The organism is Aeromonas sp. R2-1, assembly GCF_040908425.1.
Classification (GTDB): domain Bacteria; phylum Pseudomonadota; class Gammaproteobacteria; order Enterobacterales; family Aeromonadaceae; genus Aeromonas; species Aeromonas caviae.
The window spans coordinates 1-113,274 of record NZ_JBFODR010000036.1 but is presented as its reverse complement, the minus strand read 5'-3'; the positions used below and the strand labels follow the sequence as shown (position 1 = coordinate 113,274).

General features: G+C 63.9%; 99 protein-coding genes and 3 pseudogenes (1 of these 102 only partly in view). 48 read left to right on the top strand and 54 right to left on the bottom strand.

Annotation, left to right across the window (positions count from 1 at the left end):
- The 7 genes from AB5Y80_RS13795 to AB5Y80_RS13765 form a co-directional block, all read left to right on the top strand.
- On the top strand, positions 1-302 hold the 3' portion of the coding sequence (locus AB5Y80_RS13795; protein WP_323882680.1) for a DUF692 domain-containing protein. It extends 541 nt beyond the left edge of the window; the window shows 302 of its 843 coding nt (coding positions 542-843); its start codon lies off the left edge, out of view; its stop codon occupies positions 300-302.
- 114 nt (positions 303-416) lie between these two features.
- Positions 417-1,169, top strand: coding sequence for a putative DNA-binding domain-containing protein (locus AB5Y80_RS13790; RefSeq protein WP_368173075.1), 753 nt, complete (start codon positions 417-419; stop codon positions 1,167-1,169).
- Positions 1,166-1,621, top strand: coding sequence for a DoxX family protein (locus AB5Y80_RS13785; RefSeq protein ID WP_323882677.1), 456 nt, complete (start codon positions 1,166-1,168; stop codon positions 1,619-1,621). The genes AB5Y80_RS13790 and AB5Y80_RS13785 overlap by 4 nt, the downstream gene beginning before the upstream one ends.
- Positions 1,622-1,677: 56 nt before the next feature.
- Complete coding sequence (locus tag AB5Y80_RS13780) at positions 1,678-2,142, top strand: GNAT family N-acetyltransferase (protein ID WP_151028717.1); 465 nt, start codon at positions 1,678-1,680, stop codon at positions 2,140-2,142.
- Between the two features lie 202 nt (positions 2,143-2,344).
- Positions 2,345-3,640, top strand: a complete 1,296-nt coding sequence (locus AB5Y80_RS13775; protein ID WP_323882675.1) for a PAS domain-containing methyl-accepting chemotaxis protein — start codon at positions 2,345-2,347, stop codon at positions 3,638-3,640.
- A gap of 144 nt (positions 3,641-3,784) precedes the next feature.
- Complete coding sequence (locus AB5Y80_RS13770) at positions 3,785-4,342, top strand: DUF3332 domain-containing protein (RefSeq protein WP_134997481.1); 558 nt, start codon at positions 3,785-3,787, stop codon at positions 4,340-4,342.
- 84 nt (positions 4,343-4,426) lie between these two features.
- On the top strand, positions 4,427-5,800 hold the full coding sequence (locus tag AB5Y80_RS13765; protein ID WP_323882672.1) for an HD domain-containing phosphohydrolase: 1,374 nt from the start codon (positions 4,427-4,429) through the stop codon (positions 5,798-5,800).
- Positions 5,801-5,869: 69 nt separating this feature from the next.
- Here the strand turns inward: AB5Y80_RS13765 and AB5Y80_RS13760 are convergent, their stop codons facing one another.
- From AB5Y80_RS13760 to mobA, 3 genes and pseudogenes are all read right to left on the bottom strand, one after another.
- The gene (locus AB5Y80_RS13760) at positions 5,870-6,949 is read right to left on the bottom strand and encodes an FUSC family protein (RefSeq protein ID WP_323948244.1); all 1,080 of its coding nucleotides are present in this window, start codon (positions 6,947-6,949) and stop codon (positions 5,870-5,872) included.
- Between the two features lie 345 nt (positions 6,950-7,294).
- Positions 7,295-7,780: pseudogene (gene mobB / locus AB5Y80_RS13755) on the bottom strand (molybdopterin-guanine dinucleotide biosynthesis protein B); the annotation flags it as partial.
- Positions 7,777-8,391 carry a molybdenum cofactor guanylyltransferase MobA gene (gene mobA / locus AB5Y80_RS13750; protein ID WP_323950019.1) on the bottom strand — a complete coding sequence of 205 codons (615 nt, stop codon included), beginning with the start codon at positions 8,389-8,391 and terminating at the stop codon, positions 7,777-7,779. The pseudogene mobB and the gene mobA, both read right to left, overlap by 4 nt.
- Positions 8,392-8,612: 221 nt before the next feature.
- Between mobA and AB5Y80_RS13745 the strand changes: the two genes are divergently transcribed.
- Positions 8,613-10,322 carry an NAD-dependent malic enzyme gene (locus tag AB5Y80_RS13745; RefSeq protein WP_010673606.1) on the top strand — a complete coding sequence of 570 codons (1,710 nt, stop codon included), beginning with the start codon at positions 8,613-8,615 and terminating at the stop codon, positions 10,320-10,322.
- Between the two features lie 117 nt (positions 10,323-10,439).
- On the opposite strand, the gene AB5Y80_RS13740 is transcribed toward AB5Y80_RS13745, so the two are convergent.
- Positions 10,440-11,735 (bottom strand): hypothetical protein, encoded by a 1,296-nt coding sequence (locus AB5Y80_RS13740; RefSeq protein ID WP_368173074.1) that lies wholly within the window; start codon positions 11,733-11,735, stop codon positions 10,440-10,442.
- Positions 11,736-12,052: 317 nt separating this feature from the next.
- Between AB5Y80_RS13740 and AB5Y80_RS13735 the strand changes: the two genes are divergently transcribed.
- Together AB5Y80_RS13735 and AB5Y80_RS13730 are read left to right on the top strand one after the other, a co-directional pair.
- The gene (locus tag AB5Y80_RS13735; RefSeq protein WP_041213272.1) at positions 12,053-13,291 is read left to right on the top strand and encodes a uracil-xanthine permease family protein; all 1,239 of its coding nucleotides are present in this window, start codon (positions 12,053-12,055) and stop codon (positions 13,289-13,291) included.
- Positions 13,292-13,435: 144 nt separating this feature from the next.
- Positions 13,436-14,176 (top strand): dienelactone hydrolase family protein, encoded by a 741-nt coding sequence (locus AB5Y80_RS13730; protein ID WP_368173073.1) that lies wholly within the window; start codon positions 13,436-13,438, stop codon positions 14,174-14,176.
- A 63-nt stretch (positions 14,177-14,239) separates the two neighbouring features.
- Here the strand turns inward: AB5Y80_RS13730 and AB5Y80_RS13725 are convergent, their stop codons facing one another.
- From AB5Y80_RS13725 to AB5Y80_RS13670, 12 genes are all read right to left on the bottom strand, one after another.
- Positions 14,240-15,238, bottom strand: coding sequence for a beta-propeller fold lactonase family protein (locus AB5Y80_RS13725; protein ID WP_368173072.1), 999 nt, complete (start codon positions 15,236-15,238; stop codon positions 14,240-14,242).
- A gap of 57 nt (positions 15,239-15,295) precedes the next feature.
- Positions 15,296-15,904: a LysE family translocator gene (locus tag AB5Y80_RS13720; protein WP_323901445.1), complete on the bottom strand. Its 609-nt coding sequence runs from the start codon at positions 15,902-15,904 to the stop codon at positions 15,296-15,298.
- Positions 15,905-16,025: 121 nt separating this feature from the next.
- A complete protein-coding gene (gene mscK, locus AB5Y80_RS13715; RefSeq protein ID WP_368173071.1) occupies positions 16,026-19,343 on the bottom strand; it encodes a mechanosensitive channel MscK in 3,318 nt (1,105 codons plus the stop codon).
- 149 nt (positions 19,344-19,492) lie between these two features.
- Positions 19,493-20,905: a pyruvate kinase PykF gene (gene pykF / locus AB5Y80_RS13710; protein ID WP_010673615.1), complete on the bottom strand. Its 1,413-nt coding sequence runs from the start codon at positions 20,903-20,905 to the stop codon at positions 19,493-19,495.
- Positions 20,906-21,308: 403 nt separating this feature from the next.
- Positions 21,309-22,439 carry a cupin domain-containing protein gene (locus AB5Y80_RS13705; RefSeq protein ID WP_323893505.1) on the bottom strand — a complete coding sequence of 377 codons (1,131 nt, stop codon included), beginning with the start codon at positions 22,437-22,439 and terminating at the stop codon, positions 21,309-21,311.
- A gap of 152 nt (positions 22,440-22,591) precedes the next feature.
- Positions 22,592-23,962, bottom strand: a complete 1,371-nt coding sequence (gene purB / locus AB5Y80_RS13700) for an adenylosuccinate lyase (RefSeq protein ID WP_042014264.1) — start codon at positions 23,960-23,962, stop codon at positions 22,592-22,594.
- 30 nt (positions 23,963-23,992) lie between these two features.
- Positions 23,993-24,604 (bottom strand): high frequency lysogenization protein HflD, encoded by a 612-nt coding sequence (gene hflD, locus AB5Y80_RS13695; RefSeq protein WP_010673618.1) that lies wholly within the window; start codon positions 24,602-24,604, stop codon positions 23,993-23,995.
- A 279-nt stretch (positions 24,605-24,883) separates the two neighbouring features.
- Positions 24,884-25,990, bottom strand: coding sequence for a tRNA 2-thiouridine(34) synthase MnmA (gene mnmA, locus AB5Y80_RS13690; RefSeq protein ID WP_010673619.1), 1,107 nt, complete (start codon positions 25,988-25,990; stop codon positions 24,884-24,886).
- Between the two features lie 303 nt (positions 25,991-26,293).
- Complete coding sequence (locus AB5Y80_RS13685; protein ID WP_010673620.1) at positions 26,294-26,761, bottom strand: NUDIX hydrolase; 468 nt, start codon at positions 26,759-26,761, stop codon at positions 26,294-26,296.
- Between the two features lie 64 nt (positions 26,762-26,825).
- A complete protein-coding gene (locus AB5Y80_RS13680) occupies positions 26,826-27,734 on the bottom strand; it encodes a pseudouridine synthase (protein ID WP_368173070.1) in 909 nt (302 codons plus the stop codon).
- An 83-nt stretch (positions 27,735-27,817) separates the two neighbouring features.
- Positions 27,818-28,285 (bottom strand): GNAT family N-acetyltransferase, encoded by a 468-nt coding sequence (locus AB5Y80_RS13675; protein ID WP_323917652.1) that lies wholly within the window; start codon positions 28,283-28,285, stop codon positions 27,818-27,820.
- A gap of 2 nt (positions 28,286-28,287) precedes the next feature.
- Positions 28,288-28,779, bottom strand: a complete 492-nt coding sequence (locus tag AB5Y80_RS13670; protein ID WP_368173069.1) for a MerR family transcriptional regulator — start codon at positions 28,777-28,779, stop codon at positions 28,288-28,290.
- Between the two features lie 224 nt (positions 28,780-29,003).
- Here AB5Y80_RS13670 and AB5Y80_RS13665 point away from each other — a divergent pair, with 224 nt between their 5' ends.
- Positions 29,004-30,248 (top strand): NADH:flavin oxidoreductase/NADH oxidase family protein, encoded by a 1,245-nt coding sequence (locus AB5Y80_RS13665; protein WP_368173068.1) that lies wholly within the window; start codon positions 29,004-29,006, stop codon positions 30,246-30,248.
- On the opposite strand, the gene AB5Y80_RS13660 is transcribed toward AB5Y80_RS13665, so the two are convergent.
- The 3 genes from AB5Y80_RS13660 to AB5Y80_RS13650 form a co-directional block, all read right to left on the bottom strand.
- Complete coding sequence (locus tag AB5Y80_RS13660) at positions 30,229-30,996, bottom strand: DUF3142 domain-containing protein (RefSeq protein ID WP_323922891.1); 768 nt, start codon at positions 30,994-30,996, stop codon at positions 30,229-30,231. The genes AB5Y80_RS13665 and AB5Y80_RS13660 overlap by 20 nt on opposite strands.
- A 3-nt stretch (positions 30,997-30,999) precedes the next feature.
- Positions 31,000-33,120 (bottom strand): hypothetical protein, encoded by a 2,121-nt coding sequence (locus tag AB5Y80_RS13655; protein WP_368173067.1) that lies wholly within the window; start codon positions 33,118-33,120, stop codon positions 31,000-31,002.
- A gap of 246 nt (positions 33,121-33,366) precedes the next feature.
- Entirely contained in the window at positions 33,367-33,660 is a 294-nt protein-coding gene (locus AB5Y80_RS13650) for a hypothetical protein (RefSeq protein WP_042879347.1), read from the bottom strand.
- A gap of 556 nt (positions 33,661-34,216) precedes the next feature.
- Between AB5Y80_RS13650 and AB5Y80_RS13645 the strand changes: the two genes are divergently transcribed.
- Positions 34,217-34,366: a hypothetical protein gene (locus AB5Y80_RS13645; protein WP_010673628.1), complete on the top strand. Its 150-nt coding sequence runs from the start codon at positions 34,217-34,219 to the stop codon at positions 34,364-34,366.
- 86 nt (positions 34,367-34,452) lie between these two features.
- Here the strand turns inward: AB5Y80_RS13645 and AB5Y80_RS13640 are convergent, their stop codons facing one another.
- Entirely contained in the window at positions 34,453-35,544 is a 1,092-nt protein-coding gene (locus AB5Y80_RS13640; RefSeq protein ID WP_039039248.1) for an alpha/beta hydrolase, read from the bottom strand.
- A 410-nt stretch (positions 35,545-35,954) separates the two neighbouring features.
- On the opposite strand from AB5Y80_RS13640, the gene icd reads away from it, so the two are divergent.
- Positions 35,955-37,208 (top strand): NADP-dependent isocitrate dehydrogenase, encoded by a 1,254-nt coding sequence (gene icd, locus AB5Y80_RS13635; RefSeq protein WP_010673630.1) that lies wholly within the window; start codon positions 35,955-35,957, stop codon positions 37,206-37,208.
- Positions 37,209-37,274: 66 nt separating this feature from the next.
- Here the strand turns inward: icd and AB5Y80_RS13630 are convergent, their stop codons facing one another.
- Positions 37,275-37,451 (bottom strand): hypothetical protein, encoded by a 177-nt coding sequence (locus tag AB5Y80_RS13630; protein ID WP_010673631.1) that lies wholly within the window; start codon positions 37,449-37,451, stop codon positions 37,275-37,277.
- A gap of 339 nt (positions 37,452-37,790) precedes the next feature.
- Complete coding sequence (gene dsdA / locus AB5Y80_RS13625; RefSeq protein WP_368173066.1) at positions 37,791-39,122, bottom strand: D-serine ammonia-lyase; 1,332 nt, start codon at positions 39,120-39,122, stop codon at positions 37,791-37,793.
- Between the two features lie 215 nt (positions 39,123-39,337).
- Between dsdA and dsdC the strand changes: the two genes are divergently transcribed.
- Together dsdC and AB5Y80_RS13615 are read left to right on the top strand one after the other, a co-directional pair.
- Entirely contained in the window at positions 39,338-40,282 is a 945-nt protein-coding gene (gene dsdC / locus AB5Y80_RS13620) for a DNA-binding transcriptional regulator DsdC (RefSeq protein ID WP_368173065.1), read from the top strand.
- Between the two features lie 349 nt (positions 40,283-40,631).
- Complete coding sequence (locus tag AB5Y80_RS13615) at positions 40,632-41,039, top strand: H-NS family nucleoid-associated regulatory protein (RefSeq protein ID WP_010673634.1); 408 nt, start codon at positions 40,632-40,634, stop codon at positions 41,037-41,039.
- 470 nt (positions 41,040-41,509) lie between these two features.
- Here the strand turns inward: AB5Y80_RS13615 and AB5Y80_RS13610 are convergent, their stop codons facing one another.
- The 7 genes from AB5Y80_RS13610 to recN all read right to left on the bottom strand — a co-directional run bounded on the left by AB5Y80_RS13610 (position 41,510) and on the right by recN (position 51,137).
- On the bottom strand, positions 41,510-42,616 hold the full coding sequence (locus AB5Y80_RS13610; protein ID WP_368173064.1) for a 3-deoxy-7-phosphoheptulonate synthase: 1,107 nt from the start codon (positions 42,614-42,616) through the stop codon (positions 41,510-41,512).
- Positions 42,617-42,867: 251 nt separating this feature from the next.
- Entirely contained in the window at positions 42,868-43,674 is an 807-nt protein-coding gene (locus tag AB5Y80_RS13605; protein ID WP_368173063.1) for a siderophore-interacting protein, read from the bottom strand.
- Positions 43,675-43,806: 132 nt separating this feature from the next.
- A complete protein-coding gene (locus tag AB5Y80_RS13600) occupies positions 43,807-45,180 on the bottom strand; it encodes an efflux transporter outer membrane subunit (protein WP_368173062.1) in 1,374 nt (457 codons plus the stop codon).
- Positions 45,177-47,201, bottom strand: coding sequence for a MacB family efflux pump subunit (locus AB5Y80_RS13595; protein WP_368173061.1), 2,025 nt, complete (start codon positions 47,199-47,201; stop codon positions 45,177-45,179). Before AB5Y80_RS13595 ends, AB5Y80_RS13600 begins: the two co-directional genes overlap by 4 nt.
- Positions 47,198-48,361 (bottom strand): efflux RND transporter periplasmic adaptor subunit, encoded by a 1,164-nt coding sequence (locus AB5Y80_RS13590; RefSeq protein WP_368173060.1) that lies wholly within the window; start codon positions 48,359-48,361, stop codon positions 47,198-47,200. The genes AB5Y80_RS13595 and AB5Y80_RS13590 overlap by 4 nt, the downstream gene beginning before the upstream one ends.
- Before the next feature lie 194 nt (positions 48,362-48,555).
- Positions 48,556-48,996 (bottom strand): universal stress protein, encoded by a 441-nt coding sequence (locus AB5Y80_RS13585; RefSeq protein WP_042864170.1) that lies wholly within the window; start codon positions 48,994-48,996, stop codon positions 48,556-48,558.
- A 476-nt stretch (positions 48,997-49,472) separates the two neighbouring features.
- Positions 49,473-51,137: a DNA repair protein RecN gene (gene recN, locus AB5Y80_RS13580; protein WP_042014248.1), complete on the bottom strand. Its 1,665-nt coding sequence runs from the start codon at positions 51,135-51,137 to the stop codon at positions 49,473-49,475.
- Between the two features lie 305 nt (positions 51,138-51,442).
- Between recN and AB5Y80_RS13575 the strand changes: the two genes are divergently transcribed.
- The gene (locus tag AB5Y80_RS13575; protein ID WP_368173059.1) at positions 51,443-52,600 is read left to right on the top strand and encodes a GGDEF domain-containing protein; all 1,158 of its coding nucleotides are present in this window, start codon (positions 51,443-51,445) and stop codon (positions 52,598-52,600) included.
- Positions 52,601-52,624: 24 nt separating this feature from the next.
- On the opposite strand, the gene nadK is transcribed toward AB5Y80_RS13575, so the two are convergent.
- The gene (gene nadK, locus AB5Y80_RS13570) at positions 52,625-53,509 is read right to left on the bottom strand and encodes an NAD(+) kinase (RefSeq protein ID WP_010673644.1); all 885 of its coding nucleotides are present in this window, start codon (positions 53,507-53,509) and stop codon (positions 52,625-52,627) included.
- Between the two features lie 263 nt (positions 53,510-53,772).
- Here nadK and grpE point away from each other — a divergent pair, with 263 nt between their 5' ends.
- The 8 genes from grpE (at position 53,773) to AB5Y80_RS13530 (ending at position 64,678) form a co-directional block, all read left to right on the top strand.
- Positions 53,773-54,348 (top strand): nucleotide exchange factor GrpE, encoded by a 576-nt coding sequence (gene grpE / locus AB5Y80_RS13565; RefSeq protein WP_182957717.1) that lies wholly within the window; start codon positions 53,773-53,775, stop codon positions 54,346-54,348.
- Between the two features lie 283 nt (positions 54,349-54,631).
- Entirely contained in the window at positions 54,632-56,560 is a 1,929-nt protein-coding gene (gene dnaK, locus AB5Y80_RS13560) for a molecular chaperone DnaK (protein WP_010673646.1), read from the top strand.
- A 254-nt stretch (positions 56,561-56,814) separates the two neighbouring features.
- Complete coding sequence (dnaJ, locus tag AB5Y80_RS13555) at positions 56,815-57,951, top strand: molecular chaperone DnaJ (protein ID WP_039039235.1); 1,137 nt, start codon at positions 56,815-56,817, stop codon at positions 57,949-57,951.
- Between the two features lie 264 nt (positions 57,952-58,215).
- Positions 58,216-59,706 (top strand): carbohydrate porin, encoded by a 1,491-nt coding sequence (locus tag AB5Y80_RS13550; protein ID WP_080767822.1) that lies wholly within the window; start codon positions 58,216-58,218, stop codon positions 59,704-59,706.
- 111 nt (positions 59,707-59,817) lie between these two features.
- The gene (locus AB5Y80_RS13545) at positions 59,818-60,777 is read left to right on the top strand and encodes an aminoimidazole riboside kinase (RefSeq protein WP_324021078.1); all 960 of its coding nucleotides are present in this window, start codon (positions 59,818-59,820) and stop codon (positions 60,775-60,777) included.
- An 83-nt stretch (positions 60,778-60,860) separates the two neighbouring features.
- A complete protein-coding gene (locus tag AB5Y80_RS13540; protein WP_368173058.1) occupies positions 60,861-62,225 on the top strand; it encodes a sucrose-specific PTS transporter subunit IIBC in 1,365 nt (454 codons plus the stop codon).
- Positions 62,225-63,640 (top strand): glycoside hydrolase family 32 protein, encoded by a 1,416-nt coding sequence (locus AB5Y80_RS13535; RefSeq protein ID WP_368173057.1) that lies wholly within the window; start codon positions 62,225-62,227, stop codon positions 63,638-63,640. Before AB5Y80_RS13540 ends, AB5Y80_RS13535 begins: the two co-directional genes overlap by 1 nt.
- 27 nt (positions 63,641-63,667) lie before the next feature.
- Positions 63,668-64,678: a substrate-binding domain-containing protein gene (locus tag AB5Y80_RS13530; RefSeq protein WP_104451701.1), complete on the top strand. Its 1,011-nt coding sequence runs from the start codon at positions 63,668-63,670 to the stop codon at positions 64,676-64,678.
- A gap of 78 nt (positions 64,679-64,756) precedes the next feature.
- Here AB5Y80_RS13530 and AB5Y80_RS13525 read toward each other — a convergent pair whose 3' ends face one another.
- The 4 genes from AB5Y80_RS13525 to AB5Y80_RS13510 form a co-directional block, all read right to left on the bottom strand.
- Positions 64,757-65,485: an MgtC/SapB family protein gene (locus AB5Y80_RS13525; RefSeq protein WP_203764636.1), complete on the bottom strand. Its 729-nt coding sequence runs from the start codon at positions 65,483-65,485 to the stop codon at positions 64,757-64,759.
- Between the two features lie 182 nt (positions 65,486-65,667).
- Positions 65,668-66,042: a hypothetical protein gene (locus tag AB5Y80_RS13520; RefSeq protein ID WP_041214805.1), complete on the bottom strand. Its 375-nt coding sequence runs from the start codon at positions 66,040-66,042 to the stop codon at positions 65,668-65,670.
- A 371-nt stretch (positions 66,043-66,413) separates the two neighbouring features.
- A complete protein-coding gene (locus AB5Y80_RS13515) occupies positions 66,414-67,685 on the bottom strand; it encodes an NAD(P)/FAD-dependent oxidoreductase (protein WP_368173056.1) in 1,272 nt (423 codons plus the stop codon).
- Positions 67,686-67,737: 52 nt separating this feature from the next.
- Positions 67,738-67,923 (bottom strand): DUF2892 domain-containing protein, encoded by a 186-nt coding sequence (locus AB5Y80_RS13510; RefSeq protein ID WP_041213243.1) that lies wholly within the window; start codon positions 67,921-67,923, stop codon positions 67,738-67,740.
- An 86-nt stretch (positions 67,924-68,009) separates the two neighbouring features.
- Here AB5Y80_RS13510 and AB5Y80_RS13505 point away from each other — a divergent pair, with 86 nt between their 5' ends.
- From AB5Y80_RS13505 to AB5Y80_RS13485, 5 genes are read left to right on the top strand one after another with little or no spacing between them, the layout of a single operon-like run.
- Positions 68,010-68,324: a metalloregulator ArsR/SmtB family transcription factor gene (locus AB5Y80_RS13505; RefSeq protein ID WP_041214807.1), complete on the top strand. Its 315-nt coding sequence runs from the start codon at positions 68,010-68,012 to the stop codon at positions 68,322-68,324.
- Entirely contained in the window at positions 68,321-68,734 is a 414-nt protein-coding gene (locus AB5Y80_RS13500; protein WP_162540542.1) for a YeeE/YedE family protein, read from the top strand. Before AB5Y80_RS13505 ends, AB5Y80_RS13500 begins: the two co-directional genes overlap by 4 nt.
- 13 nt (positions 68,735-68,747) lie before the next feature.
- The gene (locus AB5Y80_RS13495; protein WP_288212649.1) at positions 68,748-69,194 is read left to right on the top strand and encodes a YeeE/YedE family protein; all 447 of its coding nucleotides are present in this window, start codon (positions 68,748-68,750) and stop codon (positions 69,192-69,194) included.
- Between the two features lie 39 nt (positions 69,195-69,233).
- Positions 69,234-70,253, top strand: a complete 1,020-nt coding sequence (locus AB5Y80_RS13490; RefSeq protein ID WP_368173092.1) for an efflux RND transporter periplasmic adaptor subunit — start codon at positions 69,234-69,236, stop codon at positions 70,251-70,253.
- A complete protein-coding gene (locus AB5Y80_RS13485; RefSeq protein ID WP_368173055.1) occupies positions 70,246-73,404 on the top strand; it encodes an efflux RND transporter permease subunit in 3,159 nt (1,052 codons plus the stop codon). Before AB5Y80_RS13490 ends, AB5Y80_RS13485 begins: the two co-directional genes overlap by 8 nt.
- A 33-nt stretch (positions 73,405-73,437) precedes the next feature.
- Here AB5Y80_RS13485 and AB5Y80_RS13480 read toward each other — a convergent pair whose 3' ends face one another.
- On the bottom strand, positions 73,438-75,882 hold the full coding sequence (locus AB5Y80_RS13480; protein WP_368173054.1) for a diguanylate cyclase: 2,445 nt from the start codon (positions 75,880-75,882) through the stop codon (positions 73,438-73,440).
- A gap of 411 nt (positions 75,883-76,293) precedes the next feature.
- On the opposite strand from AB5Y80_RS13480, the gene AB5Y80_RS13475 reads away from it, so the two are divergent.
- The gene (locus AB5Y80_RS13475) at positions 76,294-77,307 is read left to right on the top strand and encodes a lipoate--protein ligase (protein ID WP_368173053.1); all 1,014 of its coding nucleotides are present in this window, start codon (positions 76,294-76,296) and stop codon (positions 77,305-77,307) included.
- 176 nt (positions 77,308-77,483) lie between these two features.
- Positions 77,484-79,178, top strand: a complete 1,695-nt coding sequence (locus AB5Y80_RS13470; protein WP_324044605.1) for a pyridoxal-dependent decarboxylase — start codon at positions 77,484-77,486, stop codon at positions 79,176-79,178.
- 73 nt (positions 79,179-79,251) lie between these two features.
- Here AB5Y80_RS13470 and AB5Y80_RS13465 read toward each other — a convergent pair whose 3' ends face one another.
- The 7 genes and pseudogenes from AB5Y80_RS13465 to AB5Y80_RS13435 form a co-directional block, all read right to left on the bottom strand.
- The gene (locus tag AB5Y80_RS13465) at positions 79,252-79,605 is read right to left on the bottom strand and encodes a copper-binding protein (RefSeq protein ID WP_368173052.1); all 354 of its coding nucleotides are present in this window, start codon (positions 79,603-79,605) and stop codon (positions 79,252-79,254) included.
- Positions 79,606-79,651: 46 nt separating this feature from the next.
- Positions 79,652-82,774, bottom strand: coding sequence for an efflux RND transporter permease subunit (locus AB5Y80_RS13460; RefSeq protein ID WP_368173051.1), 3,123 nt, complete (start codon positions 82,772-82,774; stop codon positions 79,652-79,654).
- A 73-nt stretch (positions 82,775-82,847) separates the two neighbouring features.
- Positions 82,848-84,380 carry an efflux RND transporter periplasmic adaptor subunit gene (locus tag AB5Y80_RS13455; protein ID WP_368173050.1) on the bottom strand — a complete coding sequence of 511 codons (1,533 nt, stop codon included), beginning with the start codon at positions 84,378-84,380 and terminating at the stop codon, positions 82,848-82,850.
- A 283-nt stretch (positions 84,381-84,663) separates the two neighbouring features.
- A complete protein-coding gene (locus tag AB5Y80_RS13450) occupies positions 84,664-85,152 on the bottom strand; it encodes a hypothetical protein (RefSeq protein ID WP_368173049.1) in 489 nt (162 codons plus the stop codon).
- A 183-nt stretch (positions 85,153-85,335) separates the two neighbouring features.
- Positions 85,336-86,142: an exodeoxyribonuclease III gene (gene xthA / locus AB5Y80_RS13445; RefSeq protein WP_010673667.1), complete on the bottom strand. Its 807-nt coding sequence runs from the start codon at positions 86,140-86,142 to the stop codon at positions 85,336-85,338.
- A 252-nt stretch (positions 86,143-86,394) separates the two neighbouring features.
- A pseudogene (locus AB5Y80_RS13440) lies at positions 86,395-87,357 on the bottom strand (ion channel).
- 60 nt (positions 87,358-87,417) lie between these two features.
- Positions 87,418-89,064, bottom strand: coding sequence for a response regulator (locus tag AB5Y80_RS13435; protein ID WP_042014219.1), 1,647 nt, complete (start codon positions 89,062-89,064; stop codon positions 87,418-87,420).
- 270 nt (positions 89,065-89,334) lie between these two features.
- On the opposite strand from AB5Y80_RS13435, the gene AB5Y80_RS13430 reads away from it, so the two are divergent.
- Positions 89,335-89,760, top strand: a complete 426-nt coding sequence (locus AB5Y80_RS13430) for an Hsp20/alpha crystallin family protein (protein WP_039039212.1) — start codon at positions 89,335-89,337, stop codon at positions 89,758-89,760.
- A 41-nt stretch (positions 89,761-89,801) separates the two neighbouring features.
- On the opposite strand, the gene AB5Y80_RS13425 is transcribed toward AB5Y80_RS13430, so the two are convergent.
- A complete protein-coding gene (locus AB5Y80_RS13425; RefSeq protein ID WP_368173048.1) occupies positions 89,802-90,845 on the bottom strand; it encodes an FAD:protein FMN transferase in 1,044 nt (347 codons plus the stop codon).
- A 299-nt stretch (positions 90,846-91,144) separates the two neighbouring features.
- Here AB5Y80_RS13425 and azu point away from each other — a divergent pair, with 299 nt between their 5' ends.
- Together azu and AB5Y80_RS13415 are read left to right on the top strand one after the other, a co-directional pair.
- Positions 91,145-91,585, top strand: coding sequence for an azurin (azu, locus tag AB5Y80_RS13420; RefSeq protein ID WP_161653018.1), 441 nt, complete (start codon positions 91,145-91,147; stop codon positions 91,583-91,585).
- Positions 91,586-91,782: 197 nt separating this feature from the next.
- The gene (locus AB5Y80_RS13415) at positions 91,783-91,989 is read left to right on the top strand and encodes a hypothetical protein (protein ID WP_368173047.1); all 207 of its coding nucleotides are present in this window, start codon (positions 91,783-91,785) and stop codon (positions 91,987-91,989) included.
- Here AB5Y80_RS13415 and AB5Y80_RS13410 read toward each other — a convergent pair.
- Positions 91,986-92,555 (bottom strand): HutD family protein, encoded by a 570-nt coding sequence (locus tag AB5Y80_RS13410; RefSeq protein WP_029314060.1) that lies wholly within the window; start codon positions 92,553-92,555, stop codon positions 91,986-91,988. The two genes, AB5Y80_RS13415 and AB5Y80_RS13410, sit on opposite strands and share 4 nt — an antisense overlap.
- 129 nt (positions 92,556-92,684) lie before the next feature.
- Entirely contained in the window at positions 92,685-93,107 is a 423-nt protein-coding gene (locus AB5Y80_RS13405; protein ID WP_052258799.1) for a MarR family winged helix-turn-helix transcriptional regulator, read from the bottom strand.
- Between the two features lie 81 nt (positions 93,108-93,188).
- On the opposite strand from AB5Y80_RS13405, the gene AB5Y80_RS13400 reads away from it, so the two are divergent.
- The 3 genes from AB5Y80_RS13400 (at position 93,189) to AB5Y80_RS13390 (ending at position 95,018) form a co-directional block, all read left to right on the top strand.
- The gene (locus AB5Y80_RS13400) at positions 93,189-93,488 is read left to right on the top strand and encodes a DUF3861 domain-containing protein (protein ID WP_042014216.1); all 300 of its coding nucleotides are present in this window, start codon (positions 93,189-93,191) and stop codon (positions 93,486-93,488) included.
- A gap of 133 nt (positions 93,489-93,621) precedes the next feature.
- Positions 93,622-94,593 carry a nucleoside hydrolase gene (locus tag AB5Y80_RS13395; protein WP_302098217.1) on the top strand — a complete coding sequence of 324 codons (972 nt, stop codon included), beginning with the start codon at positions 93,622-93,624 and terminating at the stop codon, positions 94,591-94,593.
- Positions 94,594-94,688: 95 nt separating this feature from the next.
- A complete protein-coding gene (locus tag AB5Y80_RS13390; RefSeq protein WP_039039207.1) occupies positions 94,689-95,018 on the top strand; it encodes a DUF3634 family protein in 330 nt (109 codons plus the stop codon).
- A gap of 90 nt (positions 95,019-95,108) precedes the next feature.
- Here the strand turns inward: AB5Y80_RS13390 and AB5Y80_RS13385 are convergent, their stop codons facing one another.
- Positions 95,109-96,017 carry a LysR family transcriptional regulator gene (locus AB5Y80_RS13385; RefSeq protein WP_048208026.1) on the bottom strand — a complete coding sequence of 303 codons (909 nt, stop codon included), beginning with the start codon at positions 96,015-96,017 and terminating at the stop codon, positions 95,109-95,111.
- A gap of 119 nt (positions 96,018-96,136) precedes the next feature.
- On the opposite strand from AB5Y80_RS13385, the gene AB5Y80_RS13380 reads away from it, so the two are divergent.
- From AB5Y80_RS13380 to AB5Y80_RS13345, 8 genes and pseudogenes are all read left to right on the top strand, one after another.
- Positions 96,137-96,580 carry a carboxymuconolactone decarboxylase family protein gene (locus tag AB5Y80_RS13380; protein WP_201893533.1) on the top strand — a complete coding sequence of 148 codons (444 nt, stop codon included), beginning with the start codon at positions 96,137-96,139 and terminating at the stop codon, positions 96,578-96,580.
- 507 nt (positions 96,581-97,087) lie between these two features.
- On the top strand, positions 97,088-98,176 hold the full coding sequence (gene cyoA / locus AB5Y80_RS13375; RefSeq protein WP_201893534.1) for a cytochrome o ubiquinol oxidase subunit II: 1,089 nt from the start codon (positions 97,088-97,090) through the stop codon (positions 98,174-98,176).
- Positions 98,177-98,179: 3 nt separating this feature from the next.
- Positions 98,180-100,156, top strand: a complete 1,977-nt coding sequence (gene cyoB / locus AB5Y80_RS13370) for a cytochrome o ubiquinol oxidase subunit I (protein WP_041211612.1) — start codon at positions 98,180-98,182, stop codon at positions 100,154-100,156.
- Positions 100,125-100,772, top strand: a pseudogene (locus tag AB5Y80_RS13365) (cytochrome o ubiquinol oxidase subunit III); the annotation flags it as partial. The gene cyoB and the pseudogene AB5Y80_RS13365, both read left to right, overlap by 32 nt.
- The gene (locus AB5Y80_RS13360) at positions 100,773-101,102 is read left to right on the top strand and encodes a cytochrome o ubiquinol oxidase subunit IV (protein ID WP_010673684.1); all 330 of its coding nucleotides are present in this window, start codon (positions 100,773-100,775) and stop codon (positions 101,100-101,102) included.
- An 8-nt stretch (positions 101,103-101,110) separates the two neighbouring features.
- Entirely contained in the window at positions 101,111-102,004 is an 894-nt protein-coding gene (cyoE, locus tag AB5Y80_RS13355; protein WP_010673685.1) for a heme o synthase, read from the top strand.
- Between the two features lie 165 nt (positions 102,005-102,169).
- Positions 102,170-103,531: an MFS transporter gene (locus AB5Y80_RS13350; RefSeq protein ID WP_041213223.1), complete on the top strand. Its 1,362-nt coding sequence runs from the start codon at positions 102,170-102,172 to the stop codon at positions 103,529-103,531.
- A gap of 83 nt (positions 103,532-103,614) precedes the next feature.
- On the top strand, positions 103,615-103,983 hold the full coding sequence (locus AB5Y80_RS13345) for a DUF1428 domain-containing protein (protein WP_139736972.1): 369 nt from the start codon (positions 103,615-103,617) through the stop codon (positions 103,981-103,983).
- 142 nt (positions 103,984-104,125) lie between these two features.
- On the opposite strand, the gene tauD is transcribed toward AB5Y80_RS13345, so the two are convergent.
- From tauD to AB5Y80_RS13315, 6 genes are all read right to left on the bottom strand, one after another.
- Entirely contained in the window at positions 104,126-104,977 is an 852-nt protein-coding gene (gene tauD, locus AB5Y80_RS13340; RefSeq protein WP_201890242.1) for a taurine dioxygenase, read from the bottom strand.
- Between the two features lie 79 nt (positions 104,978-105,056).
- Positions 105,057-105,887 carry a taurine ABC transporter permease TauC gene (tauC, locus tag AB5Y80_RS13335; protein WP_201890243.1) on the bottom strand — a complete coding sequence of 277 codons (831 nt, stop codon included), beginning with the start codon at positions 105,885-105,887 and terminating at the stop codon, positions 105,057-105,059.
- Positions 105,884-106,651, bottom strand: a complete 768-nt coding sequence (tauB, locus tag AB5Y80_RS13330) for a taurine ABC transporter ATP-binding subunit (RefSeq protein WP_042014207.1) — start codon at positions 106,649-106,651, stop codon at positions 105,884-105,886. Before tauB ends, tauC begins: the two co-directional genes overlap by 4 nt.
- A 16-nt stretch (positions 106,652-106,667) precedes the next feature.
- Positions 106,668-107,642 carry a taurine ABC transporter substrate-binding protein gene (tauA, locus tag AB5Y80_RS13325; RefSeq protein WP_042014206.1) on the bottom strand — a complete coding sequence of 325 codons (975 nt, stop codon included), beginning with the start codon at positions 107,640-107,642 and terminating at the stop codon, positions 106,668-106,670.
- 309 nt (positions 107,643-107,951) lie between these two features.
- Positions 107,952-109,055 (bottom strand): ElyC/SanA/YdcF family protein, encoded by a 1,104-nt coding sequence (locus tag AB5Y80_RS13320; RefSeq protein WP_042881567.1) that lies wholly within the window; start codon positions 109,053-109,055, stop codon positions 107,952-107,954.
- Positions 109,056-109,204: 149 nt separating this feature from the next.
- Positions 109,205-110,131, bottom strand: a complete 927-nt coding sequence (locus AB5Y80_RS13315; RefSeq protein WP_233265288.1) for a LysR family transcriptional regulator — start codon at positions 110,129-110,131, stop codon at positions 109,205-109,207.
- Between the two features lie 67 nt (positions 110,132-110,198).
- Here AB5Y80_RS13315 and AB5Y80_RS13310 point away from each other — a divergent pair, with 67 nt between their 5' ends.
- A complete protein-coding gene (locus AB5Y80_RS13310; protein ID WP_104454450.1) occupies positions 110,199-110,687 on the top strand; it encodes a DMT family transporter in 489 nt (162 codons plus the stop codon).
- A gap of 10 nt (positions 110,688-110,697) precedes the next feature.
- Positions 110,698-111,132 (top strand): DMT family transporter, encoded by a 435-nt coding sequence (locus tag AB5Y80_RS13305; protein WP_045524056.1) that lies wholly within the window; start codon positions 110,698-110,700, stop codon positions 111,130-111,132.
- A gap of 276 nt (positions 111,133-111,408) precedes the next feature.
- Here the strand turns inward: AB5Y80_RS13305 and AB5Y80_RS13300 are convergent, their stop codons facing one another.
- Both AB5Y80_RS13300 and AB5Y80_RS13295 read right to left on the bottom strand, forming a co-directional pair.
- The gene (locus AB5Y80_RS13300) at positions 111,409-111,651 is read right to left on the bottom strand and encodes a DUF3297 family protein (RefSeq protein WP_010673692.1); all 243 of its coding nucleotides are present in this window, start codon (positions 111,649-111,651) and stop codon (positions 111,409-111,411) included.
- Between the two features lie 102 nt (positions 111,652-111,753).
- Complete coding sequence (locus tag AB5Y80_RS13295; protein ID WP_048208021.1) at positions 111,754-111,933, bottom strand: hypothetical protein; 180 nt, start codon at positions 111,931-111,933, stop codon at positions 111,754-111,756.
- Positions 111,934-112,102: 169 nt separating this feature from the next.
- On the opposite strand from AB5Y80_RS13295, the gene AB5Y80_RS13290 reads away from it, so the two are divergent.
- A protein-coding gene (locus AB5Y80_RS13290) for an IS3-like element ISAeca4 family transposase (protein WP_139739419.1) occupies positions 112,103-113,256 on the top strand; the annotation gives its coding sequence in 2 pieces (ribosomal slippage) (positions 112,103-112,340 and positions 112,340-113,256; 1,155 coding nt in all).
- The last annotated feature ends 18 nt before the right edge of the window (positions 113,257-113,274 follow it).

The window sequence follows — 113,274 nt, the reverse complement described above, 5'->3', positions numbered from 1 at the left end:
GCCTGGAGGTGGACGACTATCTGGCGACTATCGACCTCGACACGGTCGGCGAAATTCACCTGGCCGGTTTTACCGAGAAGCACCTGCCTCAGGGGCCCCTCTATATCGATACCCACAGCACCCCCGTGGCCGAGCCCGTCTGGGCGCTCTACGAGCAGGTCTGCCAACAGCGCGCCATCCCCACCCTGATTGAATGGGATCTGGCGATCCCCCCGCTGCCGGTGCTGCTGGGAGAGGCGCAGCGTGCCAGCGAGATCCTGAGCGCGGCGCAGCAAACATCCAGGGAGGCCGCCCATGTCTGAGCGTGTTTCCCCGCAAGGTACTTTTGCGAGCGGGCTGCTCGGGGAGGCCACTTATGTCTGAGCTTGTTTTCCCGCAAGGCCCTTTTGCGAGCGGTCTGCTCGGGGAGGCCGCCCATGTGTGAGCTTGCTTCCCTGCAACGCGCTTTTGCGAGCGGTCTGCTCGGCCAGGATGATGCCATCCTCGGGCACATCCAGCCGGGACGCTTTGCCCCCGACGCCCTGTTGCAGATCTATCGCAACAACTTCATCCTCGGCCTCACCGAGGTGCTCGCCAGCAGCTACCCCGCGGTACGCGCCATGGTTGGCGAGACCTTCTTTGAGGCTGCGGCACGAGGGTTCGTGCTGGCGGCACCTCTGGAGGAGGGGAGCGTCATGGACTACGGGGAGGGCTTTGGCGACTGGCTGGCACGCTTGCCCACCACGGCCGCGTTGCCCTGGCTCGGGGATCTGGCCCGCTTCGAGTGGGGGCTGGAGCGGGTCTCGCTGCTTGCACCAGAGACGCGGCGCTGGCCCGCCGAGCGGCTTGCCGCCATGACCCCTGAGCACTGGGTGCGGCTGGTGCTGCATCCTGCCTGCGATCTGCTGCTCCTGGAGAGCCCCCATCCGGTGCTGGCGCTCTGGCAGATGGCCCTGCACGGCGGTGAGACGGTCAGAGAGCTGGATGCTGTCTGCTCCCTGGCACTCAAGAAACGCCCCGGACACCGGGTCGACCCCATTCCCCTGGATGCCGCCGCCTGGCGTCTGCTGCAAGGCTGCCTGCAGGGCAGGCCGCTGGCCAGCCTGCTGGCTCAGGATCCCGCCATGGCCGAACACCTGGCCCCCCTCATCACCCTCGACCTGCTGGTCGATCTGGAGCTTGCCCCATGACAACGCAACCCCTTGCCAGGCCCCTTGGCCCCCTTGTTGAACGCATCTTGCCCTGGTGCAGCGGTGGCCTGTTGCTGCTTGCCAGGCTCTGGGTCGCCACCATTTTTCTGCGATCCGGCTGGCTCAAGTTCACGGCCTGGGACAGCACCCTCTATCTGTTCGAGTTCGAATATCAGGTGCCCCTGCTGCCCTGGCAGTGGGCGGCCTATGCGGGCACGGCGACCGAGCTGTTGCTGCCCCTCTTCCTGCTGGCGGGCCTCTTCACCCGTCCGGTCGCCTTGCTGCTGTTTGGCTTCAACGCCATGGCGGTCATCTCCTACCCGGCCCTCTGGGCGGGGGGCTTTCACGATCACCAGTTGTGGGGCTGGATGCTGCTGACCCTGGCCGTGTGGGGGGCGGGCCCCCTGGGGCTCGACAGCTGGCGCCTTGCCCGTCGCTCGCCTCCGGCGTAAGGTGGCCGCACACGAGCCCTGACTGACGGGCGGGAAAGGAATGCAAAGGAGAAGAGATGAAGGTACGCGAGGCCCTGGCGGCCGATATTCCCGCCCTGACGACACTGCGCATGGCGCTCTTTTGCGAGGTGGGGGAACTTGCCCGGCCCGATGAGGATCCGGTCCTCAGGGAGGCGACGCAGGCCTACTTCATGCAGGCGCAGGAAGAGGGCAGCGCCCGTAGCTGGGTGGTGGAAGAGGAGGGCGAGGTGGTGGCGTGCGCCACCCTGGCACTCTTCGTGCGCCCGCCCTACCCGGGCAATCTGGCGGGGCGGGAAGGGTACCTGCTCAACATCTACACCCGGCCGGCCTGGCGCAGACGGGGAATGGCGAACGCCCTGCTGGTGGCCATGGTGGCGTATGCCCGCGAGCAGCAACTGGGCAAGCTGTGGCTCCATGCCAGCAGTGATGGGCGCGCTATCTACGAACGGTTCGGCTTTGCCGGCAATCCCGCCTGCCTCGAGTGCGTACCTGGCCGTTAGCCTCCTCTTTTTCTGCACCGGGTTGATCCTCTTTCACAAGGGCTGCGTACTGTGAGCCCTTGGCGGCATCGCCGCTTTTCTATACACTGCGCGCCCCATTCGTTTCAGTCGTCCGACCACTTATGTCGGCGCTGGCGGTGCCGATACCCTCTGTGGGTGAGGCCGTGGTGCCCATGGGGATGGTCAACGAGGAAGAAGTGTCATGTTCAATCAGAAGCTCAAAGCGCAGTTGCAGGCATGCCAGACCCGGCTCGACGAGGAGCAGGGCATCATAGAGGCGATCAAGGCGGGTGCCGCCACCGTCATCTTCAGCCCGGAGGGGATCATCCAGGAGGCGAGCACTCCTTTCCTGGCCCTGATGGGATATGGTGCCGCCGAACTGATTGGGCAGCCCCACAGCCAGCTCTGTCCAAGGGCCTGGGGGGAGTCCGGTGACTATCGCCAGTTCTGGCGGCGTCTCGCTCAGGGGGAGGTGCAGTCAGGCACCTTCGAGCGCGTGAACCGGCAGGGGGAGACGCGCTGGCTGGAGGCGACCTATTTCCCGGTGAAGCACCAGGGCCGGGTGACCCGGGTACTCAAAATTGCCAGCGACGTCACCGAACAGCACCTGCGGCTGGAGCGACTCGAGGGGCTCACCGAGGCGCTGGACCGCTCCCGGGCCATGATCGAGTTCACCCCGAACGGCGACATCCTCCATGCCAATGCCAACTTCCTGAGCGTCATGGGTTACACCCTGGGGGAGATCGCGGGCAGGCACCATAGGATCTTCTGTGACGAGGCCTTTCTGCGCGAGCAGCCCCGCTTCTGGGAGGAGCTGGCCCGGGGCCAGTTCAAATCCGGCCTCTTCATGCGCCACAACAGCCGGGGGCAGGCCGTCTGGCTGGAGGCGACCTACAACCCCATCCGGGATGGCAGCGGCAAGGTGGTGCGGGTGGTGAAGTTCGCCAGCGACATCACCGCGCGCATCGAGCAGAACCACGCCACCCGGGAGGCGGCCCGCCTGGCCCACAGCACCGCCCAGGAGACCCTGCACAGCGCAGAGGAGGGGGCGGGCTTGCTGCGCGCCGTGGTGCAGACCTCTTCCCTCATCGCCTCCCAGGTGGATGAGGCCATCGCCCTCATCGGCCAGCTCAACGAGCAGTCCAGAAGCATCGAGGCCATCGTCTCGACCATCAGCGCCATCGCCGATCAGACCAATCTGCTGGCCCTGAACGCCGCCATCGAGGCGGCGCGGGCAGGGGAGCAGGGGCGCGGGTTTGCGGTGGTGGCGGACGAGGTGCGACAGCTGGCCGCCCGCACGTCGCTCTCTACCGACGAGATCGCCAGGGTGGTGCAGAAGAACCGCGAGCTGACCGCCAGGGTGACCGACGACATGGCCGGGGTGGCGGGCAGCGCCGAACTCGGCAAGCAGCAGATCGCCGGGGTGGACAAGCTGATGAGCGAGATCCACCAGGAGGCGGACAGAGTCTCCCAGACGGTGTCGGCCCTCTCCATCTGAGGGGCTGACCGCAAGATTGCCAACAGAGTGAGCGATCGGACGGCCAGGCTGAACCCTGGCTGTATGACGCCCTCCTTCGTCATTGTGCCGCCCGCCCCCCTTGTTTAGGCTGCCGCCTCCTTTTTATTGAGCAGGTAGACAACAATGGCAGTACGACAGAGAGGCAGGGCACTGGCCCTGCTGCTGGGAATGGGGGCGAGCCTGGGGCTCGGTGGTTGCATGGGCCAGATGGGCCTCTCCTCCATGGTGACCAAGGGCAACCTCAGCGTGGTGGACAACCGCTACGGCCGTGCCGGCGTCTTCGTGCTGCTCTCCCCCGTCTATGGCCTGGCGGCCACGGCGGATCTCTTCGTGTTCAACACCATCGAATTCTGGTCCGGCAAGAACCCCATTACCGGCAAGTCGCCCGCCCTGGTGGATCAGAAGAGCGATGCGATCATCAAGGTGAACCAGCACCTGGATCCTGCCCTCAACCAGGTGCCGCTGGCCCTGCTGCCCCAAGGGGTGCGCGAGGTACAGGTGAGCTACCCGGACGAGCGCACCGCCCAGATGGAGATCCACTACATCGACGGTCAGCGCAGCCTGATGCGGGGGGAGATGCGCGGGGAGCGGCTGGATCTCTATCTGGACGACAAACTGGTCTCGACCCTGAGCCGCGAGCAGCTCGATGCGGCGGCAAGCCGGGGAGCGGTGCAGGCATAATTTGTCGCGCCCCTGATCCTTTACTCCCGACAAATGCTATACATGCCTGCGGGCAAGTACGCCCCGATGTAGAGGGAGTGGGCTATGACGGTAAACGGGTTGCGTTTGGCAGAGCTGATTGGTTCTCTCAGTCATGCCCTGGACATGACGGAAGGGCAGCCGAGAGGCCACTGTATCCGCTGCTGCTGGATAGGCTCTCGTCTGGGGGAGCAACTGGGACTGAATGCCCGGCAGCGCCACGACCTCTATTACACCCTGTTGCTCAAGGATCTGGGGTGCAGCAGCAATGCTGCCCGCATCTGCGAGCTCTATCTCACCGACGATCTTCACTTCAAGCGCGACTTCAAGCTGGTGGATGGCTCCCTCTCCGAGGTGGTCAACTTCGTGCTGGGCCACACCGGCTTGCAGGCGGATCTGCTGGGCCGTTTTCGCAGCCTGTTCCACATCTTTCGCAACGGGGATCAGATAGCCAACGAGCTGATCCTGACCCGTTGCCACCGGGGAGCGGACATCGCCCGCCAGTTGCGTTTCAGCGACGAGGTGGCCCAGGGGATCCTCTCCCTGGATGAGCACTGGAGCGGCAAAGGGCGGCCGCAACAACTGGCGGGGGAGGCCATCCCGCTCTTCTCCCGCATCGCCCTGCTCTGTCAGGTGGTGGACGTGTTTCACGCCGCCGCCGGGCCGGACGCGGCGATGAGGGAGCTGCGCGAGCGCAGCGGCAACTGGTTTGATCCCGCCCTGGTCAATGCCTTCGAGGCGCTGGCAGACGAGGCCTTCTGGCAAGGGCTGGCGGATCCCGCGTTGGCGGAGCGGGTCTTCGCCCACCCGGCGGGGCAGGGGGAGGTGGCGCTGGATGAGGATTATCTGGATGAGATTGCTGCGGCCTTCGGCCAGGTGGTGGACTCCAAGAGCCCCTATACCGCCGGGCACAGCGGCAGGGTGGCGCTCTATACCGACATCCTCGCCGCCCAGATGGGGCTGTCCGAGCCACGGCGACGCTGGCTCAAGCGGGGTGCCCTGCTTCACGATGTGGGCAAGCTCGGGGTGAGCAACGCCATCCTCGACAAGCCGGGCAAGCTTGACGAGCAGGAGTGGGCGGCGGTGCAGATGCATGCCGCCTACACCGAGGAGATCCTGGGCCGCATCGGCGCCTTCGAGGAACTGGCCCTGGTGGCTGGTGCCCACCATGAGCGACTCGACGGCAAGGGCTACCCCAAGGGGCTCAAGGGGGAGGCGATCACCCTGGAGACGCGCATCATCACCACCGCCGACATCTTCGATGCCATCACCGCCAAGCGTCCCTATCGGGATGCCATCCCGGTGCCGCGGGCCCTGGAGATGATGGCGGAAAACCTGGGCACGGCCATCGACCCCGACTGCTTTGCCGCCCTGAAGGCGGGGATAGAGGACTTTTCCCTCTACCTCACTCCGGAGCAGCCCCTGGCTCGTGCAAGCTAAGGCGCGAGCCCGAGACAAACAAGCCCCGCATCGGCGGGGCTTTTTTGTGGGCGGTTGCAGGAGGCGCGATCAGGGGCGGGCCGAGGGCTTGGCATAGGGTTGCAGCACCAGCCCCAGCAGGCGATGGAGGTGGGCGAGCTGCTCGATGAGATGGAGATTGAGCCAGAGGTAGCCGCCAAGGGTGGAGTCGTGTCCCTGGCCTGGTGCCTGGCTTGCGTCCCCATCGAGCCGGGCGGCGGCGGCTTGCAGGCGGCCGATGGCCTGGTCGGCCGCTGTGGTATCGCCGCTCTTGAGCATGAGGGCGAGTTCGGTGAGTACCGACTCCGTCGCCTGCTGGCAGGCGCGAAGCCCCGGGTGGCTCTGCATCAGGAAGTGGCTCTGGCGATCCCGCCAATAGGTGTTGGCCAGCATCTCCAGGGTGCAGACGCTGTTGCGAAGGGTGGTCTGGGTCGCCTCGAACAGCGGGCTGCCAAGGCGGGTCTCCTTGACCGCCGGGGCCAGCAGGGGGCGCAGGCTGACTATTTTGGCGAGCAGGCGGGCATGGCTTCGGGTGAGCCTGGGGCGCTCCAGCACGTTGGGGGAGAGGTGGGTGTGGTAGAGCCGCCCCGCCTGCTGCAGGGTGTCGTGCATCTGCAGACGCCAGTGGGTATAGGCCCGCTGGGGGTAGATGCTGCAAAACAGCAGGGCCAGCACCGACCCCAGGATGACGTCGCCGCTGCGCCAGAGCGCGGTCTCGATGTCCCCGGGCACCCCGCCGACGATGACCCCCAGGGTGATGCCGATGAGCAGCCCCACATAGGGGCGCTTGCCGAGCGCCAGGTAGCCGCACAGGAACATGATGGCGCAGCACCAGGCCAGCATCAGGGGCAGGGAGTAGAGCTCCAGATAGAGGGCCACCACCCCGCAGGCGGCGCCAAAGACGGTGCCCACCACCCGTTGCAGGGCGCGCGACAGCACGTTGCCCCAGAACGAGATGGGGCCCATCACCACCACCAGGGTGATGAGGGGCCAGGTGCTCTCCGGCAGCTTGAGCTCCCGGGTCAGCAGGAAGGTGAGGGTGAAGGCCAGGGCGATGCGCAGGCCGTGGACCAGGCGGTAGCGGCCATAGATGAGCAGATCGAAGCGGGAGAGTGGGGCATTGAGGCGCAAGGGCGTTCTCTTATCTCGGGTCAGGGTTGTGAGGATAGCAAGGGGGACGGCATTCGCCTTGACCTGCGTCGTTTCTCCGGTTCATACGGGCGCACCTGTCGGCAGGCGCACCATGACCCGCTCGCCGGGGGGAAGGGCTGCGCTACCCGGCGCCCGTTCGATGCGGCAGTTGGCACTGTCGTGGCCCCCATCCACCGGGCGCACCAGCAGGGTGCCCGCCTCGTCCTGACTGAGCAAGCCGGGCACAACGCCCTGCTCTGCCGATGGGGGCAGGGCCGCCAGCAGCCGGGCGCAGAGGCGAAGGGGCGGCGGGGCCTGACGGGGTTCGTGCGGGGGCAACCGGGCGCAGATGAAGTCGGCGATGGCCTCCAGATCCTCGAAGGGGAACCGGGGCAGGGTCGTGGCCTGGGGAGCGTCGCTCACGAGGGCGACGATGTCAGGATCCTCGGGGAAGAGCAGGGGCCGGCCGATGGCGGCGCGATACAGCTCCACCTTGGGAAAGCGCCTGTGCTTGAACCCCTCGACCAACAGCAGATCCAGGGCGCTCGCATCGAAGCGGGCCAGCAGTGCCTCGAAGGGGGGCTCCCCCTCCGGGGTCTCCCGGATCAGGGCATGGCGCCGGTCGGAGGCCGCCATCACCTGGGTGGCGCCCGCCTGGCGCAGGCGGTGGCTGTCCTTGCCGGGCTGGTCCATGTCAAAGGCGTGGTGGGTGTGCTTGAGCACCCCGAGGCGCAGACCGCGCGCCACCAGGCGCGGGATGAGGCGCTCCAGCAGGGTGGTCTTGCCGGTGCCGCTCCAGGCGACGAAGCCGAGCAGGGGCAGGGGGGTCATGGCGCGCCCCCTTCCCGCAGCCTCGCCTCCCAGGCGGCGAGATCGCTCGGGCTGTTGAGGTTGACGAAGGCGTCGTGCAGATCGGCAAAGGGCACCACCGCCATCCGGTGGCGGGCAAACCAGGCCCCGGTCTTGCGCTCCCCGTCCGCCAGCGCCTGTTGCAGAGAGGGGCGCAGGGCGCGGCGCAGCAGGGCGACCACGGGCTGGAGGTGCTCTCCGTCGTGGGCCACCACCAGATCGGTGTCCGGGGTGATGGCGGCGCGAAAGCGGGTCATCAGATCAAGGGGCAGGGCGGGGCCGTCACAGGGGACGAACAGCACCCAGTCGTGACGGGCCGCCGTCAGCCCCGCCAGCATGCCGGCCAGCGGCCCCTGGAAGTCGGCCTGCGCGTCCCCGATGACGGGAGCAAGCTGCCGGTAGCGAGCCTGGCTGCGGTTGGCGTTGATCAGCACCTCGTCCACCTGGGGGCGCAGGCGGGTCAGCACGTGTTCGATCAGGGGAGTGCCCGCGAGGGGCACCCAGCCCTTGTCATCGCCCCCCATGCGGGTGGCGCGACCGCCCGCGAGGATGACGCCGCTGACGAGAAAAGCGGGGGAAGAGGAAGGGGTCATGGTGCTCCGTTGCTCGCAAAGGGATGCCCACAGGGGCGTGTCGGGATCTTGCGCCAAGGCGGGCGCGGGAGCAACCTTCGGCTGCCCCGGCAAAGGCGCCTTTGGCCGCAGGGTTTGTCCAAGCTCACAAAACCGGATCGGCAAACGTCATATGATCCCCAGCATTCTGAGTCTTGCTCTCCTGCCTGATGGCAACTTCATGTAAATCAAAGAGAATGACTATGGCTACCGGACAATATCTGCTGTGGAAAGATGCACAGGGTCACGATTTTCGCCCCGTTGCACTGACGGGCACCAATCTGCTCAACGATCGCAACCTCAACAAGGGCACCGCCTTCACCGAACAGGAACGGGCCGATTTTGAGCTGGGCGGCCTCTTGCCGCCCCAGGTGCAGACCTTCGAAGCCCAGCTGGAGCGGGTCTATGAGGCCTTCCTGAGCGCTTGCAGCGACATCGAGAAGTACCAGAACCTGCGAGCCTTGCAGGATCGCAACGAAACCCTGTTCTACGCCCTCCTGTCCCGCCACGTGGAGGAGATGACCCCCTACATCTACACCCCGACCGTGGGCAAGGCGTGCCAGGAGTTCAGCCACCGCTTCCAGAAGCCGCGCGGCCTCTACATCACCCCGAAGAACGTCGATGACATGGGCTCCCTCGCCCGCCACATGGATGCCAAGGCGGTGCGCATCATCGTCGTGACCGACAGCCAGGGGATCCTCGGCATCGGCGATCAGGGGGTGGGGGGCATGGGCATTCCCATCGGCAAGCTCGCCCTCTATACCCTGGGGGCGGGCATCCACCCCGCCTGCTGCCTGCCCATCGCGCTGGACGTGGGCACCGACAACCAGGCGCTGCTGGATGACCCCATGTACCTGGGTCAGCCCCACAGGCGCATTCGCGGCAAGGAGTACGACGACTTCATCGACAAGTTCGTGGCCGGGGTCAAGCGCCACTTCCCCAACGCCGTGTTGCAGTGGGAGGACTTCAGCAAGTCCAACGCCTTCAACAACCTGGCCCGCTACCAGCAGGCGCTGCCGTCGTTCAACGACGACATCCAGGGCACCGGGGCCGTGGTGCTGGCGGGCATCATAGGGGCCGTCAAATCCAAGGGGGAAACCCTGGGCCAGCAGCACTACCTGGTCTACGGGGCCGGTGCTGGCGGGGTCGGGGTGGCGGATCAGATCTGCGCGGGGATGATCCGCGAGGGGCTTGACCCGCAGGCGGCGCGGGATCGCATCTACATCCTGGATACCCAGGGGCTGGTGTGTGACAACCGCGAGGGGCTGGATGAGTACAAGCGCCGCTACGCCAAGCCGGGCCTCTTGCTGGCCCAGTGGGATCTGCAGGGCAAGGCGGGGCTGACCGAGGTGCTGCGCCACGTGCCCATCACAGTGCTGCTCGGCACCAGCGGCGCCGGTGGCGCCTTCCAGGAGGAGCACATCCAGCTGATGCTGACCCACTGCGAGCGCCCCATGGTGTTCCCCCTCTCCAACCCTACCGCCAACTGCGAGGCCCTGCCGGAAGACATCTTCCGCTGGAGCCAGGGGCGCGCCATCGTCGCCACCGGCAGCCCGTTCAAGGACGTGCATCATGAGGGGCAGGATTATCGCATCGGTCAGGGCAACAACGTCTTCATCTTCCCCGGCGTGGGGCTGGCGGCCATCGTCAGCCAGATCCGCGAGATAAGCCCGGACATCTTCACCACCGCCGCCTTTGCGCTCGCGGAGTGCGTGAGCGAGGCGGATCTCGCCCGGGGCACCGTCTACCCGAGGATCAGCGAGCTGCGCAACATCTCGGTGCACGTGGCGACCGCGGTGCTCAAGGATATCGTGCGCCGCGACCCCTCCCACCCGCTCATCGGTCAGGATCTGCAAGAGCACATCCTGAGCCATATGTGGGAGCCGGTCTACCTGCCGTACCGCCGGGTCTGAGGTGCGACCTGCCCGCACGTGTCGCGGGCATGACGATGCCATAGAAAAAGAGAGGGTGGCCCAGGCCACCCTCTCTTTTTTCTGCCCTGCTGTGTGTGCGGGGCAGGACGCTGCCACTTATTGAGCGGGCGGGGGCACCAGGCGGTCATCGACGCTGCCATCGCCTCGACGCTTGTTGCCATTGGCATCGACGGCGTCCACACCGTTGTCATCGACGCTGCCATTGCCTCGACGCTTGTTGCCATTGGCATCGACGGCGTCCACGCCGTTGTCGTCCACGCTGCCATCGCCTCGAAGCTTGTTGCCATTGGCATCGACGGCGTCCACGCCGTTGTCGTCCACGCTGCCATCGCCTCGAAGCTTGTTGCCATTGGCGTCGACGGCGTCCACACCGTTGTCGTCCACCCGGCCATCGCCTCGACGCTTGTTGCCATTGGCATCGACGGCGTCCACGCCGTTGTCGTCCACCCGGCCACCGGCATGACGTTCCCCGCCTGCATGCTTGTCGCCACCGCCGTGGCGATCGCCGCCAGCGTGCTGGTCGCCACCGGCATGTTCGCCCTGACCACGGTCATCGCCGCCGTGGCCGCTGTCGTCCCCGCCATTGTTTCCGTTATGGCTACTATCGCCTCCATTTCCGCTATTGTTTCCACTGTGGCTACTATTGCCCCCACCGCTGCTGTTGCTGTCTCCGCCGCTGCTGTTGCTGCCTCCGCCGCTGCTGTTGCCGCCTCCGCCGCTGCTGTTGCTGCCTCCGCCGCCGCTGTTGCCGCCTCCGCTACCACTGTTGCCGCCGCCATCCCCCCCTTTGTTGTGCACGATCAGCCCATTGGCCACATAGCTGTGGCTGCCATCGAGGATCAGGTTGAACAGCGCCGTGGCGGGCGGGGCATCAACCCAGGAGAGGGAGGCCACCAGCAGTTCGACAGGGTGCGGCGCCAGCGCCAGGTTGCCCGCGCAGCCCCCCTCTGACCAACCCAGCAGGTGCATGCCGGTAAAGAGCGGCAGCACGGCGAGGGCCGGGTTTTCGGTGCGGGTCATGGCCGGTGCGATGGCTGCCCAGCCCCGGGTGGTGAGGAAGGGGTGCTCGGCGGTGAAGAAGGGGGGCAGATGATTGAGCCCGTAGAGCCTGCGCGCCCCCAGCGCCACCCGCTCGATGGCCTGGATGCGGTTGCTCTGCCCGTGCCTGTCCCGCACCCGATCGCCGATCCGCAGGGTCTCGATGGGGCGTTCGCAGCCATCGGCCATCAGGATGCGGGTACCAGCGATGAAGCAGGACTTGGCATGGGCCTGGTTTGCCTGCCATTGGTGGTGGTCGAAGTCATAGCTCAGCGGGGTGGCGAACAGGGCCAGGGCGATGGCCGAACCCAGCAGCAGCCGGCGCTGGCTGGGTTTGAACGAGGGCAGTGACATGGGGAACTCCTTGTCGGTGTGGGGTCACGCCTTCGAGTATAGAGAGGGGGTTGTGGTGATATCTGCGTCGACCAGTTGAAAGCCTTGTCATGTCAACTCACCGGAAAAACGATTGGCGTTGGCCATAAAAGTGCGTAAAATCGCTTCCTCGATGCTTGTAGCAGCGAATCCCGCCTAAAAAGCCAGTTTCATGCCCTCCCCAAGCAGTAAAAGGCAACAAATGACGCCGTTTGGCCCGTTGGCTGCCTTGAAAACGTCTTGTGATGACTGAAAAGTGTCAAATATCCCTGTCAGTTATCAAAAAATTAAGGATACCCATGTTTTCCTTGGTCAAGCAAAGCGTCGCCGGGCTGCAAATTCTGTTTGTCGCCTTCGGTGCCATGGTGCTGGTGCCCCTGCTCACCGGTCTGAACCCCTCCATGGCCCTGCTTGGCGCCGGTGTAGGCACCCTGCTGTTCCAGCTCTGCACCCGTCGTCAGGTGCCGATCTTCCTCGGCTCCAGCTTCGCCTTCATCGCCCCCATCATCTATGCCACCCAGACCTGGGGCCTGCCCTCCACCATGTTCGGTCTGTTTGCCGCGGGCTTCATGTATTTCATCCTGGCGGCCATCATCCGCGCTCGTGGCATGGGCTTCGTGCACAAGCTGCTGCCCCCCGTGGTCATCGGTCCCGTCATCATGGTGATCGGCCTGTCGGTGGCCCAGGTAGCCTGCAACATGGCCATGGGCCGTGCCGGCGGTGAGCAGGTGGTGCCTGCCACCACGGCGCTGACCCTGGCGGGGATCTCGCTGGCGGTCACCCTGATTGCCGCCGTGTTCTGCAAGGGCTGGATCAAGCTCATCCCCATTCTGTGCGGTGTCATCGCCGGTTATGTTTCTGCCGTGCTGATGGGCCAGGTGAGTTTCGACGGCATGGTCAACGCCCCCTGGCTGGCGTTGCCCCACTTCGAGACCCCGGAGATCAACTGGGCCGCGGCCCTCTTCATGCTGCCGGTGGCCATCGCCCCCTGCATCGAGCACATCGGCGGCGTGCTGGCCATCGGCGGCGTGACCGGCAAGGACTACACCAAGGATCCCGGCCTGCACCGCACCCTGGCCGGTGACGGCATCGGCGTCTGCTTCGCCGGTTTCATCGGTGGTCCCCCCGTCACCACCTATGCGGAAGTGACCGGCGCCGTGATGATCACCCGCAACTTCAACCCGGTCACCATGACCTGGGCCGCGGTGTTCGCCATCATTCTGGCCTTCTTCGGCAAGTTCAACGCCCTGCTCACCTCCATCCCCATGCCGGTGATGGGCGGCATCATGCTGCTGCTGTTCGGATCCATCGCCGCCATCGGTCTCAAGACCCTGGTGGAGTCCAAGGTGGATCTGGGGCTGTCCCGCAACATCGCCATCGTGGCGGTGACCCTGACCGTGGGTGTCGGCGCCCTGGAGATGAAGATCGGTGACTTCGCCCTGGCGGGCGTGGGGCTGGCCTCGGTGGCGGCGATCCTGCTGAACCTCATCCTGCCCCAGCACTCCGAAACGGGTGCCATGGAGAGCGCCAAGGATTAAGCGCCTGGCTTGCTGTACGTTGAGATGATGAAAAAGAGGCCACCTTCGGGTGGCCTCTCTTTCTTTGCCTGCGTACCACTGAACCCGGCCTCCCATGTGAAGCGGCTACACTCAGGGGCACCATTGACGGGAGAGGACGAAAGGATGAAGAGGGCATGGATCCTGGCCCTGCTGGGGCTGATGGGGAGCGGCGCGGCCGAGGCCGGTGCGGTGCGCTACGAGGTCGAAGGCAAGCCGTTCGAGGGCTATTACCTGGCGGCTGCCGACAAGGAGGCCCCTCTGGTGGTGCTGGTGCACGACTGGGACGGGCTCAACGATTACGAGATCAAGCGGGCCGAGATGCTGGTGGCCCTGGGCTACAGTGTCTTTGCCGTCGATTTGTTCGGTGCCGGGGTCAGGCCGAGCACGGTGGAAGACAAGAAGCGCCTCACCGGGGCCCTCTATCAGGACAGGACCAGGATGCGCTCCCTGCTGCAAGGAGGATTGGCGGAGGCGGGCAGGCAGGGGGGGCGGCTCGACAATGCGGTGGCCCTCGGTTACTGCTTCGGCGGCGCCGCCGTGCTGGAGATGGCCCGCAGCGGGGCGGATCTCAAGGGGGTAGTGAGCGTACACGGCGGGCTGGAGACCCCGGCCGGGCAGGACTACAAAGAGGTGAAGGGAGAGTTGCTTGTCCAGCACGGCAGCGCCGACGAGGCGGTCTCTCTGGGTCAGTTTGCGGCGCTGGTGGCCGAGCTGGAGAGCGCCGGGGTGAAGCACGAGGCGACCAGCTACAGCGGCGCTCCCCACGCGTTCAGCGTTTTTGGCTCGGACAACTACCGCGCCGATGCCGATGCCAAGTCCTGGCAGCGTTTCACCGGTTTCCTGAAGGAGGTGACCGGCTCCTGAGGGGGCCGGTTCACGCAGGCCATGGCAGTGCCATGGCTTTTTTTATGCCCGTTTTTCGCCATCTCAGGGGAGGGCGAGCACCCTCACCCACATGGCCCCCTTGCCCACCTCGCTCCGTGGGCCCGGGGTGAGCAGACCGCTTTCGGGGTCGATGGCATGCAGCGCCACCTCGTGGGATTGCTGCCCGGTCGCGATGAGCCAGTGGCCGCTGTGGTCGATGGCAAAGCCCCGGGGACAGGCCTCGGTCGGGAAGTGGCCGAGGGGGGTGAGGGCGCCATCCTGGGGGGAGACGCCGAACAGGGTGAGCAGGCTGCTGGCCCGTTCGCTGGTGTAGAGAAAACGTCCATCCGGGGTCAGGTGCAGGTCGGCGCCCCAGCGCTCCCCCTCATAGCCTGGGGGCAGCATGTCCAGGCTCTCGCGCGCCACTATCTGTCCGTCCGCCTCCCTGTGGTAGCGATTGAGGGTGGCATCGAGTTCGTTGAGGCAATAGAGATCGCCGTTGTCCGGGTGCAGGGCCAGATGGCGGGGCCCGGCGCCGGGGGCGGTGTGAATGTCCCCCAAGGGATGGGGAACCAGCTTCTCGTCCACCAGGGCAAAGCGGCGCACCCTGTCCTCCTTCAGGCAGGCCACCAGCAGCTCCTGCTCCCCGTTTTGCCCCGCAAGCCAGGTGACCGAGTGGGCCGCCATCAGGTGGTCGAGACGCTGGTGAGGGGGCTGCATCCGGCCCGCCTGATCCTGGCGGGAGACGGTGACGTGGTTGAAGGCGTAGGAGGCGGCAAAGAAGAGGCGGCCGCTCCCATCGGTGCAGGTATGGGAGGCGCTGCCGAGCAGCGGCGCCGAGGTCGAGGCCCCGAGCCGCCCATCGGCGGCGATGGGGAAGCTCAGCACCCGAAAATCGGGGCGCACCCCCGCATGGAGCCAGCGCCGGTCCGGGCTGATGACCAGGGGCTGCACCTCGCCGCCGGTCTGCACTTCCTGCAGCGGGGCGAGGGTGCCTGCCTCGAGGCGAAACACATGGATCAACCCGCTCACCGGGTTGGCCACATAGACCACTTGTTGCATTGCATCTCCTTTGCGACGGCCATCCGTCGGGTCAAGGGAAAGGGGAGTCCCGGCGTCTCAGGCGGGGATCAGGATCTCGCGAATGACGGGCACCACTGACAGTGCCAGCAGGGCTGCCATCACCTGGTTGAAGCGGCGACGGGCAAGATCGTTTGCCAGCCAGCGCTTGAGCAGGGAACCGCACAGGAGCCAGAGTCCGACACAGGGGAAAGAGACGATGAAGAAGGTCAGGGCGATGACGAGGTGCTGTTCAAAAGGGTCGCTCCCCGCGCTGGTGAAGGCGGCGATGGCACCGGTGGCAACCACCCAGGCCTTGGCATTGACCCACTGGAACAGGGCACCCTTGAAAAAGCCGAACGGGCGGGCCCCGTTGCTGTCAGTCATCCCGTCCGTCGGGCGGGCGATGAGCCAGGCAAGATAGAGCAGATAGAGGGTGCCCGCGCACTTGATGAACATGTGGAGTTCGGGGAAGCGGGTAAAGAGCTGGCCAAAGCCCAGCCCCACCAGCAACAGCATCAGGGTGAAGCCGACGCAGATCCCCATGAGCAGGGGCAGGCTCTTGCGTATCCCGACGCTGGCGCCGGCGCTCATCACCATGATGTTGTTGGGGCCGGGGGTGACCGATGCCGAGATGGCAAAGAGCACCACGGCGTAGAGCGAGTCCATTGGGTTCCTCGTGCAGACAGTCCGTTGTCTTCCCTATATTGGGGGCGATCTGCGCTTTCCAAGGCGGGGGGCGGGCAGAAAAAAAACAGGCCCCGTGACGGGGCCTGTGAAGCGGGCGGGATCAGACGGGCTGGTTCCCTGCCGGCGGCAGCGCCGGGCGGGATTCCACCTTCTGTTCGTCTCCCTGCATGTTCTTGATGTAGACGTCCATCTGGTTGAACGCGATCTCGATGCCATGCTCGCGGAACAGCACGTCGATGCGGCGGTTCAGCTCGTCGATGGCCGGGTTGCGATCCCCCAGCTCGCTCACGAAGAAGCGCAGCTCGTGATCCAGGGTGCTGGGCCCGAAGGTGAGGAAGTAGACGATGGGGGCCGGGTCTTTCAGCACCCGGCTGTTCTCCATGGCGGCCTGCATCAACAGCTTGCGGGTCAGATCCAGATCCGAGCCATAGGCCACCCCGACCCGGGCGATGACCCGGGTGACGGTGTCGGACAGGGACCAGTTGATGAGCCGCTCTATCATCAGCTGCTGGTTCGGGATGATCACCTCCTTGCGGTCGAAGTCGGTGAGGGTGGTGGAGCGGATCCTGATCTTGTTGACCGTGCCCGAGATGGTGCCGATGGTGACGGTGTCGCCGATCCGCACCGGGCGCTCGAACAGGATGATGATGCCTGAGATGAAGTTGGAGACGATCTGCTGCATGCCGAAACCGATACCGACCGAGAGACCGGCGGCCAGCCACTGCAGCTTCTCCCACTGGACCCCGAGCATGGCGAGCGCCGTCAGGCTGCCCACCCCGATCAGGAGGTAGTTGAGCATGGTGGTGAAGGCGTAGGCCGTGCCCTGGGCGAGGCGCAGCTTGGAGAGCACCAGCACCTCCAGCAGGCCCGGCAGGTTGCGGGCCAGCGACAGAGCCGCACCAAACACGAAGAGGCCGGTCAGCACGTCGCTCAGGCTGATGGGATAGAGCACGGCGTTGGCCCCGGTCCCCTCGCTCTTGTGCCACAGCACCACGCTGTCGAGGTAGGTGAAGACCGCCACCAGATCAGACCAGAGCCAGTAGAAGGCGACGCCGAACACCAGCAGCAGCATGATGCGGGTCAGACGCAGGGACTGCTGGCTGACCTCTTCCAGATCCATGGGCTGCTCTTCGATGGCTTCGCCCCCTTCTGCATCCTCCTGGGTCTTGTGCTCCCGCTTGGCGACCGCGCGGCGATAGGCCAGACGACGGGCCGCCAGCTCAAGACCGCGCAGGGCGGTGCGATAGACCAGACCCCAGATGATGATGAGGTAGAAGGACTCGATGAGCCTGCCGGTGAGTTTCAGGGCCGTGTAGTAGTAGCCAAGGGCTGCCAGCACCATCAGGGCCACCGGCGCCAGCGCCAGGGCGACGGCGGTCAGGGTCTGCAACATGCTCGCCTCGCCCTTGATGCGGGCACGGGAGATGGGCAGCACCAGGTAGGCGGTCAGCCCCAGCAGCAGCATGGTCATGCCCTGGCCGATGACGTCGTTGCCAAGGGAGGAGGGTTCCACCACCGCCTTGGTCGACAGCATGATGAGGGGCAGCAGGGGCAGCCAGAGGTAGCGCATGCTGTTGCGCTTGGCCTGCAGCTCGTCCCGCGGCATGCGGAAGTGGGTCTCGCCGATGCCCCCCGGTCGCATCACCGACAGGTAGACGCTGAACACCAGGTAGCCGAGGGCCAGGTTCAGGGTGATCTGGAAGATGAGTTTCGGGCTCAGCAGACCGCAATAGGCGAGCAGCAGGCCGGCGGCCAGGATGAAGAGGGTGCCCGGCAGGCGTTGCAGCACGGTGAACAGCAGGGCACGGGGGGTGTGCCACTGGCTGTCCTGACGAAAACGTCCCAGATCCTTGACGATCTTCTTCTGGCGCTCGAGCAGGGTGCCGCGCTTCCACAGCAGCAGGCCCCCCACCAGCAGCAGGGGCAGTGCCAGCAGAGAGACTGCCAGCAGCATGTCGCCCCAACCGCTCCAGTCCGGTTTCAGCACCCAGTCAGAGGCCTGCTTGAAGGCCTGGGCCGGCCAGGTGATGAACCACTTGGCATCGATGGGCTTGTTGCTGCTCACCCAGAAGATGTGCTGCTGCAGGGTGAACTCGATGGAGGCATAGACCCGGGTCAGCTGCTGCTGGGTCAGTTGCAGGCTGATGGCGTTGGTGAGCTGGGCATCCATCTGGCGGTTGAGCTGATCCAGCAGGCCGATGCGGGTGTCGATGAGCTTGGCAAGGCTGGCCCTGTCTTCGTCGCTCACCGTCTCGCCGCTGCTGGCGATGAGGTTGTCCAGATACTGGTTCTTCTGGAACAGCTGGTCACGCTGCTGGCTCAGTTCGAACTGGGCCAGGTGCAGGTCGGCGATCTGCTCCTCCAGGTTCTTCACCAGGGTGGAGGGGGCCGCTTCCAGCTGCTGGTAGAGCTGATAGAGGATGCGCGAGAGCAGCAGGTTGCCCTTGAGCATCTGTACCTGTTCGTTGAGGTTGCGCTCGGTCTGGGTGCCGCGCTCCAGCATGCTCTTCGCCTGCAGGTTCTTCTGGGCCAGGGTGTTGAGGCTGTTGGTGGAGCTGATGAGTTGCTGGCTGAGCTGGTAGTTGAGCTCCTGCTCTTTTTGCACCAGGGGGTTGTCTTCGGCGGCCACCAGTTCGCCGGTCTCTTCGGCAGTCTTCTCGGTGTCCCCCAGGCGCTTGGCGCTGCTCTGCTCCTGCAATGCCTGCAGTTTCTGCTCTTCACTGGCGAGACGGGCACTCTGGTAGTCCCGTTGCTTGACCACCAGATCCTGCATGCTGGTGCGGTTGTCCAGCTCCTTTTGCAGGTTGGCCAGTTGCAGATCCAGCAGGGCCAGTTCGGCATTAAGCTTCATTTTCTCGGCGCTGCTCACCCCGTCCCCGGCGTTGAGGCGGGTGCGGATCTCCTGGCTGCGCTGATAGGCGCGGCTCATGCTGGCCTGGGCCCGCTCCGGCAGGGTCTGCAGGTTGGTGATCTGGCTGCCGATGGTGCCAAGGGCCTCCTGGGCCGCCTGCATGTTGGCCATGATCTCGGGTTGGCGGGCATCGAGCTCCGCCAGGCTCATGGTGGCGTATTCGCTCTTGAGCTGCTCCGGGCTCTTGCCCTGGGTCAGGGCGTCGAGCTTGGCGCCGATCTCCTTGAGCTCTGTCGGCAGGGTGCGCAGGCGTTCGCTCTGGGTTTTGGCCTTGCTCTTCTCCTTGTCGATGCTGTCGAGGAGGGAGAGGGTGTCAGTCAGGAACTTCTGGTCCGCCTGCTGGCTGGCCGTGGGGGTGTCCGATTTGCCGAGGGCGTCGAGCGCCCGCTGCACGATGGCGCGCTGGGGCAGATCCTGCGCCAGGGTGCTCGGGGTCCAGAAGGTAATGAGTAAACAGAGCAGCGGCAGCAGGGTGGCCGAGGCTCTTTTGAAGCGTGTTGAGAGCATAAAGCGTCCGGGTGATTATGCGATGTTCGGGGGATTTTCCACCAGGGTAAAATCCGCGTGGATTCTAGCACCGGCGCAAGAGGGGCAGCAGGGGGAGAGATAAAAAAAAACGGCGCCCGCAGGCGCCGCTTTCATCGGTTCAGGACTGATTACAGTACGTGAACGGAAGCGGTGTTGGTGGTACCGCTCGGTACCAGGGCACCGGAGACCATGACAACCACGTCACCCTTCACGCCCATGCCGATTTCCAGCGCAGCTTCTTTGCCGATGCGATAGAAGTCGTCGGTGGAGGCGATGGAGTCAACCACGTGAGCAACCACACCCTTGGTCAGCACCAGCTGGGCAGCGGTCTTCTTGTTGGTGGTGATGGCCAGGATCCAGGCTTTCGGGAAGTACTTGCGGATGGCCTTGGCAGACTTGCCGCCTTCGGTGGCAACCACGATCAGCGGGGCGTCCAGCTTCTCGGAGGTCTCTACCGCGCCTTTGCAGACCGCTTCGGTGATGCGCAGCTTGTTGCTGTCGTTGGCAGCAGACAGGTTGGACGGCATCACGGCATCGGTACGCTCACAGATGGTGGCCATGATGGTCACGGCTTCCAGCGGGTACTTGCCCTTGGCGGACTCACCGGACAGCATGACTGCGTCGGTACCGTCCAGGATGGCGTTGGCCACGTCGCCAGCTTCGGCGCGGGTCGGACGCGGGTTCTTGATCATGGAGTCCAGCATCTGGGTGGCGGTGATGACCACTTTGCGGGCTTTGTTGCACTTCTCGATGATCATCTTCTGGGCGAAGATCACTTCTTCTACCGGGATCTCGACACCCATGTCGCCACGGGCAACCATGATGCCGTCGGAGACAGCCAGGATCTCGTCGAAGTTGTCCAGGCCTTCCTGGTTTTCGATCTTGGAGATGATCTGGATGTTCTCGCCGCCGTGGGCTTTCAGGTGCTCACGGATTTCCAGCACGTCTTCTTTCTTGCGAATGAAGGAAGCGGCAACGAAATCAACGCCTTGCTCGCAACCGAAGATGAGGTCGCGCTTGTCTTTCTCGGCCAAGGCCGGCAGCTTGATGGAGACGCCCGGCAGGTTGATGCCCTTGTTCTCGCCCAGGTCACCGTTGTTGAGCACTTTACAGATCACTTCGCGCTCGGTGATTTCGATGACGTCCAGGCCAATCAGGCCGTCGTCAACCAGGATGCGGTTGCCGACGCGCAGGTCGCTGGCAAAACCGGCATAGGTGACGGCGACTTTGTCTTTGTTGCCCACCACGGTCTGGTCGGTGGTGAAGGTGAAGGTCTGGCCGGCGACCAGGGAGACGTCGTTGCCGCCTTCGAGCTTGATGGTGCGGATTTCCGGACCCTTGGTGTCCAGCAGGATGGCTGCGTGCTTGCCGGTTTCGGCCATGACAGCGCGCAGGTTGCTGATGCGACCACCGTGTTCGGCGTAGTCGCCGTGGGAGAAGTTCAGGCGCATGACGTTCATGCCGGCATCCAGCATCTTGCCCAGCATTTCTTTGGATTCGGTCTTGGGACCGATGGTGCAGACGATTTTGGTCTTTTTCATGTCAGTCTTCATGGTTAAGGAATTTCCGCCGTGCAATATACACCAGTTTTTGGATACTTTTTATGATCCAGAAACAACGTTTTGAGCGAAAACGGCCTCAATTTGAAAGATAACGTTTTCGCTCACAGCTCATTTTAGGGGCTAAAATAATTGATTTTCCGCAACTGAGGTCATTTGGTTCCCATTTCTGGCCCCGCATCCTGCCCGATCCCATGTTGTTAAATGACAAACAACAGGGCCCCCTTGCGGGGGCGATCCGGCCCGATGCCGTTGGCCGTCATCCAGTGTAGTCACTCCCTCCCGCGGCGTCAGGGCGAAGCAATGCAAGGCTGGAGCCGGTTGGCCTACAGCGGAAAAAACGCCGCCCCTCCCGGCACGTCGGGAGGGGCGGCAGCCCTCTGGATCAGCCGAAGAACCAGTAGCCGCGGTTGACCAGCCGGGTCAGCAGTTGCAGGAAGCCCGCCTGATCGGCCAGTTCCACCAGCGCGTCTTGGGTGATGATGTCCTTGTCGCACAGGAGTGCGATGGCGGCCGGATCCTCGCTTGGCAGGGTCCAGGCTTCGCCGTCGATGTAGCAGGTGCGGCTCTCGCCGCTGAACCAGACGCTGCGCAACCCCGGCACCTTGATGGCGGGCTCCCCCTGACTCAGCAGGTCGGCCACCTCGTCGGCGCTGTAGTCCGGCTCCACCGGATTGACGTCCAGATCGTGCTTGGCCTCGGAGATCATGGTGCCGAACCACTCCTTGAACAGGGTTTCGTCGTCGAGGGCCTGTTGCATCAGCTCCCGCAGGCGGTGCAGCTCATGGGGCTGGATCTCCCCGTGACGGGCGCGGGGCTTGAGGTCCGGGTCGCCGTAACGTTCGGTGCGGATCTCGTTGTCGATCAGGTGATCGGCAAAGGAGGAGACAAGGGCCTTGGCGTCCGGCGCGCGGAAACCCACCGAGAAGTTCAGGGAGGGCTCGATGGCGTAGCCCTCGTGGGGGAATCCGGGCGGGATGTAGAGGATGTCGCCCGGCTCCATGATGACGTCGATGATCGCCTCGAACGGCTCGCAGTGCAGCAGGGCGGCGTGGGCGGCAAACTCGTTCAAGGGCTTGGCATCGCCGACCCGCCAGTGGCGCTTGCCCTGACCCTGGGTGATGAAGACGTCGTAGTTGTCGATGTGGGGGCCGACACCGCCGTGAGGGGTGGAGAAGCTCACCATCACATCGTCAAAGCGCCAGCCCGGGATGAACTGGAAGGGCACCGCCAGCTCGTGCACCTCGGGTACCCAGTGGTTGCACGCCTGCACCAGCACGGTCCAGTTCTCTTCCCCCAGGTGATCGTAGGATTCGAAGGGGCCGTGGGCCGCCTCCCACTTGTTGTTGAAGCGGGTGACCAGGCGCGATTCGATCACCTCTTCCATGGCCAGACCCGCCAGCTCGTCCGGGCTGATGGGATCCTGAAAGTCGGTGAAACCGCCCTTGATGAGGAGCGGGCGCTTCTGCCAGTAGTGCTCGAGGAAGTGAGCGATATCCAGATTGAGTTGGTACATGGTGCTTCTCGTATCTTGTGAGAGGGCTTGCCCAAGGCGGGCTTGGGCAAGGGCTCTGAAATGGCCCGATGGAGGGTGATCATATCAAATGGGCCAAAATCAACGGGGGCCCTGCCGTCATGACAGAGCCCCCGCCGGTTCGGTTACATCACTTATTTCAGCAGATCGACCAGACGCTGGGCGTCGCCGATGTAGTTGGCCGGGGTCAGCTTCTTGAGCTCGACCTTGACCGCTTCCGGCAGTGCCAGGGTGTCGATGAAGGTGCGCATCCCTTCGGCGTCGACGCGGCGACCACGGGTCAGCTCTTTGAGCTTCTCGTAGGGCTTCTCGATGCCGTAGCGGCGCATCACGGTCTGGATGGGCTCCGCCAGCACTTCCCAGTTGGCGTCCAGATCGGCGGCCATGGCGTCCGCGTTGGCTTCCAGCTTGGAGATGCCCTTCAGGGTCGCCTGATAGGCAATCAGGGAGTAACCCACCGCCACACCCAGGTTGCGCAGCACGGTCGAGTCGGTGAGATCACGCTGCCAGCGGGAGATGGGCAGTTTGCTCGCCAGGTGCTGGAACACGGCGTTGGCCAGACCCAGATTGCCTTCGGAGTTCTCGAAGTCGATGGGGTTGACCTTGTGGGGCATGGTGGAGGAGCCGATTTCGCCGGCGATGGTGCGCTGCTTGAAGTGACCCAGGGAGATGTAACCCCAGACGTCACGGTCAAAGTCGATCAGGATGGTGTTGAAGCGGGCCAGGGCGTCGAACAGCTCGGCGATGTAGTCGTGGGGCTCGATCTGGGTGGTGTAGGGGTTCCAGGTCAGGCCGAGAGAGGTGACGAACTCCTCGGAGAACTGGTGCCAGTCCACATCCGGGTAGGCGCTGATGTGGGCGTTGTAGTTGCCCACGGCACCGTTGATCTTGCCCAGCAGCTCCACCGCCATGATCTGCTTGAGCTGGCGCTCCAGACGGTAGGCGACGTTGGCCATCTCCTTGCCCATGGTGCTCGGGGTCGCCGGCTGACCGTGGGTGCGTGACAGCAGCGGCATGTCGCGGTACTCGACGGCCAGGCGCTTGATCTCGCCGATGAGCTTTTCGCAATAAGGCTTGATCACCTCTTCCCGGGCGGTCTTCAGCATCAGGCCGTGGGAGTTGTTGTTGATGTCTTCCGAGGTGCAGGCGAAGTGAATGAATTCGCTGACGGCGGCCAGCTCCGGGTTCACTTCCACCTTCTCTTTCAGGAAGTACTCCACCGCTTTCACATCATGGTTGGTGGTGCGCTCGATCTGTTTGATGCGGGCGGCATCCTGCTCGTTGAAGTTGCTGACGATGCCGTCAAGCACGGCATTGGCTGCCTCGCTCAGGGCAGGGACTTCCGGGATCCCGGCGTGGCTGGCCAGTTTTTGCAACCAGCGCACCTCGACTTCGACGCGAAAACGCAGCAGACCGAATTCGGAGAAGATAGGGCGCAGGGCATCGGCCTTGTCGCCATAACGACCGTCAATCGGGGAAACGGCAGTCAGCGCGGACAGCTCCATGGGGTGAACTCCTGATGATTGGTGTGGGGGTTAAAATCGTTTGGCCAGTTCCACCATCTTCTTGCGGGCGAAGATGATCTGGGTACGGCTGCCGCCGAGCTGGCGCCACAGCACCACGGCGCGGATGCCTGCGAGCAGCAGGGCGCGCACCTTGTGCTGCACCAGGGGCTGCTGCAGGAAGAGCGGGGTGCCCGCCACCTGGATGCGCGGCCCGATGGGGCTGATGAGATCGCTGTAGATGCTCGCCATGTTGGCCAGGATCTGCTCGTCGAGCAGATCGAAATGCTGTTGCTGGCGGCCGATCTGGCTGATCCGCTCCCCCAGCATGTTGAGGATGTCCTTGCGCTTGGCGAGCTTGCGCTCCAGCGCGATCAGGCTCACCACGTAGCGGGTCAGCTCGGCATTCTTCTGGCTGCCGTCGGCCCCCAGCTGTTCCACCAGGGCGCGATAGCCGTCGCGAATGGCCAGGTGGCTGCCGAACACTTCCAGCGGCTGCGTGGGGTTGGTGACCAGAATGCTTTGCAGGCTCTCGCGCAGGGAGGCTTCGTCGCAGGAGCCGTCACGGGCCACTTTCTGCACCAGATAGGCGGCCTGGCAGATGCCTGCGAAGGCCATGGTTCTGTCTTGGAATTTGTCGCTCATATCTTCACAGCCCTGTTCTGTTCTTTCACCGGCCGATGCCATTATCCGGCCTGGAATGTGTCGGCCATGTCTTCACAGCCCTGTTCTGTTCATTCACCGGCCGATGCCATGATCCGGCCTGGACGTTGCCAATCATGTATCGCTGCCTGGTACTGTTTTTCTTTGTCCCCTCTCCCTCAGGGAGAGGGTCAGGGTGAGGGTGGTGACCCCCTCATCCCCAACCCTTCTCCCGCGAGGGGAGAAGGGAGTACCGCGCGGACGCTCGTGAGCGCCCAGCCCTTAGACCGGATGGCTGAAACGCTGTTCGATGATGCCGCCGCCCAGACACACTTCCCCGTCGTAGAAGACGGCGGACTGGCCCGGGGTCACCGCAGCCTGTTTCTCGTCGAAGATGACCCGGATGGTCTCGTCGTCGATGGGCTGGATCAGGCAGGGGATATCTTCCTGACGGTAACGGGTCTTGACGGTGCAGCGGCGCGGCGCGCGAATGGGGGTGCGATCCACCCAGTGCAGCTGGCTCGCGACCAGGCCGTCGGAGTAGAGGCGGGGGTGTTCCCCTTGCGCCACCACGAGCGTGTTGCGCTCCACCTCTTTGTCCACCACGTACCAGGCCTCTTCGGTGGCATCTTTGCGACCGCCGATGCCAAGCCCCTTCCGCTGGCCCAGGGTGTGGTACATCAGCCCCTGATGCTCGCCGATGATCTTGCCGTCCACGGTTTCGATGGGGCCGGGCTGGGCGGGCAGGAACTTGGCCAGGAAGTCCTTGAACTTGCGCTCACCGATGAAGCAGATGCCGGTGGAGTCTTTCTTCTTGGCGGTGATGAGATCCAGCTGTTCGGCGATGCGGCGCACCTCGGGTTTTTCCAGATCCCCGACCGGGAACAGGCTCTGACCCACCTGGGCTTCGCTCAGGGTGTAGAGGAAGTAGCTCTGATCCTTGTTGGTATCCAGACCGCGCAGCAGGCGCGGACGGCCGGTGCTGTCGTCACGGCGCACATAGTGGCCGGTGGCGATGTAGGTGGCCCCCAGCTCTTCGGCGGCAAACTCCAGGAACGCCTTGAACTTGATCTCCTTGTTGCACAGGATGTCCGGGTTCGGGGTGCGACCCGCCTTGTACTCTTCCAGGAAGTGCTCGAAGACGTTGTCCCAGTATTCGGCGGCGAAGTTGATGGTGTGGAGTTTCATCCCCAGCTTGTCGCAGACGGCCTTGGCATCAGCCAAATCCTGGGCGGCAGAGCAGTACTCGTCCGTGTCGTCTTCTTCCCAGTTCTTCATGAACAAGCCTTCGACCTGATAGCCCTGCTGCTGGAGCAGGTAGGCCGAGACGGAAGAATCCACGCCGCCGGACATGCCGACGATCACCTTGATTTGGCTGTTGTCTGTCATTAGTCGAAGTTACCAGTTCGTTTAAACGGGGCGTATTCTACCAGAGTTTTGCGCCCCCGGTCACATCTCCCTGCCGCCGTTCCCCTTGGAAGCCCGGCGGCGGGAAATCGTTTTTCTATTTGTCGGCGCCATGATGAAAAAATGGCGCCAAACGGTCCCGCATAGCCTGTTCACGATCTGTCACGAGAGGCCGTCAGCAAGGTAAAGAGCAGCGCAGGAACCGGAACGTATAGATATACGTGAGGATTCCGAGCAGCACATGAGCCTTGATCACGGTCTCGCAGTAAGAGCGTGGGCAGGCTCTCAGATGAAGGCCTTGAGGGCCGACAGCGGCAGCCTGGTGCCGGCCAGATAGTCCTGAATGCACTGCCACACCAATGGGCTTCGCAGGGCGGGCTTGCACTCGGCAATTTCCTCCAGGCTGAGCCAGTGACAGGCCAGTACGTCACCGTCGGGATCCTCTGGATGGTGCTGACCGGGCGACTTTTCAAGGTCGAAGATGACGGCGGTGCGCACAAAGGTGGCCTCGCTGTCCGCCGGTTTGAAGAGGTAGACCCCAAGCCAGCCGGTGGGGGCGGCGGTGAGTCCGGTCTCCTCCTTCAGCTCGCGGCAGGCCGCCTGGATGAGATCTTCTCCCGGCTCCACGTGGCCGGCGGGCTGGTTGAAGCGGCGCTTGCCCGCAATCTCCTCTTCCACCAGCAAGAAACGCCCTTGCCAGTGCACCAGGGCGGCCACGGTGAGGCGGGTGGGCAGCGGTGGGTGATCGCTCATAAGGACTCCTTGTCTTGTTGGCTGTGCCCCGGCAGGGGCGCTCGATGCAGATCCGTTGTCGCCTTCATTCAGAGGGCTTGGTGCGAGCCGGACGGCGGGCGGTGGTGCGCCCGCCGCTGCGATTGCCGGGGCGCGGGTCTGCCCCGCGGCGGTCCCGCCCCTGGGGTGGATCCTGATCTGTTGGCCGAGCGGTGCGGGGGGCGCTGCGGCCAGTGCTCCCGGCTGCGGCGGATGCCCGTGCTTTGCCTTGCGTGGCGGCTGGTCGTGGCGCGGGTGCCAGCTCGGGGGCGGGCAGGACGCGGCTCTCTCCCGGCGCGAGCCCATCGAGGGTCCACTCCCCGATGGCGTAGCGGATGAGGCGCAAGGTGGGGTGGCCGATGTGGGCGGTCATGCGCCGCACCTGGCGGTTGCGCCCCTCCACGATTGTTATCTCGAGCCAGCAGGTGGGGATCTCCCTGCGCTCGCGTATGGGCGGATTGCGTGGCCACACCACAGGGTCATCCATGATGCGCGCCCCGGCGGGCAGGGTCATGCCGTCGTTGAGCTCCACACCGGCGCGAAGGGCGGCCAGTTTCTCCTCGCTCGGGATGCCTTCCACTTGCACCCAGTAGGTCTTGGGGGTCTTCTCTCCCGGCTGGGTGAGGCGTGCCTGCAACTTGCCGTCGTTGGTGAGCAGCAAGAGCCCTTCGCTGTCTCGATCCAGCCTGCCCGCGGCATAGATGCCGGGCTCTTTGATGTAATCCTTGAGGGTCTCGCGGCCCCCTTCGTCGGTGAACTGGCAGAGCACCATGTAAGGCTTGTTCAAGAGCAGCAGCTTGCGATCCACCGGGGCGGGGGCCGGTTTACGCTCGTTGACGCTCCCTGGGTGCCGGGCCTCCCGGCGTTGGGATGGGCGCACCATGGTGGGCCCGCTGGCCGTACGGCCTGCGTCAGGGCGGGCGGAGAGGGAGAGACGGGGACGGGCTGATTTCATCGCATGCCTACCAAAAACAGGGGATGGCGGAGTGTACCACAGGGGGCGGCCATCAGGGGGAGAGCGGGGCTCACCCTCTCGGGTCAGGGGGAGGCGGTGTCCGGCGCCAGTGCGAGGGAGAGGCGCAGCATGTCCTTGTGCTGGATGCCGTGCTCCATCAGGGGCTCGGGATAGTGGATGAGGAAGTGATCCTTCACGACGGCATGGACGCGAAAGCCGTGGCGCTGGTAATAGGTGAGCTGGTGGCCGAAGCTGCCGGTACCGAGTTCGACGCGGCCTATCCCCTTCCCGGTCAGGTTCTCCAGCACGAAGCGCAGCAGGCCGGAGCCGATGCCCTGCTGCTGGCGGTTGGGGGCAACGGCGATGTTGAAGATCTCGGCGGTTTGCTCCCCCACCAGGCCCGCCACGCAGGCTCCCACGACCTCGTTGTCCGCCAGGGCGGCAAAGCCCCAGGCCCCGGGCAGGTAGGCGGCGATGCGCGACGCGGCGGGATCGGCCTCCAGCAGCAGGGCCAGCGGCAGGTGGGCGGGGTTCATCTCGACAAACGTCATCCTTATCTCTCTCCCTGTTTGTGACGGTGAGCGCCGCGCGAAACGATGGCGGGCTTGACCGATGTGGTGGCCTTGGCGGCGCCCTCGGGGGAGGCAATGCCCATGCAGGCCAGCACCCGGGCGGCGTTCTCCTCGCACGGCATCTCGCCCGGTTTGGCTTCAACCAGCTGGATCAGGGCCTGCAACTGCTGCTTGCTGTGGGCAAGCCTTGCCTCCAGCGCCTCGATATCGCTCACCTTGGCCTTGAGCGCCGCCAGCAGCGGGGCGTGTTGCCAAGAACTGATATCTGCGGGCACCAGCTGCCTGATCTCGTCGAGGGAGAAGCCCGCCTGCTGGGCCAGGCCGATGATAGTCAGCAACTGCGCCGTCTCGGGCGGGTAGTCGCGATAGCCGTTGGCACCCCGCCGCACACGGCTGAGCAGGCCCCTGGCTTCATAGAAGCGGATGGCCGAGGCCGCCATGCCGGTCTGTCTGGCCAGTTCACCGATCTTCATCTTGCCTCCCGGGCTGCGGGTTGATGGGCCCGCCATGCCAATGACTGAGGGGGCGGGGTCTGGGGAATTCTAGGGTTAAAGTCCGCTTGAATGTCAACGGCCCTGAGCAAGGGCGGTGCGGCTGGATAGTATTTCCCCCATCGCAGCGGCATCCCGACAAAGGGGCTTGACCTTCAAGTCGGCTTCAAACTTATGGTGGGGCCCTCACTACCGAGGAGATTGCCATGAACCCCTTTACTCCCCTGACCCTGCCGAGTGGCAGCCAGCTTATCAACCGCCTCGCCAAGGCCGCCATGGAAGAGAACATGGCCGACCGTGACCATGCCCCTTCGGAGGCGCTGATCCAGCTCTATCGCACCTGGGCAGTGGGGGGCGCCGGCCTTATCATCACTGGCAATGTGATGGTGGACGGGCGCGCCATGACGGGGCCTGGGGGCGTGGTGCTCGATTCCCCGGCGCTATCCCCACAGATAGGCGAGCGTTTCAGGGCCTGGGCTGCGGCGGCCAAAAGCGGCGGGGGCCAGATCTGGATGCAGATCAACCACCCCGGTCGCCAGATGCCGGCGGCGCTGGGGCAGCCCACCCTGGCCCCTTCCGCCGTGCCCATGGCGCTCGGCAGTTTCTCCAGGCAGTTCGCCCCGCCCAGGGCCATGAGCGAGCGCGATATTGCCGAGGTGAAGGCGCGCTTTATCCACACGGCGCGGCTGGCACAGGATCTGGGCTTTGACGGGGTGCAGATCCACGCCGCCCACGGCTATCTGTTGAGCCAGTTCCTCTCGCCGCTTACCAATCAGCGTCGCGATCGTTGGGGCGGCAGCCTTGAGAATCGTGCCCGCCTGCTGCTGGAGATAGTGCAGGGGATACGTGAGCAGGTGGGGGAGTGCTTCTCACTGTCGGTCAAGCTCAACTCCGCCAACTTTCAGCGTGGCGGCTTCAGCACCGAGGATGCCAGGGCTGTGGTGGAGATGCTCAACCCCCTCGAGGTGGATCTGGTGGAGCTCTCCGGCGGCAGTTACGAGGCGCCCGCCATGCACGGCCAGGCCCGGGATGGCCGTACCCTGGCGCGGGAAGCCTATTTTCTGACGTTTGCAGAGGAGATAGTGGCTGCCGCCCGCATGCCCGTGATGGTGACCGGGGGGATCCGTCGTTATCCGGTGGTCGAACAGGTGCTCGGCAGCGGAGTGGCGGTCGTCGGTATGGCCACCGCGCTGGCCATAGCACCGGATCTGCCCGCCAGATGGCACCGGGAGCAGGCGGCCAGCGCCGAGCTGCGCCCCATCCCCTTGCGCAACAAGGTGTTGGCCTCGGTGGGCTACATGGCGATGGTGAAATACCAGCTGCGGCGCCTCGGGCGTGGCCAGCCGAGCCGCCCCAAGGTCGCACCCGCCCTGGCGCTGGCCTGCCAGCAGTGGCAGACCCTGCGTGGCAATGCCCGCTATCGGCGCTGGATCAAGGGGCAGGGGGTGTGAAGGAGGATATCGCCCTGCTGGTCCCCGGGATCGGCGCCGGACGGTTGAGCAGGAAGACCACCTCGCCCCGGTAGTGGGGGGAGGCGGCAAGTGTTGTCTGCCAGGCGGGATCCCACTCCCCATCCTGCACCAGCCCTACCTTGAACGGGATGGTCAGGTGCGCCATGGCGGGTAGATAGGCCTGATAGCCCGGCACCGTGCGCGTGCCCTGATAGGTCTGGATCACCAGCTCGTCCACGGGCAGGCGATTGAGCTCTGCCACATCCCCCGTTTTCGCCCAGTCGAGCAGCCCCGTCACGCTGAGCTTGCACCCGGGAGGCAGGGCGCGCCGCAGTTGTTGCAGGGCGTTGCCATAGCGATCGAGCTGGCGGGTCGCCGCATCGAAGTCGATCTGGATGCCAGCCACCCTGGCCCCGGCCGCGCGCCACCCCTCGTAGAGGCGCACCAGCACCTGCTCGTGGGCGGGGGAGAGGGGGAGGGCGTTGACACGCACCACCAGCCAGACCTGCCCGGCCTTGAGGGGGGAGGGAACCCGCCCCAGCTTGACGAAGCGGGGGCCGCCGGGCCTGTCCAGGATCTCCCCCTGATGCAGATAGAGGGTGCTGGCCTGTTCCAGTACCGGCTGGTGGCGGGTGGCGGACCAGAGCCAGAACCCGTGATAGGCGCTGGCATCGACACTGGCCTCAAGGGGGGTGGCCAGGGCCGTCAGCAGCAGCGCCAGCAGGGCGCGTTCAGGGGGTCTGCTCATGGCTCACCAGTAGTATTTGAGGGATCTGGCCCACACCGAGTTGCCATAGCGCTGCTTGAGGGTGTTGAACCAGGCCTGCCGGGTGCGTTTGGGGATCTCCTGGCTGTCGCAGCTGTTGTAGCCGGAGGGGGCATAGCACTGGATGGCGCGATAGAGGGCATAGCTCTTGTCTTCGGGCTCTGCCTTGGGGTTGGCCATCACGGCCTGATAGAGGGCGAGGCGACTCGGGAACGTGGGGCGCTCGTCTTGCGCCAGCCCCCAGATCATCTCGCGATCCTGCCACAGGTCGATATGGGGATCCCGGCTGCGCAGATACTCCCCGAAGCAGTTGAGGGCATGACCATCGTCGGGGCGCTGCACCAGGGTGCCAAGGGTCTGGGTCAGATCCCGGCAGTGGTAGCCCTGGGGCGTCCCCTCTCCGCGCCACTGGAACGTCGAGAGGCGCACATCCCCGTTGGGTACGGGCTCCCAGGGCGCGTCGGCGGGAGGGGTCGCCTCCTTGTAATCGGCGGGGATGAGGGCCACATCCTGCAAGAAGGTGGCCGGGTCGCTGGCGATGAGATCCCGCACCAGCAGGGTATGGAGCGCAATCTGCCGCTCCGCCGCGCTCGGGCCCTGACTGGCTTGCTGGCGCAACAGGGCAGGTTCGGCCTCCTGCTTGAGCACGGCCGCGCGGATGCGCAGCTGGGTGATGGGGCTGCCCGGCTGGAAGATGGCGGCCGTGTTGCCGGTGCGCACCCAGTGATCCGCCAGCACGTTCTCCACGAACGCCTGCTGGGCCTGACCCAGGGGGGAGGCCACCAGCGCCATCAGGGCCTGCTCGGCCTTGTCGAAGGCCTTCATGCCCTGCCAGGCCCAGATGCGCAGCATCTGGTGGCTGAATGCCAGGGTGGCGTCCTCCTGCCCCGGGGAGGGCAGGGCCAGCACCTGCTCGAACTGCTTGTCCAAAAAGAGGGCATAGGCCTTGAGATAGGCCGCCTGCGCCTGGTGACCGGTTTTTTGCAGTTGCGTGATGGCGTCGTCCAGCTGGGCATCTTGCCAGTCCCGCGGCCGCTCATAGGTCGGTCTGAGACCCCGCAGGGCATTGACGAACAGCAGCGCCGGCTGGGCCGAGTCCTGATAGGCCGCCTGATGGCGATAGGCATCGCCACTGAGCAGGGTGAGATCGATCTCGTTGACCAGGGCCTCCAGCGCCGGCAAGGGCTGGCGGGTTGCCATGGCCTCGTCATAGGCATCCCGCAGGGCGCCGAGATCACCGGACATCCACTGGATGCGTCTGAACAGTCCTCTGGTCGAGCTGGCGTAGCGCCCTTGCGGGTAGGCCGCCAGATAGGCCTGACCCTGGGCCATGGCGCGGCGAAGGGCCTCCTTGTCGCTCCTGGTCACGTCCTGATCGCCGTATTCGTCCTTCGCCTCCTTCATCGCGAGGTTGATCTCCGTGCGCATCACCATGTAGGTCGCGCTCTCGGCCACCCAGGGGGCCTTGGCCTGCTGCAAGGCGGCAAAGCCTGCGCGGGCCTCCTCGAAGCGGCTCTCGTAGAAGTGCCGGGCGGCTTGCAGATACCCCTGCCACTCCAGGGCAGCACCGCTCATTTCGGTCGCGGGGGCCGGGCTCTCCTGCTGCCCAAGGATCAGCAGACGGCTTCGCAGCAGCGACGTGCGCTCCGGGGCGGGCACCTCGCTCTGCTCGAGGGCGTCCAGAAACGCGCTGACCGAGGAGAGGGAGTTTGAGATGGCGTGGCCGTAGAGGGAGTCGTGGCCCGCGTAGTGCTCGAGCAGCGGGGGGAGGGACGGGTCGTAGGCGGCCAGCCGGCTGCCGAGCTGCTCGCGCAGCGCCGGGTCCTCCACCTCCTCCGGCTGGGGGAGGCGGGTGAGGTAGAACAGCGGCTGGCTGCGCTCGTTCAGCGGATCCGCCGGCAGGGTGAAGGGGAGGGGGTGATGCTGGGCATCCCCCAGCAGCATCAGCAGGTTGCCCCGGGTGTCGTTCTCGTTGAGATAGAGCGGATAGGTGGGGAGAGGGCAGTCGGTGAGCCAGAAGCCGCACCCGTCACCGTCACCGGAGGCGAGGGCGGGCAGTGCAACCAGCGTCATCGCCAGCACCGAGCAGTGGGTCAGAGATGTCATGGGATCGCTATCCGTTTGTGGGCCCGCGCCGTGCGTGACGCCCGGGCCGGAAAAGGGGGTTCGCAGTGGCGGGCAATAGTACGAAAGAGGGTCACAAACGACAACCCATTATGACCTGGTCGGCGCTCTCCCTGTCAGGACGCCTGCGCCATCCCCCTGTCCCGAGCGCGTGCTCTTTGCTGCTTCGCGGGTGTCAGCATCTGTCATCGCCATACATCGCCATACAAAAAGGGCGAATGTGGATGCTTATATCGGGGGCTCTTCGGTGCGAAAGAGCGCCTTGCCGCAGGCGAGGCAGGTGTGGCGAAAGCGATGATCAGGCCAGCCGGTCTGGGGGTGGCCCAGCACCTTGTCGGAGCCGCAGGCGCAGCAGCGCGCCCCCAGTTCATCGTCGATGGCGCATTCGGGATGCTGGTGCAGGTAGTCGGCGCGGGTGGGCAGGCGCAGCCAGTCGGGCTGGGCATGGCGCTGGTTCCAGAAATAGCACCCATAGAAGGTGCCTGCGGCGACGGGCAGGGCAAACCACCAGAAGAGATCCATGTCATGACTCCGACGAGAGGGGATGAGGGTGGCAACAACCCGCTCAGCAGGCGTGGTGCGGCTTCATTTTATCGGGGCGGGAGTGGGGCGGGATATGCCCGGATGGGTAACAAGCGAACCTGCAGGTGGTCGGGTTGGCAAGCCGCAGGGCCGGGATTGGGGATTATCTATCCATTAAAGAGATGGGTTGTGTCATAACCTATCGTGTTTTTGGATGGACAAGGGGCCTTTCCGGTCGCAAAACCTGGAGATCGGGGAGTTTTTGTGAAAAAAATGTGCATACATTCGTCATGCCGATCTCAAGGGCGTCATTGAGCGAGTGATAAATATCAAGATATTGATATAAATGGCAAAAATGGTGTTTTTATCAGGCGTTTTCAGGGTGAACGATGGGGTTTCATAAGGAGCTTCAACCCATTTTCTAGATTGGTTTTTGCATAATCAATCGTTTATTTTGTTGGACAATTGGGGAAAACCTGGTGTCCAATCGGGTGAGCAGGTTGGCCAAACAGTGCCGTCAGCCAGTGTGTAACCCGAGATGTAAGGAGACATCCTGATGGAAAAACTTGACCAAAAAATCGACACCATGCGCCAGGAATTCGAGTCCCAGGGGCAAAAACAGGCCCAGGACAGATGGCAGGCCAGGGTCGATGAACTGCAACGGGAGCGCAGCGAAGCGCCCCAGCCGGAAGCGGCAGAACACTAGCCCCTGGCGGCCTTGTGGCCACCAAGTGAGCGCATAATGAAAAACCACCGCCCTGTTCGGGGCGGTGGTTTTTTTTTGCGCAGTGGCTAGAGGCGATAGAGGTTCTGGGCCGCATCGAACAGCTCCGCGCTCTCGCCGGTGCCGCCGTTGAAGACGGTGTGGAAGAAGCGCAGCACCTTCTCGTTGGCGAGGGCATCCCCTTCGAAGTAGGCGTGAGAGTCCCCCACATGGGGCTGATTGGTCACGTCCACGTAGGTGGCTGTTCTGGCATCCAGCCGCCGGGTGTAGTGGCCGAGCCTCGCCTTTTGCTGCTCCCCCATCTTCATGCGCGATGCCATCAGGGCACCATCGCGCTCATTGATGGTGATGTAGAGGCGGTTGCGACACTGGATGCGATCGACCCACTGGGCGTGAAGCTCGTTGTTGGTGTCGGCCGCGGCCATGATGATGTTGTCGAACAGCAGCTGGTTGGCGTGGTAGGTGGTGCTGCCCAGCAGGTGCTTGAACAGGTAGTTGCCCATGCTGTGCAGCAGCAGGTTGATGGTGAAGGGGCAGCGCTTGTTCACCTCCTTGGCGAAGTAGCGATCCCAGGCCTCGCCGTTGTCGGCGAACTTCTTCTGGGCCTTCTCTTCCAGTTGCGTCACATACTGGCCGTTGAACTCGTCGAGCAGCCCCTTCATCTTCTCCAGCACCCGGTCAAGGGCCCCGGCCGAGGCCAGGGCATCGCGCTTGTCGCTCTTGTAGCTCAGCACGCCCCGGGCGCCGCCGCCATTGGCGGGCCAGCTGAAGCAGAGCACCTCGACGCCGTAACGGGCCTCGAGCCCCGCGGCTCGCTCCAGCACATCGTCAAGATCGTTGTTGAAGCCGTGTACGAACAGCAGCAGGTGTTTGCCAGTCTTGAGCTTCTGCTTGGCCGTGCTGCCGGTCCCGGCGCAGCGCTCCAGCAGCTTGCGCGCCACATAGGCGCTGGCCGGGTGGGGGAGGTCGGGGTCAAGGCCGACGCTGGCGGCCATCTCGGCGGTGATCTGATCCGGCAGCAGGTCCAGCTGCCACTGCTTGCCCTGACGCCGGGCCTCGGCGAGGCGCAGTTCGTTGGGGCCCTCTGCGGGTTTTTCGCCAAAGATCTCGCTGGGGGTCTTGCCCTGCTCGTTGACCATCCGGTTGGTGACGATAAACATGGTGTTCTCCTTGTTGTCGTGCTCTCTTCATGACCGGCCACGCCCCGGGCGCCCCGATCACTGGCAAAGAGCCTAGTCCGGATCCGGCAGCCTGTCCCCCGGCGCGCCTTGCCTCGCCAAAGGGGTTACGACGATGTAAAGGCGAACGGGATTTGGGGGAAAGGCTCCTTCGGGGCGGCGAGGGCAGGAAGACGCTGTCATCAAGAGAGGAAGAGGCCCGGATGGACGGGGCCTGCGCCTCGTCAGGACCTGAGGGCGGCGAGGGAGGAGGGGATCCTCAGGCGCACTGTGATCCACTCCCCGACTATGGTCTGACATGCACGCCCGCTATTTGATTATGCAAATGGATGGGCTTAAGATGGCCGCGCGCAACGATCAGATTGATAACAAACGGAAGTTAGGAGATGCCGATGGAAAGCAAAGTAGTTATCCCGACCCAGGGCCAGAAAATCACAGTCGATGCCAGCGGCAAGCTGCAGGTTCCCCACAACCCCATCATTCCGTTTATCGAAGGGGATGGTATCGGTGTGGACGTGACCCCGGCCATGTTGAATGTGGTGAATGCTGCGGTCGAGAAAGCCTACAAAGGCGAGCGCAAGATCGCCTGGATGGAGATCTATACCGGCGAGAAATCGACTCATGTCTATGGCGAAGGTGCCTGGCTGCCGGCCGAAACCCTGGATTTCATTCGTGAATACTGCGTGGCCATCAAGGGCCCGCTGACCACCCCGGTCGGCGGCGGTATTCGCTCCCTCAACGTGGCCCTGCGCCAGGAGCTGGATCTCTACGTCTGCCTGCGCCCGGTCCGTTACTACGAAGGGACCCCGAGCCCGGTCAAGCACCCCGAGCTGACCGACATGGTGATCTTCCGCGAGAACGCCGAAGACATCTACGCCGGCATCGAGTGGAAGGCGGACAGCGATGAAGCCAAGAAGGTGATCGCTTTCCTGCAAAACGAGATGGGCGTGAAGAAAATTCGCTTCCCCGAGTCCTGCGGCATCGGCATCAAGCCCATGTCCAAGGCCGGTACCGAGCGTCTGGTCCGTGCCGCCATCGAGTACGCCATCGACAACGATCGCGACTCCGTGACCCTGGTGCACAAGGGCAACATCATGAAGTTCACCGAAGGTGCCTTCAAGGATTGGGGTTATGCCCTGGCCCAGAAAGAGTACGATGCCCAGCTCATCGACGGCGGCCCCTGGTGCTCCTTCAAGAACCCGAAAACCGGCAAGACCATCGTGGTCAAGGACGTCATCGCCGATGCCTTCCTGCAACAGATCCTGCTGCGTCCGGCCGAGTATGACGTCATTGCTTGTATGAACCTCAACGGCGACTACATCTCCGACGCGCTGGCGGCCCAGGTCGGCGGCATCGGCATCGCGCCGGGTGCCAACATCGGCGATGGCGTTGCCCTGTTCGAAGCCACCCACGGCACCGCGCCGAAATACGCTGGCCAGGACAAGGTCAACCCGGGCTCCCTCATCCTCTCTGCCGAGATGATGCTGCGCCACCTGGGCTGGACCGAGGCGGCTGACCTCATCGTCAAGGGGATGGAAGCGGCCATCGCCAACAAGACCGTCACCTATGACTTCGAGCGTCTGATGGAAGGGGCCACCTTGCGTTCCTGCTCCCAGTTCGCCCAGGACATGATCGACCAGATGTGATCCGGGCCGTTGAAATGCAAAACCGGCGCCATGAGCGCCGGTTTTTTTATGGAAGAGAGCAGGTCGTCAGGTGGTTTTTTCCACGTGCTGCTCGTAGATCTGCTGCCATTTGCTGGTCTCGGCCTCATCTCCACGGGCCTGCCAGAATTCGCAGATGGAGCTGGCGAGCTCGGATGCCATGGCGTGGTCTCCGTCACGGCGGCTCATCAGATATTGTCCCAACCAGCTTTGATATTGTTTCATCGCCCGATCTCCTTATCTAAGGTGCCCAGAGGGGAGTGCTCCTGGCGTCAAGGTCGCGCAGGAGCGATTCGAACTGGGTACATGTTGTGCTGCGCCCGGCAGGTGTTGGTCGCCGGATCCGGTGGTTATCTCACCGGAAAAAGGGGACAACGGGGCGCAGATGTCAAAAAACGGTCTCTATCGTATCACAAAATAACCAGTCGGTGGGGCTGGATGACAAATCAGGCTGTCCAGCAGTCTGGCCGTCTGTGTCATGGGGGCGAGGGCTGAGGTGCCATCATGCTGATCTCGCAGCAGAAAAACCCGCCAGGTCGGCGGGTCACGGGGGCGAAAAAAAGATCAGATCCGGGCGCAGGCCAGGTATTTTTCCATCTCCTCGGCGGGCACCATGCCGCCGCCGGTGGCCCACACCAGGTGGGTGGCCCCGGCCATCTTGGCTGCATCCAGTCCCTGCCCACTCTGCCACTCAAGGTTGGCGCCCACTCGCCAGGGGCCAGCCATGCCCGCCAGTGCCGAGGGCTCGAGCCGGATCTCTTCATCCCGGGCCAGGAGCCCCAGCAGGTCGTACATCTCCTGATCCCTCAGGGTGTAGAAGCCCGCAAGCAGGCGTTCCATGGCGCGGCCGACAAAACCGGAGGCGCGTCCCACCGCGAGGCCGTCGGCGGCGGTGAGGTTGTCGATGCCAAGGTCTTGCACCGCAATGGCATCGTGCAACCCGGTGTGGACCCCGAGCAGCATGCAGGGGGAGTGGGTAGGTTCGGCGAAGAAGCAGTGCACGTTGTCCCCAAACGCCAGCTTGAGGCCAAAGGCCACTCCGCCCGGGCCGCCACCCACGCCGCAAGGCAGGTAGACGAAGAGCGGGTGCTCGGCATCCACCTTGATGCCCATCGCATCGAACTGCTGCTTCACCCGCTCACCGGCCACCGAGTAGCCGAGGAACAGGGTGCGAGAGTGCTCGTCGTCGATGAAGAAGCAGGCGGGATCGCGCTCGGCCTCCTTGCGCCCCTGCTCCACCGCCACCCCGTAATCCTCTGCGTATTCCACGACGATGGCGCCATGTTCGCGCAACTTTTGCTTCTTCCACTCCCGCGCATCGGCGGACATGTGGACGGTGACGCGAAAGCCGAGGCGGGCGCTCATGATGCCGATGGAGAGGCCGAGGTTGCCGGTCGACCCCACCGCGATGCTGTACTGGCTGAAGAAGTGGCGGAACTCGTCCGAGAACAGCGTGCGATAGTCATCCGTCTCGCGCAGCAGCCCAGCCTGGATGGCCAGGTGTTCGGCATGGGCCAGCACCTCGTGGATGCCGCCGCGCGCCTTGATGGAGCCGGAGATGGGCAGATGGCTGTCTTGTTTGAGCAGCAAGCTGCCGGTGAGTTTGACGCCGTAGCGCCCATTGAGGGTCCCCTGCAGGGTCGGGATGGCGGCGATCCCGGACTCGATGATGCCGTGGCTGGCGCGGGTTTCGGGGAAGGCCTCGCACAGGTAGGGGGCGAAGCGGGCGAGCCGGGCGGATGCGGCGGCCACATCGTGCCGGGTGAGCCCCACATGGGGCAATCCTTCCGCGAGGGAGGTGGCCCCCGGATTGAACCAGGTCACAGGGGTGAGGGCGATCAGCGGTTCGAGCAGGGGGAAGCGGGCGATGAGCCCGGCAATGTCGGTGTGTGTCATGAAAGCCTCTCGGGGTGGTGACGGAATCATCCCATTGAACGGCGCCAGCGTTGCCGTGACAAATGATAAAACGCGTCGCTTGGATGAGCCCAGTTGATGCAAATGGTCATCTACCCTGCTGTGTCTTCGCATACGGGTGAGTTGAGTCTTCCTGGTGAATGCAAACCTCGCCCTTCTGGTATCATCTGCCAGATAAAAGAGAGGGAGGCCCAACCATGCAACGCGATGAGCACCCGGGGGTGAGGAGCAAGCTGCTCAGCAGCCATCAGCTCGCCAGGCTCCACACCTTCGAGGCAGCGGCCCGCCACGGCTCCTGTGCGCTCGCCGCCGACGAGCTTTCCTTGAGCCCAAGCGCGGTGAGCCACCGCATCTCGGCCCTGGAAGAGGCGCTCGGGTTTTTGCTGTTCCAGCGCTTTCACCGCAAGGTGGCCTTGACCACGGAGGGGCAGCGCATCTTCTGGGCCCTCACCTCTTCCCTGGAGTTCATCAATCAGGAGGTGCTGGAGATCAGGGAGCAGGCGCTGTCGGGATCTCTGACGCTGCACTCGCGCCCCTCCATCGCCCAGTGCTGGCTGGTGCCAAGGCTCGCCGATTTTTCCCGTCTGCATCCTCACATCGAGCTCAACCTGCTGACGGGCAACGAGCACATCAACCTGCACGGCTACGGCATCGATCTGACCCTCAACTTCGATGCCAGAACCCCAACGGGCCTGGCCATCCACCCCCTGATGGATGAATACATGGTGCCGGTGTGCAGCCCGCAATACGCCAGCGACCACGGTCTGATGGGGGAGGTGGGGAATCTGCAGCAGTGCCGCCTGCTCCATGACAGGCAGGCCTGGGGCCTGGACACCGACAGCGACGAGTGGCGCACCTGGGGGAGTCACTGGCATCTCTCCCTGGAGGCCTGCTCGTCACACATGGGATTTGATCGGGCGGATCTGGCGATCCTTGCCGCCACCCACCACGCCGGTGTCGCCATGGGGCGCAGGCAACTGGCAAGCCAGGCGCTGGCGAGCGGAGCGCTGGTGATGCCCTTCCCGGATATGGCGGTGCGCTGCGAGCCGCGTTATTACCTGGCGACCCTCCCTCACCGCCAGTGTCCCAAGATCCAGGCATTCATCCGCTGGATACAGGATCAGGCGCAAGGGGCATCCTGAAACGGGACCTGGTTTATTGTCTGCGAAGGTCATGGCCATGAGCGCACTATTTGTACAATAAGGGCCAGCACTGCTGCTAAATGACCTGGCGCAGAGCGACGCGGGTAAGAGATAACACCGTGTGCAACGGATGAGGTGAGCCTGAGATTAACCGGGGAAAATAGGAAATAAAGTCTGTGAGAGTATTCCCAATAAGTATCAGGCAGGGAATTAACCACGGTGAATAATGTCCATATGGTGTCAGCGCTTTGCCGGATGGTATAAAAACATTATGTTGTTATCCAATGGGCATGCTATTCTCAAATCGTGTTATCCCTGTGACATACAAAAATAATTCTGTGAGGAAGTAATGAACGAGTTTCTGAAGGTTCTGCTGAACATTCGCAGCTTGCGCGCTGCCATTCGTGAACTGCCGTTTGAGCAACTGCAAGAAGCGAAAGAAAAGTTTGACCTGGTATATAACGAGCGTGCCGAGTCCGTTGAACAGGAACGCGCCGAACAGGAAGAGCGTCAGCGCAAACTGAATGAATTCACCGAAATGCTGCAACAGGCTGGTATCGATCCCCGTGAGCTGATCGGCAGCGTGGCGGCTCCGGCTGCGGCGGGCACCACCAAGAGCAAGCGTGCTCCCCGTCCTGCAAAATACAAATACCAGGAAGACGGTCAGGAGAAGACCTGGACCGGTCAGGGTCGTATGCCCAAGGCCATCGCCGAGCAAGTTGCGCTGGGCAAGGATCTGAACGATTTCCTGATCTGATCGCCGGATCCGATTCTCGATAATGCCGCCTACAGGGCGGCATTATTATTTTCAGGGTTCAGATGATGTCGCAGTAAAACCCAATTGCGCAGGTTACTCCGGTTAATTGGAGAGCCTCGTCTGGAATAGCCATAACCATCATGTGCCCAATAAAGGTGGCGCATCATCTTCCACGCCACCTCGCCACTTATACGCATTGAGGACTCATACAGCCCGTTTTTCTTCGTCCCTTGTGAGAAGCGATCATGGATACCTGCTGTGACAGAATGAAATAGCGGTGGTGGATCCTCATCTGTACGCCTGAGCGGCCCGTCACTTTTTCTTGCTGATGCATGACGCCCACCGCCTATTAATTTATCCCCTCTATTTATGGTCTGTTTGACACCGCTCTTCTGCGATATATCCGCACGATGCCGGACAATGTGCGGATGAGGCAGACACGGATTGGTGGCAAACAAATAAACCGAATGCTAGATGACAGGTTGACCGAGTTCAGACTGAACGGCGTGTGCGTATTTTCTCCGGGTGCGGCGACGGGCCTTGACCGCCTCTGCCAGCATGGCAAGCAGGTGTTCACTCTCTTCCCAGCAGAGGCAGGCATCGGTCACTGACAGACCGTATTGCAGCTCACCCAGAGGTGCCGGTTTCTGGTTTCCCCCCAGCAAGAAGCTCTCGACCATGACGGCGGCGATGGCTTGGCTCCCTTCGCTCAGCTGGCGACAGAGCTCTTTGGCGACCTTCAGCTGGTTCGTGTGCAGCTTCTGGCTGTTGCCATGGCTGCAATCCACCATCAGGCGAGGGGGGAGTCCCTGACGGGTGAGGCGCTCTGCTGCCTCCGCCACATCGCTCTGGTGGTAGTTGGGCAGGGTGCCGCCACGCAGAATGATATGGCCGTCGGGATTGCCTTCGCTCTTGATCACTACCATGCCGCCCTGGCTGCCGGGGGCGGTGAAGAGATGGGAGGCGGTACTGGCCTGGATGGCATCGATGGCGACCCGGATATTGCCGTCCGTCCCGTTCTTGAATCCCACGGGGCAGGGCAGTGCGGAGGCCAATTGCCGGTGGACCTGAGACTCTGTGGTGCGTGCCCCGATGGCGCCCCAGCTGACGAGATCGGCGAGATAGAGAAAGCTGGTGGTGTCGAGGAATTCGGTGGCGGTGGCGAGCCCCAGCCCATTGATGTCGAGCAGCACCTGGCGTGCCAGATGCAATCCCCGATTGATGTCGTTGCTGCCGTCCAGGTGCGGATCGAAGACCAGTCCCTTCCAGCCCACCGTGGTGCGCGGCTTTTCAAAATAGGCGCGCATGACTATCTGAAGGCTGTCTTGATAGGCGGTGGCGAGTCGTGCCAGCCGTCCGGCATAGTCCAGGGCCGCGACGGGATCATGGATGGAGCAGGGGCCAATCACGACCAGCAGGCGATCGTCTTCACCTGCCAGGATCCGGCGTGCCTGATGGCGTTGGTTGTCGATGTGCCGGGCCATGTCGGCCGGACAGGGGTGCTGTGCCAGCAGCTCGGCAGGGGTGGGGAGCGCCTCTATGGCGAAGGCGCGCATGACCGAATTCAAAACTGCCATCTGGAGTTACCTTGCTGTGCATGTGTGCGATGGGGAACCCGTATGCGCCATCCCGTTGGGAGCAGACAGGTTCACGGCTCATCGTAGTTGTTGAGAATGATTGTCATTATCTTGGTGTTTGTCTCAAATGCAAGCGCAATGAAACAGCCAGGCGAAGATGGGGGGAGTGGGAACGATGGCGGGGGAACCGCAGCAAAAGCAGGCCGCTTCCCCGAGGGAAGAAGCCCGCCAGTCACAAGATAAAGAGGGGATCAGCTGTCCATCACGGCGTGCCTGTCCTGGTGGTAGGCGTCTTCATCCTTGCCGCTGCGCCAGTAGGGGACTGCGTAGACCCGCTGGCGCTCGGCATCCAGGGCGCGTCTGACGTGGCGGCGCAGCGGCACGACCAGGCTCTCTTCCCCGCCAAACCAGAAATAGCTCCCCTCTGCGACCATGGGCTGGGCGGTGAAATGCGCCACCAGGGTCGCGGCCTGTTCCGGATTGCCCACGAACCAGCGCAGGTCGACGCCGGCCGGCAGCGACAGATCCTGCACGTCGTCCTGATGGGGGACCAGCAGGGCGATATGGCCGAGGGCATGGACCGGCATCACCTCCACCATGGCGCTGATGGCGGGCAGGGCGGTGAGATCCCCCGCCATGTAATAGTGCTCGGCCGTTTGCAGCATGGGGTCGGGGCCGCCCGGGCCCGAGATGGCGAGCCTGTCACCCGGTTTGGCGTGCAGGGCGAAACGACTGGCGGGGCCGGCCTCGCCGTGCAGGGCGAAGTCGATGTCGAGCTCCAGCGCCTCACGGCGAAACGCGCGTATGGTGAAGGTGCGAATGACGGGTTTCTGGGCGGGATCGAGCCAGCGAGGCCCCTTGTCGGTGGGGGTGGGCAACACTATCTCGCGCTGATCCGGTCGGGGCAGCATGATCTTGACATGAGCACCGCCACAGCTGAAGGGGTAGTCCACAAGCTCGGGGCTGGTCAGGCAGATTCGGCGCAGGTGCGGGCTCACATCCTGAACATGCTTGACGGTGAGCAGGCGGGGGCGATTGGCCGGGGCGGGTTGAGACATGGGCATACTCCTGGCTGATGATGGCGCCCATTCTTGACGAAATGAAAACTATTATCAATTGGTTTGTGGGCAGAATGGGTCGCGATTGACCTCCTCGGGATGTCCATCGCGATCCCACACTCTCTGCCTGGGTCAGGTTCGATCGCTTCCCCCCAGCGCCCGATAAATGCCTGCCATGTTGTTGAGCTGGGCCTGCTGCTGTGCCAGCAGAGCGAGCTCGGCATCCCACAGGCGGTTCTGCTCATCCAGCCAGGGTTGCACCCCGGTGGCTCCGGCCAGGAAACGGGCGCTTGCGAGCCTTTCGGCCTCCCGGGCATAGGCCCTCTGCTGCTCCAGATAGCGCAGCCGCTGTTCCCCTTGCTGACGGGCGGCCAGGCCATCCTCCACTTCCAGCAGCGCGGTATAGAGCTGCTTGCGAAACTCGGTTTCGGCAATCTGGTAGTCGATGTCGGCGCTGGCGATGGAGAGCCGGGTCTTGTTGTACTCGAGGAAAGGGAGCGCCAGCGTGGCGCCCAGGGTGCCGACCGGATTTTGCAGCACCTGGGTCAGGGTATCCGAGGTGGTGCTGGCACCGCCGGTCAGGCTCAGGGTGGGATAAAAGCCGGTGCGGATCTCGTCTCCCCTCGCAAGGGTCTTGCGCAGCCTGAGTTCGGCGGCGCGCACATCGGGCCGCCGGGCCAGCACATCGGCGGGAATGCCGGCCGCCACGGACGGGATCGGGTCCATTACCAGGGCGTCGGGAGCGTCAGCGAGCGGCCCGCTGCTGCGCCCCAGCAGCAGGCGAAGAGCATTGCCCGCCTGTGCCCGCTGCTGGGTGAGGGTGGCGAGCTCCGCCTGCTTGCCTGCCTTCTGCTGGCTGGCCTGTACCAGATCGAGTCGGGTCACGGCGCCCGCCTCGTATTTGGCGCGGGTCAGGCGTTCAATGCGCTCCAGATTGGCCAGTTGCTGGGTGCCCAGGGTAATGGCTGAACCGAGGTAGGCCAGTTGCCAGTATTGCTCCAGGGTCTTGCCGATGAGCAGCAACCGGGTGGCGGCCAGATCCTGTTCGCTGGCCTGTGCCTCCCAGCTCGCCTGATCCCTTGCCGCGGCCAGTCTGCCCCAGAGATCCACCTCGTAGCTGAGGTTGAGGGAGGGGCCCAGGTTGCTGCTGGCGCTGCCATCTTTCATGTTCTTGGTGCTGCTGGCCCCGAGATTGGCGCTGACCGAGGGGGTGAGGTTGGTGTCAGCCAGAGCGGCGCCGAGCAGGGCATTCTTGAGCTTGAGCCCGGCCACCCGCATGTCCGGGTTGGCGGCCAGCACCGCCTCGACCAGGCGATCGAGCGCGGGATCCTGGAATCCCTGCCACCATGGGCCAGCCTGCTGCACGGTGAGACCCCGGCTCTCCTGCTGCCATGCTGGCGCCACGTCGAGATCGGGTCTGTGATAGGTGCCCTGCTGGCTGCAGGCACCGAGGCTGGCGGTGAGCATCAGGCTTAGCCCGAGCCTTGATAGGTTGTGCATCGTCATTCCCTCGCCAGTGCCTCCACCGGATCGAGCCTGGCCGCATTGCGGGCGGGCAGGTAACCAAACAGGATCCCGATGAGGGAGGAGCACCCGAAGGCCATCAGGATGGAGAAGAGCGAGAAGCGCATCTGGAAGCTTTCCACGAGCAGGGAGAAGAGAGCGCCGATGAGCAGGGCGAGGCCGATACCGAGCAGCCCCCCCAGCAGGCTGACCATCACCGCCTCGATGAGGAACTGTTGCAATATGTCAGACTGGCGGGCGCCGACGGCGATGCGGATCCCTATCTCCCGGGTGCGCTCCACCACCGAGACCAGCATGATGTTCATCACTCCGACGCCGCCGACGATGAGGGAGATCACCGCGATGGCGGAGACCAGCAGTGTCAGGGTGGCGGTGGTCTTCTCCACCGATTTGACGATGCTGTCGCTGCTGAAGGTGAAGAAGTCCTTCACGCCGTGGCGCTGGGTCAGCAGGGCGACTGCCGCCTGCTCGGCCAGGGCGGGCTGGACGCCGTCTTTGACCCGGATGGTGATCTGGGTGAAGTGCTGCTGGGAGAGGAGACGGCTCATGACGGCGCTGTAGGGGAGCCAGACATTGACCGACTGGCTGCTGCGGCCAAAGCCGGTCTCCTGGGTGACCACCCCCACGATGCGCACCGGCAGGGTGCCGACCAGCACCACCTGGCCGACCGGGTCCACCTTGCCGAGCAGGCTCTCTATGGTCTTGCCATCCACCACGGCGACTGCCGTCCGGTTTCGAATGTCCCGCTCATCGAGCAGGCGCCCCTGGGTGAGCGTCATCCCCTTGACCCGGAAAAAGTCGTTGCCGACCCCGATCACGCTGCCGCTGCTGGTCTTGTTGCGATAGCGAAGCTGGCCCGACGTCGCTATCTGGGGGCTGGCCCCCTCCAGATAGGGCTGGCCGAGCAGCGCGTCGAGATCCCGCTCGTTCAGGGTCTGGATGCTGGCGGCCTTCTCGTCTCCCCAGTCCTTGCCGGGGAAGATGTCGATGGTGTTGGTGCCCATGGCGTTGATGTCGTCGATCACCTTGGCGCGCGCCCCCTGACCGAGCGCCACCACGCTGACCACGGCGGCGATGCCGATGATGATGCCGAGCATGGTGAGGAAGGTGCGCATGCGATGGGCCAGCATGGCGTGCAGGGCCATGCGCCCCGCCTCCCGGTAGCGATCCCAGCCCCGGCTTGCGGTGCGGACGGCGGCGCCTGTTCCCTGTACATCTTGCCCGACAGGGGGAGGGGCCAGCTGGCTGCCGTCACCTGGCTGCGGGTGGGCCGGCGTCCCGGATAGGGAGGGTGAGGCTGCGTTGTCATCGGTCGCCCGATGGCCGCTGTCCTCCACTACCCGCCCGTCACGCAGGGTGATGATGCGATCCGCATGGCTTGCCACCGCCATGTCGTGGGTCACCAGAATGATGGTGTGGCCCTGGGCGTGCAGCTCCTTGAGGATGGCCATCACCTCCTTGCCGCTCTGGCTGTCGAGAGCGCCGGTGGGTTCGTCCGCCAGGATCACCTCGCCGCCGTTGGCGAGCGCCCGGGCAATACTGACCCGCTGCTGCTGACCGCCGGAGAGCTGGCCGGGTCTGTGGTGGCTGCGATCCTGCAGTCCCAGGCGGGTCAGCAAGGAGCGGGCACGGGCCTGGCGATCAAGGCGGGCAGTGCCGGCATAGATGGCGGGGATCTCCACGTTGGCGGCCGCATCCAGATGGGGCAGCAGGTGATAGCGCTGGAAGATGAAGCCGAAGTGGTGGCAGCGCAGCCGTGCCAGGGAGAGGGCATCCAGGGTCGCGGTGTCCTGGCCGCGAAACAGATACTGGCCCCCGCTCGGGCGATCGAGGCAGCCCAGCAGGTTCATCAGGGTCGATTTGCCGGAGCCGGAGGCGCCGACGATGGCCACCATCTCCCCGGCATCGATGGCGAGATCCAGCGGGTGCAGCACGGTCACTTCGTGCTCTCCGCTTTGGTAGCGCCGCTCGATGCCCTTGAGACGGATCAGGGGCTCGCTCACGGCTCCATCTCCCCTTCATCGTGCAGGGCCGGCTTGCCCTGCTCCAGGATCACCTTCTCATGCTCGGTCAGGCCGCTCACCACCTCAATCTTGATGTCATCCTTCATGCCGGTCTTGATGCGGCGGGTCTCTCTCTGGTCCCCCGCCTTGAGCAGGCTGACCTCGTACTCGTTGTCGCCAATCTTCTTGCCGAGGGCGGTCTGGGGAATGGCCAGTACCTGCTTGCGCTCGCCGAGTACGATGGTGACCTGGGTCGTCATGGCGACCCTCAACTGATGGCCGGGGTTGGGCACATCGAACAGGGCATAGTAGTAGATGGCCGCATTGCTGGTGGCCGTGGTGCTGGCCGTCTGCTCATTGATGTTGGTGGGGGCCAGCTCGACCGTGCGAAGGGTACCGTGGTAGCGAGTATCCGGATCCCCTATCAGGGTGAAATAGACCGGCATGCCCGCCTTGACACGGGTGACGTCCGCTTCGGAGGTCTGGGCCTTGACCGTCATGGTGTCGAGATTGGCGAGCTTGAGCAGGGTCGGTACAGTCTGGCTGGCGGCCAGGGTCTGCCCCTGCCGGGTGACGATGGAGACGACGGTACCATCCATGGGGGCCTGAATGCGGTTGTAGCCGAGCTCCGTCTTGGCGCGTTCCACCTTGATGATGGCGTTGTCGATGTCGGCCTGGGCGCTTTGCAGCTCGGCCCGGGTGACGGCAAGCTGGGCTTCGGCGCTCTCCAGATCCGCACGAGAGCTCGCTTCCTGCCGAAACATCTGCTGCTGGCGGCGCCAGGCAAGCTCGTTCTGTTTGAGCTGTGCCTGCTTGATCTTGAGCTGGGCGCGGCGGCTGGCCAGCTCAGCTTCGGAGGTCTTGAGGTTGTTCTGGGCGATCAGGGGATCGATCTCCGCCAGCAGCTCTCCTTGTTTGACCTGTTGACCCGCTTCCACCGCGAGATAGGTGACCTGACCCGAGACCTGGGCCCCCACATCCACCTGCTCGATGGCCTGCAGTACGCCACTTGCGAGCACCGTCTGCTCCACATCCTGTCGGGTAACCGTTGCGGTCAGTACCGGGTCCGGTGTGTTGCCTGGCCAGGCCAGCCAGGTGACGAGAGGGATCAGCACAAGGGCGAGCAGGGCGAGCTTGCCGGGTTTTCGAAGAGCTTTCATTTATCACCTGAACGAAACGAGCGAAGGCGTGCAAGGGCCATATCGTGCAGCAAATGGCCCTCAAAAAGAAGCGAGCAATGTGTAAGAAATCGTGTGGTTCTGGCGGTGACGCAGTGGAGGAGGTCAAGCTGGGGGAGGATGACGGCGGGGCGTCAGAAACAAGAAGACCCGTTCAGGGAGCGGGTCTTGTGGTGTCAACCGACGGCTTTGAGCAAGGCGGCGTGAGGCTCGTGGCAGATCTGGATATCGAGGGGCAGTTTGTAGAGGAGCAGGCGGGCCAGCGAGCCCTCCATCCAGTGATGACGGCTGCCGACCAGCAAGAGGTCGGCGGGGTGGGCGGCCAGCCAGCGCTGGAGATCCGGCACCACGTCATCTACCACCAGACACTGGTAATCCACTGGATGAGACAGCTGGGTGATGAGTTCACTGATGATCGCCTTGGCATCCAGGGTGCCCTGGGCGCTGCGCTCCTCTTGTGACAGGGACAGACTATTGCGACGGGTCTTGCTGCTGTGGGTCAGGTGCAACAAGGTCAGGTTGGCGCCCAGCCCTTGTGCCAGACGGCTCGCCTTGGCCAGTGTCTCCTGCTCGTAATCCTTGCCTTCCAGCAACAGCACAATATTGGTCGGGCTCATAAGCAGTTCTCCTTGGCAGGTGCGGGTCAGACGGCGGAAGCGCGCTCCCATCCTCCCTTCCCGCGAAATGTCAGCTCAAACGAACCCGGTGTGTTTGCATCAAGCGTCACCTTCTGTCGATGGCAACTGAAGGTACCGAGCCCGTTTACATCATCATAACAGACTGAGTTGAATGGAAAATGAAGGAGTGGGTCCGTTCAATATGTGAATGAGTGCAACGAAGATGAGTGGGCGTTCTGACCATGGCGATGGAAACCCGACTGGGTGATGACCAGACTGACAGGCTCAGATTGAGCATCAAGACACGTGCCGCGGATTAGCCGATTAGCCAGGGCAGCCCCTCTTTCTTGCGGCTCACGGCATGGGCCAACCAGGCCGGCGCCGTCGGCAAGAGGCTTCAACTGGCAGCCGCTATGATGACTCGGTCAATCTGAAAGGGCCGACATGGACGGGAGGATGTCCCGCCGGCCCCGTGGTCAGCTTGCGAGCAACTCACGGGCATTGGCCAGGGTGTTGTCGGTGATCTGATCGCCCCCCAACAGGCGGGCCAGTTCGTTGAGCCGGGCGCCCGGGGTGAGCGCCTGCATCTGGGTTTCCGTTGTCTTGCCGTCGGTGTGTTTGCTCACCACCATGTGCTGGTGACCCTTGCCTGCCACCTGGGGCAGGTGGGTGACCACCATCACCTGGGTGGATTCGCCGAGCTGGCGCAACAGGCGGCCCACCACGGCGGCGGTCGGGCCGCTGATCCCCACATCCACTTCGTCGAAGATAAGGGTCGGGGTGGAGATCTTGCGTGCACTGATCACCACGATGGCGAGGCTGATACGCGACAGCTCGCCGCCGGAAGCCACCTTGCCAAGGGGTTGGATGGGCTGACCCGGGTTGGTGGTGACCATGAACTCCACCCGATCGATGCCAAGGGGCGAGAGGCTGCTCTGGGCATCGGGTCGCACCTCGATGGCGAAGCGGCCATCTGGCATCGCCAGTTCGTGCATGCTGGCGCTTACCTTCGCGCCCAGCTCCTCGGCATAGCGCTGGCGGCTCTGGCTCAGGGCCTCGGCGGCCTGCACGAAGGCCTGGCGGGCCGAGGCCAGCTCGTCCTCCATCCCCTCGAGGCGTTCCTCGTCGGAGTTGAGGCGGGCCAGATCGGCAGCCAGCTCCTGATGGTGCAGGGCCAGCTCCGCCGGTTTGACATGGTGCTTGCGTGCCAGGTTGATGGCCTTGGAGAGGCGGCTCTCCAGCTCGTTGAAGCGCTCTGGATCCAGTTCCAGCCGGTCGAGATAGCTGCGCAGCTCGCTGTGGCTCTCCTGTACGCCGATCAGGGCTTCGTTGAGCATGCCGAGCACGTTGCCAAGCCGGCTGTCCATGCCGACCAGGGTCTCGGCCCTGTCCACCGCCGTCTGCAGCAGACCGGCGATGGTGGTCTCTTCATTGTCATAGAGCAGATCGAGGCAATACCCGCACTCCTGCATCAGCTCGGTGCCATTGGCGAGCCGCTGATGCTCCTCTTCAATCTCTTCAAATTCTCCCGGCTGAAGGGCAAATTCGTCCAGCTCCTGCACCTGGTATTCGATGAGTTGACGGCGGGCTTCCCGCTGCTGCTGCTCGGCCTTGAGCCGGTTGAGCTCGTTTTGCAACTGGCGCCACTGCTGGTAGTGGCGGCGCACATCGTCGAGGAGCAGATGATGACCGGCGTAGCCGTCCAGCAGGGCGAGCTGGTAATCGGGTTTGAGCAGCATCTGGTGAGCGTGCTGACCGTGGACGTTGACCAGCAACTGACCCAGGTTCCTGAGCTGGGCGAGGGGGACGGGAACCCCGTTGATATAGCTGCGAGAGCGCCCCTCGGCGGACAGTACCCGCCGGACGATGCACTCACCGTCATTTTCAAGCTCGTTGGTGGCGAGCCAGGCCCGGGCGGCAGGATTACCCTCCAGCAGGAAGCGGGCACTCACCTCGGTCTTGTCGCTGCCCGGGCGCACCATGCTGGCTTCGGCGCGCTCCCCCAGGCACAGCCCCAGAGCATCGATGGCGATGGATTTGCCCGCCCCGGTCTCCCCGGTGATGCAGGTCATCCCCGGTTGCAGATCGAGCTCGAGAAACTTGACGATGGCGAAGTTGTTGACGGTCAGCTGGGTCAGCATGGTCTCATCCTGTATGGGTCAACATTACTGTGTATGCATCCAGTATATACTGGTTTTATATACAGTAAAGTGGGCAGGGAGGATTTTTGCGAAACAGGGGGAGGGCAAGGATGTCAAGGCCGCGGCATGGGTGTGACGCCGATCAGATGGCCTGCAAATCAACCTGCGTACCTGGCATGGGCTGAGGCGATGCGAGAAGCCACCTTGAGGGGCTCTCTTGTGGTGAGTGGCTGGCTGAGACACACTCGAAACAGTCCTGGTTGAGCCTGGGCTGTGCACAGACCTCTTCGCAAGGATGCGTCACGATGATCCATACCCCGACCCTGCTGCTGATCTCCCTGGCAATCAACCTGATGTCGGGGCTGATCATGTTGTTCATCCACTCCCTGAAGCCAGGTCGAGGCAACTTTCTGTACTGGTCCCTCTCCGCTTTTCTCTTCTCCCTCTCCATCCTGCTGCTCAGTCTGGGGGTATTGGGAGGGTATCCGGCGCTGGGCATCCGGGTCGGCGGCCTGGTCTCGATCATGAGCATCCTGCTGTTGCTCGCCGGTTTTTGTGCGCTTTACGAGCGCGCATGGCATCCCCGTGCCGTGGGGGGAGGCGTGGCGGTGTTGCTGCTGCTCTATCTGGGACTGTCCAGCCTCGCCCCCGTGCGCATTGTGCTGGCTCTGATGGAGTCGATGTTGTACCTGTGGTGCGCCTGCCTCATCGTCTCTCTCGGCCGGCAACAGAAGCGGGTGCTCCATGTGGTGGCGCTCATTTACCTTCTGCATTTCACCATCCTGCTGAGTCAGGGGGGGCTGCTCTTGCTGGGAGCCGAAGGGCGGATGGGAGACGGAGGCTGGCTCGATCTCATCTTCTTCATGCACATGGTGCTGACCATCGGCTCGGTGTTGCTGCTGCCTCTGGTGGCCTATGTGGAGACGGAGGAGGCATTGCTGGCGCTCTCGGAGCGGGATCCCCTCACCGGGGTGCTCAATCGGCGCGGTCTCTTCAGGCAGGGAGAGGGGGCTACGCCTGGCCAGACGCGCTGCGTGGTGGTCCTGGACATCGATCACTTCAAGCGGGTCAACGACCAGTTTGGTCACGGCTGCGGGGATGAGGTCATTCGCTATGTGGCCGGGGTGCTGGTGGCCGAGGTACGCAAGGATGATCTGGTGGGGCGCATCGGTGGCGAGGAGTTCGCCATCATCATGGGGGGCGTGAGCGGCCGGATGGCCCACGACATCTGTGACCGGATCCGCCGCCAGATAGAGACGGGCTCCCGGCAGGGGGCCTGCCTGCCGTGCGAGGGGGTCACGGTGAGCATGGGGGTCGTGTGCGCCAGTGCCGAGGCTGACCTGGCACTGATGCTGACCAAAGCCGATGCTGCCATGTACCGGGTGAAGGAAGCGGGGAGAAACGGGGTGCATCTGGCATTCGAGCCGGTACCGCCTCGGCTGGTCGAAAGCAGCGAGGGGTAGACCCTCGCCACCGGTGTTGCCTGGCTAGAAGAGCTTGCTGCCCCAACCGAGCTTGTTGCGCAGCACGTGGAAGTAGCTGTAATCCAGGGGATGCACCAGATGCAGCTTGTGGCTGCTCTTCTTGATGAGGATCTCGTCCCCCGGGTGGACCGCCAGGGTGACCTGGCCGTCGCAGCTCACCTGCATGGCGTCGTCCTGGTTGTCCGGCGAGACCAGCAGCCGCACTTCGCTGTCCGCATCCAGCACGATGGGGCGGCTGCTCAGGGTGTGCGGGAACATGGGCACCAGCGTGATGGCGTTGAGTTTGGGGGTGAGAATGGCGCCCCCTGCCGACAGGGAGTAGGCGGTGGAGCCGGTGGGTGTCGCCACTATGATGCCGTCCGAGCGCTGGCTGTACATGAAGCTGCCGTCGATGTAGACCTCGAACTCGATCATGTGGGCGATCTTGCCCGGGTGAAGCACCGCCTCGTTGACCGCGAGGTTGCTCGACTTGCGCTCCCCGTGGCGATAGACGGCGGCCTCCAGCAGGAAGCGATGCTCGCTCTTGAAGTGACCCGAGAGCACCTGCTCCAGGGGCAGCAGATAATCCTGGGGCGAGAGATCGGTCAGGAAGCCGAGGTTGCCCCGGTTCACCCCGATCACCGCCACATCGAACCGTGACAGCACCCGGGCGGCCCCCAGCATGTTGCCGTCACCGCCGACGACGATGGCGAGATCCGCCTGCTCGCCGAGCTGCACCAGATCCATCACGTTCTCCCCGAGCAGCCCCAGGGTATGGGCCACCCGGCTCTCCAGCAGCACGCGAAAGCCGCGGCTGGTCAGGTACTGATACAGGCCGGTCAGGGTCTGGTTGGCCCCCTCGTGATGGGGCTTGCCGATGAGGGCAACGGTTTTGAACGGAGAATCCATAGGTTATCGGGTCTGGGAGAGTCTTGGGGGGAGTATACCGCGCTTTGCCGGGGATTTGTCTGCCTCCGTGGCGGTTGGTGCAATCGGCCCCGAAAAGGGGCTGCCTGGCACGCGGATGGGCGCCATTGTGCCCGATCTGCCCTTTTCCCCTTGAAAGCCGGGGCTGTGTCCCCATAATAGCGCCAACACAGGGTCTGCTGGCGCGTGTCGCTTGTCTGAACGCCAGCCACCCTCACACGCAACCCCTGAATATTGGAGATGTCATGAGCCACGAAGAACAAAAGGTTGAAGCGATGGAGCAAGTGGAAGCCCAGCCAGTCGAACCGACCGATGTAGACAGTGAAGTGACAGCCGAGCAGGCCCGCATCGCCGAGCTGGAGGCCCAGCTGGAGGTGGCCCAGCAGGCCTCCCTGGAAGAGCGCGAGCGCGCCATTCGCGCCGTCGCCGAGATGGAGAACCTGCGTCGCCGTGCCGCTCAGGACGTGGAGAAAGCCCACAAGTTTGCACTGGAGAAGTTCGCCGCAGAGCTCTTGCCGGTGCTGGACAACCTGGAGCGCGCCATCGAGCTGGCGGACAAGGAGAACGACACCCTCAAGCCGATGATTGAAGGGGTCGAACTGACCCTGAAATCCATGCAGAGCGGCGTGGCCAAGTTCGGCCTGGTGGCGCTGGACCCGACTAACCAGCCGTTCGACCCCAATGCCCACCAGGCCATGAGCATGGTGCCCAGTGCCGATGTGGCGCCGAACACCGTGATCGCCGTGATGCAGAAGGGCTACGAGCTCAACGGCCGCGTCATCCGCCCGGCCATGGTGATGGTGTCCAAGTCCGCTGACTGATCACGCTGTTCTCACCAAGCCCGCCGCTTGGCGGGCTTTTTGTTGGATGTGGCGCCAAAAGACGTGTCTGGCGTCATTTGGCTGTCAGGTGGCCTGTATGCAGGTTTTTTCAGGGCCGGACTTGAAGCGCCGACTTGAGACCCCATATAGGTTGCAAGGCCACGGCGGCACAAAAAATTTGATGCCGGGAGCTTGAAAGCCACAGTGGCAGGCCCCACCTAGCCGTTAACGTATCAAGGCGAGCCCCTCGCCAGTTTATTCAAAGTATTTGGAGATTCGTCAAATGGGTAAAATCATCGGTATTGACCTGGGTACTACCAACTCCTGCGTCGCTATTCTGGATGGCGACCATGCTCGCGTGATCGAGAACGCGGAAGGCGACCGTACTACTCCGTCCATCATTGCCTATGCCGATGACGGCGAAATCCTGGTTGGTCAGCCGGCCAAGCGCCAAGCCATCACCAACCCGAAGAACACGCTGTTCGCCATCAAGCGTCTGATCGGCCGTCGTTTCGAAGATGACGAAGTACAACGTGACCTGAAAATCATGCCGTACGCCATCGCCAAGGCCGACAACGGTGACGCCTGGGTTGAAGTGAAAGGCAAGAAAATGGCACCGCCGCAGATCTCTGCCGAAGTGCTGAAAAAGATGAAGAAGACCGCCGAGGACTACCTGGGCGAGCCGGTGACCGAAGCCGTCATCACCGTACCGGCCTACTTCAACGACGCCCAGCGTCAGGCCACCAAGGATGCCGGTCGCATCGCCGGTCTGGACGTCAAGCGCATCATCAACGAGCCGACTGCGGCTGCGTTTGCCTACGGCGTCAACAAGGTCAAGGGTGAGCGCAAGGTTGCTGTATATGACTTAGGGGGCGGTACCTTCGATATCTCCATCATCGAGATCGACGAAGTCGAAGGCGAAACCACCTTCGAAGTACTGGCGACCAACGGTAACACCCACCTGGGTGGTGAAGACTTCGACAACCGCGTCATCAACTACCTGGTTGACGAGTTCAAGCGCGAGCAGGGCATCGATCTGCGCAATGACCAGCTGGCTCTGCAGCGTCTGAAAGACGCCGCCGAAAAAGCCAAGATCGAGCTCTCTTCTGCCCAGCAGACCGACGTGAACCTGCCGTACATCACCGCAGATGCCACCGGTCCGAAGCACATGAACATCAAGGTGACCCGCGCCAAGCTGGAATCCCTAGTGGAAGACATGGTGAAAGACTCCCTGGAGCCGGTTCGTGTCGCCCTGAAAGACTCCGGTCTGGCCGTTGGCGAGATCGACGACGTCATCCTGGTGGGCGGTCAGACCCGTATGCCGCTGGTTCAGAAGACCGTGGCCGACTTCTTCGGCAAAGAGCCGCGCAAAGACGTCAACCCGGACGAAGCCGTGGCCATGGGTGCTGCCATCCAGGGTGCCGTACTGTCCGGTGACAAGACCGACGTACTGCTGCTGGACGTGACTCCGCTCTCCCTGGGGATCGAGACCATGGGCAGCGTGATGACCGCGCTCATCGAGAAGAACACCACCATTCCGACCAAGAAGTCCCAGGTGTTCTCCACCGCCGAAGACAACCAGTCTGCCGTGACCATTCACGTGCTGCAGGGTGAGCGCAAGCGCGCCAGCGACAACAAGTCCCTGGGCCAGTTCAACCTGGAAGGCATCCGTCCGGCACCGCGCGGTCTGCCGCAGATCGAAGTGACCTTCGACATCGACGCCAACGGCATCCTGCACGTCTCCGCGAAAGACAAGGAGACCAACAAGGAGCAGAAGATCACCATTCAGGCCTCTTCCGGTCTGTCTGATGACGAGATCGAACGCATGGTACGCGAAGCCGAAGCCAACGCGGCCGAGGACAAGAAGTTCGAAGAGCTGGTGCAGGCCCGCAACCAGGCTGACGGTCTGGTCCACTCCGTGCGCAAGCAGGTCACCGAAGCCGGTGAAGCTCTGCCTGCCGACGAGAAGACCAAGATCGAGACGGCCCTGAGCGAGCTGGAATCCGCCATCAAGGGTGACGACAAGGCTGCCATCGAAGCCAAACAGCAGGCTCTGCTGGAAGCGTCCCAGAAGCTGATGGAAATTGCCCAGCAGCAGGCTCAGGCGCAAGGCGCCGCCGGTGCTGACGCCGGTCAGTCCTCCTCTTCCGCCAAGGCTGACGACGACGTGGTCGACGCCGAGTTCGAAGAAGTGAAAGACGACAAGAAATAAGCCCGACCCGGATGGGCGAAGTCCGCTTCGCCCATCGGCTCAGAATCTGTTCACGGTCTGTCGCGAGAGGCCGTCAGCAAGGTAAAGAGCAGCGCAGGAACCGGAGCGTATAGATATACGTGAGGATTCCGAGCAGCACATGAGCCTTGATCACGGCTTCGTAGTAAGAGTGTGAGCAGATTCGTCAATGAATTTACGGGCGTTGGGTAACCAACGCCCGTCTGCGTAACTGCTGATATAGCAACAGGATGAGTATGTCGAAGCGCGATTTCTACGAAGTGCTCGGGGTGTCGAAAGGTGCCGACGAGCGCGAGATCAAGAAGGCGTACAAGCGTCTGGCCATGAAGTATCACCCGGATCGCAACCAGGGTGATGCCGGGGCTGAAGAGAAGTTCAAAGAGGTCAAGGAAGCCTACGAGGTCCTGACCGACGAGAACCTGCGTGCCCGTTATGACCAGTACGGTCATGCCGGGGTGGATCCGAGCCAGGGTGGCGGCCACGGCGGCTTTGGCGGTGGCGCCGATTTCGGCGACATCTTCGGCGACGTGTTTGGCGACATCTTCGGTGGTCGCGGGGGCGGTCGTCGCGGCCCGGCCCGTGGCTCCGACCTGCGCTACAACATGGAGCTGACGCTGGAAGAGGCGGTGCGCGGGGTCTCCAAGGAGATCAAGATCCCGACCCAGGTCCACTGCGAAGTCTGCAACGGCTCCGGTGCCCATACCGGAAGCCAGGCCCAGACCTGCCCCACCTGCCACGGCTCCGGCCAGGTGCAGATGCGCCAGGGCTTCTTCGCGGTGCAACAGCCCTGCCCCCACTGTCACGGTCGCGGCAAGATCATCAAGGATCCGTGCCGCAAGTGCCATGGGGAAGGGCGTTACCAGAAGACCAAGACCCTGTCGGTCAAGATCCCGGCCGGGGTCGATACCGGGGATCGCATCCGTCTCTCCGGCGAAGGGGAAGCGGGGGAAACCGGCGCATCGGCGGGGGATCTCTACGTACAGGTTCACGTGCGCGAGCACGAGATCTTCGTCCGTGACGGCAACGACCTCTACTGCGAAGTGCCCATCAGCTTCACCACGGCGGCGCTCGGCGGCGAGATTGAAGTGCCGACCCTGGATGGTCGGGTCAAGCTCAAGGTGACCCCGGAGACCCAGACCGGCAAGCTGTTCCGCCTGCGGGGCAAGGGCGTCAAGTCCGTGCGCTCCGGCCAGGTGGGGGATCTGATGTGTAAGGTGGTGATCGAGACTCCGGTCAAGCTGACCGAGACCCAGAAAGATCTGCTACGCCAGCTGGACGACTCCTTCAGCGGCGCCGCTGCCAAGACCCACAAGCCGAAATCCGAAGGCTTCTTCGAAGGGGTGAAACGCTTCTTCGACGACCTGACCAAATAAACGCGACCCGCGTTACCCAAGCCGGCACGGATGTGCCGGCTTTTTTTTGCCCGCCATCTGGCCTGGATCCGCCCTTATTGAGTGGATCCCGATGAGGGATCCTCCTCACAACTTCCGCCAATTCCCCCTGTACAAATGTTATCCCGCTCACACTCCTGCTGAAACGGTTTAGCTGGCATATTGAGTCAGCTAAAGCGGTTTAGCTATCCTCGGCTCGTCAACAACAACAGAGCCCGGACGGGCGACAGAAGACAGGTGAGGACGATGACGATGTTCAAGAGCAAGTTGGCGCTGGCCGTGGCGCTGGGATTGGGAATGAGCAGCCCGCTGTGGGCGGCGGATGGTGGTATCGAAGCCAGGCTGGCGGCGCTGGAGGCGCGGGTGCAGGCAGCCGAGGCGCGCGCCACCGCTGCCGAAGCGCGGGCCGATGAGGCCCAGAGCAAGGCGAGCGAAGCCCGCGAGACCGCCGCCGTGGCCAAGGCCCAGAGCGAGAAAGTGGACAAGCAGACCGCCGGGGCCCAGGGCTTCGAGTTCCACGGCTATGCCCGCTCGGGCCTGCTGGTGAACGGCAATGGCAACGGTGGCCGCGGCGGCCCCTACATCACCCCGGCCGGCTCGGTGGGCGGCGCCGTGGGTCGCCTTGGCAACGAGGATGACACCTACATGGAGGCCAACCTGCTGAAGACCCAGACCTTCGACGATGGCAGCTGGGCCCGCTACAAGCTGATGCTGGCGGACGGGGTGGAGACCAGCAACGACTGGACCGCCAGCGATTCCAGCCTCAACACCCGCCAGGTGTTTGCCGAAATCGGCGATCTGGCGAGCTTCAGCGGTCCTTTCCAGCACTCGGTGCTCTGGGCGGGCAAGCGCTTTGACCGGGACAACTTCGACATCCACTGGCTCGACTCGGACGTGGTCTTCCTGGCCGGCACCGGCGGCGGCGTCTACGACGTGCAGCTGGCCGACAGCTGGAAGGCGAACTTCTCCCTCTACGGGCGCGACTACGGCGACATCAGCGCGAGCGGTCTCTCCGACATCGAAAGCTACATCCTCACCATGAACAACCGCGTTGGCAACTGGCAGTGGATGCTGAACGGCCTCTCCGCCAAGGACAACGAGGCGCGCATCAATGACGGCGGCGCGGGCAGCGAAGCGGCGAACAAGGGGGCCCACACCCTGGTGGCCTACCACGCCGACAGTTTCTTTGGCATCAACCCCGGTTTCTCCAAGGCGGCGGTGCTGTATGGCCACGGTCTGGGTGCCGAGCTCAAGGGGCTGGGCTCCGACAGCGAGCTGCTGCCGGATGCCGATGCGGTGCGGGTCGCCGTGTTTGGTGCCACCGATCTTGCCCCGCGCTGGCGTGTCGCCCCGGCCCTGCTGGCCGAGCACAGCCAGGATCGTTACGTGAAGGGGGACGAGTACCGCTGGGTGACCCTCAATGGCCGCCTGGCCCAGGTACTGAGCCAGAACGTCGAGCTGGTCTACGAGGCGACCTGGCAGTACATGGACCTCGATCCCAAGGGCTACAAGGGTCGTCAGGCGGTGAGCGGCGATTTCACCAAGCTCACCTTCGCGCCGACCTTCAAGGCGCAGACCGCCGGTTTCTTCGAGCGGCCCGAGCTTCGGGTGTTCGCCACCTGGATGGACTGGTCCTCCGAGCTCGACAACTACGCCAGCTCCGATGCCATGGGCCAGAGCAACTTCACCGCCGGGGGCGAGTGGAACTTCGGCGTGCAGATGGAAACCTGGTTCTAGTTCGTTATCCCGATCACAAAAATGGCAGGCGGCCCCGGGATCTGTTGGTTAGCTAAAACGGTTTAGCTGATAATGCGGACCCAGAACCCGGGGCTGACCCCGGCAAATCCTGTGCAGCAGTGGAGTAGCAACAAGGTGACGAATCGTGTGTGGGTAATGGGGGATGCGGTAGTGGACTTGATCCCGGAAGGGGAGCAGCACTACCTCAAGTGTCCGGGTGGCGCACCGGCCAACGTGGCGGTGGGCGTTGCCCGGCTCGGCGGGGAGTCGGCCTTCATTGGCCGGGTCGGCGCGGATCCCTTCGGCCGCTTCATGGGGGAGACCCTGGCCAGGGAGGGGGTCGACATTCGCCACCTGATCCTGGATCCGGCCCATCGCACCAGCACGGTGCTGGTGGATCTCGATGAGGCGGGGGAGCGCAGCTTCACCTTCATGGTGCGCCCGAGCGCCGATCAGTTCCTGAGCCACGCCGATCTGCCGGTCTTCCAGGCCGGGCAGTGGCTGCTGACCTGCTCCATTGCGCTCGCCAACGAGCCGGTGCGCAGCAGTTGTCTGCAAGCCATGGCGACCATCCGGGCCGTCGGGGGGCGGGTCTGCTTCGACCCCAACCTGAGGCCAGAGGTGTGGGGCAACCCTGCCGAGATGCTGCCCGTGGTGCGCGAGGCCATGGCCCTCGCAGACGTGGTCAAGCTCTCGGTGGAGGAGCTGCAACTGCTGAGCGGTCTGGACGATCTGGCGGCGGGGCTTGCCACTCTTTCAGGCCCGGCACTGGTGCTGGTGACCCGGGGGGCGGGGGGCGTGGTGGCCCGTCTGGGTGGCGAGTTGCTGGAGTGGGTGGGGCCCAAAGTGACGCCACTCGATACCACGGGGGCGGGGGACGCCTTCGTCGCCGGGCTGCTGGCGGCCTTGGCCGAACGGACCTCGCTGCCGACGCAGGCCGAGCTGCCCGCCATCCTGGCTCAGGCCCACGGCTGCGGGGCGCTCGCCACCACCGCCAAGGGGGCGATGACGGCACTGCCCACCCGCACCCGGCTGGATGAATTTTTGCGATCAGGCGCAGACGGCTGTTGATCTGCGGCTAGAACCGCGGGTCGACAGCCCCTACTCTCATGTGACAAGGGCCCGCCAGCGTGGCGGGTCATAAGAGGAAGAATATGAATATCAGTGCGATAGCCCAGGATCTGGTGCCCCTGCTCGGGGGCAAGGAGAACATCGTCAGCGCCGCCCACTGCGCCACCCGGCTGCGGTTGGTGCTGGCGGACGACAGCAAGGTGAACAAGGCCGCCATCGACAAGCTGGACGGGGTCAAGGGGTGCTTCAGCAACGCCGGTCAAATTCAGGTGATCTTCGGCACCGGTCTGGTCAACAAGGTCTACGCGGAGTTCGTCACCCTGACCGGGACCGGCGCCGCCAGCAAGGCGGAGCTGACCGATCTGGCGACGGCCAAGCTCAACGTGGCCCAGCGTCTGGCGCGGACCCTCTCCAACATCTTCGTGCCCATCATTCCGGCCATAGTCGCGTCCGGCCTGCTGATGGGGCTGCTCGGCATGGTGCGCACCTACGGCTGGGTCAACGCCGACAGCGCCCTGTTCGTCATGCTCGACATGTTCAGCTCGGCAGCCTTCATCATCCTGCCGATCCTCATCGGTTTTACGGCGGCGCGCGAATTCGGCGGAAACCCCTATCTGGGGGCGACGCTCGGCGGCATTCTCACCCACCCGGCCCTGACCAACGCCTGGGGCGTGGCCGGGGGCTTCAAGACCATGGACTTCTTCGGCCTGGATGTCGCCATGATCGGCTACCAGGGCACCGTCTTCCCGGTGCTCCTGGCGGTCTGGTTCATGTCCCACCTGGAGAAGCAGCTGAGAAGGCGCATCCCTGACGCCCTGGATCTCATCCTCACCCCGTTTTTGACCGTCATCATCACCGGCTTCGTGGCGCTGCTCTTCATCGGCCCCGCCGGTCGGGTGCTGGGGGATGGCATCTCCTTCGGTCTGAGCGCCCTCTATGAGCAGGCAGGCTGGCTGGCGGGTCTGGTGTTTGGTGGCACCTATTCGCTCATCGTCATCACCGGCATCCACCACAGCTTCCACGCCATTGAGGCGGGGCTGCTGGCCAACCCTGCCATCGGCGTCAACTTCCTGCTGCCCATCTGGGCCATGGCCAACGTGGCCCAGGGTGGGGCTTGTCTGGCGGTCTACTTCAAGACCCGGGACGTGAAGATCAAGGCCATCACGGTGCCGGCGGCCATGTCCTGCCTGCTCGGCATCACCGAGGCGGCGATCTTCGGGGTCAACCTGCGCTACATCAAGCCCTTCCTGGCCGGTCTGTTCGGCGGGGCCTGCGGCGGCGCCTACGTGGTGGCGGCCAAGGTCGGCATGACGGCGGTGGGCCTGACCGGGATCCCGGGCATGGCCATCGTCCAGCCCATGAGCCTCATCCACTACGTCATCGGTCTGGTGATCGCCTTTGGCGCCGCTTTCGCCGCCTCCTACCTGCTCAAGTACAAGGTGGAGTGATGAAGGAAACCCAATTCCTCAACCAGATTGTCCGGTCCCTGCTGGCCGGACAGCTCAAGGCGGCGGCCGATCCCCATCGGCCCCGCTGGCACCTGGCAGCCCCGGTGGGGCTGCTCAACGATCCCAACGGTTTCATCGAGCACGACGGGCGCTATCACCTCTTCTACCAGTGGAACCCGCTCGGTTGCGAGCACCGCAACAAGGGCTGGGGGCACGTCACCTCCACCGATCTGCTGCACTGGCAGCACGAGCCGGTGGCGCTGCTGCCCACCGAGGCCTATGAGAGCCACGGCTGCTATTCGGGCTCGGCGGTGAGCGATGAGCAGGGGCGTCTGACCCTTATCTACACCGGCAACGTCAAATACCCGGACGGCAGCCGCACCGCCTACCAGTGTCTGGCCCGCGCCGACGGTGTGGGGGGCTTTGCCAAGCTGGGCCCTGTGCTGGACCTGCCCGCAGGCTACAGCGGCCATGTGCGCGACCCCAAGGTGTGGCACGACGGTCGGCAGTGGCTGAAGGTGCTGGGGGCCCGCACCTTGGACGATCGGGGTGAGGTGCTGCTCTATCGCGGTGACACCCTGGATGCCTGGACGCTGGTGGGCCCCATCGCCGGCAGCGGGCGCGGCGGTCTCGGGGAGTTTGGCTATATGTGGGAGTGTCCGGACCTCTTCCCCCTGGGAGATCGCCATGTGCTGATCAGCTGCCCCCAGGGGATTGCCCCGCAGGGAGAGGATTATCGCAATCTCTACCAGTGCGGCTGGCTGGCGGGTGATTTCGACGGCGAGCATTTCGCCCACGGGGCCTTCCATGAGCTGGACCGGGGCTTCGAGTTCTATGCGCCGCAGACCACTCAGGACAGCCAGGGGCGGCGCCTGCTGTTTGGCTGGCTGGGCTTGCCGGAGGAGAACGAGATGAGCCAGCCCACTCTCGAGCACGGCTGGATCCACCAGATGAGCTGCCCGCGGGAGCTGTTCTGGCAGGATGAGTGGCTCTGCCAGCGGCCGGTGGCTGAGCTGGGCGCCCTGAAAGGGGAGCAGACCCGCTTCGAGGGGGCGCCGGACGAGCTGCCTGCACTGGCCATCGACTCGGCCTGGCTCGATCTGGCGCTGTGCGGTGAAGGGCGCCTCGGGTTCGGGGCCGTGGTCGAGCTGTGCTGGCAGCCGGGGCGTCTTGTCCTGCGTCGCCAGAACTGGCAGAGCGGGGAGTGGGAGGAGCGAAGCGCCCCCTGGCTTGGGGGCAAGATCACCGTCTTGTGTGACCGCTCCAGCCTGGAGTGCTTCGTCGATGGCGGGCGCCAGAGCTTGTCGACCCGTTACTTCCCCGGCGAAAATCCAGTACTTTCCGCACGTTGCGGTGGTGATGGCAGCAAAATTTGTCTCGATCACTGGCCGCTGGCGACCTGCCTAGTACAATAGCCCGGTCTCAGTGTGCCGGGAGGTCAGGTGGAGAAGAAGAAACGGATCACGATTGCCCAGATAGCCACGCTCGCGGGGGTCTCCAAGGCCACCGCCAGCCTGGTGCTCAACGGCAAGAGTGCGGAATACCGCATCGCCGACGATACCCGCAAGCGGATCCAGGCGGTGGCGGACGAGTGCCATTATCAGCCGAGCATCCATGCCCGCTCCCTGCGGGAGGTGCGCAGCTACACCTGGGGGCTGGTGATCCCCGACCTCACCAACTTCGGCTTCGCCAGCATCGCCCGTGCCCTGGAGGCCCGCTGTCGGGAGGCGGGGATCCAGCTGCTCATCGCCTGCTCCGAGGATGACCCCACCCTGGAGCAGCGGGTGGTGGACAACCTCATCAGCCGTCAGGTGGATGGCCTCATCGTTGCCTCCAGCGGCCACAGTGACGACATCTATGCCCGCATCCACGACCGCTTGCCGGTGGTGCAGCTCGACCGCCACATCGGTGAGTCGCGCCTGCCCATGGTGATCTCGGACGCCTGCAAGGCCACCGCCGAGCTGGTGCAGGATATGGCCGAGGATTGCGGGGAGGAGATCTACTACTTCGGCGGTCTGCTGGATCTCTCCCCCAGCCGCCACCGGCTGGCGGGTTACGAGCTCGGGTTGCACCGCGCCGGGCTGGAGGCCACTTCAGACCGGGTCCGCCACCGTGACTACCAGCCGAGCTCGGGCTATCAGCTGATGTCTGAGCTGGTGGACGAACTCGGGGCGCCGCCGAAGGGGCTTTTTACCGCCTCTTTCACCCTGCTGGAGGGGGTGCTGCGCTACCTCAACGAGGCGGGACTGATGGAGACCGGCATGCGCCTGTGTACGTTCGACGATCACGATCTGCTCGACTGCATCCCCATGCGCATCGATTCCGTGGCCCAGGATTGCCCGGCCCTGGCCCGGGCCGCCTTCGAGATGATGCAGCAACTCATCGCGGGCAATCCCCCGGCCCAGACCGCCCAGGTCATCAACCCCAGGGTGCGCTGGCGCAGCCGCCGCTAGGCACACGGCTTCCCTTTCCTGTGAAAAAGCCCCGCCGGATCCGGCGGGGCTTTTTGTGCTGCGTCTGGTATGAGGGCGTCAATCGGTGATGCTGGCCCGCCAGAAGATCTGCTTGATGTGAGGGTGCTCCCCGAGCGTGTTCATCAGGGCATCGAGCCTGGTGCCATCGATGGCGGTGGCGAGCAGCGCCGCCGAGATCTCGAGATCCTGATCGCCGAAGGGGGTGATGTCGAGCTCGCTCAGGGGGTAGTGGGCCTGTTCCAGCATCTGCTCGAGCCAGGGCAGTACCTCCTTCTGGTGAGCGCGGCCGATGAGAGCGGTCACGTGATAGGTCACTTCGGTGTCCATGTTGTCCACCGGGTCACGGTTTATCTGGTTGACCAGGGGGCGCAGCAGGGTGTTGGCGGCCAGCACGAAGAGGGCGCCGAGGATGGCCTCCAGGGCGAACCCGGCGCCGCAGGCGGCCCCGACAGCGGCCACGCCCCACAGGGTGGCCGCTGTGTTGATGCCCCGGATGTTGCCGGATTCCCGCATGATGACGCCGGCGCCGAGAAAACCGATGCCGGAGACGATGTAGGCCACCACGTGGACGACCCCGTAACTGCCGCCATGCAGGTCATAGATGCGCTGGGCCAGGTTGACGAACAGGGCCGCCCCCACGGCGACCAGCACGTTGGTGCGAAGGCCGGCGGTGCGCTGGCGGTACTGGCGCTCCAGGCCGACCAGGCTGCCCAGCACGAAGGCGAGCAGCAGGCTGGCCAGGGTGTCGAGCAGGGCGAGAAAATCGAGTTGTTGCCACATTCTCATTAAGGGTCTCCTTCTGGGGATGCCGACTAGCTTTCGCCCCCGGGTTGCGTGAGAGACGGGGGGCAAGGTCGACATCGTGGTGAATGCAAGGGCGCGACCCGCCTCCTGACGGGGCGGGATGGCGCAGAGCAGGGAAGAGGCCCTTCACGGTTGCCCGGGAAGGACCTCGCCTTGTTCGAGGGTCAATGCCTGGTGGCGTCGTCCCCGGCGCGGGGGCGCAGTTCCCAGCGTACCGGGTGAACAGCCCCGACCTGGTGGATGAACTGCACCAGATAGCGGCGCTGGGGCGGCGTGCAGTAGAGGCTCAGCACCAGCACGCGGCCTTCACCGCGCCCGGGCTGCATGGACTGCAGGGGACTGAGTCCGGCCGGTTGCAGGGTGTGGCTCACCGCCGCCAGCACCTGCTCCATGTCGGCTCTGTCTTCGCAGCGGATGTGCAGCCGATAGAGGTGCTGACGCCGTCTGCCACGTTGCCAGAGTGGTCGCAGGCCCCGTCCCAGTCTGCTCAGCAGGGAAGGGGATTTGTCAGCGACAGGGTTGTTTGAAATCAAGCGCATAGCAGCCTCCTTTTGGGAAGCAGAAACTATGCAGGCAAGGTGTCGTGGGATGAGTCCGCGTCACCTGACGTCAAGTGTGAAAAGCGGGGAAAAGAGGGATCCACTTCTCGCAGGGTGGCGAGTCGCGGCAGAGAAAAACCTGCGGCTAGCTCGCGACCAGGGTGCCGACGACGAGGGTCGGCGTGCGTCTGTCACTTGATGAGTTGCCCACCGATGGTCTCCGCTAGTGATAAAGAGGCGACATGGTAGCCGATACGGCGGCCTGGGTAAACCCCGAGCCCTTGATAGCAACATATTGAAACATAATAAAAAAGAGATGAAAGCGCCGGTAAAGGGAGCGCTATTCCCTTCACCGGCGGGCCCTTGGGGGGTTACCGGGTCTTGTCGATGCCCAGGTATTTGAGCATCAGTTTTTCATAGATGGGTTCGGTGTCGCCCACCTGCATCTTGTGCAGGAAATACTTCTCGAACGCTATCTTGGCCAGGTGGACCCACTTCCCTTTCTTGAACCAGGCGACGTTGCGCGGCGGGATCTGCGGCATGGCCACGAAGGCGGCCCCTGTGTCCCCCATGTCCGCCAGACAGATGGCATTCCACACCGCCCGGGTGACCGGGGGCTGGCCGTCCAGCTCCGCCTTGATGTTGTGGCTTAAGGTGCGCACCATGGCTTCGATCATGTAGCCGGTCTTGGGCACCCCGGTCGGGACCGGCGTCTTGTGCTGGGGCGGGATGGCGATGCAGACCCCGGCGGCGTAAATCTGCGGGAAGACAGGGTTGCGCTGGTGTTCGTCGACGATGACGAACCCGCGGGGATTGACCAGCCCCTCGAGGCCCCGCAGGGGGCTGATGCCGGCGAAGGCGGGCAGCATCATGGCATGCTTGTAGGGGAGGCTGTGGGTGCGCTTGACGTTGCCATCTTCATCCAGCTCCTCCACCGTCATCACCCCATCCCTGGCCGCCACGGTGCGGGCATTGCAGATCCATTGCATGTCGCGCATGCGCAGCTCGCTCTCCAGCATGCCCTTGGAATCCCCCACGCCGTTGAGGCCGAGGTGACCGATGTAGGGTTCGCTGGTGACGAAGGTCATGGGCACGTCCTTTCTCACCTTCTTGTCGCGCAGGTGGCGATCGAGGATGAAGGCGTATTCGTAGGCCGGGCCGAAGCAGGAGGCGCCGGGCATGGCACCGACGATCACCGGACCCGGTTCGTCGAGCAGCCCGTTGACACTGTGCAGGCACTCCTCTGCGTGGGAGAGGGTGCAGACGCTGGCGGTGCCGCCCGCCGTCGGGCCCGCTCCCTGCACCTCTTCAAAGGCGAGTGCGGGGCCGGTGCAGAGCACCAGAAAGTCGTAGTGCAGGTGCTGGCCATCGGAGAGGCGGATCAGCTGTTCGAGGGGTTGCAACCCGGTCAGGGCGGCGTGGATGAAGCGGATCCCCTTCTTCTTCACATGAGGCTCTATGGGGAGGGAGATATCTTTGCGCTCTCGCCACCGGACCGCAATCCACGGGTTCGAAGGGTTGAATTCAAAGTCGGGTTTGTCGTTCACCAGGATGACGTCGTGCTGCTTGCCGAGTTCGGCCTTGAGCTCGTAGGCGGCCGACATGCCCCCCAACCCTGCCCCGATGATGATGATGGTTGCCATAATGAGCCTCCGCTCTATTACACGGCTCCTGTGAGCCAATATGTCCGCCTGCCTATTTGAGCCCCATTCGCCTGAGCACGGCGGCGGCGGGACAGACCCCGGTGAACGCGCTCTGGATCAGGTTGACCCCGACAAAGACGCTCAACCAGACAAAGCCCGGGTGGACCCAGGCCGTGAGCAGCAGCGACAGCAGCAACATGCCACCCGCGACCACTCTGACTCCGTTATCGACGGTCATTTCTCGTCTCCTTTTTGTTTAGCGATTGCTAATTTAGGGATGTTTTATACAATAGAACAAATATCAGCAATTGCTAATTTAATCTTATGAGCCACTTCGACGAGATGAACCGACATGCGACAGCCGCCGCCGGCCTGCTCAAGGCGCTGGCTCATCCCGAACGCCTGATGGTGCTCTGCCAGCTGGTGGAAGGGGAGAAGGGGGTCGGGGAGCTGCTGGCCCACAGCCAGCTCGGGCAGTCGGCCTTCTCCCAGCAACTGTCGGTATTGAAGCGCCAAGGCCTTGTCCGCTCGCGCAAAGTCTCCCAGCAGATCTACTACTCCCTGGTGAGCGAGGCGGCGGCCGATGTGCTGGCGGCGCTGCAAACCCATTTTTGTCACTCAGATGAGGAAATTCGATGATGGAAAGCCAATGGCTGCTCTCGTTGGGGGGCGGCATGCTGGCGGGGCTCTCGGCCCTGATCCTGATGTTGTTCAACGGCCGGGTGGCCGGGATCAGCGGCATTCTGGCCGGTGCAATGCAGTACAAAACCCCCTGGCGGGTGCTGTTTCTGCTGGGATTGGGACTGGGGGCCTGGCTGGCGCTGACCCTGGGTTGGGCCACCATGCCCGCCTTTGATGCCTTGCCCGGCTGGCCCGTGGTGGTGCTGGCCGGCCTGCTGGTGGGCATCGGCACCCGTCTTGGCAATGGCTGCACCAGCGGTCACGGCATCTGCGGCATGGGGCGGCTGTCGACGCGCTCCGTGGTGGCGACGCTCACCTTTATGGGGATGGGCGTGGCGACCGTGTTCTTTACTCACCACATGTTTTGACGGGTTGATTGCCATGAAATTGCTGACAAGTGTGTTTGCGGGTCTGTTGTTCGGGCTGGGAATGGCCCTCTCCGGGATGATGGATCCGGCGCGGGTCACCGGGTTTCTCGATCTGGCCGGTGCCTGGGATCCCAGCCTGGCCTTCGTGATGGGAGGGGCCCTGGCTGTCTTCATGCCGGGCTACTTCCTGCTGGTGAAGCCCAGTCGTCTGAGCCTGCTGGGGGAGCCCATGGCCCGGGTCCCCGCTCCCGTGCTGGATCGCCGCCTGATTGGCGGGGCCGCACTGTTCGGGATCGGTTGGGGCCTGGTCGGCATCTGTCCAGGGCCTGCCTTGAGTCTCATTTCCAGCGGACAGCCCATGATATTGTTGTTCATCGGGGCCATGGCGGCCGGGATCCTGCTGGTGGACAAGGTCTGGAACAGGGTGCTGGAGAAGGCTCGCCAGCACCGTATTGCCTGAGTTTTCAAGGTGCCCATGAGCCAGGGAAGGAGAATCATGATGAACACAATCCGGTTGCTGGTGACCACCCTGCTGGTCATGACATCCACCCTGGTGGCGGCCGAGGAGGCCAAGGGGTCGCTGACGCTGACCCCGCAGCGCGTCACCGACTGGCTCACCCTGAGCGGTACCGTGAGCGCCATTCATCAGGGGACGGTCGCGGCCCAGACCAGTGGCCGCGTCTCCCGCATGCTGGTGGATGTGAACGACGAGGTACAGGCCGGGCAGCCCCTGCTCGAGATAAGCGGCAAGGAGCAGTCTGCCGCCGTGACCGGCGCCGAGGCGCGGGTGGCCAGGGCCCAGGCCCAGCAGGTGGAGGCCGAGCGCCAGCTCACCCGTTATCAGGCCCTCATCGCCAAGGGGGTGATCACCCGGGCCCAGCTCGACAACGCCCAGGCAACGGATCGGGCCGCCCGCGCCGAGGTCAATGCCGCCGAGGCCGCCCTCATCCAGGCCCGGGAAGCCTACGGCTATACCCGCATCCTCGCCCCCTACGCCGGGGTGGTGACCAGGCGGCTGGTGGAGCTGGGGGAGACGGTGGCCCCCGGTACGCCGCTGCTATCCGGTTTCTCCCTGGGCGAGCTGAGGGTGGAGCTGGAGCTGCCCCAGTCCGCGCTGGTTCTCGCCGGCCAGCCGTCGGATGTGCAGGTGCTGCTGCCCGGTGGCAAGGCCGTGACTCCCCTCAAGCTGACCCGCTTCAACTACGCCGACAGCCAGAGCCACAGTTTCCGGCTGCGCCTCGATCTGCCGCCGAACACGGCAGGGGTGCTGCCCGGCATGTGGCTCAAGGTGCAGCTCAAACAGGGTGAGCGTCAGGTGTTGCAAGTGCCGGAGCCCGCCCTGCTGCGGCAGGGGGAGTTCAACGGCGTCTACCTCAAAGAAGGGGAAGGATGGGCCCTGACCCCGGTGCGGGTCGGCCACTGCGAGGCTGGGCTGTGCGAGGTCCTGTCGGGTCTCAAGGGCGGTGACACCCTGGCCCCCGATGCCTGGAGCCGTCAACAGGAGGTGCCCCATGAGTAGCGAGCTGAACGGCAACCATGGCCGCCTTGGGCCGGCGGGTCGGCTGGCGGCCCTGTTTCAGGGCTCGGCCATCACCCCGCTGCTGGCGCTGGTGGGGCTCTTGCTCGGCCTCTTTGCCGTGCTGGTGACCCCCAAGGAGGAGGAGCCCCAGATCGATGTCACCTTCGCCGACGTCTACATTTCCTTCCCGGGGGCCAGCCCGGCAGAGGTGGAGTCCCTCGTCACCACCCCTGCCGAGCAGGTGGTCTCCCAGATAAAGGGGATAGATACCCTCTACTCCTTCTCCCAACCCGATGGCGCCCTGCTGGTGGTGGTGTTCAAGGTAGGGGTGAGCCGGGAGCAGGCCATCGTGGATCTCAACAACCAGCTCGACTCCAACCGCGACTGGTTGCCACAGGGGATCGGAGTCGGTCAGCCGCTGGTGAAACCCCGGGGGATCGATGATGTTCCCATCGTCACTCTGACCCTCTGGAGCAAGCAGCTGGGGGCCCCCGATCTGACCCGGGTCGCCCACGAGCTGGAGACCGAACTCAAGCGCATTCCCGGTACCCGGGACATCTACAGCCTGGGGGGCCAGAGCGCCGTGCTGCGGGTGATGCCGGCCCCGGCGGCCCTCAGCGCCCATGGCATCAGCTGGGGCGAGCTGAGCCAGCGACTTGCGGCCGCCAACCGGGTGGGCAGCGAGCAGGCCGTGGTGCAGGATAACCGGGAGATCAAGGTGCAGGTGGGGCAGTTCCTGCAAAGCGAGCAGGAGGCCCGCGAACTGGTGGTGGGCCTGCATAACGGCAAGCCGGTCTACCTCGGTGAGGTGGCCCGGGTGTCCCTTGGGGAGGAGACCCCGGTGCAGCGCAGCTGGATGGGGCAGGGGCAAGCCAGCTACCCGGCGGTGACCCTGGCCATCGGCAAGCAGCCGGGGCAGAACGCGGTGGAGGTGGCCAAGCGGGTGGAGGCACGGGTGGAGAGCCTCAGGAATCGGCTCATCCCGGCCGGGGTCGAGGTGACGGTGACCCGTGACTACGGCGTCACCGCCGAGACCAAATCCAACACCCTCATCGGCAAGCTCATCTTTGCCACCACGGCGGTGGTATTGCTGGTGCTGGTGAGCATGGGGTGGCGCGAGGCGCTGGTGGTGGGGGTCGCCATCGTCATCACCCTGGCGCTGACCCTGTTCGCCTCCTGGGCATGGGGCTTTACCCTCAACCGGGTGTCCCTCTTTGCCCTTATCTTCTCCATCGGCATCCTGGTGGATGACGCCATCGTCGTGGTGGAGAACATCCACCGCCATCGCGGCCTGGGCAAGGGGTCGCTCAAGGATCTCATTCCGGGCGCGGTGGACGAGGTGGGGGGGCCGACCATACTGGCGACCCTGACCGTCATCGCGGCCCTGCTGCCCATGGCCTTCGTCAGCGGCCTGATGGGCCCCTACATGAGCCCCATCCCCATCAATGCCAGCATGGGGATGCTCATCTCCCTGCTGGTGGCCTTCATCTTCTCCCCCTGGCTGGCCAATCACCTGCTCAAGCGCGAGAGGCATGTCGCCCACGGGGAGGCCAAAGCCGGGCTCTTTCACCGTCTGATGACCCCTTTCCTGATGGGGGCGGGTGCCAAAAGAGCGAGACACAAGCTCTGGCTGGTCATTCTGCTGCTGGTGGCGGGGGCGGCCGCCATGCCCATGGTGCAGTGGGTGGTGCTCAAGATGCTCCCCTTTGACAACAAGTCGGAATTCCAGCTGGTGCTCGACATGCCGGAGGGGGCGACCCTGGAGCAGACCGAGCGCACCCTGCTGGCGGTGGGTCGGGAGCTTGCCAGGGTGCCCGAGGTGAAGGATTACCAGATCTACGCCGGCACCGCCGCCCCCATCAACTTCAACGGGCTGGTGCGCCACTACTTCATCCGCAGCGGCGCCAACGTGGGTGATATTCAGGTCAATCTGGTGGACAAGCATGAACGGGATCGCAGCAGTCACGAGATTGCCCGGTCGGTGCGTGCGCCCTTGCAGGCCATCGCCAGTGCGGCAGGGGGCAACCTCAAGGTGGTGGAGGTGCCCCCGGGACCGCCTGTCTGGTCGCCCATTGTCGCGGAAGTGTATGGCCCGACGCAGGCCGCCCGTGAAGCCGCTGCCCGCGCCGTACAGGCCCGCTTTGTGGCCACGGCGGATCTGGTGGACGTGGATATCTATCTGACCGACCCTCAGCCCAAGTGGCGGCTGGTGGTGGATCGCGCCCAGGCGGCCCTGCTCGGGGTCGATCTCGGGGATCTGGTGGCGACCCTCAATGGCGGGGTGGGCTATCAGGATGCCAGCTGGCTGCAGGGGCAAGGCGCCAAGTATCCGGTGCCGATCCGCATCGAGCTCGCTCCCGGTGACAAACGGGATCTGACCGGCATCCTGGCTCTCAAGGTGCGCAGCCAGAGCGGCCAGCTGGTGCGGGTCTCCGAGCTGGTGAGTCGCCGCGATGAGCTGGCCCCCAGCTATATCATGCACAAGAACATGCAGCCCATGGTGATGGTGGTGGCCGACATGGGCGGCCATGCCGACAGCCCGCTCTATGGCATGTTTGCCGCCGGTGCCGACATCTCGCTGCCACAGTATTACGTGCATCAGCCCGACAAGCTGGGGGAGGTGGCGCTCTTGTGGGACGGGGAGTGGAAAATCACCTACGAGACCTTCCGCGACATGGGGATTGCCTACGGGGTGGGGATGATCCTCATCTACCTGCTGGTGGTGGCCCAGTTTCGCTCCTATCTGGTGCCGCTCATCATCATGGCCCCCATTCCGCTCACCCTCATCGGGGTGATGCCGGGCCACGCCCTGCTGGGGGCCCAGTTTACCGCCACCTCGATGATCGGGATGATCGCCCTGGCCGGGATCATCGTACGCAACAGCATCCTGCTGGTGGACTTTATTGAGCAGCAGCGGGCGAGTGGCGTGGTGTTCGAACAGGCAGTGATTGCGGCGGCGCAGGTGCGGGCCAAACCCATCATGCTGACGGCGTTGGCGGCCATGATAGGGGCGCTTTTCATCCTGGATGACCCCATCTTCAATGGCCTCGCCATCAGCCTGATCTTCGGGATCCTGGTCTCCACCCTGCTCACCCTGGTGGTGATCCCGCTGCTCTACTACAGCCTGCTCGTTCGCCGAAGTCAGAGGTAAACACAGGGGGCACGTGCCCCCTGTTTTCTGGCATCACACCGCCTCGCGGGCATCGCAGGTTTTCATCAGAGGGAAATAACGGCGATCCGCCTGGCTCATGTGGCCCACGACCAGCTCCTGGATGATGAAGTTGAGCAGGGCGTCGTTGCCAAGGGTGCCCGCCTGTGCGGCCGCCATCAGCTGACCGGCTTTTTTCAGCAGATGCTGGTGCTCCTGGCGATGGGCCGCCAGCTCCTCATAGCCATATTGCGCGAGGACCTGCTCTTCGAGGAGGAAGTGCTGGCGCGCCATCTCGAATATCTGCGCCATGTCTGCCAGCAAGGCATCGGGATGGATGCCGGGATCCTGCATGTGCTCGAGCAAGCGGTTGGCCAGCAGGTAGAGCTGGCGGTGGTCCGCATCGATGCGGGGGTGGCCGCATGCGTGGGCGGGCTGCCATTGCAGGGTGCCGGGAAGGGGATCCTGCCCGGTGGAAAACAGGCAGACCCTGCCCCGGCCATGGTGCTTGGCTTGATACATGGCCTGATCGGCGTGGTGCATCAGGGTCTTGGGGTCGGTGCCGTGATCCGGATAGAGGGCGACCCCTATGCTGCCGGAGATGCGCAGCGCCTGCTGCTCAAGCTGGAAGGGGTGATGCAGGCAGTGGTGCAGCTTGTCGGCGACCGCGAGGGCCGAGGCATCCGTATCGGGCAGCATGATGACGAATTCGTCCCCCCCAAGGCGTGCCACCAGATCTTCTTCCCTGACGCACTCCCCCATGCGCTCGGCCACCAGCTTGAGCAGCAGGTCGCCGGTTTCGTGGCCGAAGGTGTCATTGATGGGCTTGAAGTGGTCGAGATCGATGAAGACCAGGGCCAGGGGCTGCTGGGGAGCCTGCTCCAGGGTCTCCTTGAGCCGCTGTTGCAGCAGGCGGCGGTTGGCCAGGCCGGTGAGGGGGTCATAGAAGGCGAGGCGGCGCATCATCTCCTCCCGGGCCGAACGTTCGGTGACATCCCGGGTCACCCCCAAAATGGCGTCCGGTCTTGTGCTGGCGCTGCCATGCAAGGTAGTGACCGTCTCGATGGCCACCAGATGACCCTGCTTGTGGCGCAGCTGGGAGTGGATGACGCACCGGGTCTGCCCATGATCCCCCCGTTGCCAGGCCTCGAGGGAGGCGGTGATGCCGTCGCGAAGCTGTTTCCAGGACTCATCGGGGAGCAGCTGGCGCAGGGAGAGGGCAAAGAGTTCGGCGGGCTCATAGCCGCTCAGGGACGCGATGGCGGGGCTGATGTAACGAAAACGCAGGCTGTCGGTGTCCATGGTCCAGATCACGTCGCCGCTGTTCTCCGCCACGAAACGGTAGTGCTGCTCGCGCTGGGCCAGTTCCCGGGTGAGCCGCTGTCGGTCACTGGCCTCTTCCCGCAGACGCAGATAGAGGTGCAGGAAGACGCCGAGCAGGGCCAGCAGGGAGAAGGAGATCAGCATGGCGATGGCCACGCTCCTGTCGAGCAGTTGGCGCTGCTGGCGAAGGCTCGCCTGGGTACTGTTGTAGAGGAAGGGGGTGAGGTTGGGCACCGCCTTGATCATCCCGGCCTCCTGGTAGGTGCGGGCGATCTGCTGCCAGCGATCCTGCTGCATGTAGCCGGGCTCGATGATGTCGGGCTGCATCAGGGCCCGGGTTTCACGGGCCTCGAAGGCGAGCGCCTCGCGCCCGGCCCCGCTGGGGTAGTGCTCCAGGATCAGGTTGATCATCTCCTCGGGATGATCCATGGCATAGCGCCACCCCTTGAGGCTGGCCTGCAAGAAGCGCTGGACCCGTTCCTGCTGGTTGAAGACCTCATTTTCCGAGGTGAAGAGGTTGTCTCCGTAGAAGTCGTACCCGATGTCGCGGGGACTGAACACCCGGTAGGGAATGCCCTGTTGCTGCAGGGTGAAGGGCTCGGTTGTGCTGTAGGCGCTGATGGCGTCCGCCTGGCCCCTCAGCAGTGCCTGTATCCCCCGCTCGTAGGGCAGGGTATCCCACTGCCGGCTGCGGGTGTAGCGATGCAGGTAGGTGAGCAGCTCGTTGGAGCCGGGTTCGAGCATCAGCCGCTTGTTGGCCAGATCGCCCGGGGTCTGGATATCCGGCCGCTCCAGGGTGATGAGCATCAGGGGGGAGTGCTGCAACATGGCGGCGAGCACCACCACTGGGCGGCCAGCTGCCCGGGCCAGCAGCAGATCGCTGCCGCGGATGCCAAACTGGGCGCGACCCGTGGTGACTTCATTGATGACGTCGGTGCCCGGCCCCGCCTCCCGCAGGGTGACCTGCAGGCCGACCTCCTGGTAGAACCCCTTGGCGATGGCGGCGTAGTAACCGGCAAACTGGAACTGGTGCTGCCAGGGAAGTTGCAGGATGACGCGCTCATCCGCCCTGAGGGGAGCCGTGGTCAGGGTGGCAATCATCACCCAGAAGGGCAGAAGCCAGCGTACAGGCTGGTGAGATGCATCTGACTCCGTCATGCCGCTGTTCTCTCGGGAGGTGCTCTTCTGGCTAGAGTCAAACAATTTCCTGCCATTCGCAAGGGGAGCAGGCCCCAATAAGATGGGGCGCGGGAGGCAGTAAAAGTCATTTTTGTGTCATTCATCACGTCAATGGGCGTCACGGCTCGTTTTGAAACCTTGTCAACCCGTCACCGGCCCGGTGACAAGGGCATAAGGTGTCATTCCTAGAGGGATGGCTGCCGCCTCTCTTCTCGCCTGTTAATGACAAACTGCGTGTTTTCGGCGACTCCCTCTTGTCTTCTCCTGTCGTATCAGAAGTTGATGCTCTTGCCCCGATCGGGTGTCGACCTGTGGCGGTCGGGGGACGCCTTCCTCCGTTCAGGGTGGTATGGTAGTCATCCGTTTCCTGTTTTCCGAGAAGGTCCTGTCATGTCTTCCTTGCGCCTGCTGCTCTCCGACTCCCACGATCCCCTGTTCAACCTCGCGGTGGAGGAGTGCATTTTTCGCCAGATGGACCCGGCCCAGCGGGTGCTGTTCCTGTGGCGCAACGACAATACGGTGGTGATAGGCCGGGCCCAGAACCCCTGGAAGGAGTGCAACACCCGCCGCATGGAAGAGGACGGGGTGACCCTGGCCCGGCGCAGCAGCGGGGGCGGCGCCGTGTTCCACGACCTTGGCAACAGCTGTTTCACCTTCATGGCGGGCAAGCCCGGCTATGACAAGAGCGTCTCCACCACCATCGTCATCGATGCCCTCGCCAGACTCGGCGTGAGCGCTTTTGCCTCCGGGCGCAACGACCTGCTGGTGGCGACCCCGGACGGGGATCGCAAGGTGTCGGGTTCGGCCTATCGGGAGACCCATGATCGCGGCTTTCACCACGGTACCCTGCTGCTGGATGCCGATCTCGGCCGCCTCGCCCACTATCTCAATCCCGACCCCAAGAAGCTGGCGGCCAAGGGCATCAGCTCGGTGAGAAGCCGGGTGGCGAACCTTGGCGAGCTGTTGCCTGGCCTGGGTCATGAGCAGGTGGTGCAGGCCCTGTGCGACGCCTTCTTTGCCCATCACGGTGAGGTGGTGCAGCCCGAGCATATCTCCCCCGAGCGGATGCCCGACCTGCCCGGCTTTGCCGAGACTTTTGCCCGCCAACGCAGCTGGGAGTGGAACTTCGGCCATGCTCCCGCCTTCAGCCACCTGCTGGAGGAGCGCTTCCCCTGGGGCGGGGTCGAGCTTCATTTCGACGTGGAGAAGGGGGTGATAGGACGGGCACAGATCTTCAGCGACACCCTGGACCCTGCGCCCCTGGATGACCTGGCCGCACGCCTGCCCGGGGTGGCCTATCGTCTCGACGCCATCGCCGCGTTGCTGCGTCAGTGGCGGGCGACGTTTTCGGCCAACCCCGAGTTGGAAGGGTTTTCGGCATGGCTGCTGACCGCCCTGCGCTGACCTTGCCCATGACCAGGCTCACAAGATGAACAGGGGAAAAGAGGGGAGAGGGGGCGCGGCGCCCGTCAGGGCGCCAACATGACAAAAAGTAGGGCAGACCATTAGTTATTGTCTCTGTTGATAGAGGTGTCACTGGAGTATAAAAACCGCACCTCAGCAGTATCAATGGTATAAAAATGAATCACTTGGTCTATCTGAAAGATGAGGGCGTCAACGCCGTCTCCCCCGAATTCGCCCGCCGTTTTGCCACCGTCAAAGCCCACTTCTTCTCCCGCAACCCCGATCTCTGGCCGGTCTTTCGCGAGCCCGGCTTTGCCACCCTCAACGAGTTTCGCGCCCGTGGACTGGCGCCGGATGCGCGGCTCAATGCCTGGCCCGATGGTCGCGCCCGTCTGGCGGATCTCTGCGAAACCATGCCGGTGCCAGCCACCATGCGCACGCCGGGGGAGCCCATGGCGGAGCTGCTGTTTGCCGGCGCCTTGTCAAAGGATTGGGAGAACCCCTCCAGCGTCGAGAACGTCATCACCATGTCGGCGGATCCCGCCATCTATGGCGCCCAGATGGGCATATTGGCCAACCCCAACCTGGTCTACTCCGAATACGCCGGGGTGGCGGAGGAGCTGGAGAAGAAGGTGGTGCGCCAGATAGCGCTGCTGGCGGGTTATGACCCGGCCCGCGCCACCGGCATCTTCACCCAGGGAGGGACGTTTTGTAACCTCTACGGCTACCTGCTCGGCATTCGCAAGAGCCTACCGGAAGCCAAGCACAAGGGGCTCGGTCATTATCAGGACTACCGCATCATCAACTCCCAGGGCGGTCACTACTCCAACATCACCAACCTCTCCCTGCTCGGGGTGGACATCGAGAACAAGACCATCCGCATCCAGGTGGGCGAGAACAACGACATCGATCTCGACCACCTCGAGCGTACCCTGACTGCCTGCTTCGCCCTTCATCACGTGGTGCCCACCATCATGCTCACCATGGGCACCACGGACACCTTCGGGGTGGATAGGGTCAAACCCGTGGTCGAGCTGCGGGATCGCCTCTGCGAGCGCTTCGAGGTGGCGGTCAAGCCGCACATCCACGTCGACGCCGCCATCGGCTGGTCGATGATCTTCTTCCTGGACTACGACTTTGCCGCCAACCCGCTCGCCATCAACGCCGCCACCCTGGCGGGGATCGAGCGCAACGTGAGCCGCTTCGCCGAGCTCAGATACGCCGACTCCTTCACCGTCGACTTCCAGAAGTGGGGTTATGTGCCCTACACCTCCAGCCTGGTGATGATAAAAGAGCAGAGCGATCTCAAGGCGATGGAGAATGACCCGGAGAACTTCTCCTACTTCGAGCGGGACATCCAGGGTCAGACCCACCTGCAATCCACCATCGAGTGCTCCCGTGGGGCGAGCGGCCTGTTCGGTGCCTATGCGGCCCTCAACTACCTGGGGGTGGAGGGGTATCGCACCGTGCTGGCCCACTGCCTGCAAAACGCCAACTACTTCCGCTTCCGGTTAAGCCAGCTCGGCAACGTCAAGCTGGTGGCCCAGGAGAATCAGGGGCCCAGTGTCGGCTTCAAGATCTACAACCCCGAGTGGGTGCAGGACCCGGAAGCCGAATTCGCCTTCGAGCTGGCCCGCAGCCCGGATGCGGCCTACAAGGCGCGGCTGGCACGCAACACCGAGTACCACCGCAGCCTGTTCAAGGGACGCGGCAAGGTGGGGCTCTACACCAACTGGGTGGAGGCGGTGGCGCACTCGGAATACGACGAGCGTGGCAAGTACTCCTATATCGCCGGGGAGAAGGCGGTCTTTATGAACCCGGCCTGCGGCCGTGAGCAGATCGACGCCTTTATCGCGCATATTCGTGGCTGAAGAGCCGCATCTTGTGATGTCATAAATAAAAACGGCGGGATAATCCCGCCGTTTTTATGGCTCAAGGCAGTGGTTACCGTTTCTGGATAGCGGTCACGGTGAGCTTGCCGGCCGGGTTTTCGGCGTGAAAGCGCACCGCATCCCCCACTTTCAGCTCCTTGAGCAGTGCGGGATCGGCCACCCGAAACACCATGGTCATCGCCGGCATCTTGAGGTTCGCGATGGCCTCGTGCTTGATGCCGACCTTGCCGTTGGCCGCGTCGATGCGGCTGATGACCCCCTCGGTCATCGCCATCTCACCCATCTCGTTCATGCCTTCCATCTGGCCCATGTCGTGGCCCTGATGGTTCATCATCTCGGCAGCCTGCAGGCCGGTGTGGGTGGCAAGGCCCAGCAGCAATGTCAGGGTCAGCGTCTTGTAGTTCATGGTGTTTTCCTTCAATCGTTCAGTCGAAAAGGGTTGGGAAATCGGGTCATTCGGATTGTTGATAAGCAGGCAGGCTGCGGCTGCGCCAGAGGTAGTAGGCGGCGGGCAGCACCAAGAGGGTCAGCACCAGCGCGCTCACCATGCCGCCGATCATGGGGGCGGCGATGCGCTGCATCACCTCGGAGCCGGTGCCGTGGCTCCACATGATGGGCAGCAGGCCGGCGATGATGGTGACCACCGTCATCATCTTGGGGCGCAGGCGCAGGGCGGCGCCGTGGATCACCGCACGATGCAGCCCCGCCTGGTCCGGCTTGCCGCTGGCCACGAGCTCATCCCAGGCGTGGTTGAGGTAGACCAGCATCAGCACGCCGGTCTCCACCGCCACCCCCGCCAGGGCGATAAAGCCCACCCCGACTGCCACCGAGAGGTTGAAGTCGAGCAGCCAGAGGGTCCAGATCCCGCCCACCACCGCCAGCGGCAAGGTGGTGAGAATGAGCAGCACCTCCTGGAAGCGGCGAAACGCCAGATAGAGCAGCAGCACGATAATGGCGACGGTCAATGGCACCACGTAGGCGAGGCGTGCCTTGGCCCGCTCCATGTACTCGTACTGCCCGGACCAGGTGAGGGCGTAGCCCGCCGGCAGCACCAGCTGTTTGTCCACCTCGGCCTTGGCCTCATCGACGAAGGAGCCGATATCGCGGCCGCGAATATCGACGTAGACCCAGCCGTTGAGGCGCGCGTTTTCACTGCGCAGCATGGGCGCCTCGTCGCTGATGTAGACCCGCGCCACGTCCGCCAGCGCGATGCGCGCACCGCTCGGGGTGACCAGCGGCAGCAGCTCGAGGCTCGCCACCGAATCGCGATAGCTCTGGGGATAGCGCAGGTTGATGGGGTAACGCTCGCGCCCCTCGATGGTCTGACCCACCTCCATGCCGCCCACCGCGGTGGCGAGCACCGCCTGCACGTCGGCAATATTGAGGCCGTAACGGGCCGCTTTCAGCCGGTCGATGTCCACCTTCACATAGCGGCCGCCCGCTACCCGCTCGGCGTAGACCGATGACGCACCCTCAACCTTGCCGATGATCTGTTCCAGCTGCTGGCCGAGCTGCTGGATCACCTTGAGATCGGGCCCCGCAATCTTGATGCCGACCGGGGTCTTGATACCGGTGGCCAGCATGTCGATGCGGGTCTTGATGGGGGGCACCCAGGCGTTGGTGAGACCGGGGAAGCGGATGAGGGAGTCGAGCTCTTCTTTCAGCTTTTCCGGGGTCATGCCGGGGCGCCACTGATCGCGGGGCTTGAGCTGGATGCTGGTCTCCATCATCACCAGATCGGCGGGGTCGGTGGCTGAGTCGGCGCGCCCCGCCTTGCCGAACACGTTCTGCACCTCGGGCACGGTGCGAATGAGCTTGTCGGTCTGCTGTAAAATCTCTCGCGCCTTGCCCACCGAGATATTTGCTGCTGTGGTGGGCATATACATGATGTCCCCCTCATCGAGCGGCGGTATGAACTCAGAGCCCAGGTACTTGAGAGGCCAGAAGCCTGCCACCGTCACCAGGGCGGCGATGGCCAGGGTGGTTTTCGGACGGGCCAGCACGGCTTTTAGCAGTGGCACATAGCCTTGGCTTAGCCAGCGGTTCAGCGGGTTGGCCTGCTCGGCCAGTACCTTGCCGCGGATGAAGTAGCCCATGATCACCGGCACCAGGGTGATGGCGAGCGCCGCAGCGGCGGCCATGGCGTAGGTCTTGGTGTAGGCGAGGGGGTGGAACATCCGCCCCTCCTGCGCCTCCAGCGCGAACACCGGCAGGAAGCTGATGGTGATGATCAGCAGGGAGAAGAAGATGGCGGGCCCCACCTCTATGCTCGCCTCGGTGATGATGCGCCAGCGGTTCTTGTCGGTGAGCGCCTCCCGCTCCATGTGCTTGTGGACGTTCTCGATCATCACGATGGCACCATCCACCATGGCGCCGATGGCGATGGCGATGCCGCCGAGGGACATGATGTTGGCGTTGATCCCCTGCAGGTGCATCACGATAAAGGCGGTCAGGATGGCGATGGGCAAGGAGATGACCACCACCAGGGATGAGCGCAGGTGGAACAGGAAGGCAAGGCAGACCAGCACCACCACCGCGAACTCCTCCACCAGCTTGCCGGAGAGGTTGTCGATGGCGCGCTGGATAAGGTCGGAGCGATCGTAGACGGTGACCACCTCCACCCCCTCCGGCAGGCTGCTCTTCAGCTGGGCGAGCCGCGCCTTGACCCCGTCGATGGTGTGCTGGGCATTCTCGCCATAGCGCATGACGATAATGCCGCCCACCACTTCCCCTTCACCGTTGAGCTCGGCCAGACCGCGCCGGCTCTGGGGGCCGGTGACTACATCCGCCACGTCACCCAGCAGCAGCGGGGCGCCGCGCACAGTGGTACCGAGCGGGATCTGCTTCAGATCCTCGACGCTTTTTAGATAGCCGTTGGAGCGCACCATGTACTCCGCTTCCGCCATCTCGATGACGGAGGCGCCGGTTTCCTGATTGCCCTGCTTGATGGCGGTCTCGATTAGGGAGAGCGGAATGCCGTAGGCGCGCAGCTTGTCCGGGTCGACCCGCACCTGATACTGGCGCACCATGCCGCCCACGGTGGCGACCTCGGAGACCCCGTCCACCGTCTGCAGCTCGTACTTGAGGAACCAGTTCTGCAGGGAGGTGAGCTCGCTGAGATCATGTTTGCCGGTTCTGTCCACCAGCGCGTACTGATAGACCCAGCCCACCCCGGTTGCATCGGGGCCGAGCTGGGGACGGGCAGAGGCAGGCAGGTTGGGGGCAACCTGGCTCAAATACTCCAGCACCCGGGCACGGGCCCAGTAGAGGTCGGTGCTGTCGTCAAACAGCACATAGACGAAGGAGTCGCCGAAGAAGGAGTAGCCGCGCACCGTGGTCGCCCCCGGTACCGCCAGCATGGCGGTGGTGAGCGGGTAGGTGACCTGATCCTCCACCACCTGAGGTGCCTGGCCCGGATAGGCCGTCTTGATGATCACCTGGACGTCGGAGAGATCCGGCAGGGCGTCTACCGGGGTCTGCTTGACCGACCAGAGCCCCCAGGCGGTGAGCATGAGGGTCAATAGCAGTACCAGGAAGCGGTTGCCGATGGACCAGCGAATAATCGACGGGATCATGATTGAACTCCTTTCTCACCAAGTACAGAGAGCGGAGAGTGGTTGTCTGTCAGGCAGCGAATGATGGAAGGGATCATGACTTATTCTCCATCTCGGGCATCGCCATCTGATGCTGGCTATGGTCTATGCCTTCCATCTTGTCCATCTCATCTGCCGCAGGCTTGGTGGTGTCACCGCTTGCCGGCGCTTGCTCCTGATGGATGCTGGTGATGCGGTACTCATCCCCCTCCTGCATCACCTGCAGGTGCAGGGTCTGCCCCTCGGCCAGCTTGCTGATGTCGACTCCCTCGGCCACGGTGAACTCCATCTCCATGGCAGGCCACTGCCACTCGGGGATGGGCTGGTGGGCCACCATCAGGGTGCGGTTGGCCAGATCGATGCTTTCAACCTCTCCCTGGGTCCACACCTGGGCGGGGCGCACCGCCGTCATGCGCTGGAAGTCCGAATCGATGGCCGATTCGGAGTCGAGCAGGAACTGGGCCGAGCTGACGATGCTGTCCCCAGCCTCTACCCCTGCCTTGATGGCGACCTTGTCGCCAAACTGGGGGCCCAGAGTGACGGCCACCGACTTGAAGCTGCCATCCCCCAGTGCCAGCACCAGCCGGTCCTGGCTACCGGTGCGGATCACCGCTTCGCTCGGCACCACCAGTTGCGGCTCTCCCTTGCCCGCCTGAATGGTCACCTTGGCGAACATATTGGGCTTCAGAAACTCGTCCGGGTTGGCAAAGCGCAGCCGCACCTTGAGGGTCCGGGTGGCTGCATCCAGGGTCGGGTAGAGGTAATCGACCCGGCCCTGCCAGTGGCGGCCGGGGGCATAGTCGAGGGTCATGGTGACCGGGTCCCCCACCTTCAGCTGGGCTGCCTGGCGCTCGAACACCTCGGCGCTCACCCACACCTGCTGGAGGGTGCTGATGTTAAAGAGGGCTGCGGCGGGCTCCACATATTGCCCCTCGCGCACCTTCAGCTCGGAGACATAACCGCTGCTGGGGGCATAGATACGCACCGTCTCCTGTACCTGGCGGGTGCGCTTGAGGGCCGCAATCTGATCCGCCGGCACCTGCAGGGACTTGAGCTTGCCCTCGGCGGCGCGCAGCAGCAGGGGGTTGGCTGTGTTGAGTGCCAGTAGGTACTCGTGCTGGGCATTGACCAGATCCGGAGCGTAGAGCTCGTAAATCAGGCTCCCCTTGCTCACCTGCTGCCCCTCGCTCTTGATGGCGAGGGTGCGGATCCAGCCCGCCATGCGGGCGTTGACCGCCTCCAGCCTGTCTTCGTCATAGCCGACGTAGCCCACCGTCTCGATCTGCTGGTGGATGGGGAGTTTCTCCACCTTGGCGAGCCGCACCCCCAGGTTCTGCTGGATCTCGGGGCTGATGGTGACGGTGCCCGGCGAGCCGTTTTTCTGCTCCTCATAGACGGGGATAAAGTCCATCCCCATGTTGTCCTTGGCCGGGCCGTCGCGCTTGTCGCGCGGATCCATGGGGTTGACCCAGTAGAGCGGCGTCTTCTCCTTGGCGGCGGGGCCTGCACCGGTCTGTTTGGCGGCCCAGTAGCCGCCACCGGCGCCGAGGGTCAGCAGCAGGGCGGACATCAACAGTGTCTTGTTCATGACAAGCCTCCGGCGCGCGGGAGGCGAAGGGAGGGCTGGCACGGCTGCGCACAGGCAGACCGGGTAACGGGGGTGGATGACATGGTATCTCTTCTCTTCTGTCAGGCCGCCAGTGTGGTGGTGCGCGCGGGCAGGGCATCACCACGAGGCGGCAAACGGGGCGCAGCTGCATCAGCGCGCACGGCTTCCTGCGAGCGGGCCGGTTTGGCCGGGGCGCAGGGTCAGGCAAGGCGGCAGGAAACGGGCAAGCCGAGGCTTGCCGCAGCCGCGAGAGAAGCGCTTTCTAGTGGCGCAGCACCGACAACATCAGGTGTCGGCGTGGCCAAGAGGGAGGGTGGGTGCCGCGGGATCGCAGGAAGGGATCCCGCAACCAGTTGTCCAGCAGGGGGGCGAGGCGCCACGAAGGGAGCAACAGCAGAGGAAGCAGCAGTGACAGCAGCAGGCCGAGCAGGGGCGGCGCACTGGTGGCGCCGAAGACGCCGCTCTGCATCTGGCACTCCTCCCCGGGCGGGGCCGCCTCACTCTGGGGGCCGCCGTGGCAGGAGAGGGAAGCTGTGTCGGCCTGGTGCATGGCGGTGTGCTGCACCGGCTCGCTCTGGTGCCGTCCATGAGACAAGGGGGACTGCGCCGGAGTCAGGATGGATGCGGATGCACTGCTTGGCAGGGCGGTGGCCGCCCCATGCCAGCCGATGCACAGGGTGAGATTGCAGACGAGCATCAGCCCCAGCAACAGCCGGGCGATGAACGTGGTGGGCAATCTCGATGAGAGCATGGGTGGTTTCCCTGTGACGGATGGGCCGAATCTAAACCTTGCCGAAAGGAGAAGGTCAAGGCCTGGCAAGCGCCGTTAGCCTGGGAATTGACATGGATTAAAAAAGGGCGGGGCAGTGAACAAAAAAAGCCCCCGCATGGGCGGGGGCCGGGGCTTTTGGCGAGGGCTAGCCTGGCGTGGGGATCAGGCGAAGCAGGTCCAGATGGGGGCGTGATCCGAGGGCTTGTCGATGCCGCGCAGCTCGTAGTCGATGCCGGTCTCGGTCACTTTGTCCTTGAGGGCGTCGGAGGCCATGATGAGGTCGATGCGCAGGCCCCGGTTCTCGTCAAAGCCCCTGGAGCGGTAGTCGAACCAGGAGAAGCGCTCGCACTCGGTGGGGTTGGCGGCGCGGAAGGTGTCGGTGAGGCCGAACCCCTTGAGGCGCTCCATCCATTCCCGCTCGATGGGCAGGAAGGAGCACTTGCCATCCCGCAGCCAGCGCTTGCGGTTCGCCTCGCCGATGCCGATGTCGAGATCCGTGGGGGAGATGTTCATATCCCCGATCAGCGCTATCTGGTCGTCCGGAGTGTGGTGGGTCTCGAGGTAGTGCTGCAGGTCTTCATAGAACTTCTGCTTGGCCGGGAACTTGGTCTCGTGATCCTGGCTCTCCCCCTGGGGGAAGTAGCCGTTCATCACCTTGATGACGGAGCCGTCTTCCCGCTTGAAGCTGGCCATGATCATGCGGCGCTGGGCATCTTCCGGATCGGTGGGGAAACCCTTTTGCACCTCGATGGGAGCCTGCTTGCTCATGATGGCGACCCCGTAGTGCCCCTTCTGGCCGTGGAAGACCACGTGGTAGCCCATGGCCTCCACGTCCGCGACCGGGAAGGCTTCGTCGTGCACCTTGATCTCCTGCAGGCCGATCACGTCCGGCTGGTGCTTGTCGATAAGGGCTTGCAACTGATGAAGACGGGCGCGCAGGCCATTGATATTGAAAGAGATGATCTTCATGTTCGGGGTGCTCATGTCGTTTTTGTTCGTCGCTTATTGGACTAGGAATCCGCGATGGATGCAAGTTCGGGGGCTGTGACTGGCGCAGCGGCTCGGGAATCTGTTCACGATCTGTCGCGAGAGGCTGTCAGCAAGATAAAGCGCAGCAGAGGAACCTGAGTGCATATGTATACATGAGAGCGCCTGGCGACACATAAGCGAGCAGCATATGAGCCTTGGAAGCTGCCTCCCAGCAAGATCGTGGACAGGTTTCTAGCGGGTCATCTTCTTGACAAACACCACCACAAACAGTGCCAGCGTGAAGCTGCCGGTAAAGGCTTCGAAGGCGGCGAAGATCCGCGACAACCCCACCGGGGTGAAGTCCCCCTACCCCAGCGTGGTGAAGGTCACCACGCTGTAGTAGAGGCACTCCATCAGGAAGATGGCGTTCTGCTCCAGGGGGGCGTCCGGGCGATAGATGAGGTGGGTGCCCGCGAAGTTGAGGCCGCAGAAGAAGTAAAAAATGCTGCAGATGACGATGAGCAGCAGGGAGAAGAGCACCACCCGCATGGGGGCCTCGCCGTAGCCGCAGAAGAGATCCACTATCCAGGAGGCGAAGCGGCGGTAGGACCAGAACGGCATCTGCAGGCGGCGCATGGTGAGCTCCTGCTGGATGTAGCGACCGGACATGGTGAAGATGCCCTGGCCCTCGGAGGCCTTGCGCAGATCCCGGTAGGTCTCCTCCGCCTCCTTGAACCAGACGCGGGCCTGCGCCGGGTCCCGCTCGCGGCGCCCCTTTCTGTCCTGCATCAGCCGCTTGCCCGTCTCCAGGTTGTCGAGGCGGGTGTTCTTCCAGCGGATGCCGAGCAGGTTGACGTCGTCGAGGGTAGCGCAGTGGAGGTTCGCTTCGCTCAGATCGGCCTTCATCAGGCTGCCGCCCTTGATGCGAATGCCGTAGAGATGGGCACCTCGCAGGTTGGCGCGATAGAGGTTGCACTGCTCCAGCAAGAATCCCTCCGGACCCTGCCTGTTCACCAGGTTGAGATCCGCCAGCTCGGCGCGGGCCAGTTGCAGGCCGTGGCACAGGCCTCCCTGGCGCACATAGCGCTCCAGCGCCTCGGCGGTATCAGGGGTGTTGTGGGCCGCAGCGGGGTCGTGCCAGCGGCAGAGATCATGATCCCCTGCCTCTTCGGTGCAGTGGCGGCCATCGGCCACCAGGTATCGGCACATTGCCATGGTGTTGCCCCTCCCTTCCCTGAGTCAGTATCAGCATAGGTGAGGGGAGGAGGGGGGATATCAGCTGTGCTGATGATATTCCTGGCGCAGCTTGCGAAAACGTTCCTGCTGGGCGGGGTTGAGGGGGATACCCTCCAGCACCTCCAGGGTCTCCTTGCACTCGGCGCCAAACTCCGGGCTCTTGCGGTTCTTCTGCATGAGTTGCAGCAGCACCTGGATCTTGTTGAGGGCGGCGCCGGTATTGGCGGGCGCCCGGCGCAGGGCCTCGCGAAAGTGGCCGAGGGCCTGCTCCAGCTCCCCGGCCTGATAGGCCTTGATGCCCAGATCGTTGAGCTGCTGATAGCGCTGGCGCCGCTCCTGCACCGTCTTGTCATCCCGGGTCACCTGGATGCAGGTGGTGAGCAGCCGATCCTCATCCTCCGCCAGCAGGGATTGCAGGCTCTCGGCGTACTCGAACTCCCCGAGCTGATAGAGGGCGAGTATGGTCTCGCCAAGGAGGGCCGGAGGCATGGTGGCGGGCTCGTCCAGCCAGTTCTGGTTGGCGCGATAGAGCATCTTCTTGCCCTTGAGCAGCTCCCCCAGGGCGATGCGCACCCGGGCCTGGCAGATCTGCTCGAACACCGGGTAGTTGAACTCCGACATCATCAGGGAGTCGCGGATGCGCGACAGGGCGGAGTTGACCTGCTTTTGCAGGTTGGCGATGTGGTAGCCGTCGTTGCTGTTGAGGGCGTAGAGGGTAAGGGTCTGGATATAGGCCCCGAGATAATGGGGCGTGCGGTGGATCGAGTTGCGCGACAAGTCGATGAGGGCGAGCAGCACGTCCTTGGCCTGGGCGTAGTCGTGCCGTTGCAGGCACACCTCCGCCAGACGGCGGGAGAGCTGCACCGACTGGGGAGAGATGTCCACCGCCCGGCGCAGCTCCTGCTGGGCCTGCTCGTCATTGCCCAGCGCCAGCAGGGACTCCGCGAGCCAGAGGTAGGCCTCCACCATCAGGGGGGTGTGTTTCAGGGTGGCTTGCAGGTGGCTCACCGCCTCCTCGTGCAGACCCAGGGTATGGCACGCCTTGCCCAGGGTGAGGCGAGCCCAGCTGTTCTCCTGCCCCGCCAGCAGCTGGCGCATCAGGCTGCGGGCCTCCTTGGCCTGGCCCAGCTTGAGCTGGGTATCGGCCTGCAGGCAGCGGCAGAAGTTGGCAAAGCGGGGCACCGCGTCCGCCTGTTTGGCACAGGCCTCCACCAGGGCGGGCAGATCGTCCCGGGTGAGGGCGCTGAAGACGCTCTCCAGTGCCTGGCGACGGGCGAGGGCGCGTTTGAGGCGAAACGAGAACTGCTCCTGGGAGAAGGGCTTCATCAGGTATTCGTCGGGCTCGGCCTCCAGCGCGCTCAGCACCATGGCGCGGGAGCCGTCGCTGCTGACCATGATCACCACGCTCTGGGGCGGAATGAGTTGCTGATCCCGCAGGCTTTCCAGCAACTGGCGGCCGTTCTCGCCCGCCCCCAGCTCATAGTCGAGCAGATAGATGTCGAAGCTCTCTTTCTGGCAGCGGCGGCGCGCCTCGTCGGCGGAGTTGGTGTAGGTGATGCGGTTGATGCCGATGTTGATCAGCATCGCCTTCATCATCATCTGGAAGGAACGCTGTTCGTTGACCAGCAGGATGCGCTTGGGCTTGGGCTGGGGTTTCTTCTCGGGTACGGAGTCCGGTGTCTGCATCTGTCTGGCATCAAGGCGCTACGGGCTGGTGGGAGAAGTGTGCCACCAAAGTCCGCAGGCAGGCAATTGCACATGGGGAGGCCCCCCGGTTTTTCCCGCAGACCTTGGGTGAAAAAAAGGGTGTCTTGCCTTTGATCCTGGTCAAGGGAAGGCGAGTTGGCACTGGCAGGCGCTGTCCCGGCTTTTAGACTTGAAGAGCGTCAGCATGCGGGAGGCGGCAGAGGGCAGGGTGCCCGTCTGCTCCCTTGCCCGCTCACAAGGAGGGATCAGATGAGTTTGCTACCAAGTCGCACCAGCCTGTTTGATGATCTGTTCCACGACATGGCCTCCGGCTTCTACATCCGCCCCCTGCACGGGGACCCGTTGCCCAGCCAGATCAAGCTGGATCTGCGGGAGAGCGGGGATGACTACCTGCTGCAGGCGGAATTGCCCGGGGTGGCGAAGGAGGACATCCACGTGGACGTGCACGGCAAGCTGGTGACCCTGAAGGCGGAGATCCGCCAGTTTGACAGCCAGAACAAGGATGAACGGGCCCTGCGCAGCGAGCGCTACTATGGCAGCGTGTCGCGCAGCGTCGAGCTGCCGGTGGAGGTGTCGCCAGAGCAGGTGAGCGCCCGCTTTGACAACGGCATCCTCACCCTGCGCCTGCCCAAGCAGGCGGCCAGCCCAGCGCCCCACCGCATCCCCATCGAATAGGCTGTCAGTGAACGAGGCCCCGCACTGCGGGGCCTCGTCATTCAGGGCTGCTTGCGCACCAGATAGGGGGCAAACTCGGGGGTGTGGCTGGCGGCAAAGCCCGTGGCGGTCTTCTCGATGAGATAGACCGCCAGCTTGTGCTCCCTGGCAAAGGCCATCGCCCGCTCGGGACCCATCACCATGAGGGCGGTGTCGAGGGCATCGGCCTCCAGGGCCGTGGGGGTGATGACGGTGGCGGAGACCAGCTTGTGGGTCACGGGCTCGCCGGTGGCAGGATCGATGATGTGGGAGTAGCGCTTGCCGTCAAGCTCGTAATAGTTGCGATAGCTGCCGGCGGTGCTCACCGCCATGCCGTTCGGGGTCACCACGTCCTCGATGGCGCCCGGTCTGTCCGAGGGCTCGACGATGGCCACCCGCCAGGGATTGCCCTTGTCGTTGTGCCCCTTGCTGCGCACCGCCCCCGCCACCTCGATGAGGTAGTTGTGGACCCCTCTTTGCTCCAGCAGCCCGGCTATATCGTCGGAGGCCGCCCCCTCACCCAGGGTGGAGAGATCCAGATAGAGGTCTGGGATGGCCTTGCCGAGTAGGAAGTGATCCCCCTCGGGGGTCAGGGTGAGCTTGTCGATGCCGACCCGCTCCCGCGCCTTGGCGATCTGCTCTGCGCTGGGCCGCCTGACCGGGCGCTTGTCCGGCCCGAATCCCCACAGATTGACCAGGGGGCCCACGGTGACATCGAGACCCCCCCGGGTGAGGTGCCCGGCGTCAATGCCCTGTTGCACAATCTTCGCCATGGTGGCCGGGATGACCTGGGGGGGCTGCCCCGTTCCCTGATTGAAGCGGGAGATGAGGGAGCCCGGATCATAGGTGGAGATCTCCTTGTTCAGGCGTGCCAGCAGTGCCTCCACCTCCTGATGCAGTGCCCCCTGTCCGCCGGGGAAGGGGTCGCTCAGGGTCACCGCATAATAGGTGCCCATGGTATTGCCCTGGATGCGGGTCTGGGTCGGGGCCGGCTGGCAGGCGCCAAGCAGCAGGATCAGGGAGAGCAGCAGGGTGCGCGTCAGCGCAGGCGCAAAGGGGTACTTCATCTCTCATTCTCGCGGGAGTCATCGACGGGGGAGCAGCTTAGCCAACGGCTGCGGTGTTGGCGAGTGGCCGTGGGCGGGAAGGCCGCAAATAATTAAGCCAGACGGGGATGTGAGCAACCCGCTTTGGGCCCGGGGTCGGGAGAAAAGAAGTGACCGGGCCCGCAGGCTGGCCCAAAAGCCATCGTCCTTCGGCGACATTTGAATACAATGAAGATCGATCCTGACAGCATCTTTGCGGGTCGCGCTCACGGGGGCGAGATGCCTGTGCTGTCATCCTTCGTCAATCAAAGGAGAAAATGATGAAAAAGGTGTTAACCCTGCTGCTTCTTGGCTCCCTCGCCACCCCGGTCCTGGCCGACGAGTGCGCACTGGTGATCGAAGGCAATGACGCCATGCAGTACAACCAGACCGCGATGAGCGTGCCGGCCACCTGCAAGGAGGTGACGGTGACCCTCAATCACACGGGCAAGCTGCCGGTGGCCAACATGGGCCACAACTGGGTGCTGGCCAACACCGCCGACTATCAGGCTATCGCCACCGCCGGCATGAGCGCCGGGGTCGATCACGACTACCTGCCCAAGGATGACCCCAGGATCCTGGCCCACACCAAGTTGGTGGGGGGCGGCGAGAGCACCAGCGTCACCTTCAAGACCGACGGCCTGGCGGGCAAGGATCTCACCTTCTTCTGCTCCTTCCCGGGCCACTTCGCCCTGATGAAGGGGGCCTTCAAGGTCGGCTAGGCCGCCATGGCCTGACAGGAAAAAGCCGGGGTATCCCGGCTTTTTTGTGCCCGCTTGCCGTGGCATGCCAAGCTTTGGGCGTCCGCCTGGGGATGGCGTGCCCCGTTTCATGATCCGGCGCGGGGTGAGTGGGGGACGGAAGAGGGTAAGATAGGCGCCTTTCGGGCCTGATGCCCCCCCAAGAGGAACAGGTTGTCGTGAGAAACGCCATCAAATGGGTGCTCGGCTGTTGCCTGCTGTTGGTCTGCGCCATCGGGCTGGCCGCCGAGCCCCCGGTGAAGAAGAGCCGGAGCGGCATCTGCCACCCCAAGGGCAGCACCTACTACAGCCGCACCAGGCACTATACCCCCTATGACACCATGCAGGCCTGCCTCGACAGCGGGGGCCGTGCCCCCCGGCGTTAAACGGCGGCTTGCTTGGGCTGCAGGGTAAAGAAGGCGAGGGTGGTCTTCTTGCCGCACTCGAAGCGGATGCTCTCCTCCCCCTGCACCACCAGGGTCTCGCCCGGTGCGACCTGCTGTCCCTGCACGGTGAGCTGGCCCTCCAGCAGGTGGCAGAGGTAGCACTTGTCCGCCTCCAGGGTGAGGCTGAGGGGGAAGGGCAGGTTCAGCACCCGCACGTTGGCACTGATGCGCGCCGGGTGGTAGATGAGCCCGAGATCCGTCACCTCTTTTTTCAGCAGCTCGCAGCGGGTCTCGTCATCCCCGCTGAAGTGGGCCGCCTCGAAGGTGGCGTAGGGGTGGCCGTTGAGCACGAAACCGGCACCGCTGACGGGCAGCAGGATGCGCTGGTAGCCGGGAAAGCGGGAGAAACTCCCCGCTTCCTTGATGGGGGCCGAGCTCAGCCGGTAGTCAAAGTCGAGCTTGTCCAGGGTCGAACCAGGGGGGGAGATCAGGATCTGGGCCGTGGTGCCCTGCCTGTTCTTCCAGGGCATTTTCAACTGGTCGGACTCTTTAATCAGGGTGATCACGATGGCGCCTCGGCGGGAAGGGGAGAGTGGGGCCAGTGATACCATCTCCGGGAGTGGCTCACAAGGCGCCGCCAGCGCAGGCCGCGCTGGTTGACCACAAATCAGGCAGCGGACCCCCTGACGCTGACCCTAATCGGTCGACTCAAGCCCTTTTTCTATCTTGTCCAGCAGTTGCTGCAACTGCGCTATCTCCGCCGGCGTCAGCAGAGAACACAGCCGTTCGTCGAGCCGTGCGGCCTGCTGCTCCCCCTGGTTGACCCGCTCGCAGGCCAGCGGGGTCAAGGCCAGACAGATGCTGCGTCTGTCAGTGGGATGGGGCCGCTTCTCGATGAGCCCCTGTTTCTCCATCTCCTGCAGCAGGCGCGTCACCTGCGCCTTGTCGCGGCCCGACCGCTGCGCGATGAGCTGCGGCGTGGCGGGATCCAGCGCATGGATCAGTTGCAGCACCTTGTAATGGAGGGGGCTAAGGGCGATCTGCTGTGCCCGGAAATGCTGCGTCATGGCGATTTTGTACTGATCGAGGATCCGGAAGAGGCGGTTTGATAACTTCATGGTTGATAAAGTCAACTTAAAAGAGTTTAATTGATTTTATCAACCATATGGGCAAAAGCCCAGCCCGAGAGGAGATGAAAGATGCCACACACCTATCGTGTACAGGTCCAGGCGCTGGACCGCGAGGTGCCCCCGTTGCAGTTCGACTGCCAGAATCACGACGACATCTTTGCCATCCTGGCGCTCAGCAAGGGGAAGCTGGCCATGTCGGAGCAGGAACATCAGGCGTTTATCGTCGGGTTGAAGCTGTTTGGCGAAGTCATGATGCAGCATCGCAAAGAGGAGCTGTTCAAGGGGTTTCTCCCCCATTTCAAGCAATTCATGGGGCAACTGAAACGCACCGCCAGGGGAGAGGAGGCCGTGGTCGCCCCTTCCGAGTGACCTCCAGCCCTGACCCCAGGGGCGAGTGGTCCCGCCAGGATGCCTGATGCAAAGGAAACCCCGAGGTTGTGATCCCGGTGCTGTCAAAGCGGCGACGGCCCGCTACACTGGCAGCTCGTTTCACGGAGGACCCATGACCCACAAGATCATTCTGGATACTGATCCCGGCATCGACGATGCCATGGCCATTCTGTTTGCCGAGGCGCACCCCGCCATTGACCTGCTCGCCATCACCACGGTGTTTGGCAATGCCACCATCGAAAACGGCACCCGCAACGCCCTCTGGCTCAAACAAAAATATGGCATGAAGGCGGACGTGGCCCGGGGCGCCGCCGCGCCGCTGCTGCGCGAGCCCGTGGGGCCGACGACGGTGGTGCACGGCCCGAGCGGCTTTGGCGACGTCCAGGCGGGGGAGGTGACCCTCATCCCGGATCCCCGCCCGGCCTGGCAATACATCGTCGAGACGGTGAAGGCCCACCCCGGCGAGATCACGCTAGTGACCATCGGGCCCCTCACCAACCTGGCGCTGGCGCTCGAGGCGGCCCCCGAGGTAGCCGCCCTGGTGAAAGAAGTGGTCGTGATGGGCGGCGCCTTTGGCATCAACGGCCATCGCGGCAACGTGACCCCCTATGCCGAGGCCAATATCCACGACGATCCCGATGCGGCGGACCGGGTCTTCACCGCCCCCTGGCCCCTGGTGATCATCGGGCTTGACGTCACCCAGCAGAGTATCTTCACCGCCGACTATCTGGATGCCCTGCGGGACGATGCGGGGGAGCCGGGCCGCTTCCTGTGGGATGTCAGCCGCTTCTACCTGCGCTTCTATTCCGAGCGCATCGGCATGGCGGGGTGCCATGTGCACGATCCCTCCGCCATCGCCTATGTGATCGATCCTGCGCTGTTCACCCTGCGCAAGGGGCCGGTGCGGGTCATCACCGAGGGGCCCGCCATCGGCCATACCCTGCAAAAATTTGACGACACCCGCCATCCCCATGACGAGTGGGCCCACTGCCCGGCCCAGCAGGTCGGGGTCGCGGTGCGGGATCAGGCCCTGCTCGCCCTCTATCGGGATACCCTGGTGGCCTGGGGCAAGGGGCGCCGATAAGGCCCGGCAGTGAGTGAAAGCGTGATGGCGGCCGGGTCATGGTGAGGCGCCCCCGGTTATACTGGCGAACATCGGGTTGACGGGAGGAAGACGCAATGGCCTGGTTGTCTCTGTTGGTGGCGATAGCCCTGATCGGGTGGTTGATGACGCTGGGGCGCGGTGCCCTGTTCGAGGTCCGGCTCGCGCCGGGCAAGGTGGTGGTGAAGCGGGGCTCGGTGCCGCCGCGCTTTGTGACCCAGGCGACCCAGATCCTGCACCATGAGCCGGTGCGCGGGCGCATCCTGGGCCTGCGGGACGGCAACGGGGTGAGGCTGGTCTTCTCCCGCTCCATCCCCGAGCCCGTGGCCCAGCGCCTGCGCAACATCTTCCCCTACGGGGATTATCGGGGGCTCTCCCCAAGCCCTGACGGGCGAAAATCACGCTGAGCGGTCGCCGTGGCGACCCTCATTTCCAGACGCCGGGCCCTGTGCCCGGCGTCTGCGTTTTCAGCGTTTCGCCAGGAGGCCCTGTTGCGGTCAGCGCGGCCCTTGCAAGGGCCTGATCGCCTCGACCAGAAAGTCGATGAAGGCGCGGGTCTGGGGTTTGAGGAAGCGGCCGCCACGAAACACTGCGTGGATCTCGTCCTGGCGATCCTCGTAGGGGGAGGCGAGCCACTCTGGCAGCAGCGGCAGCAGGGTGCCCTCGTCGATGCTTTGCTGCACCATCCAGCTCGACAGCAGCAGCACGCCGCACCCCGCGAGGGCGGCGCAGAGCAGGGGCGTGCCCCCGACCGAGGCGAGGTTGCCCTGCACCGCCACCTTCTCGCGCTCCGTGCCCTGCTGGAAGTACCAGTGCTGGCGCTGGCGCCCATGGCCGCGAATGAGGCAGTTGTGGTGGGCCAGCTCGGCGGGATGGGCGGGTTCGCCATGGCGGGCCAGATAGGCGGGGGAGGCGACCAGCAGCGAGCGGTTGGTGAGCAGATGACGAGTGTGCAGGCTGCTGTCGGCGGGCTTGCCGATGCGCACTGCCACGTCCACGTTCTCGGCATCGAGATCCACCATGCGGTTGTCCAGCGCAACCTCCAGGCGCACCCCGGGGTAGCGGGCGAGGAAGTCGGGCAGGCGGGGAGAGAGCCAGGACGCGCCGAAGCTCTCGAACACCGAGACCCGCAGCGGCCCCTCTGGCGCCACCGAGAGGGGTTGCAGGGATTGCACCAGCTGATCCGCCTCCTCCAGCAGGGGCAGGGAGCGGGTGAGAAAATAGGCGCCCTGCTCGGTCAGCACCAGTTGGCGGGTGCTGCGCTTGAAGAGCGGGATCCCGAGCTGCTGCTCCAGGGCGTCGATGGCACGGGTCACGGAGGAGGGGGCCTGGTTGAGGGCGCGGGCGGCACGGGAGAAACTGCCCGATTCCACCACCTGGGCCAGGATGCGGATGCGATCCAGCATGGATTCACCTTTGCGATAAACGCAAAACTGTTGCAGGTTATGACGATATTCTAATCAACAATGAAAAAGTGAACAATCAGCTCACCGCCCCATCCGGGGTCCATCACAGGAGTCTTGCCATGTCACACCGTATCCAGCTCGCCAACCAGGTGCCCGCCGCCGTCTCGGCCATGATGGGCCTTGAGTCCTACCTCGGGGGCACCGACATTCCCCTGTCGCTCAAGGAGCTCATCAAGTTGCGCGCCTCCATGATCAACGGTTGCGCCTACTGCATCGAGATGCACGCCGACGTGGCGATGAAGCACGGGGAGAGCGCCCAGCGTCTGCTGGCGCTGGCCGCCTGGCAGGAGTCGCCGCTGTTCGACGCCCGGGAGCGGGCGGTGCTGGCCCTGACCGACGAGGTGACCCTGATCGCCGACAAGGGGCTCACGGCGCAGACCTATGAGGCGGCGCTGGCCCAACTGGGGGAAACCCTGCTGGCCCAGTGCCTGATGCAGGTGGTCACCATCAACGCCTGGAACCGGATCGCCGTGGCGACCCAGATGGAACACGATCACTCCTGACACCGGACCTCGAGGGAGGGAGAGAAAACGATTGTCAACGGGCCCGCACAAGGGCCCGTTTTGTTACGAAGTGTGCCTTCTGGCGCCAGGGGTTGCGACCGTTGTCGGGGGGCGGGAAGTTAATCATACATTTGTTTGATTAATTATTTTTTTAATCTTCCCCGAAAAATACCCATCCAGATCAAGGTGTGGAAAAATGACCTGTGAGTCGAAAAGGGGCTGTATGGCTCTTTTTTGATCGCAATGGTGGGTTAAAAACAGACCAGATGGATCTTTTTGGTTAATTGGTGGTCACTTTTGGTGGCGCGAGAGATTAACGGAAGATGAATTGCCGCGGTGTAACTTGAATAAATTGGTCATTGTCAAGGGATTAACATCTGATACCGCTTTCCATCACCTTTTGAACATTTTTGGGATTAATTTTTCATGTTGTTCACATGCCGGTCTGATGCAATAAAATGCTGCATTTTTTTATACCAATAAGCCTTCAAAAGATGAGGACATTGCATGAGACTCTTTGATGTGAAGAGGGGCTTGGGCGCTTTGCTGCTGCTCGCGACCGCCAGCTTGCTGAGTGGCTGCGACATGGCACTGATGAGCCCCAAGGGGCAGGTCGGTATGGAGCAGAAGTCACTGATACTCACCGCACTCGGTTTGATGCTGATTGTGGTGGTGCCCGTGATTGTCATGGCGGTGGCGTTCGCCTACAAATACCGGGCGTCCAACACCAGTGCCACCTATGCGCCGGACTGGGCCCACTCCAACAAGATTGAGGCAGTCGTCTGGACTGTACCCGTCATCATCATCGTCATCCTGGCGGTGATCACCTGGAAAACTTCCCACTCCCTCGACCCCTACAAGCCGCTGGAATCGGACGTCAAACCGGTTCAGGTGGATGTCATTTCCCTGGACTGGAAGTGGTTGTTCGTCTATCCAGAGCTGGGCATTGCATCGGTCAACGAACTGGCCTTCCCGGTCAACACCCCGGTCAACTTCCGGGTGACCTCCGACACCGTGATGAACTCCTTCTTCATCCCGCAACTGGGCGGCCAGATCTACGCCATGGCCGGCATGCAGACCAAGCTGCACCTGATTGCCAACGAGGCGGGCGAGTACAAGGGCATCTCCGGCGGTTACAGCGGTGCCGGTTTCTCCGGCATGAAGTTCAAGGCCATCGCGACCCAGGACCAAGCCGGTTTCGACGCCTGGGTAGCCAAGGTGAAGGCCTCTTCCAAGGCCCTGAGCACCATGGATGAGTTCAATGCCCTGGCCAAGAAGAGCGAAAACCACCCGGTGGAGTACTTCGCCAGCGCCGATCCCAAGCTGTTCGTCAACATCATCAACAAGTTCATGGGCGGCATGTCCCATGGTGGTCACGCCACCCCGGCTGCGGGCTCCGCGGATCACGAGGGCATGAACCACGAGGCCATGAACCATGACGCCGCCCCGAAAGCGGGTGCCATGGACCACGAAGGGATGAACCATGAGGCCTTGCAAGAGGACGCCATGGAGAACCAGGCCATGAACCATGACGCCCATGCCGGACACATGGCCATGTCGGCCGACAAGAGTGTGAAAGCAGGATCCGAGGAATAATCGATGTTTGGAAAATTGACACTCGAGGCTATTCCGTACCATGAACCCATCATCATGGTCACGATAGCCGGTATCATTCTGGGGGGCCTGGCCATCGCCGGTCTCATCACTTACTACGGCAAGTGGCAATATCTGTGGAAAGAGTGGCTGACCTCGGTCGACCACAAACGCCTCGGTATCATGTATCTCATTCTGGGCATGGTCATGCTGCTGCGTGGCTTTGCCGACGCCGTGCTGATGCGTGGCCAGCAGGTCATCGCCTCCGGGGGTGGCGAAGGCTACCTGAACGCCCATCACTACGACCAGATTTTCACCGCCCACGGCGTCATCATGATCTTCTTCGTGGCCATGCCGCTGGTGATCGGTCTGATGAACATCGTGGTACCGCTGCAAATCGGTGCCCGTGATGTGGCCTTCCCCTTCCTGAACAACCTGAGCTTCTGGTTCACTGCCGCGGCCGTGGTGCTGATCAACGTCTCCCTCGGGGTCGGTGAATTCGCCCAGACCGGCTGGCTGGCCTATCCGCCCTTGTCGGGGCTGGAGTTCAGTCCCGGGGTCGGGGTCGATTACTGGATATGGAGTCTGCAGATTTCGGGTCTGGGGACCCTGCTGACCGGCGTGAACTTCTTCGCCACCATCATCCGCATGCGTGCCCCTGGCATGACCATGATGCGCCTGCCGGTCTTCACCTGGACCGCCCTGTGTGCCAACATCCTGATCATCGCCTCCTTCCCGATCCTGACCGTCACCATCGCCCTGCTCACCGCAGACCGCTACCTGGGTACCCATTTCTTTACCAATGACATGGGTGGCAACATGATGATGTACATCAACCTGATCTGGGCCTGGGGTCACCCCGAGGTGTACATCCTGGTGCTGCCGGTGTTCGGGATCTTCTCCGAAGTGGTGGCGACCTTCTGCAAGAAGAAGCTGTTCGGTTACACCTCCCTGGTGTGGGCAACCGTAGCGATCACCGTGCTGTCGTTCATCGTCTGGCTGCACCACTTCTTCACCATGGGGTCCGGCGCCAACGTGAATGCCTTCTTCGGCATCACCACCATGATCATCTCCATCCCGACCGGGGTGAAGATCTTCAACTGGCTGTTCACCATGTACCGCGGTCGCATCGAGTTCACCTCGCCCATGCTGTGGACCGTCGGCTTCATCATCACCTTCACCGTGGGTGGCATGACCGGGGTACTGCTCTCCGTGCCGGCCGCCAACTTCGTGCTGCACAACAGCCTGTTCCTCATCGCCCACTTCCACAACGTCATCATCGGCGGCGTGGTGTTCGGCTGCTTCGCCGGTATCACCTACTGGTTCCCGAAAGCGTTCGGCTTCAAGCTGGATGACGTCTGGGGCAAGCGTGCCTTCTGGTGCTGGATCACCGGCTTCTTCGTGGCCTTCATGCCGCTCTACGTGCTGGGCTTCATGGGCATGACCCGTCGTGTCAGCCAGAACATCGATCCCGAGTTCCACGGCTGGCTGGTGGTCGCCGCCTGCGGCGCCGGTCTGATTGCCCTGGGCGTGCTGTGCCAGGTCATCCAGATCGTGGTCAGCATCCGCGACCGCGAGAAGAACCGCGACCTGACCGGCGATCCCTGGGGTGGCCGTACCCTGGAGTGGGCGACGTCCTCTCCGCCGCCGTTCTACAACTTCGCCATCGAGCCGAAGGTCACCGGTCTGGACGCCTTCTGGGAAGCCAAGGCTGACGGCAGCGCTTACAAGAAGCCTGCCCAGTATGCCCCCATCCACATGCCGAAGAACTCCGGTGCCGGTGTCATCATCGCCGCCTTCAGCGTGGTGTTCGGCTTTGCCATGATCTGGCACATCTGGTGGATGGCCATCGCCGGCTTCATCGGCATGATCGCCACCTGGATCATCCACAGCTTCAACGACGATGTGGACTACTACGTACAGGTTGACGAGATCGAGCGCATCGAAGGTCAGCATTTCGACAACATCAACAAGGTGGCTTAATTCCATGGCGACTGACGTACTACATCACTCTCACGGTGCCCATGAGGATGGGCACCACGATGCCGGTGCCACCAAGGTATTCGGTTTCTGGATCTACCTGATGAGTGACTGCATCCTGTTCGCGACCCTGTTCGCGACCTATGCGGTCCTGGTCAACGGCACTGCCGGCGGCCCCACCGGCAAGGACATCTTCGAACTGCCGTTCGTGTTCGCCGAAACCATGCTGCTGCTGCTGAGCTCCATCACCTTCGGGTTCGGCATGCTGGCCATGAACAAGAACAAGGTCGCGGCGGTCAACACCTGGCTGTTCGTCACCTTCCTGCTGGGTGCCGGCTTCATCGCGATGGAAATCTACGAGTTCCATCACCTGATCGTGCACGAGGCGGGCCCGGATCGCAGCGGCTTCCTCTCTGCCTTCTTCACCCTGGTGGGGACCCACGGTATCCACGTGACCAGCGGCCTTGTCTGGATCATCGTGATGATGGTGTCGATCACCAAGAAGGGGCTGACCGAGCGCAACCGCACTCGCCTGATGTGCCTGAGCCTGTTCTGGCACTTCCTCGACGTGGTATGGATCTGCGTCTTCACCGTGGTCTATCTGATGGGGGTCATGTAAATGAGTCATTCCGTTGACAATCACGGCGCCAGCCACGGCAGCGTCAAGTCCTACATGATCGGTTTCGTGCTGTCACTCATCCTGACCGCCGTGCCGTTCTGGATGGTGATGGACGGCTCCGCCTCCCACGCCGTGGTGCTCGGCACCGTGGTGGCCATGGCGGTGGTGCAGATCTTCGTACACCTGGTCTACTTCCTGCACATGAACACCTCCTCCGAGGAGCGCTGGAACCTGGTGGCACTGGTCTTTACCGTGCTCATCATCGCCATCGTGGTCGTGGGTTCCCTGTGGATCATGTACAACCTCAACATCAACATGATGGTTCACTGAGCGGGTTGATGATGATGAAGCAATACCTGCAAGTGACCAAGCCGGGCATCATCTTCGGCAACCTCATCTCGGTTATCGGGGGATTCCTGCTGGCCTCGAAGGGGAGCCTGGATGTGCCCCTGTTCATCCTGACCATGGTGGGGGTGTCACTGGTGGTGGCCTCCGGTTGCGTGTTCAACAACTACATCGACCGGGACATCGACTGCATCATGGAGCGCACCAAGAACCGCGCCCTGGTGCGGGGGCTCATCGCCCCCGGTGTCTCCCTCTGGTATGCGACGGCGCTGGGCGTTGCGGGCATTGCACTGCTCTACTTTGCGGCCAATCCGTTGGCCGCCTTGCTGGCGGTGCTGGGCTTCCTGGTTTATGTGGGGGTCTACAGCCTCTACATGAAGCGCCACTCGGTCTATGGCACCCTGGTCGGCAGCCTCTCCGGCGCCGCGCCGCCGGTCATCGGCTACTGCGCGGTGAGCGGGCAGTTCGACTCGGGGGCCCTGATCCTGCTGGCGATCTTCAGCCTGTGGCAGATGCCGCACTCCTATGCGATCGCCATCTTCCGCTTCAAGGACTACCAGGCTGCCAACATCCCGGTGTTGCCGGTGGTGAAGGGGATCCCGGTGGCCAAGCTCCACATCACCCTCTACATCCTGGCGTTCATGGTGCCGACCCTGATGCTGTTCCTCGGCGGCTACGCCGGTTACAAGTATCTGGTGGTGGCCACCGCGGTGAGCGTCTGGTGGCTGGGGATGGCGCTGTCGGGCTACAAGGCGGCGGTGGACGACTCCCTCTGGGCGCGCAAGCTGTTCATGTTCTCCATCGTCACCATTACTTGCCTGAGCGTGATGATGTCGGTGGACTTCCAGCCGGACGCAGCGCCGGTGCTGGTGAGCATGCTGCCCTGATAGTGTGAACTGCACCCCTGAAATGCATGAAATCCAGAGCCGGGAATCTTCCCGGCTCTGCTATTATGGGCGCCGCCCTGCGAGGGGCATCGCCGATTTTTCGGGGGCGGCCGGGCGCCTGTCACCCCTTTCTTTCTCTCTTCTTTATGACTCATCGAGGCCCTCATGAATGATTTCACCATGACGAGGGGCGAGCGACGCGCGACCTGGGCGCTCGGCTCCGTCTTCTCGCTGCGCATGCTCGGCATGTTTATGGTGCTGCCGGTGCTGACCACCTACGGCATGTCCCTGGCGGGCGCCTCCGAGGCGCTCATCGGGCTTGCCATCGGCATCTACGGCATGACCCAGGCCCTGTTCCAGATCCCCTTCGGCCTGCTCTCCGACAAGGTGGGGCGCAAGCCCCTCATCGTCGGCGGCCTGCTGATGTTTGCCCTTGGCAGCGTCATCGCCGCCCTGAGCGACGCCATCTGGGGGGTCATCGTCGGGCGCGCCCTGCAAGGGAGCGGCGCCATCTCCGCCGCCGTCATGGCGCTCCTGTCGGATCTCACCCGGGAGCAGAATCGCACCAAGGCCATGGCCTTCATCGGGGTGAGCTTTGGCATCACCTTCGCCATCGCCATGGTGACCGGCCCCCTCATCACCCATGCCCTGGGCTTGTCCGGCCTCTTCTGGCTCATCGCCCTGCTGGCCCTGGCCGCCATCGCCATGGTGCTCTGGGTGGTGCCGACCCCGGCGGCCCACCTGCAAAATCGCGAGTCCGCCATGGTGCGAGGCAGCTTTCGTACCGTGCTCACCAACCCTCGCCTGCTCAAGCTCAACCTCGGTATCCTCTGCGTCCACACCCTGCTGATGTCGAGCTTCGTGGCCCTGCCGCCCCTGCTGGAACGTGCGGGCCTGCCCCGTGACAGCCAGTGGCAGGCCTATCTGGTCACCATGCTGATCGCCTTCGTGAGCGTGGTGCCCTTCATCATCTATGCCGAGAAGCACCGCCAGATGAAGCGGGTCTTCATCGGGTGCGTGGTGGTGATGCTGGCCGCCGAGCTGGTGCTCTGGCAGAGCGGCCAGCAGTTGTGGGGTCTGCTCGCCGGGTTGCAGCTCTTCTTCATCGGCTTCAACGTGATGGAGGCGCTGCTGCCGTCTCTCATCAGCAAGGAGTCTCCGCCGGGCTACAAGGGCACCGCCATGGGGGTCTACTCCACCAGTCAGTTCCTCGGGGTCGCCATCGGCGGCAGTCTCGGCGGCCTGCTCTACAGCCTGGGGGGCGGCCCCCTGGTGTTTGGCGGTTGTGCCGCACTGGCCCTCGCCTGGCTCGGGGTGAGCCTCACCATGGCCGAGCCCCCCTATGTGAGCAGCCTGCGCATCGTGCTGCCGGAAGGGGTCGAGGCCACCCCGGCCCTGGAGCAGCGGATCCGCGCCTGCGAGGGGGTAAGCGACGTGCTGCTGGTGCGCGAGGAGCACTCCCTCTACGTGAAGGTGGACAGCAAGCGCCTGACCCGCAGCGATCTGGAGCGGCTGGTCTCGTTGTGATGGCTGGCTGCGCGGGGCGGCGCAGAGCGCGGGCTGATGGGCGGCTGCTATGCTGAGATCCTCACTCACAGGAGGAACCTCTGATGTCATACGTGGACGGATTCGTGCTCGCCGTGCCGACGGCCAACAAGCAGGCCCTGATCGATCATGCGGGGCAGTTTGACCCCATCTTCCTCGAATACGGCGCCACCCGGGTGCTGGAGTGCTGGGGGGACGATGTGCCCCACGGCAAGCAGACCGACTTTTACCGGGCGGTGGCGGCCAGGGAGGATGAAACCGTGGTCTTCTCCTGGGTGGAGTGGCCGAGCAAGGCGGTGCGGGACGACGCCATGGGCAAGATGATGCAGGACCCCAGGATGGACCCCGCCAATCCCCTGCACCAGACCATGCCGTTTGATGGCGCCCGCATGATTTTCGGAGGCTTCAACACCGTGCTGGAGCTCAAGGGCTGAGACCGGCCATCGGGGCTTCACCCTGGTGGCCGGAGCGCAAGGGCCGATAGCAACACCCAGGCCCGTCAGATGATGAAAAAGCCCGCCAGCCGGCGGGCTTTTTGCTGGGCGTTATCTCATGGTCGCTCTCCATGAGGGATGTTCAGCCCGGGCGCCAGAAGGGCTTGTCCCCGAGAATGGTGGCCCTGTGCATCACCCGGCGGGCCGGCAGGTAGTCGGCATTGGCATAGTGCTGGGTCACCCTGTTGTCCCAGATGGCGATGTCGTTCTCCTGCCAGCGCCAGCGCACCTGAAACTCGGGGCGGGTGATGTGCTCGAACAGAAAGCCGAGCAGGGCCTCGCTCTCTTTGGGGGGCAGCCCGGTCAGCCGGGTGGTGAACCCCTCGTTGACGAACAAGGCCTGACGGCCGCTGACCGGATGGGTGCGGATCACCGGGTGGCGCAGGGGCGGGTGACGGGCCACGGCCGCCTGCCAGCGCTGGCGCGCGTCTTCGCTGTCATCATGGCGATGGGCCGGGAAGGACTTGGTGAAGTTATGCTCGGCTTCCAGCCCTGCCAGCAGGGTTTGCAGGGGCGGCGAGAGGGCCGCCAGCGCCGCGATGCCGCTGGCCCAGAGGGTGTCCCCCCCGGTGGGGGGCAACTGCTTGGCCGCCAGAATGGCCAGTGCCGGGGGCGTCTCGATAAAGGTCACGTCGGTGTGCCAGTTGTCGTTGTCCGGCGGATTGTCGTCGTGGGTATCGAGCACGATGATCTCCTCGGCCTCCTCCGTGTGGGGGTAGACGGGGTGGATGTGCAGATCCCCGAAGCGGTTCGCCAGCGCCCGCTGGGCTCGCGGGGTGATGGGCTGGTTGCGAAAGAACAGCACCTGGTATTTGAGCAGGGCGCGATGGAGCTGCTCGAACTGCCCCTGGCTCAGGGGCTCGGCCAGATTGACGCCAGCGATGACGGCGCCGATGTGGGGGCCGAGGGGGGTAATGGTCAACTTGTCGGTCATGGTCTTGCTCCATGTCTGGGGGCGTGAAGGCCCGATACCAATAGGAAAGGGAGGCGAAGAATAGCGGTCAGCCTGTGGCTCATTGTCCTTCTCCATGCCAGGGAGTGAGCTTGCGCTGCAGGGCGCGCAGGCCCAGTTCCAGTACGAAGGCGATCAGGGCGATCACCAGGATGCCCGCCAGCACCACGTCGGTGGCGAGAAACTCGCCAGCGGATTGCACCATGAAGCCCACCCCCCGGGTGGCGGCGATAAGCTCGGCCGCCACCAGGGTGGACCAGCCCACCCCGAGCCCGATGCGCAGCCCGGTCAGGATGTCCGGCAGGGCGCCGGGCAGGATCACGTGCCAGAGCACCTGGGACCGGGATGCGCCCAGCGCCTGTGCTGCCCGCACTCGCACCGCGTTGGCGCTCTGCACCCCCGCCAGGGTCGCCAGGGCCACGGGCGCGAAGATGGCCAGATAGATGAGCAGTACCTTGGAGGTCTCGCCGATGCCAAACCAGATCACCATGAGTGGCAGGTAGGCGAGCGGCGGCACCGGGCGGTAGAGCTCGATGAGGGGATCCAGCACGCCGCGCACTGTGGGGGAGAGCCCCATGGCGATGCCCACCGTGATGCCAAAGAACGCCGCGGCAGCGAGCGCCACCAGGATGCGCCCCAGGCTGGCCCCCAGGTGTTGCCACAGGGTGGCATCCATAAAGCCCGTAGGGCCTGCGATGGTGATGAGCTGTGCCAACACCCGCTGTGGGGGCGGCAGGAACAGGGGGTCGACCCAGCCGAAGTAGGCCACCAGCCACCACAGGGCCAGCAGCACGAGCAGGGTGGCGAGGCTCAGGGTCAGGCGGCGGGACAGGGGCCAGCCCGCTGCCCGTGCGTGGGTGAGATTCCGTTGCCGGGCGAGGGCGAGGGTCATGCGAAGGCCTCCCGCTCTGCGAACACCCGTTCCAGCACGTATTCACGGCGCTCGATGAAGGCCGGATCGGACTTGATGCTGCGGCAGGGCTCCCCGGCGGCGAAGCGGCGACCGAAATCCAGGGTCAGCCGCTCCGTCACCCGCCCGGGAGAGGGGGAGAGCAGCACCAGATCGGTGGCCATGAAGATGGCCTCCTCGATGTCGTGGGTGATGAGCAGCACCTGACGCCGGTGCTCGTGCCACAGGCGCAGCAGCAGAGTCTGCATCTGCTCCCGTGTGAAGGCATCCAGGGCGCCGAAGGGCTCGTCCAGCAGGAGCAGGCGGGGCTGGGTGGCCAGGGCCCGGGCGATGCCGACCCGCTGGCGCTGGCCGCCGGAGAGCTGCCAGATGGCGCGATCGCCGGCCCCCTCCAGCCCCACCTGACGCAGCAGTGCCTGGGCCTGTTCGGTGCGCTCGGCACTGGGTACGCCCGCCAGCTGCAGGCCGAGGGCCACGTTGTCTCGCACGTTGCGCCAGGGCAGCAGCCCCTCGCTCTGGAACACCACGCCGCGCTCGGCGCCGGGGCCGGTGACCGGCTTGCCCTCAAGGCTTATCTGGCCGTGGTGGCAAGGCTCGAAGCCCGCCACCAGGTTGAGGAGGGTCGTTTTGCCCGAGCCCGAGGGCCCCAGCACCACCATCAGCTCCCCCTCGGACAGGGAGAGGTTGATGTTGTCGAGCACCCGCCTGCCGGCGTACTCGGCGGACACATGAGAGAGCTGCAGCATGGTCGTCTCCTTGGATTTACTGGGCCACGGCTTTCACGAAGCGATCGGTCACGAACTGGCGGTAGTCCGAGGCGGCGTTCGCGACCTTGCCCTGGCTCTCGAGGAAGCGGGCGGTGTCGATGATGGTCTGGTTGACGAGGCGCCCGAGCTCGGCGCTCTGGGCCTTCGCATCGAGGTAGGTGTTGCCCTTCACCAGCGCGGGAACGTCCGCCTCGGGAACGCCGCTCAGTTTGGCCAGCTTGGCGAGGTTGTCCGGCTTGGTGAGCCAGCCGTCGGGGTTGGCCAGGTAGTCGCGCTGGGCGGCCAGGGTGCTGTTCACGAAGGCCTGCACCACTTCGGGGTGGGCCTTGGCAAAGTCCTTGCGCACCACCCAGACGTCCAGGGTCGGCGCCCCCCAGTCACCCACCTGGGCGGAGTCGGTCAGCACCTTGCCCTCCTTGGTGAGCTGGTTGAGGGCGGGGGCCCAGACATAGGCGCCGTCGATGTCGCCCCGCTGCCAGGCGGCGATGATGGCCGGTGGTTGCAGGTTGACGATCTGCAGCGTCGCGGGGTCGACGTTCCAGTGCTTGAGGGCCGCCAGCAGGCTGTAGTGAGTGGTGGAGGTATAGGGCACGGCGATGCGCTTGCCCGCGAGATCCTCGGGTTTCGCGAGCCCCTGCTTCACCACCAGGGCCTCGGACTCCCCGAGCTTGGAGGCGAGCAGGAACACCTCGATGGGCAGGTTCTGGCTCGCCGCCACTGCCAGGGGGCTGGAGCCGATGTTGCCTATCTGCACGTCGCCGGAGGCAAGCGCCCGTACCACGCTGGCGCCGCTGTCAAACTTGCGCCAATCCACGGTGGCGCCGCTCTCCCTGGCGAAGCTGTTGTCGGCTTGGGCTACCTTGGCAGGTTCGGCGGAGGTCTGGTAGGCCACGGTGACGTCGAGGGCCTGGGCGGACTGGCCGAGCAGCATGGAGGCCGCGAGCCACAGAGAGATGCCTTTTGCTGTCATGATGCACTTCCTTGTTGGGGGTGTTGGAAGCCACATCTTTATCTGAACATCCCCGGGGGCGAAGGAACGAGAAGGGTGTTCTCATGCCGTTTGGTTCTTAGAAAAAGAACGGTAAATCAATGATCTGATTGAGATATGCCAGAAAGTGGATAGCTTGCTCACCCGCCGTCTATCGGGTGGCTGGCGCAAGGGGCCAAGGGCCAGCCCCCAGGGGCCAGCAGGTGCGTGCAGGGGCCAGCCACCAGGGGGCGCAGTGACTGGCAGGGGGAAGAGAGGAAAAGGCCCCGCCAGGGTGGCGGGGCCGGGGGATCAGCGCTCCACCAGCGGGGCCGAGCGGTAGCTCCACAGGCCGTAGGTACGCAGGGCGTCCCGGTAGATGCCAAGCAGTTCCTCCGGGCTTGCCTTGGCCAGGGCCGAGAGGGGCTTGTCCGGGTAGGCGACGCTGTCGATGCGGATGTTCGCCGGGCCGCTCTGCCAACAGGCGATTTCCAGCAGGGTCTGGCCCCGGCGCACATGGCTCGCCGAGCTCACCAGGGTGGCGAACTCAATCTCGTGGCGGGCGAGGGCATAGCCGCTGTAGAGGGCGTTCTCCACCGTGCTGGTGGCGTAGTTCTCCTCGATGATACGGGAGCGGTCGATGCCCTTTTTCGCCAGCCAGTCCGCCATCAGCTTGCCCTCGGTCTGGCGGTTCTGGGGCACGCCGCCGGTGAGGATGACGAGGGCTGCCGGATCGGCCTGGGCCAGGGCGCGGGTGGTCTCGAGGCGTCCCAGCAGGATCTCGTGCATGGAGCCATCGGGATTGAGGGCATAGCCCAGGGTGACGATGGCGCGGCGCCCCTTCTTCTCGCCCCGTCCCTGACGCTCCTTGAGGGGGGTGGCGACCACCCTGTCCACGGTGGCGAACAGCCGCTGCAAGTCGGCGGCGCGACCGGCATTGAGCTCGCCGACCCGCTTGAGGTAGCCATCGGATTTGGCCTGGTTGCCCTTGAAGCGCTGCCAGGTGGCCAGATAGGTGTTGATGTCCAGATCGTCCGGGGCGGCGGTGAGGGCCTGCTCGAACAGGGCGATGGCCCTGTCCACGTTGCCGTTGTAGATCTGGGCGTTGGCCGCCGAGATGAGCAGATCGGTGCGATAGGGCTCGAGCTGGTGGGCCTCCAGCAGGAGGGTAGTCACCTGCTCCATGTTGCTCGGCATCTTGGCGGTGAAGCCCGCATCGGAGACCCGGGCAGGGGAGTGGAAGATGCGGGCGGCGTCTGCCAGCAGCTGATCCACCACCTGGCGCTTGCTGATGAACTGCTCGTAATTCTGCTCCTTTTGCAGGGAGCGCACCGGGGCGGCCCAGGCATCGGATGAGACAACGAGCGGCAGCGTCAGCAGGCTGGTGAGGGTCAGGGCAATCGCGGTTTTCTTCATCATGGGGCTCCCTGTGGGGTGCGGGGCGCGATGTCGTGGCTCGTCCCCTGAATGCTTTTCCAATAAAAACAGATGCTTGGTTTGCTGCCTACTCTACTCCCTTCCCGATGAAAAAAACGTGAACCGTTCCGGTTATCCCGATGCCCCCCTCAGCGCAGCCCCAGACGTTCCTGCAGGAAGGCCAGCCAGGCCTCCACCTTGGCGGGCAGGTGGCGGCGCTTGGGATAGACGCACCAGATGCCGTGCTCGGGCAGGGCATGGTCTGGCAGGACGGGCACCAGCCGCCCGATGGCGAGATCCCGCGCCACGATGAAGTCCGGCATGTTGCCGATGCCAAGCCCCGCCAGCAGCGCGGTGTGGATGGCATCGCTGTTGTTGACCTCGAAATTGCCCCTGGGGGTGATGGCCACCTCTCCTTCGGGCCCGTGCAGCCGCCACTGGGTGCCGCCGCGAAACAGGGAGTAGAAGAGGCAGTTGTGGCGCTCGAGATCCGCCGGGGTGCGGGGCGTGCCGGCCTGCGCCAGGTAGGCGGGGGCGGCGCACAGGGTGCTGAGACAGGGGGCGAGGCGGCGGGCGACCAGGCTCGAATCCTCCAGCTCGCCGATGCGCACCGCCACGTCGAACCCCTCGGCCACCAGATCCTGCCGGGCGTCGCTCATCTCCAGCTGCAACTGCACCTCGGGGTGAAGGGCGAGAAACTCGGGGACAAGGGGGGCGATGTGGCGCCGGCCATAGACCATGGGCACCGTCACCCGCAGCAGGCCGCGGGGGGCCGATTGCAGGGCGCCGATGGCATCTTCCCCGTCGCTGGCCAGGCGTACTGCATGGCGCACCGTCTCGAAGTAGCGCTCCCCCGCCTCGGTGAGGGTGAGGGAGCGGGTGGTGCGATAGAGGAGCTGGCAGCCGAGGGCCTGCTCGAGCTGGCTCACCTTCTTGCTCAGCACCGACTTGCTGAGACCGAGCTGACGGGCGGCGCCGGAGAAGGTGCCCGACTCCACCACGGCGACGAAGGCGGGGAGCAGGGCGAAGGCTTCCTGGTTCATGTTGTTCTCGATATGGAAACAATGTTGTTCCATGAGGGTAGATTATCCCCAAATCAAAAACAATTTACCCTGCTCGTCAGTTCAACCAAGGAGCAACCCCATGATCCCCCCGCTTGTTGACCGCGGCCCCGGCCGCCCCGCCCTCGGCCAGACACTTGGCCAGACCCTGGGTGCCCTGGCCGCCTTCGCCGCCGGCCTGCTGCTGGCGCTGATGATCGCCCAGAACGGCGCCCTGTCCCGCGCCACCGACCCCTGGCTCGCGAGCTGGCTGGCCCACGGGGTCGGCAGCCTGGTGGCCGGGCTCCTGTGGTGGCTCTCTCCAAGGCCCCCGACGCCGGAGGCGGCCCCGCCCTGGGCCTGGCTCGGCGGTCTGCCGGGGGCGCTCACCGTGGTGCTGGCGGCCCTCTGCCTCAACTCGCCCCTCGGCATGGCGGGCACCCTGGCCCTGCTGCTGCTCGGCCAGCTGCTGTTTGGTGCCCTGTGCGATGGCCTAGGCTGGCTCGGACTGGCTCGCCGCCGCCCCTCTGGGAAGGACGCGCTCGCCGCCCTGCTGGTGCTGGCCGGCGCCCTGCTCATCGTGCTGCATTAGGAGAGACACCATGACCCTCTTGATCCTGCTGGGACTGCTGAACGGCGTGGCGGTGAGCCTGTCGCGCACCCTCAATGGCCGTCTCGCCAGCGCCCGGGGCGCCATGACGGCGTCCCTTGCCAACCACCTGCTCGGCTTCGGGCTGCTCGGCGCCCTGCTCATCCTCAAAGGGGCACCCTGGGAGCGGCTCGCCGGGCTCGATCCCTGGCTGCTGCTCGGCGGGGTGCTGGGGGCGCTGTTCGTCGCCATCAGCAGTTGGGCCATCGGCCGGATCGGCGCCCTGGCCTGCGCCCTGCTCATCGTCACGGGCCAGCTGGCGGGGGGCGCCCTGCTCGATGCCCTGGCCGGACGGCTGGCCGCGAGCGATCTGCTCGGCATCCTGCTGGTGCTGGCGGGGGCTGCGCTGCAACGTTGGCAGGGCGGCAAGTCGCGCTCCCGAGGGTGAGTGGGGCGGTGATGGCCTGGGTAAACCGGCAGGGATGACAAGAGCGTCGCCCTGCCTGGATGCCAAAGGCGGCTCGCCTGCCGGATCACGGCCCTGGCGGAAGGGAAAAAGGCAAAGGAATAGGAGAGAGGAAGAGAGAGGAAGGAATAGGAGAACAAACGAAGCGAGGCCACCCGCGAGCCGGGGCCAGCCCCAAAAGCAGAACACCGGCACTAGGCCGGTGTTCTGAAGTAACAGGGTCGCGCCCCTGCTCGGGGCGTCGCGGCCATACGCAGCTTAGGCGTAGAAGGCCTCGACGGTGCCCTTGACGGTGATCAGCATGGGGTTGCCGTAGCGATCCTTGGCCTTGGGGGAGGGGATCTTCACCCAACCTTCGCTGATGCAGTACTCCTCGACATTGGTGCGCTCCTTGCCGTTCACGCGAATGCCGATCTCGTGCTCGAAACACTCCGCCACATGGTGCGGGCTGCGCGGGTTGGCCGCCAGACGGTCGGGCAGTGCAGGTTTGTTGTCGCTCATGGTCATTACCTGTTGTGGATGCAAAGTGCGCCATTGTAGACAATGGCCCCGCCGGGCTCAAGGCAGCGTCTGCGCAGCCTTGAGAATCTGTGATGAGGTCGGTCAGGAGGCGCGCCAGGCCTTGATCCTGCCATAGGTGGTGCCAGCCAGAGTGACAAGAAACATGACGACATAGCTTAAGAGCGGCGGGTCGAAATAGAGATCCTCCGGCAGGCTGCAAAGATAGAGGAAGGCAACCGCCAGAAGCGGTGTCAACAGAAGCTGGATAAGTGTTCTTGTCATGGGGCGATTCACTTATTGGATGCGAAATATGGATGAGCAGGTGCTTGTCGCGAGCCTTTCGCTGCGTTAATCAGCCATGCCAGTTGGTGTAATTCAACAATGGGTCTGAATCGCCCCTACTTTCCTAGACACCTCAAGAGCCTCAAACTGAGGTCAATCAGGAGGTGTTATGAGCAAGCAGCAACGTTACACGGAAGAATTCAAACTGGCCGCCGTCAAGCAGGTGACTGAGCGCCATTACCCAGTGGCAGAGGTCGCTGAGCGACTTGGTGTTTCCAGCCACAGTCTTTACGCCTGGATCAGGCGCTACAGCCAGCCCGCCGTGCAGCAACAGCATGACTCCAGCCAGCAAGCCGAAATTCGGCGCCTCAAGGCTGAACTGCGCCGCGTCACCGATGAGCGAGATATCTTAAAAAAGGCCGCCGCGTACTTTGCCAAGCTGTCAGGGTAAGGTACGCCTTCATCCGGGTGCACGCGTCCACACATCCCATCCGCCGACTGTGTCGGATGATGAATGTCCACCCGAGCGGTTATTACGCCTGGCAGCACCAGCCTTTATCTGCCCGCGCACTTGAAGACCAACGCCTCCTGGGCCAGATCAAGCAATGTTGGCTAGAAAGCGGGGGCGTCTATGGCTATCGCAAGATCCGGGATGACCTGCGAGAGATGGGCGAGACCTGTGGGAAACACCGGGTGGCGCGATTAATGCGTCATGAAGGTTTGCGTTCACAAACCGGTTATCGTCGCCGTCCCGGTCATTATGGTGGCCGGCCAACGGTGGTTGCACCGAATCATCTTGAACGCCAGTTCGATGTGACTGAGCCAAATAAGGTCTGGGTAACGGACATCACTTATATTCGAACCCATGAAGGCTGGCTCTATCTGGCCGCGGTATTGGATTTGTTTTCACGACAAGTCATTGGTTGGTCAATGGGGCCACGGATCGACCGAGAGTTGGCCATCAGCGCGTTACTGATGGCAGTGTGGCGACGGCGACCCGAGCAGGAAGTGCTGGTTCATTCTGACCAAGGGAGCCAGTTTAGCAGCTATGACTGGCAGGATTTTTTGCGGGAGCACCGGCTCAAGGCCAGCATGAGCAGACGTGGCAATTGCCATGATAACGCGGTGGCGGAGAGTTTCTTCCAACTCCTCAAACGCGAGCGGATCCGACGTAAAACCTATGCAGATCGGGAGGAGGCCCGGCAGGATGTGTTCGATTACATTGAAATGTTTTACAACCCCAAGCGTCGGCACAGTTTCAACAATGGGCTATCGCCAGTAGAGTGTGAAAAGCAATATTTCGAACGGCTCAAAAGTGTCTAGAGAAGCCGGGGCGATTCA

Bases quoted from the DNA above. Each gene is read 5' to 3' on its own strand.
- AB5Y80_RS13790 (WP_368173075.1), top strand. From the start codon at position 417: ATGTGTGAGCTTGCTTCCCTGCAACGCGCTTTTGCGAGCGGTCTGCTC.
- AB5Y80_RS13785 (WP_323882677.1), top strand. From the start codon at position 1,166: ATGACAACGCAACCCCTTGCCAGGCCCCTTGGCCCCCTTGTTGAACGC.
- AB5Y80_RS13780 (WP_151028717.1), top strand. From the start codon at position 1,678: ATGAAGGTACGCGAGGCCCTGGCGGCCGATATTCCCGCCCTGACGACA.
- AB5Y80_RS13775 (WP_323882675.1), top strand. From the start codon at position 2,345: ATGTTCAATCAGAAGCTCAAAGCGCAGTTGCAGGCATGCCAGACCCGG.
- AB5Y80_RS13770 (WP_134997481.1), top strand. From the start codon at position 3,785: ATGGCAGTACGACAGAGAGGCAGGGCACTGGCCCTGCTGCTGGGAATG.
- AB5Y80_RS13765 (WP_323882672.1), top strand. From the start codon at position 4,427: ATGACGGTAAACGGGTTGCGTTTGGCAGAGCTGATTGGTTCTCTCAGT.
- mobA (WP_323950019.1), bottom strand. From the start codon at position 8,391: ATGACCCCTTCCTCTTCCCCCGCTTTTCTCGTCAGCGGCGTCATCCTC.
- AB5Y80_RS13745 (WP_010673606.1), top strand. From the start codon at position 8,613: ATGGCTACCGGACAATATCTGCTGTGGAAAGATGCACAGGGTCACGAT.
- AB5Y80_RS13740 (WP_368173074.1), bottom strand. From the start codon at position 11,735: ATGTCACTGCCCTCGTTCAAACCCAGCCAGCGCCGGCTGCTGCTGGGT.
- AB5Y80_RS13735 (WP_041213272.1), top strand. From the start codon at position 12,053: ATGTTTTCCTTGGTCAAGCAAAGCGTCGCCGGGCTGCAAATTCTGTTT.
- AB5Y80_RS13730 (WP_368173073.1), top strand. From the start codon at position 13,436: ATGAAGAGGGCATGGATCCTGGCCCTGCTGGGGCTGATGGGGAGCGGC.
- AB5Y80_RS13725 (WP_368173072.1), bottom strand. From the start codon at position 15,238: ATGCAACAAGTGGTCTATGTGGCCAACCCGGTGAGCGGGTTGATCCAT.
- AB5Y80_RS13720 (WP_323901445.1), bottom strand. From the start codon at position 15,904: ATGGACTCGCTCTACGCCGTGGTGCTCTTTGCCATCTCGGCATCGGTC.
- mscK (WP_368173071.1), bottom strand. From the start codon at position 19,343: ATGCTCTCAACACGCTTCAAAAGAGCCTCGGCCACCCTGCTGCCGCTG.
- pykF (WP_010673615.1), bottom strand. From the start codon at position 20,905: ATGAAAAAGACCAAAATCGTCTGCACCATCGGTCCCAAGACCGAATCC.
- AB5Y80_RS13705 (WP_323893505.1), bottom strand. From the start codon at position 22,439: ATGTACCAACTCAATCTGGATATCGCTCACTTCCTCGAGCACTACTGG.
- purB (WP_042014264.1), bottom strand. From the start codon at position 23,962: ATGGAGCTGTCCGCGCTGACTGCCGTTTCCCCGATTGACGGTCGTTAT.
- hflD (WP_010673618.1), bottom strand. From the start codon at position 24,604: ATGAGCGACAAATTCCAAGACAGAACCATGGCCTTCGCAGGCATCTGC.
- mnmA (WP_010673619.1), bottom strand. From the start codon at position 25,990: ATGACAGACAACAGCCAAATCAAGGTGATCGTCGGCATGTCCGGCGGC.
- AB5Y80_RS13685 (WP_010673620.1), bottom strand. From the start codon at position 26,761: ATGAGCGATCACCCACCGCTGCCCACCCGCCTCACCGTGGCCGCCCTG.
- AB5Y80_RS13680 (WP_368173070.1), bottom strand. From the start codon at position 27,734: ATGAAATCAGCCCGTCCCCGTCTCTCCCTCTCCGCCCGCCCTGACGCA.
- AB5Y80_RS13675 (WP_323917652.1), bottom strand. From the start codon at position 28,285: ATGACGTTTGTCGAGATGAACCCCGCCCACCTGCCGCTGGCCCTGCTG.
- AB5Y80_RS13670 (WP_368173069.1), bottom strand. From the start codon at position 28,779: ATGAAGATCGGTGAACTGGCCAGACAGACCGGCATGGCGGCCTCGGCC.
- AB5Y80_RS13665 (WP_368173068.1), top strand. From the start codon at position 29,004: ATGAACCCCTTTACTCCCCTGACCCTGCCGAGTGGCAGCCAGCTTATC.
- AB5Y80_RS13660 (WP_323922891.1), bottom strand. From the start codon at position 30,996: ATGAGCAGACCCCCTGAACGCGCCCTGCTGGCGCTGCTGCTGACGGCC.
- AB5Y80_RS13655 (WP_368173067.1), bottom strand. From the start codon at position 33,120: ATGACATCTCTGACCCACTGCTCGGTGCTGGCGATGACGCTGGTTGCA.
- AB5Y80_RS13650 (WP_042879347.1), bottom strand. From the start codon at position 33,660: ATGGATCTCTTCTGGTGGTTTGCCCTGCCCGTCGCCGCAGGCACCTTC.
- AB5Y80_RS13645 (WP_010673628.1), top strand. From the start codon at position 34,217: ATGGAAAAACTTGACCAAAAAATCGACACCATGCGCCAGGAATTCGAG.
- AB5Y80_RS13640 (WP_039039248.1), bottom strand. From the start codon at position 35,544: ATGTTTATCGTCACCAACCGGATGGTCAACGAGCAGGGCAAGACCCCC.
- icd (WP_010673630.1), top strand. From the start codon at position 35,955: ATGGAAAGCAAAGTAGTTATCCCGACCCAGGGCCAGAAAATCACAGTC.
- AB5Y80_RS13630 (WP_010673631.1), bottom strand. From the start codon at position 37,451: ATGAAACAATATCAAAGCTGGTTGGGACAATATCTGATGAGCCGCCGT.
- dsdA (WP_368173066.1), bottom strand. From the start codon at position 39,122: ATGACACACACCGACATTGCCGGGCTCATCGCCCGCTTCCCCCTGCTC.
- dsdC (WP_368173065.1), top strand. From the start codon at position 39,338: ATGCAACGCGATGAGCACCCGGGGGTGAGGAGCAAGCTGCTCAGCAGC.
- AB5Y80_RS13615 (WP_010673634.1), top strand. From the start codon at position 40,632: ATGAACGAGTTTCTGAAGGTTCTGCTGAACATTCGCAGCTTGCGCGCT.
- AB5Y80_RS13610 (WP_368173064.1), bottom strand. From the start codon at position 42,616: ATGGCAGTTTTGAATTCGGTCATGCGCGCCTTCGCCATAGAGGCGCTC.
- AB5Y80_RS13605 (WP_368173063.1), bottom strand. From the start codon at position 43,674: ATGTCTCAACCCGCCCCGGCCAATCGCCCCCGCCTGCTCACCGTCAAG.
- AB5Y80_RS13600 (WP_368173062.1), bottom strand. From the start codon at position 45,180: ATGACGATGCACAACCTATCAAGGCTCGGGCTAAGCCTGATGCTCACC.
- AB5Y80_RS13590 (WP_368173060.1), bottom strand. From the start codon at position 48,361: ATGAAAGCTCTTCGAAAACCCGGCAAGCTCGCCCTGCTCGCCCTTGTG.
- AB5Y80_RS13585 (WP_042864170.1), bottom strand. From the start codon at position 48,996: ATGAGCCCGACCAATATTGTGCTGTTGCTGGAAGGCAAGGATTACGAG.
- recN (WP_042014248.1), bottom strand. From the start codon at position 51,137: ATGCTGACCCAGCTGACCGTCAACAACTTCGCCATCGTCAAGTTTCTC.
- AB5Y80_RS13575 (WP_368173059.1), top strand. From the start codon at position 51,443: ATGATCCATACCCCGACCCTGCTGCTGATCTCCCTGGCAATCAACCTG.
- nadK (WP_010673644.1), bottom strand. From the start codon at position 53,509: ATGGATTCTCCGTTCAAAACCGTTGCCCTCATCGGCAAGCCCCATCAC.
- grpE (WP_182957717.1), top strand. From the start codon at position 53,773: ATGAGCCACGAAGAACAAAAGGTTGAAGCGATGGAGCAAGTGGAAGCC.
- dnaK (WP_010673646.1), top strand. From the start codon at position 54,632: ATGGGTAAAATCATCGGTATTGACCTGGGTACTACCAACTCCTGCGTC.
- dnaJ (WP_039039235.1), top strand. From the start codon at position 56,815: ATGTCGAAGCGCGATTTCTACGAAGTGCTCGGGGTGTCGAAAGGTGCC.
- AB5Y80_RS13550 (WP_080767822.1), top strand. From the start codon at position 58,216: ATGACGATGTTCAAGAGCAAGTTGGCGCTGGCCGTGGCGCTGGGATTG.
- AB5Y80_RS13540 (WP_368173058.1), top strand. From the start codon at position 60,861: ATGAATATCAGTGCGATAGCCCAGGATCTGGTGCCCCTGCTCGGGGGC.
- AB5Y80_RS13535 (WP_368173057.1), top strand. From the start codon at position 62,225: ATGAAGGAAACCCAATTCCTCAACCAGATTGTCCGGTCCCTGCTGGCC.
- AB5Y80_RS13525 (WP_203764636.1), bottom strand. From the start codon at position 65,485: ATGAGAATGTGGCAACAACTCGATTTTCTCGCCCTGCTCGACACCCTG.
- AB5Y80_RS13520 (WP_041214805.1), bottom strand. From the start codon at position 66,042: ATGCGCTTGATTTCAAACAACCCTGTCGCTGACAAATCCCCTTCCCTG.
- AB5Y80_RS13515 (WP_368173056.1), bottom strand. From the start codon at position 67,685: ATGGCAACCATCATCATCATCGGGGCAGGGTTGGGGGGCATGTCGGCC.
- AB5Y80_RS13510 (WP_041213243.1), bottom strand. From the start codon at position 67,923: ATGACCGTCGATAACGGAGTCAGAGTGGTCGCGGGTGGCATGTTGCTG.
- AB5Y80_RS13505 (WP_041214807.1), top strand. From the start codon at position 68,010: ATGAGCCACTTCGACGAGATGAACCGACATGCGACAGCCGCCGCCGGC.
- AB5Y80_RS13500 (WP_162540542.1), top strand. From the start codon at position 68,321: ATGATGGAAAGCCAATGGCTGCTCTCGTTGGGGGGCGGCATGCTGGCG.
- AB5Y80_RS13495 (WP_288212649.1), top strand. From the start codon at position 68,748: ATGAAATTGCTGACAAGTGTGTTTGCGGGTCTGTTGTTCGGGCTGGGA.
- AB5Y80_RS13490 (WP_368173092.1), top strand. From the start codon at position 69,234: ATGAACACAATCCGGTTGCTGGTGACCACCCTGCTGGTCATGACATCC.
- AB5Y80_RS13485 (WP_368173055.1), top strand. From the start codon at position 70,246: ATGAGTAGCGAGCTGAACGGCAACCATGGCCGCCTTGGGCCGGCGGGT.
- AB5Y80_RS13480 (WP_368173054.1), bottom strand. From the start codon at position 75,882: ATGACGGAGTCAGATGCATCTCACCAGCCTGTACGCTGGCTTCTGCCC.
- AB5Y80_RS13475 (WP_368173053.1), top strand. From the start codon at position 76,294: ATGTCTTCCTTGCGCCTGCTGCTCTCCGACTCCCACGATCCCCTGTTC.
- AB5Y80_RS13470 (WP_324044605.1), top strand. From the start codon at position 77,484: ATGAATCACTTGGTCTATCTGAAAGATGAGGGCGTCAACGCCGTCTCC.
- AB5Y80_RS13465 (WP_368173052.1), bottom strand. From the start codon at position 79,605: ATGAACTACAAGACGCTGACCCTGACATTGCTGCTGGGCCTTGCCACC.
- AB5Y80_RS13460 (WP_368173051.1), bottom strand. From the start codon at position 82,774: ATGATCCCGTCGATTATTCGCTGGTCCATCGGCAACCGCTTCCTGGTA.
- AB5Y80_RS13455 (WP_368173050.1), bottom strand. From the start codon at position 84,380: ATGAACAAGACACTGTTGATGTCCGCCCTGCTGCTGACCCTCGGCGCC.
- AB5Y80_RS13450 (WP_368173049.1), bottom strand. From the start codon at position 85,152: ATGCTCTCATCGAGATTGCCCACCACGTTCATCGCCCGGCTGTTGCTG.
- xthA (WP_010673667.1), bottom strand. From the start codon at position 86,142: ATGAAGATCATCTCTTTCAATATCAATGGCCTGCGCGCCCGTCTTCAT.
- AB5Y80_RS13435 (WP_042014219.1), bottom strand. From the start codon at position 89,064: ATGCAGACACCGGACTCCGTACCCGAGAAGAAACCCCAGCCCAAGCCC.
- AB5Y80_RS13430 (WP_039039212.1), top strand. From the start codon at position 89,335: ATGAGTTTGCTACCAAGTCGCACCAGCCTGTTTGATGATCTGTTCCAC.
- AB5Y80_RS13425 (WP_368173048.1), bottom strand. From the start codon at position 90,845: ATGAAGTACCCCTTTGCGCCTGCGCTGACGCGCACCCTGCTGCTCTCC.
- azu (WP_161653018.1), top strand. From the start codon at position 91,145: ATGAAAAAGGTGTTAACCCTGCTGCTTCTTGGCTCCCTCGCCACCCCG.
- AB5Y80_RS13405 (WP_052258799.1), bottom strand. From the start codon at position 93,107: ATGAAGTTATCAAACCGCCTCTTCCGGATCCTCGATCAGTACAAAATC.
- AB5Y80_RS13400 (WP_042014216.1), top strand. From the start codon at position 93,189: ATGCCACACACCTATCGTGTACAGGTCCAGGCGCTGGACCGCGAGGTG.
- AB5Y80_RS13395 (WP_302098217.1), top strand. From the start codon at position 93,622: ATGACCCACAAGATCATTCTGGATACTGATCCCGGCATCGACGATGCC.
- AB5Y80_RS13390 (WP_039039207.1), top strand. From the start codon at position 94,689: ATGGCCTGGTTGTCTCTGTTGGTGGCGATAGCCCTGATCGGGTGGTTG.
- AB5Y80_RS13385 (WP_048208026.1), bottom strand. From the start codon at position 96,017: ATGCTGGATCGCATCCGCATCCTGGCCCAGGTGGTGGAATCGGGCAGT.
- AB5Y80_RS13380 (WP_201893533.1), top strand. From the start codon at position 96,137: ATGTCACACCGTATCCAGCTCGCCAACCAGGTGCCCGCCGCCGTCTCG.
- cyoA (WP_201893534.1), top strand. From the start codon at position 97,088: ATGAGACTCTTTGATGTGAAGAGGGGCTTGGGCGCTTTGCTGCTGCTC.
- cyoB (WP_041211612.1), top strand. From the start codon at position 98,180: ATGTTTGGAAAATTGACACTCGAGGCTATTCCGTACCATGAACCCATC.
- AB5Y80_RS13360 (WP_010673684.1), top strand. From the start codon at position 100,773: ATGAGTCATTCCGTTGACAATCACGGCGCCAGCCACGGCAGCGTCAAG.
- cyoE (WP_010673685.1), top strand. From the start codon at position 101,111: ATGATGATGAAGCAATACCTGCAAGTGACCAAGCCGGGCATCATCTTC.
- AB5Y80_RS13350 (WP_041213223.1), top strand. From the start codon at position 102,170: ATGAATGATTTCACCATGACGAGGGGCGAGCGACGCGCGACCTGGGCG.
- AB5Y80_RS13345 (WP_139736972.1), top strand. From the start codon at position 103,615: ATGTCATACGTGGACGGATTCGTGCTCGCCGTGCCGACGGCCAACAAG.
- tauD (WP_201890242.1), bottom strand. From the start codon at position 104,977: ATGACCGACAAGTTGACCATTACCCCCCTCGGCCCCCACATCGGCGCC.
- tauC (WP_201890243.1), bottom strand. From the start codon at position 105,887: ATGACCCTCGCCCTCGCCCGGCAACGGAATCTCACCCACGCACGGGCA.
- tauB (WP_042014207.1), bottom strand. From the start codon at position 106,651: ATGCTGCAGCTCTCTCATGTGTCCGCCGAGTACGCCGGCAGGCGGGTG.
- tauA (WP_042014206.1), bottom strand. From the start codon at position 107,642: ATGACAGCAAAAGGCATCTCTCTGTGGCTCGCGGCCTCCATGCTGCTC.
- AB5Y80_RS13320 (WP_042881567.1), bottom strand. From the start codon at position 109,055: ATGAAGAAAACCGCGATTGCCCTGACCCTCACCAGCCTGCTGACGCTG.
- AB5Y80_RS13315 (WP_233265288.1), bottom strand. From the start codon at position 110,131: ATGGAACAACATTGTTTCCATATCGAGAACAACATGAACCAGGAAGCC.
- AB5Y80_RS13310 (WP_104454450.1), top strand. From the start codon at position 110,199: ATGATCCCCCCGCTTGTTGACCGCGGCCCCGGCCGCCCCGCCCTCGGC.
- AB5Y80_RS13305 (WP_045524056.1), top strand. From the start codon at position 110,698: ATGACCCTCTTGATCCTGCTGGGACTGCTGAACGGCGTGGCGGTGAGC.
- AB5Y80_RS13300 (WP_010673692.1), bottom strand. From the start codon at position 111,651: ATGAGCGACAACAAACCTGCACTGCCCGACCGTCTGGCGGCCAACCCG.
- AB5Y80_RS13295 (WP_048208021.1), bottom strand. From the start codon at position 111,933: ATGACAAGAACACTTATCCAGCTTCTGTTGACACCGCTTCTGGCGGTT.